This window comes from Aeromonas sp. 130281 (assembly GCF_056642115.1).
In genome coordinates this window covers 230,687-343,699 of the sequence record NZ_JBWVQS010000001.1, presented here as the reverse complement: position 1 = coordinate 343,699, position 113,013 = coordinate 230,687, and the positions used below count along the sequence as shown (strand labels likewise).

At 63.3% G+C, this 113,013-nt stretch carries 101 protein-coding genes, 5 tRNA genes and 3 pseudogenes (2 of these 109 only partly in view); 46 read left to right on the top strand and 63 right to left on the bottom strand.

From position 1 onward, the window contains the following. Together AC1IN8_RS01585 and AC1IN8_RS01580 are read left to right on the top strand one after the other, a co-directional pair. Positions 1-15, top strand: partial view of a formylglycine-generating enzyme family protein gene (locus tag AC1IN8_RS01585; RefSeq protein ID WP_052449175.1) — the 3' end only. 846 nt of this gene lie to the left of the window's left edge; only the last 15 of its 861 coding nucleotides appear in the window; its start codon lies beyond the left edge, outside the window; the stop codon is at positions 13-15. A gap of 183 nt (positions 16-198) precedes the next feature. Continuing rightward, positions 199-1,038: an SDR family oxidoreductase gene (locus AC1IN8_RS01580; protein ID WP_319917494.1), complete on the top strand. Its 840-nt coding sequence runs from the start codon at positions 199-201 to the stop codon at positions 1,036-1,038. 154 nt (positions 1,039-1,192) lie between these two features. Here the strand turns inward: AC1IN8_RS01580 and AC1IN8_RS01575 are convergent, their stop codons facing one another. Then, on the bottom strand, positions 1,193-2,245 hold the full coding sequence (locus AC1IN8_RS01575) for an alpha/beta hydrolase (RefSeq protein WP_202045447.1): 1,053 nt from the start codon (positions 2,243-2,245) through the stop codon (positions 1,193-1,195). Positions 2,246-2,495: 250 nt separating this feature from the next. Between AC1IN8_RS01575 and AC1IN8_RS01570 the strand changes: the two genes are divergently transcribed. The 8 genes from AC1IN8_RS01570 to AC1IN8_RS01535 all read left to right on the top strand — a co-directional run bounded on the left by AC1IN8_RS01570 (position 2,496) and on the right by AC1IN8_RS01535 (position 10,004). Then, a complete protein-coding gene (locus AC1IN8_RS01570; RefSeq protein ID WP_479757813.1) occupies positions 2,496-3,671 on the top strand; it encodes an aldo/keto reductase in 1,176 nt (391 codons plus the stop codon). Between the two features lie 99 nt (positions 3,672-3,770). Further along, the gene (locus AC1IN8_RS01565; protein WP_247626249.1) at positions 3,771-4,460 is read left to right on the top strand and encodes a heavy metal response regulator transcription factor; all 690 of its coding nucleotides are present in this window, start codon (positions 3,771-3,773) and stop codon (positions 4,458-4,460) included. Between the two features lie 14 nt (positions 4,461-4,474). Continuing rightward, complete coding sequence (locus tag AC1IN8_RS01560; RefSeq protein ID WP_479757811.1) at positions 4,475-5,923, top strand: heavy metal sensor histidine kinase; 1,449 nt, start codon at positions 4,475-4,477, stop codon at positions 5,921-5,923. Positions 5,924-6,020: 97 nt separating this feature from the next. Beyond that, the gene (locus tag AC1IN8_RS01555) at positions 6,021-6,500 is read left to right on the top strand and encodes a (R)-mandelonitrile lyase (protein WP_479757809.1); all 480 of its coding nucleotides are present in this window, start codon (positions 6,021-6,023) and stop codon (positions 6,498-6,500) included. Then, complete coding sequence (locus AC1IN8_RS01550; protein WP_479757807.1) at positions 6,478-7,239, top strand: carboxymuconolactone decarboxylase family protein; 762 nt, start codon at positions 6,478-6,480, stop codon at positions 7,237-7,239. The genes AC1IN8_RS01555 and AC1IN8_RS01550 overlap by 23 nt, the downstream gene beginning before the upstream one ends. 30 nt (positions 7,240-7,269) lie before the next feature. Further along, the gene (locus AC1IN8_RS01545; protein WP_479757805.1) at positions 7,270-7,857 is read left to right on the top strand and encodes a flavodoxin; all 588 of its coding nucleotides are present in this window, start codon (positions 7,270-7,272) and stop codon (positions 7,855-7,857) included. Between the two features lie 105 nt (positions 7,858-7,962). After that, a complete protein-coding gene (locus tag AC1IN8_RS01540) occupies positions 7,963-9,024 on the top strand; it encodes an alpha/beta hydrolase (protein WP_479757803.1) in 1,062 nt (353 codons plus the stop codon). A 128-nt stretch (positions 9,025-9,152) separates the two neighbouring features. Then, positions 9,153-10,004: an aldo/keto reductase gene (locus tag AC1IN8_RS01535; protein ID WP_479757801.1), complete on the top strand. Its 852-nt coding sequence runs from the start codon at positions 9,153-9,155 to the stop codon at positions 10,002-10,004. A 113-nt stretch (positions 10,005-10,117) separates the two neighbouring features. Here AC1IN8_RS01535 and AC1IN8_RS01530 read toward each other — a convergent pair whose 3' ends face one another. Then, positions 10,118-11,011, bottom strand: a complete 894-nt coding sequence (locus AC1IN8_RS01530) for a LysR family transcriptional regulator (RefSeq protein WP_479757800.1) — start codon at positions 11,009-11,011, stop codon at positions 10,118-10,120. 308 nt (positions 11,012-11,319) lie between these two features. On the opposite strand from AC1IN8_RS01530, the gene AC1IN8_RS01525 reads away from it, so the two are divergent. The 4 genes from AC1IN8_RS01525 to AC1IN8_RS01510 all read left to right on the top strand — a co-directional run bounded on the left by AC1IN8_RS01525 (position 11,320) and on the right by AC1IN8_RS01510 (position 17,151). Next, positions 11,320-11,640, top strand: a complete 321-nt coding sequence (locus tag AC1IN8_RS01525) for a hypothetical protein (RefSeq protein WP_479757798.1) — start codon at positions 11,320-11,322, stop codon at positions 11,638-11,640. 167 nt (positions 11,641-11,807) lie between these two features. Beyond that, the gene (locus AC1IN8_RS01520; RefSeq protein ID WP_479757796.1) at positions 11,808-12,998 is read left to right on the top strand and encodes an efflux RND transporter periplasmic adaptor subunit; all 1,191 of its coding nucleotides are present in this window, start codon (positions 11,808-11,810) and stop codon (positions 12,996-12,998) included. 29 nt (positions 12,999-13,027) lie between these two features. Then, the gene (locus AC1IN8_RS01515) at positions 13,028-16,189 is read left to right on the top strand and encodes an efflux RND transporter permease subunit (protein WP_479757794.1); all 3,162 of its coding nucleotides are present in this window, start codon (positions 13,028-13,030) and stop codon (positions 16,187-16,189) included. Between the two features lie 206 nt (positions 16,190-16,395). Beyond that, on the top strand, positions 16,396-17,151 hold the full coding sequence (locus AC1IN8_RS01510; protein WP_479757792.1) for a MetQ/NlpA family ABC transporter substrate-binding protein: 756 nt from the start codon (positions 16,396-16,398) through the stop codon (positions 17,149-17,151). A 215-nt stretch (positions 17,152-17,366) separates the two neighbouring features. On the opposite strand, the gene yjfF is transcribed toward AC1IN8_RS01510, so the two are convergent. The 5 genes from yjfF to AC1IN8_RS01485 form a co-directional block, all read right to left on the bottom strand. Beyond that, the gene (gene yjfF, locus AC1IN8_RS01505) at positions 17,367-18,377 is read right to left on the bottom strand and encodes a galactofuranose ABC transporter, permease protein YjfF (protein WP_479757790.1); all 1,011 of its coding nucleotides are present in this window, start codon (positions 18,375-18,377) and stop codon (positions 17,367-17,369) included. Further along, complete coding sequence (gene ytfT / locus AC1IN8_RS01500) at positions 18,370-19,392, bottom strand: galactofuranose ABC transporter, ATP-binding protein YtfT (protein ID WP_479757788.1); 1,023 nt, start codon at positions 19,390-19,392, stop codon at positions 18,370-18,372. The genes yjfF and ytfT overlap by 8 nt, the downstream gene beginning before the upstream one ends. 1 nt (position 19,393) lies before the next feature. Then, positions 19,394-20,902, bottom strand: coding sequence for a sugar ABC transporter ATP-binding protein (locus AC1IN8_RS01495; RefSeq protein ID WP_479757786.1), 1,509 nt, complete (start codon positions 20,900-20,902; stop codon positions 19,394-19,396). 89 nt (positions 20,903-20,991) lie between these two features. Continuing rightward, positions 20,992-21,951, bottom strand: a complete 960-nt coding sequence (ytfQ, locus tag AC1IN8_RS01490) for a galactofuranose ABC transporter, galactofuranose-binding protein YtfQ (protein ID WP_479757784.1) — start codon at positions 21,949-21,951, stop codon at positions 20,992-20,994. Between the two features lie 314 nt (positions 21,952-22,265). Beyond that, positions 22,266-23,180 carry a LysR substrate-binding domain-containing protein gene (locus tag AC1IN8_RS01485; RefSeq protein WP_479757782.1) on the bottom strand — a complete coding sequence of 305 codons (915 nt, stop codon included), beginning with the start codon at positions 23,178-23,180 and terminating at the stop codon, positions 22,266-22,268. Positions 23,181-23,310: 130 nt separating this feature from the next. On the opposite strand from AC1IN8_RS01485, the gene AC1IN8_RS01480 reads away from it, so the two are divergent. Together AC1IN8_RS01480 and AC1IN8_RS01475 are read left to right on the top strand one after the other, a co-directional pair. Then, complete coding sequence (locus tag AC1IN8_RS01480; protein WP_479757781.1) at positions 23,311-24,162, top strand: type 1 glutamine amidotransferase domain-containing protein; 852 nt, start codon at positions 23,311-23,313, stop codon at positions 24,160-24,162. A 207-nt stretch (positions 24,163-24,369) separates the two neighbouring features. Next, a complete protein-coding gene (locus AC1IN8_RS01475) occupies positions 24,370-27,804 on the top strand; it encodes an ImpA family metalloprotease (protein WP_479757780.1) in 3,435 nt (1,144 codons plus the stop codon). 107 nt (positions 27,805-27,911) lie between these two features. On the opposite strand, the gene AC1IN8_RS01470 is transcribed toward AC1IN8_RS01475, so the two are convergent. After that, a complete protein-coding gene (locus AC1IN8_RS01470) occupies positions 27,912-28,790 on the bottom strand; it encodes a LysR family transcriptional regulator (RefSeq protein WP_247626230.1) in 879 nt (292 codons plus the stop codon). A 161-nt stretch (positions 28,791-28,951) separates the two neighbouring features. Between AC1IN8_RS01470 and fdhD the strand changes: the two genes are divergently transcribed. From fdhD to AC1IN8_RS01455, 3 genes are all read left to right on the top strand, one after another. Continuing rightward, positions 28,952-29,737 (top strand): formate dehydrogenase accessory sulfurtransferase FdhD, encoded by a 786-nt coding sequence (gene fdhD, locus AC1IN8_RS01465; RefSeq protein ID WP_479757779.1) that lies wholly within the window; start codon positions 28,952-28,954, stop codon positions 29,735-29,737. Next, positions 29,721-32,018, top strand: coding sequence for an FdhF/YdeP family oxidoreductase (locus AC1IN8_RS01460; protein WP_479757778.1), 2,298 nt, complete (start codon positions 29,721-29,723; stop codon positions 32,016-32,018). Before fdhD ends, AC1IN8_RS01460 begins: the two co-directional genes overlap by 17 nt. Before the next feature lie 260 nt (positions 32,019-32,278). Further along, positions 32,279-33,406: a hypothetical protein gene (locus AC1IN8_RS01455; protein WP_479757777.1), complete on the top strand. Its 1,128-nt coding sequence runs from the start codon at positions 32,279-32,281 to the stop codon at positions 33,404-33,406. Between the two features lie 12 nt (positions 33,407-33,418). Here AC1IN8_RS01455 and AC1IN8_RS01450 read toward each other — a convergent pair whose 3' ends face one another. Then, on the bottom strand, positions 33,419-34,993 hold the full coding sequence (locus AC1IN8_RS01450) for a sensor domain-containing diguanylate cyclase (RefSeq protein WP_479757776.1): 1,575 nt from the start codon (positions 34,991-34,993) through the stop codon (positions 33,419-33,421). Positions 34,994-35,128: 135 nt separating this feature from the next. Then, positions 35,129-36,031 (bottom strand): LysR family transcriptional regulator, encoded by a 903-nt coding sequence (locus tag AC1IN8_RS01445; protein ID WP_479757775.1) that lies wholly within the window; start codon positions 36,029-36,031, stop codon positions 35,129-35,131. 158 nt (positions 36,032-36,189) lie between these two features. Here AC1IN8_RS01445 and AC1IN8_RS01440 point away from each other — a divergent pair, with 158 nt between their 5' ends. Continuing rightward, positions 36,190-37,623 (top strand): glycoside hydrolase family 1 protein, encoded by a 1,434-nt coding sequence (locus tag AC1IN8_RS01440; RefSeq protein ID WP_392458349.1) that lies wholly within the window; start codon positions 36,190-36,192, stop codon positions 37,621-37,623. Positions 37,624-37,716: 93 nt separating this feature from the next. Here AC1IN8_RS01440 and AC1IN8_RS01435 read toward each other — a convergent pair whose 3' ends face one another. Further along, the gene (locus tag AC1IN8_RS01435; RefSeq protein ID WP_247626223.1) at positions 37,717-38,475 is read right to left on the bottom strand and encodes an SDR family NAD(P)-dependent oxidoreductase; all 759 of its coding nucleotides are present in this window, start codon (positions 38,473-38,475) and stop codon (positions 37,717-37,719) included. Between the two features lie 124 nt (positions 38,476-38,599). Between AC1IN8_RS01435 and AC1IN8_RS01430 the strand changes: the two genes are divergently transcribed. Beyond that, positions 38,600-39,523, top strand: a complete 924-nt coding sequence (locus AC1IN8_RS01430) for a LysR family transcriptional regulator (protein WP_479757774.1) — start codon at positions 38,600-38,602, stop codon at positions 39,521-39,523. Here the strand turns inward: AC1IN8_RS01430 and AC1IN8_RS01425 are convergent. Further along, positions 39,503-39,679 (bottom strand): helix-turn-helix domain-containing protein, encoded by a 177-nt coding sequence (locus AC1IN8_RS01425; protein WP_479757773.1) that lies wholly within the window; start codon positions 39,677-39,679, stop codon positions 39,503-39,505. The two genes, AC1IN8_RS01430 and AC1IN8_RS01425, sit on opposite strands and share 21 nt — an antisense overlap. After that, the gene (locus AC1IN8_RS01420) at positions 39,664-40,497 is read right to left on the bottom strand and encodes an AraC family transcriptional regulator ligand-binding domain-containing protein (protein WP_479757772.1); all 834 of its coding nucleotides are present in this window, start codon (positions 40,495-40,497) and stop codon (positions 39,664-39,666) included. Before AC1IN8_RS01420 ends, AC1IN8_RS01425 begins: the two co-directional genes overlap by 16 nt. Positions 40,498-40,728: 231 nt before the next feature. Here AC1IN8_RS01420 and AC1IN8_RS01415 point away from each other — a divergent pair, with 231 nt between their 5' ends. From AC1IN8_RS01415 to AC1IN8_RS01400, 4 genes are all read left to right on the top strand, one after another. Beyond that, positions 40,729-42,765 (top strand): glycoside hydrolase family 3 protein, encoded by a 2,037-nt coding sequence (locus AC1IN8_RS01415; protein ID WP_479757771.1) that lies wholly within the window; start codon positions 40,729-40,731, stop codon positions 42,763-42,765. A 375-nt stretch (positions 42,766-43,140) separates the two neighbouring features. Further along, complete coding sequence (locus AC1IN8_RS01410) at positions 43,141-44,190, top strand: sensor domain-containing diguanylate cyclase (protein WP_479757770.1); 1,050 nt, start codon at positions 43,141-43,143, stop codon at positions 44,188-44,190. Positions 44,191-44,368: 178 nt separating this feature from the next. Beyond that, positions 44,369-45,214 (top strand): deoxyribonuclease IV, encoded by an 846-nt coding sequence (gene nfo / locus AC1IN8_RS01405; protein WP_202045490.1) that lies wholly within the window; start codon positions 44,369-44,371, stop codon positions 45,212-45,214. A gap of 82 nt (positions 45,215-45,296) precedes the next feature. After that, positions 45,297-46,283 carry a Gfo/Idh/MocA family protein gene (locus tag AC1IN8_RS01400; protein ID WP_479757769.1) on the top strand — a complete coding sequence of 329 codons (987 nt, stop codon included), beginning with the start codon at positions 45,297-45,299 and terminating at the stop codon, positions 46,281-46,283. 97 nt (positions 46,284-46,380) lie between these two features. Here the strand turns inward: AC1IN8_RS01400 and AC1IN8_RS01395 are convergent, their stop codons facing one another. After that, positions 46,381-47,271 (bottom strand): LysR substrate-binding domain-containing protein, encoded by an 891-nt coding sequence (locus AC1IN8_RS01395; protein ID WP_319913651.1) that lies wholly within the window; start codon positions 47,269-47,271, stop codon positions 46,381-46,383. Positions 47,272-47,374: 103 nt separating this feature from the next. Here AC1IN8_RS01395 and AC1IN8_RS01390 point away from each other — a divergent pair, with 103 nt between their 5' ends. The 4 genes from AC1IN8_RS01390 (at position 47,375) to AC1IN8_RS01375 (ending at position 51,753) form a co-directional block, all read left to right on the top strand. Beyond that, the gene (locus AC1IN8_RS01390) at positions 47,375-48,355 is read left to right on the top strand and encodes a TDT family transporter (protein ID WP_479757768.1); all 981 of its coding nucleotides are present in this window, start codon (positions 47,375-47,377) and stop codon (positions 48,353-48,355) included. 225 nt (positions 48,356-48,580) lie between these two features. Then, a complete protein-coding gene (gene lpxM, locus AC1IN8_RS01385; RefSeq protein WP_429159547.1) occupies positions 48,581-49,570 on the top strand; it encodes a lauroyl-Kdo(2)-lipid IV(A) myristoyltransferase in 990 nt (329 codons plus the stop codon). A 152-nt stretch (positions 49,571-49,722) separates the two neighbouring features. Next, positions 49,723-50,718, top strand: coding sequence for an LpxL/LpxP family acyltransferase (locus AC1IN8_RS01380; protein WP_247626354.1), 996 nt, complete (start codon positions 49,723-49,725; stop codon positions 50,716-50,718). Positions 50,719-50,892: 174 nt separating this feature from the next. Continuing rightward, positions 50,893-51,753: a PA4780 family RIO1-like protein kinase gene (locus AC1IN8_RS01375; RefSeq protein ID WP_202045499.1), complete on the top strand. Its 861-nt coding sequence runs from the start codon at positions 50,893-50,895 to the stop codon at positions 51,751-51,753. Between the two features lie 69 nt (positions 51,754-51,822). On the opposite strand, the gene AC1IN8_RS01370 is transcribed toward AC1IN8_RS01375, so the two are convergent. The 3 genes from AC1IN8_RS01370 to AC1IN8_RS01360 all read right to left on the bottom strand — a co-directional run bounded on the left by AC1IN8_RS01370 (position 51,823) and on the right by AC1IN8_RS01360 (position 54,161). After that, a complete protein-coding gene (locus tag AC1IN8_RS01370) occupies positions 51,823-52,701 on the bottom strand; it encodes a pirin family protein (protein WP_479757767.1) in 879 nt (292 codons plus the stop codon). A 43-nt stretch (positions 52,702-52,744) separates the two neighbouring features. Next, positions 52,745-53,395, bottom strand: coding sequence for a hypothetical protein (locus tag AC1IN8_RS01365; protein ID WP_479757766.1), 651 nt, complete (start codon positions 53,393-53,395; stop codon positions 52,745-52,747). 271 nt (positions 53,396-53,666) lie between these two features. Then, a complete protein-coding gene (locus AC1IN8_RS01360) occupies positions 53,667-54,161 on the bottom strand; it encodes a prolyl-tRNA synthetase associated domain-containing protein (protein WP_479757765.1) in 495 nt (164 codons plus the stop codon). Between the two features lie 190 nt (positions 54,162-54,351). On the opposite strand from AC1IN8_RS01360, the gene AC1IN8_RS01355 reads away from it, so the two are divergent. After that, entirely contained in the window at positions 54,352-56,781 is a 2,430-nt protein-coding gene (locus tag AC1IN8_RS01355) for a DNA polymerase II (RefSeq protein ID WP_479757764.1), read from the top strand. 103 nt (positions 56,782-56,884) lie between these two features. Here the strand turns inward: AC1IN8_RS01355 and AC1IN8_RS01350 are convergent. From AC1IN8_RS01350 to AC1IN8_RS01320, 7 genes are all read right to left on the bottom strand, one after another. Next, positions 56,885-56,961 (bottom strand) — tRNA-Val (locus tag AC1IN8_RS01350). A 36-nt stretch (positions 56,962-56,997) separates the two neighbouring features. After that, a tRNA-Val gene (locus AC1IN8_RS01345) sits at positions 56,998-57,074 on the bottom strand. A gap of 121 nt (positions 57,075-57,195) precedes the next feature. Beyond that, positions 57,196-57,272, bottom strand: a tRNA-Val gene (locus AC1IN8_RS01340). Positions 57,273-57,287: 15 nt separating this feature from the next. Further along, positions 57,288-57,364 (bottom strand) — tRNA-Val (locus AC1IN8_RS01335). Between the two features lie 11 nt (positions 57,365-57,375). Next, positions 57,376-57,452 (bottom strand) — tRNA-Val (locus AC1IN8_RS01330). 170 nt (positions 57,453-57,622) lie between these two features. Next, positions 57,623-59,002, bottom strand: coding sequence for an MATE family efflux transporter (locus AC1IN8_RS01325; protein ID WP_319913428.1), 1,380 nt, complete (start codon positions 59,000-59,002; stop codon positions 57,623-57,625). A gap of 151 nt (positions 59,003-59,153) precedes the next feature. Next, positions 59,154-59,360: a YaeP family protein gene (locus AC1IN8_RS01320; protein ID WP_005324956.1), complete on the bottom strand. Its 207-nt coding sequence runs from the start codon at positions 59,358-59,360 to the stop codon at positions 59,154-59,156. A 135-nt stretch (positions 59,361-59,495) separates the two neighbouring features. On the opposite strand from AC1IN8_RS01320, the gene AC1IN8_RS01315 reads away from it, so the two are divergent. Then, a complete protein-coding gene (locus AC1IN8_RS01315) occupies positions 59,496-60,113 on the top strand; it encodes a riboflavin synthase subunit alpha (protein ID WP_429159566.1) in 618 nt (205 codons plus the stop codon). A 493-nt stretch (positions 60,114-60,606) separates the two neighbouring features. Here AC1IN8_RS01315 and AC1IN8_RS01310 read toward each other — a convergent pair whose 3' ends face one another. From AC1IN8_RS01310 to AC1IN8_RS01290, 5 genes and pseudogenes are all read right to left on the bottom strand, one after another. Then, positions 60,607-60,810 carry a CPXCG motif-containing cysteine-rich protein gene (locus AC1IN8_RS01310; protein WP_005301298.1) on the bottom strand — a complete coding sequence of 68 codons (204 nt, stop codon included), beginning with the start codon at positions 60,808-60,810 and terminating at the stop codon, positions 60,607-60,609. Positions 60,811-60,948: 138 nt separating this feature from the next. After that, positions 60,949-61,047, bottom strand: a pseudogene (locus AC1IN8_RS01305) (hexitol phosphatase HxpB); the annotation flags it as partial. Between the two features lie 31 nt (positions 61,048-61,078). Then, positions 61,079-61,738: a hexitol phosphatase HxpB gene (gene hxpB, locus AC1IN8_RS01300; protein ID WP_479757763.1), complete on the bottom strand. Its 660-nt coding sequence runs from the start codon at positions 61,736-61,738 to the stop codon at positions 61,079-61,081. Between the two features lie 128 nt (positions 61,739-61,866). Further along, on the bottom strand, positions 61,867-63,045 hold the full coding sequence (gene purT, locus AC1IN8_RS01295) for a formate-dependent phosphoribosylglycinamide formyltransferase (protein ID WP_479757762.1): 1,179 nt from the start codon (positions 63,043-63,045) through the stop codon (positions 61,867-61,869). A 73-nt stretch (positions 63,046-63,118) separates the two neighbouring features. After that, on the bottom strand, positions 63,119-64,009 hold the full coding sequence (locus AC1IN8_RS01290; RefSeq protein ID WP_139438374.1) for a DMT family transporter: 891 nt from the start codon (positions 64,007-64,009) through the stop codon (positions 63,119-63,121). A gap of 226 nt (positions 64,010-64,235) precedes the next feature. Between AC1IN8_RS01290 and AC1IN8_RS01285 the strand changes: the two genes are divergently transcribed. Further along, positions 64,236-64,823 carry an FMN-dependent NADH-azoreductase gene (locus AC1IN8_RS01285; protein WP_202045513.1) on the top strand — a complete coding sequence of 196 codons (588 nt, stop codon included), beginning with the start codon at positions 64,236-64,238 and terminating at the stop codon, positions 64,821-64,823. A gap of 90 nt (positions 64,824-64,913) precedes the next feature. Here AC1IN8_RS01285 and AC1IN8_RS01280 read toward each other — a convergent pair whose 3' ends face one another. The 4 genes from AC1IN8_RS01280 to AC1IN8_RS01265 all read right to left on the bottom strand — a co-directional run bounded on the left by AC1IN8_RS01280 (position 64,914) and on the right by AC1IN8_RS01265 (position 67,290). Beyond that, positions 64,914-65,090: a hypothetical protein gene (locus tag AC1IN8_RS01280; protein WP_479757761.1), complete on the bottom strand. Its 177-nt coding sequence runs from the start codon at positions 65,088-65,090 to the stop codon at positions 64,914-64,916. Positions 65,091-65,251: 161 nt separating this feature from the next. After that, the gene (locus tag AC1IN8_RS01275; protein WP_139438371.1) at positions 65,252-65,440 is read right to left on the bottom strand and encodes a DUF4250 domain-containing protein; all 189 of its coding nucleotides are present in this window, start codon (positions 65,438-65,440) and stop codon (positions 65,252-65,254) included. Then, positions 65,437-65,907: a MarR family winged helix-turn-helix transcriptional regulator gene (locus AC1IN8_RS01270; RefSeq protein ID WP_005331665.1), complete on the bottom strand. Its 471-nt coding sequence runs from the start codon at positions 65,905-65,907 to the stop codon at positions 65,437-65,439. Before AC1IN8_RS01270 ends, AC1IN8_RS01275 begins: the two co-directional genes overlap by 4 nt. Before the next feature lie 150 nt (positions 65,908-66,057). After that, positions 66,058-67,290: a UPF0149 family protein gene (locus AC1IN8_RS01265; RefSeq protein WP_479757760.1), complete on the bottom strand. Its 1,233-nt coding sequence runs from the start codon at positions 67,288-67,290 to the stop codon at positions 66,058-66,060. Between the two features lie 270 nt (positions 67,291-67,560). On the opposite strand from AC1IN8_RS01265, the gene AC1IN8_RS01260 reads away from it, so the two are divergent. Next, positions 67,561-68,436, top strand: a complete 876-nt coding sequence (locus AC1IN8_RS01260; protein ID WP_202045516.1) for a CvfB family protein — start codon at positions 67,561-67,563, stop codon at positions 68,434-68,436. A gap of 1 nt (position 68,437) precedes the next feature. Further along, positions 68,438-68,749, top strand: a complete 312-nt coding sequence (locus AC1IN8_RS01255; RefSeq protein ID WP_139438362.1) for a DUF1289 domain-containing protein — start codon at positions 68,438-68,440, stop codon at positions 68,747-68,749. Between the two features lie 45 nt (positions 68,750-68,794). Here the strand turns inward: AC1IN8_RS01255 and AC1IN8_RS01250 are convergent, their stop codons facing one another. From AC1IN8_RS01250 to minC, 6 genes are all read right to left on the bottom strand, one after another. Beyond that, the gene (locus AC1IN8_RS01250; RefSeq protein WP_005331685.1) at positions 68,795-69,118 is read right to left on the bottom strand and encodes an HI1450 family dsDNA-mimic protein; all 324 of its coding nucleotides are present in this window, start codon (positions 69,116-69,118) and stop codon (positions 68,795-68,797) included. A 287-nt stretch (positions 69,119-69,405) separates the two neighbouring features. Continuing rightward, on the bottom strand, positions 69,406-70,113 hold the full coding sequence (gene mtgA / locus AC1IN8_RS01245; RefSeq protein ID WP_265436934.1) for a monofunctional biosynthetic peptidoglycan transglycosylase: 708 nt from the start codon (positions 70,111-70,113) through the stop codon (positions 69,406-69,408). A 53-nt stretch (positions 70,114-70,166) separates the two neighbouring features. After that, positions 70,167-70,493 (bottom strand): HI1450 family dsDNA-mimic protein, encoded by a 327-nt coding sequence (locus AC1IN8_RS01240; protein WP_041205707.1) that lies wholly within the window; start codon positions 70,491-70,493, stop codon positions 70,167-70,169. 179 nt (positions 70,494-70,672) lie between these two features. Beyond that, positions 70,673-70,942 (bottom strand): cell division topological specificity factor MinE, encoded by a 270-nt coding sequence (gene minE / locus AC1IN8_RS01235; protein ID WP_010674646.1) that lies wholly within the window; start codon positions 70,940-70,942, stop codon positions 70,673-70,675. A gap of 2 nt (positions 70,943-70,944) precedes the next feature. Then, complete coding sequence (gene minD, locus AC1IN8_RS01230) at positions 70,945-71,757, bottom strand: septum site-determining protein MinD (protein WP_005331693.1); 813 nt, start codon at positions 71,755-71,757, stop codon at positions 70,945-70,947. A gap of 18 nt (positions 71,758-71,775) precedes the next feature. After that, on the bottom strand, positions 71,776-72,495 hold the full coding sequence (gene minC / locus AC1IN8_RS01225) for a septum site-determining protein MinC (protein ID WP_139438360.1): 720 nt from the start codon (positions 72,493-72,495) through the stop codon (positions 71,776-71,778). A 106-nt stretch (positions 72,496-72,601) separates the two neighbouring features. On the opposite strand from minC, the gene AC1IN8_RS01220 reads away from it, so the two are divergent. Both AC1IN8_RS01220 and AC1IN8_RS01215 read left to right on the top strand, forming a co-directional pair. Further along, positions 72,602-72,880, top strand: coding sequence for a YcgL domain-containing protein (locus AC1IN8_RS01220; RefSeq protein WP_139438357.1), 279 nt, complete (start codon positions 72,602-72,604; stop codon positions 72,878-72,880). Further along, positions 72,880-73,839, top strand: coding sequence for a lytic murein transglycosylase (locus AC1IN8_RS01215; RefSeq protein WP_479757759.1), 960 nt, complete (start codon positions 72,880-72,882; stop codon positions 73,837-73,839). The genes AC1IN8_RS01220 and AC1IN8_RS01215 overlap by 1 nt, the downstream gene beginning before the upstream one ends. Before the next feature lie 254 nt (positions 73,840-74,093). Here the strand turns inward: AC1IN8_RS01215 and AC1IN8_RS01210 are convergent, their stop codons facing one another. The 3 genes from AC1IN8_RS01210 to ppnP form a co-directional block, all read right to left on the bottom strand. Continuing rightward, a complete protein-coding gene (locus AC1IN8_RS01210; protein ID WP_205641818.1) occupies positions 74,094-75,464 on the bottom strand; it encodes an L-serine ammonia-lyase in 1,371 nt (456 codons plus the stop codon). Between the two features lie 286 nt (positions 75,465-75,750). After that, positions 75,751-77,133 carry an L-serine ammonia-lyase gene (locus AC1IN8_RS01205; RefSeq protein ID WP_429159591.1) on the bottom strand — a complete coding sequence of 461 codons (1,383 nt, stop codon included), beginning with the start codon at positions 77,131-77,133 and terminating at the stop codon, positions 75,751-75,753. A 166-nt stretch (positions 77,134-77,299) separates the two neighbouring features. Continuing rightward, on the bottom strand, positions 77,300-77,584 hold the full coding sequence (gene ppnP / locus AC1IN8_RS01200; protein WP_162519273.1) for a pyrimidine/purine nucleoside phosphorylase: 285 nt from the start codon (positions 77,582-77,584) through the stop codon (positions 77,300-77,302). A gap of 269 nt (positions 77,585-77,853) precedes the next feature. On the opposite strand from ppnP, the gene AC1IN8_RS01195 reads away from it, so the two are divergent. Beyond that, positions 77,854-79,098 (top strand): dicarboxylate/amino acid:cation symporter, encoded by a 1,245-nt coding sequence (locus tag AC1IN8_RS01195; RefSeq protein ID WP_479757758.1) that lies wholly within the window; start codon positions 77,854-77,856, stop codon positions 79,096-79,098. A gap of 94 nt (positions 79,099-79,192) precedes the next feature. Here AC1IN8_RS01195 and AC1IN8_RS01190 read toward each other — a convergent pair whose 3' ends face one another. Next, a complete protein-coding gene (locus AC1IN8_RS01190; protein WP_005325128.1) occupies positions 79,193-79,591 on the bottom strand; it encodes a MerR family transcriptional regulator in 399 nt (132 codons plus the stop codon). 132 nt (positions 79,592-79,723) lie between these two features. Here AC1IN8_RS01190 and AC1IN8_RS01185 point away from each other — a divergent pair, with 132 nt between their 5' ends. Then, entirely contained in the window at positions 79,724-80,887 is a 1,164-nt protein-coding gene (locus tag AC1IN8_RS01185; RefSeq protein ID WP_479757757.1) for a thiolase family protein, read from the top strand. Positions 80,888-80,986: 99 nt separating this feature from the next. On the opposite strand, the gene AC1IN8_RS01180 is transcribed toward AC1IN8_RS01185, so the two are convergent. From AC1IN8_RS01180 to AC1IN8_RS01125, 12 genes and pseudogenes are all read right to left on the bottom strand, one after another. Then, entirely contained in the window at positions 80,987-82,210 is a 1,224-nt protein-coding gene (locus AC1IN8_RS01180) for an EAL and HDOD domain-containing protein (RefSeq protein WP_479757756.1), read from the bottom strand. Between the two features lie 114 nt (positions 82,211-82,324). Next, positions 82,325-83,581, bottom strand: a complete 1,257-nt coding sequence (locus tag AC1IN8_RS01175) for an OmpP1/FadL family transporter (protein ID WP_479757755.1) — start codon at positions 83,579-83,581, stop codon at positions 82,325-82,327. 251 nt (positions 83,582-83,832) lie between these two features. Then, entirely contained in the window at positions 83,833-85,119 is a 1,287-nt protein-coding gene (locus AC1IN8_RS01170) for an outer membrane protein transport protein (RefSeq protein ID WP_139438331.1), read from the bottom strand. Between the two features lie 409 nt (positions 85,120-85,528). Then, positions 85,529-86,269: a DUF3379 domain-containing protein gene (locus AC1IN8_RS01165; protein ID WP_479757754.1), complete on the bottom strand. Its 741-nt coding sequence runs from the start codon at positions 86,267-86,269 to the stop codon at positions 85,529-85,531. Beyond that, positions 86,262-86,852 carry a sigma-70 family RNA polymerase sigma factor gene (locus tag AC1IN8_RS01160; protein ID WP_139438325.1) on the bottom strand — a complete coding sequence of 197 codons (591 nt, stop codon included), beginning with the start codon at positions 86,850-86,852 and terminating at the stop codon, positions 86,262-86,264. The genes AC1IN8_RS01165 and AC1IN8_RS01160 overlap by 8 nt, the downstream gene beginning before the upstream one ends. 39 nt (positions 86,853-86,891) lie before the next feature. Next, positions 86,892-88,427 carry a BatD family protein gene (locus tag AC1IN8_RS01155; RefSeq protein WP_479758451.1) on the bottom strand — a complete coding sequence of 512 codons (1,536 nt, stop codon included), beginning with the start codon at positions 88,425-88,427 and terminating at the stop codon, positions 86,892-86,894. A 29-nt stretch (positions 88,428-88,456) separates the two neighbouring features. Next, positions 88,457-89,932, bottom strand: a complete 1,476-nt coding sequence (locus AC1IN8_RS01150) for a VWA domain-containing protein (RefSeq protein WP_479757753.1) — start codon at positions 89,930-89,932, stop codon at positions 88,457-88,459. 21 nt (positions 89,933-89,953) lie between these two features. After that, positions 89,954-90,931, bottom strand: coding sequence for a VWA domain-containing protein (locus AC1IN8_RS01145; protein ID WP_479757752.1), 978 nt, complete (start codon positions 90,929-90,931; stop codon positions 89,954-89,956). Next, on the bottom strand, positions 90,928-91,491 hold the full coding sequence (locus tag AC1IN8_RS01140) for a DUF4381 family protein (RefSeq protein WP_479757751.1): 564 nt from the start codon (positions 91,489-91,491) through the stop codon (positions 90,928-90,930). The genes AC1IN8_RS01145 and AC1IN8_RS01140 overlap by 4 nt, the downstream gene beginning before the upstream one ends. Further along, positions 91,476-92,366, bottom strand: coding sequence for a DUF58 domain-containing protein (locus tag AC1IN8_RS01135; RefSeq protein ID WP_479757750.1), 891 nt, complete (start codon positions 92,364-92,366; stop codon positions 91,476-91,478). The genes AC1IN8_RS01140 and AC1IN8_RS01135 overlap by 16 nt, the downstream gene beginning before the upstream one ends. Positions 92,367-92,519: 153 nt before the next feature. Further along, a pseudogene (locus tag AC1IN8_RS01130) lies at positions 92,520-92,627 on the bottom strand (AAA family ATPase); the annotation flags it as partial. Positions 92,628-92,630: 3 nt separating this feature from the next. Beyond that, positions 92,631-93,581 carry an AAA family ATPase gene (locus AC1IN8_RS01125; RefSeq protein ID WP_247626051.1) on the bottom strand — a complete coding sequence of 317 codons (951 nt, stop codon included), beginning with the start codon at positions 93,579-93,581 and terminating at the stop codon, positions 92,631-92,633. Positions 93,582-93,775: 194 nt separating this feature from the next. On the opposite strand from AC1IN8_RS01125, the gene fadI reads away from it, so the two are divergent. From fadI to AC1IN8_RS01100, 5 genes are all read left to right on the top strand, one after another. Then, positions 93,776-95,086, top strand: coding sequence for an acetyl-CoA C-acyltransferase FadI (gene fadI, locus AC1IN8_RS01120; RefSeq protein ID WP_479757749.1), 1,311 nt, complete (start codon positions 93,776-93,778; stop codon positions 95,084-95,086). Next, the gene (fadJ, locus tag AC1IN8_RS01115; RefSeq protein ID WP_479757748.1) at positions 95,086-97,233 is read left to right on the top strand and encodes a fatty acid oxidation complex subunit alpha FadJ; all 2,148 of its coding nucleotides are present in this window, start codon (positions 95,086-95,088) and stop codon (positions 97,231-97,233) included. The genes fadI and fadJ overlap by 1 nt, the downstream gene beginning before the upstream one ends. A gap of 285 nt (positions 97,234-97,518) precedes the next feature. After that, positions 97,519-97,659 carry a TIGR02808 family protein gene (locus AC1IN8_RS01110; RefSeq protein WP_081934454.1) on the top strand — a complete coding sequence of 47 codons (141 nt, stop codon included), beginning with the start codon at positions 97,519-97,521 and terminating at the stop codon, positions 97,657-97,659. A gap of 188 nt (positions 97,660-97,847) precedes the next feature. Beyond that, positions 97,848-98,405, top strand: a complete 558-nt coding sequence (locus tag AC1IN8_RS01105) for a YaeQ family protein (RefSeq protein WP_043129908.1) — start codon at positions 97,848-97,850, stop codon at positions 98,403-98,405. 12 nt (positions 98,406-98,417) lie between these two features. After that, on the top strand, positions 98,418-99,302 hold the full coding sequence (locus AC1IN8_RS01100; protein WP_247626053.1) for an AEC family transporter: 885 nt from the start codon (positions 98,418-98,420) through the stop codon (positions 99,300-99,302). A gap of 87 nt (positions 99,303-99,389) precedes the next feature. Here AC1IN8_RS01100 and AC1IN8_RS01095 read toward each other — a convergent pair whose 3' ends face one another. Then, on the bottom strand, positions 99,390-99,683 hold the full coding sequence (locus AC1IN8_RS01095) for an HNH endonuclease signature motif containing protein (protein WP_479758450.1): 294 nt from the start codon (positions 99,681-99,683) through the stop codon (positions 99,390-99,392). Between the two features lie 392 nt (positions 99,684-100,075). Then, entirely contained in the window at positions 100,076-101,629 is a 1,554-nt protein-coding gene (locus AC1IN8_RS01090) for a hypothetical protein (protein ID WP_479757747.1), read from the bottom strand. A 121-nt stretch (positions 101,630-101,750) separates the two neighbouring features. On the opposite strand from AC1IN8_RS01090, the pseudogene AC1IN8_RS01085 reads away from it, so the two are divergent. Next, positions 101,751-101,981 (top strand): annotated as a pseudogene (locus AC1IN8_RS01085) (phage protease); the annotation flags it as partial. Positions 101,982-102,065: 84 nt separating this feature from the next. On the opposite strand, the gene AC1IN8_RS01080 reads toward AC1IN8_RS01085, so the two are convergent. From AC1IN8_RS01080 to AC1IN8_RS01065, 4 genes are all read right to left on the bottom strand, one after another. Further along, entirely contained in the window at positions 102,066-103,295 is a 1,230-nt protein-coding gene (locus AC1IN8_RS01080) for an MFS transporter (protein ID WP_479757746.1), read from the bottom strand. Positions 103,296-103,341: 46 nt separating this feature from the next. Beyond that, positions 103,342-104,112, bottom strand: a complete 771-nt coding sequence (locus AC1IN8_RS01075; protein ID WP_202045556.1) for an ABC transporter ATP-binding protein — start codon at positions 104,110-104,112, stop codon at positions 103,342-103,344. After that, entirely contained in the window at positions 104,105-105,157 is a 1,053-nt protein-coding gene (locus AC1IN8_RS01070) for a FecCD family ABC transporter permease (protein ID WP_479757745.1), read from the bottom strand. The genes AC1IN8_RS01075 and AC1IN8_RS01070 overlap by 8 nt, the downstream gene beginning before the upstream one ends. Before the next feature lie 97 nt (positions 105,158-105,254). After that, entirely contained in the window at positions 105,255-106,376 is a 1,122-nt protein-coding gene (locus AC1IN8_RS01065) for an ABC transporter substrate-binding protein (RefSeq protein ID WP_479757744.1), read from the bottom strand. 545 nt (positions 106,377-106,921) lie between these two features. Here AC1IN8_RS01065 and AC1IN8_RS01060 point away from each other — a divergent pair. After that, positions 106,922-110,140 (top strand): ExeM/NucH family extracellular endonuclease, encoded by a 3,219-nt coding sequence (locus tag AC1IN8_RS01060; protein WP_479757743.1) that lies wholly within the window; start codon positions 106,922-106,924, stop codon positions 110,138-110,140. Between the two features lie 110 nt (positions 110,141-110,250). Here AC1IN8_RS01060 and AC1IN8_RS01055 read toward each other — a convergent pair whose 3' ends face one another. Then, entirely contained in the window at positions 110,251-110,790 is a 540-nt protein-coding gene (locus AC1IN8_RS01055; RefSeq protein ID WP_139434607.1) for a glycine zipper 2TM domain-containing protein, read from the bottom strand. 346 nt (positions 110,791-111,136) lie between these two features. On the opposite strand from AC1IN8_RS01055, the gene AC1IN8_RS01050 reads away from it, so the two are divergent. Next, the gene (locus AC1IN8_RS01050) at positions 111,137-112,759 is read left to right on the top strand and encodes an acyl-CoA synthetase (protein WP_479757742.1); all 1,623 of its coding nucleotides are present in this window, start codon (positions 111,137-111,139) and stop codon (positions 112,757-112,759) included. Between the two features lie 157 nt (positions 112,760-112,916). Here the strand turns inward: AC1IN8_RS01050 and AC1IN8_RS01045 are convergent, their stop codons facing one another. Continuing rightward, a protein-coding gene (locus AC1IN8_RS01045; protein WP_454009286.1) for a hypothetical protein crosses the window boundary here: on the bottom strand, positions 112,917-113,013 show its 3' portion. It continues 203 nt past the right edge of the window; the window shows 97 of its 300 coding nt (coding positions 204-300); the start codon falls outside the window, past its right edge; the stop codon is at positions 112,917-112,919.

Here is a 113,013-nt window from a genome sequence, read left to right as displayed (position 1 = left end):
GTGATGGCGCCCTGATAAGGGGCCGTCATCCCCAAAAAGGACCTTTTGGTGGCGATCGCGAGCGTCGTGGAGGAGGGGGCTCGTGGGGCGTTAGATATCCTCGCTGGTGTATAGCCCACTGTGTTCATCGGATAACCTTGTATCAATGAGAGTCAATCTTCTCCCACTGATGGGGGATGGAATGAGAGAGGCAATATCATGGCTAAAAAAGAAGTGGTTGTGCTGGTTGGGGCCGGGTCCATTGGCCAAGCCATTGCAAGGCGGGTAGGGGCAGGCAAGCATGTGGTACTGGCGGACATCAGCCAGAAAAATGCAGAGGCAGCGGCCAAGACCCTGGAAGAGGCCGGTTTTGACACCAGCGTGCTGGTCGTGGACCTGTCGTCACGGGCGTCGATCATCGAGCTGGTGCAACACGCCCAGAGCCATGGCACCGTCATGCAACTGATCAATGCGGCCGGTGTCTCCCCTTCCCAAGCCAGCGTTGAAACCATCCTCAAGGTTGACCTGTATGGCACTGCGGTCTTGCTGGAAGAGTTCGGCAAGGTCATCGGTGAAGGGGGATCAGGAATTGTCATCTCGTCCCAATCGGGTCACAGGCTCGGCAACATTCCCCCCGAGGAGAGCGAACAACTTGCCATGACACCCACGGAGGCGCTGTTGTCACTCCCGTTGATACAAGGCATCGACGATACCCTTAAAGCCTACCAATACTCCAAGCGCTGCAATGTGTTGCGGGTCATGTATGAGGCGACGGCCTGGGGCAAGCGTGGAGCCACTATCAATTCGATCAGCCCAGGCATCATCATCACGCCGCTGGCCAACGATGAACTGAAAGGACCCCGTGGCGACGGGTACAGGACCATGTTGGGCCTGTGTCCCGCAGGCCGGGCGGGCACGCCTGACGAGGTTGGGGAGCTGGGGGAGTTCTTGATGAGTCACAAAGGGCGCTTCATGACGGGAACCGACTTCCTAATCGATGGCGGCACCACCGCCAGCTACTGGTACGGCGAACTCCAGTATCTGAAGACGACGCACTAGCTTGCTTGGGGTGAGAGAACAAGGTGCATCTATGCACCTTGTTGTTGCATTGAGGGCCAGCAGGTTAGCTGATACAGCTTGCGCAACGAACCTACCAGAGTCTGTGCCGTTTCCTTGACCAGTGCAGTGCCTGATCCGGGCTAGCGATACACCGTCAGATGTTCTTGTCGAAGAAGGCATCGATCCGGCTCATCGCCTGATCCACGTAGCGAGGCACCCAGTAGGTTTCAATGTGCGTCGCCCCCTCGATGAGGAACAGCTCTTTATTGGCGGTGCCGGTGGCTTTCTTGAAGGCGCTTTCCGTCATGTAGCGCGAGTCCGCCTTGGTTCCCGCCATCATCAGCAGCGGTTGATTGATGAGCTCCATGTTGCTCTGGGCATCGAAGTTCATCAGGTCGAGCAGGCTGCTGGTGGTGTAGCGGAATGTCGAATTGGGATGGGCATGGGTCTTCCAGTAGTACTCGTAGCCTTGGCGGTACAGCTCGAACGGCAGCTTGGCTATCTGTTCGTCGGTCAGGTTGGCATCGCCGGAGTAGCTCACCTCACCCGTGGTGACCTCCCTGGTGCGGGCATCGGTGGCCTGCTTCAGGCGCTCTTGCACGGTGGCGAGTTGAGAATCCTGATATCCGTTGCGACGCACCAGCCCGGAGTCAAACATGCTCAGGGTCGCCAGGGCCTTGAAACGCTTGTCGGTCTGGGCCGCTTTCAAGGAATAACCGCCACCGCCGCAAATGCCAAGCAGGCCGATGCGTTCCTTGTCAACGCCGGGGTATTGGCCGAGGTAATCCGCCATGCCGTGAATGTCCTCGATGCGGTTTGCCGGTTTATCGACGCTGCGGGGCATGCCTCCGCTGGCCCCCTGGTAGGCGGCGTCCGCCGTGATGGCGATGTAGCCTTGCTCTGCCAGGCGCTGGGCATAGAGGCCCGCGACCTGCTCCTTGACCCCCCCGTTGGGGTGGGCAACGACCACGGCCGGGTAGGTTTTGGCGGGATCATAGTCGGCAGGGGTATAGACATTCGCGGCTATCTGGATGCCATGGAGGTCATATTTCACCGGGTGGAGGTTGACCCTGCCCTGGATGTTTTCGGTGATGGCCCCTTCATAGGCCAGGGTAAACGGATTTTGTCTGTGATCGGCGGCCTGGGCGGTGGCGGCAAAGCCTGCCAGCGCCGTCAGCACCATGGCATTGAGAAAGGTCTGTTTCATGTGGACTCCCGAGGGTAAGGGCGGCCTGGCTCCAGAGGCACGCGGTGGATATTGCCGGACAAGGGTAAGGGGAGGGGGCTGTCAGCCCCATGACGGGGAAATGACAATGCTGTCAGTCAGGTGGTGGCCTTGGCCTGGATTTCTGACACGGCTGTCAGCTTGCTGTCAGGGGAATGTTGGTAACGAATCAATAGGATGTGGCAATACGAAGTGGTCTTCGTCACCCGTCTGGTCATAAAAGGAGTCTCTTATGGAGAGCAAACCAGCAGTGTTTACGCTCGATGCACCCGCGATGCCGGCGCGACGCAAGTTGCTGATCGCGGGGGCCGGCATGGCCGCGGCCTCGTTGATCCCCCAGGTCAACGGGGCTCAGCCATCCCCACAGTCCCATGGCGCAGGTCAGCTCGTTGCCGGACCAGGAAGGCGCAAGCTGGGCGGACTTGACGTCTCGGCCATCGGGCTGGGGGTGCAGAACATGAGCCGCAAATATGACACCTCCGTCCCCTGGCGCCCCGAAATGGTCAACATAGTGCGCAGGGCCTTTGAGCAGGGGGTGACGTTCTTTGATGCCGCCGAGGCCTATGGCCCCTTCGAAGTGGAGCGGATCCTGGGCGAGGCCGTGGCGCCCTTCAGAGACAAGATCGTCATCGCCACCAAGTTTGGCTGGAACATCGATCAACAGACCGGTGAGCGGCGTCCCGGGCTCAACAGTCGGCCCGAGCACATCAAGCAAGTCGTCGAGGGAATGCTCAAGCGCCTGCGCACGGATCGTATCGATCTGCTCTATCAGCACAGGGTCGATCCCCTCGTGCCTATCGAGGATGTTGCTGGCGCGGTGAAAGATCTGATGGATCAAGGGAAGGTGTTGCACTGGGGCCTGTCTGAAATGGGGATCGACACCTTGAAACGCGCCCATGCAGCGCTCCCCGTCACGGCGGTTCAGAGTGAGTACTCGATGTTATGGCGGGGGCCGGAACAGTCTGTGCTGCCGACCTGCGAAGCGTTGGGGATAGGGTTTGTGCCGTGGAGCCCGCTGGGGGTGCAGTTCCTGACTGGCTGGATCGACAAGAATACCCGCTTTGCCCCCGGTGATTTCCGGGGGACGGAATCGCGCTTCGCACCCGAAAATCTGGAACATAACCTTGGGCTCGTGGCCGTACTGAAAACCTGGGCTGAACGCAAGAGTGCGACGCCCGGGCAGATAGCGCTGGCCTGGTTGCTGGCCAGGAAGCCCTGGATTGTGCCTATCCCGGGCACCACTAACATGGACCACATGCTGCAAAATACGTCGGCAGCGGCGATCCAGCTGAGCGCTGCCGAGATGACGGAGCTCACCCTATCTCTGGATGCCATCGTCATCAAGGGACAGCGTCTGCCGGACGCGGTGCAGGCCTATTCCGATGTGGAAGCCCCACCGAAGCGCTGACTTGCTGGCCGATGGCGGGGATGAATGGAAGTCGACCCCGTTGGCACCCTGTTCATCCCTGCCATGAGCGCGAGCCCTGGATATAAGGAAGTGGATGCCATGCGTCTGTTGTTGGTAGAGGACGAAGAGAAGACCTCGTCATATCTTTGTCGCGCGCTGGGAGAGTCGGGCTTCATGGTCGATGTCTCCGCCGAGGGGCCCGAAGGGCTCCATTTTGCGCTGGAGTACGAGTATGACGCCATCATTCTGGATGTGATGTTGCCTGGCATGGATGGCTATCGGGTGCTGGAGGGGCTTCGCGCGAGCAAGCAGACACCGGTGCTGATGCTCTCTGCGCGCGGATCCGTGGACGAGCGGGTCAAGGGGCTGCGTCTGGGGGCCGATGACTATCTGCCCAAACCCTTCTCGCTCATTGAACTGGTTGCCCGTATCCAGGCCCTGGTGCGTCGTCGCGGGGCCGATGGCGCGGACATCACCCAGTTGCAGATCCACGATATGCATCTGGATCTGCTGGCGCGTCGGGTGTCGCGCGCCGGCCACCGGCTGGAGCTCACCGCCAAGGAGTTTTCCCTGCTCAGTCTGCTGGCCCGCCATCAGGGGGAGATCCTCTCGAAGATGATGATTGCCGAGCAGGTCTGGGATATGAATTTTGACAGTGATGCCAACGTCGTGGAAGTCGCGATAAAACGGCTGCGAGCCAAGATAGATGCGCCTTTCGAGGTCAAGTTGCTGCACACGGTGCGCGGCATGGGCTATGTGCTCGAAGTCAGGCCGGACCTGCACCCTTGAGGGGAGGAAACAAGATGTTCACACGCTCCATCTCCGGACACCTGGCGCTGATGTTTGCCCTGAGTGCCGTCCTGATCGTCTCGGCATCCGGTCTGCTGCTGAGGAGTTCGCTCCATGACTCCTTGCAAAAGCAGATGCACAACGAGCTGTCGTTTCGTGAATCCTTGATGAGCCCCTGGATCAGTGCCCGCACCTCTAGCGAAGGGTGGTCAGTGCTGGCCAGCAAGTTCACCAATCTGGCCAGCTCCGAGGGGAACCGTGTCCACTATTGGATTGTCAGCGACGATCCCCGCTTCAGGGTGGGAGGCATACCGCCATCGGGGGTAGCCTGGGACGCTCTCAAGGAGGGGTTCAACAAACTGCCCGGGGCCTCGGAGGAGGCCTGCTCGCTCTTCCTGCTGGTGAAGACCATTCCCGCCAATGGGGAAAGGCCCGAGCTGCGCTATGTGGTGTCCATCGACTCGACCCCCTATATGAGCACACTGGACGCCTTTACCCGCACGCTGCTGATCATCACTCTCCTTGGCGTGCTGATGGTCGCCTTGCTGGGGTATGGCGTTGCCCGGATTGGTCTGCGCCCGGTAGGGGCCTTGAGTCAGCAGGCCCATCGACTGGCGCCGGGAGACCATGGTCAGCGGCTGGACACAGACGCCTTGCCCGAGGAGCTGCAGCAGCTGGCCTCCTCGTTCAACGGCGTCTTGGCACGTCAGGAGGTGGCATGGCGGCAACTGGAGAGCTTCAATGCCGATGTGGCCCATGAGCTGCGGACCCCTCTCACGAATCTGATTGGCCAGACTCAGCTGGGGTTATCCCGCAGGCGTTCGCCAGAGGAGCTGGGCGACTTGCTCGGCTCCAATCTGGAGGAGCTCGAGCGGATGGCTTCCATCGTCAACGACATGCTGTTTTTGTCCCATGCCCATGCGGGGGAGCATGCCTCCCAACTGGAGCGGGTTTCGCTGCGGGAAGAGACCCTCAAGACGGTGGAGTATGTGGAGCCCTCCCTCGCCGAAAAGCGGCTCTCATTGCAGGTGGAAGGGGATGTGAGCGCTCATATCGACCGGCGCCTGTTCCACCGTTCACTCGCCAATTTACTGGAGAATGCGGCAAGGCACTCACCGCCCCACGGAACCATCACCGTCAGACTGAGCCAGCGCGAGGAGCAGGCCTGGGTCGCTGTCTCAAACCCCGGCGATCCCATTGCCCCTGCCCATCTGTCTCGCCTGTTTGAACGCTTTTACCGGGTTGACTCAGCCAGGACCCGCAGCGACACCCATCATGGCCTGGGGCTGTCCATTGTCCGGGCGGTGGCGATCATGCACCGGGGAGAGGTGTTTGCCCAAAGCGAGGAGGGGGTCAATACCTTTGGACTCACTTTTGCTCTGTCCCCACAGAAGGGGCGGGATCATGAGTCAGCTCCCGCGCTGGAGAGGCAATTGGCGCCTTCCATGCTCGGTCTATCCTGACGGGAACGTCAGCCTGGGGTCAGCCTGACGACATCTCGTGCTTGCTAGCATGGCAGTGGTTTAACCCCAGGCTCACTCACTAAAGGGATCTCGTTTCATGTTAGGAAAAATGCGTTATTTCGCTCTGCTGCTGCCGCTTATGAGTTGCGTCGCCATTGCGGCGGAGCAAGGAGCAGCCACCGGCATCGCCGTCGCGGGCAGCCAGGCGGCGGTGTACGGTTCGGCGGACAACTTTACCGGCCGGGTCCGGGTCGATCCGCTTTTCACGGCCGACCAGGCTATCCCGGTATCGGGTGCTCATGTCACCTTCGAGCCCGGTGCGCGTTCGGCCTGGCACAGGCACCCGGCAGGGCAGCGGCTCATTGTGACCTCGGGGGTCGGCTTGACCCAGCAGGAGGGTCAACCGGTACAGATCATCCGTCCCGGTGATGTCGTCTCCTGCCCACCCGGGGTCAAGCATTGGCATGGTGCCACCCCCGGCAGTGCGATGACGCATCTGGCGGTGACCGGCAATGTGGATGGCAAGAGTGTTGAATGGATGGAGAAGGTGACAGATGAACAATACCAGGCAGATTAAGGCGATCACGGCAGCGGCGCTGCTGCTCCTTGGCACCGGACTGCCCTACGGGGTGGCCGCCAATGAGGGTGCCACCCAGGTGAGCCAGCAAGGATCCGTGACCGACACCCTGACCACGCGCCAGCAGGCCATTCCCTTGATCGCCTCGGCGATGGCGACCAGCAACATGGAGAGACTGCGAGATGCCCTCAATCGGGGGCTGGATGCCGGGTTGACGGTGAATGAAGCCAAGGAGGTGCTCGTTCAGCTCTATGCTTATGCCGGTTTTCCTCGCAGTCTGAATGCCTTGAATGAGTTGATGAAGGTTGTCGAGGCTCGCAAGGCACGGGGCATCAACGATCCTCTCGGAAAAGAGCCCGTCACCCCCATCCCGGTCGGTGATGAACTGCGCCGAGTGGGGACTGCCAACCAGACCAGGATCTCGGGTGCACCGGTACAGGGTCCGCTCTTTGAGTTTGCCCCTGTGATCAACCAGTACCTGCAGACGCACCTGTTTGGCGATATTTTTGCTCGCGACAACCTGGACTGGCAGAGCCGTGAACTGGCGACGGTAGGGGCATTGGCTTCCATGCCAGGGGTGGAGGCCCAGTTGCTGTCCCATATGCGCGCCAGCCAACGGGTCGGCCTGAGCGCCGGTCAACTGCATCAGGTGGTGCAACTGCTGCGCGAACAGGGCGAGGTCGATGCCGCCACCCGGGCACAGAAGGCACTGCAGCAGGCGCTGGCCGCGACCAAATAGGGCAGTGGACGTTACCAAGGAGCAGGCAGCATGTCAGATCACCATGACCCCACCCGAAGGAAGCTGCTGGCGGCGCTGCCGGGCTTGACGCTGGTGAACCTTCCCCTGGGGCAGGCCATCGCCAGCGCGCAGGCGCGACAACCCAACGGCAGTATCCTGGTCGCCTATTTCTCCCGAAGCGGCAATACGCGGGTGATCGCGGGAGTGATCCAGCGCACGCTGCAAGCCGATCTGTTCGAGATAGCGCCAGCGAGCCCGTATCCGGCGGATTACTTCCAGACCGTCGCGCAGGCGCAGCGTGAGCGGGATCTTGGGCTGACTCCTGCGCTGAAACAGTCCGCCACCATGGCGGGCTATCACACCCTTTATGTCGGCTTTCCCATCTGGGGGATGACGGTTCCCCCTGTGGTCAAGAGCTTCCTGAGCGGCCATGATCTGGCGGGTAAGCGACTCGTGCCTTTCATCACCCACGGTGGCTATGGCATCGGGGATAGCGAGGCGGTACTCGCCAGACTGGCGTCAGGTGCCAGGCGAGATGCGCCACTGATCATGGAGTGCGATCAGGAAAGGCGAACGACCGAGACAGTCGCCCGGTGGCTGGAGGCCGGAGGGAGTTGATCTCATCTTTGGGCGAGGCAGACAGGTCATCGTCGTGAGGGCGACAGGTGATGCTCATATACGTAAACAGGATTGAGGCCACAGGCCAAACAAGGGAACACAACCATGAAGAGACTCAGTAAATCATTGCTTTTTTGCATGCTGGCGGGGGTGCTGGTGGCACCCGCCCATGCCGATCCCCTGGTTATCCAGGAGCAAGGCAGCTTTGCTGCGGGGGGCGCCGTCGTCACCGCACCGGGCACCTTCGACCCCAGGAAACCACTGGACCCTGCCGGTCAGACCTACCATGGGGATCACGCCAGCGTCTTCTATCAAATCCCGTCCAACCCGCACCCGTATCCGATCGTCATGCTCCACGGCGCTGGCCAGTCTTCCCGTACCTGGCAGACCACGCCGGATGGCCGGGAAGGTTTCCAGACCCTGTTCCTGCGCCGGGGGTTTGCGACCTATCTGGTCGATCAACCCCGCAGGGGCAGCGCGGGTCGCAGCATGGTGGAGGGGACAGTGGCCCCCAATCCGGATGAGCAGTTGTGGTTCAACCAGTTCCGTCTCGGCGTCTGGCCGGATTATTTCAACGGCGTCCAGTTCTCGCAGGATCAGGCGGTGCTGAACCAGTATTTCCGCCAGATGACCCCCAACACAGGGCCCTTTGATGCCAACGTCATCGCCGATGCCATGGCGGCGGTGCTGGACAAGAGTGGTCCTGCCATCCTGTTCACCCACTCCCAGGGGGGCGGACCTGGCTGGCATACCGCCATAAAAAGCAACAAGGTGAAGGCCATAGTCGCGTTCGAACCAGGCAGTGGCTTCCTCTTCCCTGAGCAGGCGTTGCCAGCCCCCATGCCGAGCGCGTTCGATACCCTGAAGGGGGAGCCGGTGGCGATGGCGCAGTTCATGAGCCTGACCAGGATCCCGGTGCTGATCCTGTATGGGGACAACATCCCGGACAAACCGACCGCCATGCCCGCCCAGGACAGCTGGCGAGTCAGGCTGGCGATGGCTCGCCAGTGGCGGGATCAGGTCAACCAGCACGGGGGGGATGTCACCGTCGTTCACCTGCCCGAAATCGGCATCAAGGGCAACACCCACTTCCCCTTCTCCGATCTGAACAATGTGCAGATCGCCGATCTGGTCAGCCAGTTCCTGAAAGAGAAGGGTCTGCAATAACCAGGGGAGACAGCAAGGGTAATGACGCGATTCATGAATATTGCTAATAAACCCTAGCAAGATCCCGGGTCTAATCTCGTCAATCCCCTTGCGTTATGCTGGGTACACACTATCGGAAGGATATAGTCATGCACACAGTCAGACTCAATAACGGTATAGAAATGCCCCTGCTGGGGTTTGGTGTCTTCCAGATGACGGACGCGGCAGAGTGCGAGCGCGCCGTCATCGAGGCCATAGACACCGGCTATCGGCTGATCGATACCGCCGCCTCCTATCAGAATGAGACTCAGGTCGGGAACGGGATCAGGCAGAGCGGCATCGGGCGCAACGAGCTCTTTGTCACCACCAAGCTCTGGTTGCAAGACACCAGCTACGAGGGAGCCAAGGCGCAGTTCGAGCGCTCCTTGAATCGCCTGCAGCTCGATTATGTGGATCTCTATCTCATCCATCAGCCCTACGGGGATGTCCACGGCGCCTGGCGGGCAATGGAGGAGTTGCAGCAAGGCGGCAAGATCCGGGCAATCGGCGTCAGCAACTTCCAGCCGGATCGGCTGGCGGATCTCATGGCGTTCAACAAGGTGGTGCCTGCCGTCAACCAGATAGAGGTGAACCCCTTCAACCAGCAGTTGCATGCCGCCCCCTGGATGCAGAGTCGACAGATACAGCCACAGGCGTGGGCCCCCTTCGCCGAGGGCCGAAATGGTCTGTTCCAGCACCCGGTGCTAACCGCCATCGGCGCGAAACGGGGAAAGAGCGTGGGACAAGTGGTGTTGCGCTGGATCTTCCAGCGCGGCATAGCGTCGCTGGCCAAGTCGGTGCGCAAGGAGAGAATGGAGGAGAACCTCGACATCCTCGACTTCGAACTCAGTCAGGACGAGATGGTGCAGATAGCCGCGCTGGATACGGCGACCAGCGCCTTCTTCTCTCACCGCGACCCCGCCATGGTGGAGTGGCTGACCCAGCGCAAGCTCGACGTCTGACCAGGGCAATCAGCAATGGCGTCGGGAGATGACAGACGGTGGGTGGCGCGGTTCGCCGCCAACCGTTTTTCCTGCTGAGGGAACACAGTGCCCATGGTCGGAGAGGGGAGGCATCATGCCCGCAAGCGCACGGCGTCCAGGAACAGCCGAAAGGCGGGAGAGTTCTGGCGCCGGCTGGGGTAGTAGAGGTGATACCCGGGGAAGCGTGGGCAATAGGGGGCCAGTACCGAGATCAGCGCCCCTGTGGCCAGATGGGGGTCAGCCATGTCTGAAGGCAGATAAGCCAGACCGTGGCCTGCCAGTGCGGCGCGCAGTACGGGCGTGCCTGTGTTGAAGATGCACTGACCCAGTACATGGGCCTTGATGGGTTGGCCATCTTGCTCAAACTCCCACAGCATCAGGTTGTCATAGGTGGGCAGCCGCAGGCCGATGCATTGATGAGCCGCCAGATCCTGAATGGTGTGGGGGGCCGGGTTGCGGGAGAGATAGTCGGGGGAGGCCACCACGACGATCTGCATATCCTGGCTGATACGCACCGCAATCATGTCTTTCTCCACCTGTTCCCCCAACCGGATCCCCGCATCAAACTTCTGCTCGACTATGTTGGTCAGGCCGTAGTTGATATCGATTTCTACCTGAATGTCCGGGTACTCCTTGAGCAGCGGCGATATGCGCGGCCACAGGTAGGTGTCTGCCGCATGCTCGGCGGTAGTGATACGGATCAAGCCCGCGGGTTTGTCCTTGAGCTCATTGAGCGCCGAGATCTCATCCTCTATCCCCTCAAAATGCGGCTGCAGGCGTTCAAGCAGCCGCTCGCCCGCCGGGGTTGGGGAGACGCTGCGCGTGGTCCGGGTCAACAACCGAATGCCCAGTCGCTCCTCCAGCCCCCGCATGGCGTGGCTCAGGGCGGACTGGGATACCCCCAGGTGAGCCGCCGCGCGGGTAAAGCTGCCTTCTCTTGCCACCGCCATGAAGGAGATCAAGTCGTTGTAGTTGGTTTTTGCCATGAGTTGCCCTGCCGAAGGTGTGATAGGGGGAGGTGCGTGCCGGCAGGGTAACCGCCGACTCGGCATCATTACTAGCGTAAATTAATGAGATTTTCTCATAAACCCATTCTGATTATCCCGTCTAATCACGTTATCCAACAACCAGTACACTGCCGTCACTGAACACCACTCGGTGCTCACCGCATTACCGCCATGGGGCGGTGTACAGCGAAACCATGCCTGGCGCGACACTGTGTCTCTGGCATGGCCGACAAGGAGACGTCGTTCTGGCCTGCGGGCCTTCCACCATTGACGATGTGAGAATGATGATGAAACACGCAATCACACTGCTGGCCTTCTTCGGCCTGATGAGTGCCCCTCTGGCCATGGCCGCCATCCCTGCCAAGATCAACGCCATCCCCGGCGCTCTGATCGTGAACTGGCAGCCTCAAGGCGCCGGACAGCACATGGGCGATGCCCTCGAGGTATACAACGATGCTGGCGATCTGCTGGCACGGGTTCCGGCCAGGATGTCCGGCCAGCAGCGGGTCGTGCTGCCCGCAAAGACACAGGGTGATCTGCGTCTGAGTCTGGGAACTGAACAGGCGCAGTATCGCGTGCCGTTCGGTTTTGGTGGCGGTCAGGAATAAACCGCTCAGTCCCTTTGTGCTTCGTTTTGCGGGCAGGCTTCGTCTGCTGGGCCTGCCCGCATTTTTGCTGCCATCAGCAGAACTGACCAGAATATCGCCCCCTTATTTTCAGAGCGGATGAATCCATCTGCTCTCGTCGAACTTCCCCATCAATGGACTATGTGAATATGACTGCCAGAACAGGTTTTACTGCGCGGCGTGCGGCGCCCTATCTGGTGGCCCTCTCGGTGGCATCTGCCCTGGGGGCTGCCCTCTATACCCACCAGAGCCAGGCCGAGGCGCCAGCCATGGCCGAGGCCGCTGTGCCTGTCTCCGTGAGCAGGATAATGCCCAATCGCATCAAGCTGTGGGAGGCGTTCTCCGGCCGGTTGGAGTCGGTGGAACGGGTGGAGCTGAGGCCCCGAGTGGCCGGCACCATACAGGGGATCCACTTTCGGGAAGGGGCATTGGTTGTGCGCGGTGACCTGCTGATCACCATAGACCCTGCCCCCTATGCAGCCCAGGTGGCCCAGACCGAGGCGGTGGTCGAGGCTGCGCGTGCCCGGTTGGCTCAGGCGGGATCCGATCTGACGCGTGCGCAACGGTTGATTGCCTCCAGCGCCATCGCTCAGCGGGATCTCGATCAGTTGCACAACGCCAAGCTGGAAGCCGTTGCCAACTTGCGCGGCGCCGAGGCGAGCCTGCAAGCGGCTCGGCTCAACCTCGATTACACCCGGGTTAGGGCGCCCATCTCGGGGCGGATCGGCCGCCTCGACATCACTGTGGGCAACCAGGTGGCGGCGGGACCGACGGCCCCTGTCATGAGCACGCTGGTCTCGGTCTCCCCCATCTATGCCAGCTTCGATGTGAGCGAGGCGACCCTGGATCGGTTGCAGGTGTCGCGCGAACAGATCGATGACACCCCGGTACAGCTTGGCACCAGTGGAATGACGGGCACGCCACTGGAGGGGCGTCTGCAATTTATCGACAACCAGGTGGACGCCGGCAGCGGCACCCTCAGGGTTCGCGCCACGCTGGATAACCGGGACGGCAGCCTGATCCCTGGTCAGTTTGCCAGGATCAGGCTGGGATCTTCCCGTCAGGTCGACGCCCTGTTGGTGAGCGAGCGGGCTATCGGCTCGGATCAGAGCAAGCAATTCGTCATGGTGGTGGGCGAGGGGAACCGCGCCGAGTACCGCGAGGTGAGCCTTGGCATGAGTGTCGAGGGGGAGCGTATCGTCACCCGTGGCCTGCAGCCCGGGGAGCGAGTCATCGTCGATGGTCTGCAGCGGGTGCGACCCGGCACACTGCTGGCACCCAGCCCGATTGAGCCCACTGCACTCACGACCACCCAAGCCCGGACGGCCAGTCGCGGCTGATGGCCGCGTCATTGCATCAGAGTCACACCATGAATATTTCCAAGTTCTTCATCGACCGGCCCATCTTCGCCGGCGTTATCTCCATCCTGTTCGTGCTGGCGGGACTGGTGGCAGTCAATGCTCTGCCCATCTCCGAGTATCCCGAGGTGGTGCCACCCCAGGTGGTCGTGCGGGCGACTTACCCGGGAGCCAGCCCCAAGGTGATCGCCGAATCGGTGGCCATGCCGCTCGAGGAGTCCATCAACGGGGTCGAGGGGATGATCTACATGGGCAGCCAGTCCACCACGGATGGCACCATGACCCTGACCGTCACCTTCCGTCTTGGCACGGATCCGGACAAGGCGCAGCAACTGGTGCAAAACCGGGTGGCTCAGGCCGAGGCGCGCCTGCCCGAGGAGGTGCGTACCCTGGGGGTGACCACGGTCAAGGCGAGCCCGGACCTCACCATGGTGGTGCACCTGGTCTCACCGGAGGATCGCTATGACATCGACTACCAGCGCAATTATGCGCTGCTCAATGTGCGTGACCGATTGGCCCGGATCCAGGGGGTGGGGGACGTGGCCATCTTTGGCGGTGGGGAGTATGCCATGCGGATCTGGCTTGATCCCGACAAGGTAGCCGCCCGTGGCCTCGCGGCCAGCGATGTGGTGGCGGCGCTGCGTGAGCAGAACATTCAGGCGGCGGCCGGGGTGGTCGGCGGGTCGCCGGCGCTGCCGGGTACCGAGCTGCAGCTCTCCGTCAATGCTCGGGGCCGGCTGGAGAGCGTGGAGGAGTTTGGCGACATCATCGTCAAGTCGGGCGGCGGTGCGGTGACGCACCTGCGTGACATCGCCCGTATCGAGCTCGGGGCGGCCGACTACTCGGTGCGCTCGAAACTCAATAACAAGCCGGCGGTCGGCATCGGCATCCACCAGGCTCCGGGCGCCAACGCATTGCAGATCTCCGACGAGGTGCGCAGCACCATGAGCCAGATAGCCAAGACCATGCCCCAAGGGCTCGAGTACCGTATCGCCTACGATCCAACCCAGTTCGTGCGCGCCTCCATCGACTCTGTGGTGCACACCCTGCTCGAGGCGATCGCCCTGGTGGTACTGGTGGTTATCCTGTTCCTGCAGACCTGGCGCGCCTCCATCATTCCGCTGCTGGCAGTGCCTGTCTCCATCATAGGGACCTTCGCCGTCATGCTGCTGTTTGGCTTCTCCCTCAATGCGTTGACCCTGTTTGGGCTGGTGTTGGCGATAGGCATAGTGGTGGATGACGCCATCGTGGTGGTGGAGAACGTCGAGCGCAATATCGAGGGGGGACTGTCGCCACGCCTGGCGACCTACCGCGCCATGCGGGAGGTCTCCGGCCCCATCATCGCCATTGCCCTGGTGCTGTGTGCGGTATTCGTGCCGTTGGCCTTCATCACCGGGCTGACCGGCCAGTTTTATCGCCAGTTTGCCCTGACTATCGCCATCTCCACCGTCATCTCGGCCATCAACTCACTCACCCTTTCGCCGGCGTTGGCGGCCCTGCTGCTCAAGGGGCATGGCGAGCCCAAGGATGCGCTGACGCGAGGCATGGAGCGGCTGCTTGGTCCACTGTTTGCGCGCTTCAACTGCGGCTTCGAGCGCGGCGCCCGCGTCTATGGTGCCGGCGTGCAGGGGATCTTGCGACGCAAGGCCCCGACGCTGCTGCTGTTTGCCGGCCTGCTGGTGCTGACCTATGGCCTGTTCCAGAGCGTGCCCGGGGGCTTTGTGCCCTCCCAGGACAAGCAGTACCTGATTGGCTTTGCCCAACTGCCGGATGGTGCCACCCTGGATCGGACCGACAGGGTGATCGAGCGGATGGGGGCTATCATGGCCAGCAATGAGAACGTGGAGGGGACCCTTGCTTTCACCGGGCTCTCAATCAACGGCTTCACCAACAGCCCCAATGCCGGGGTGGTGTTCGCCATGCTCAAGCCGTTCGAGCAGCGCAGAGGCGCCGATCAGAGCGGCATGGCGGTGGCGGCGCAACTGAACCAGGCTTTCGCCGGCATCGAGGAGGCGGTGGTGGTGATGTTCCCGCCGCCCCCCGTGCAGGGGCTTGGCACCACGGGGGGCTTCAAGTTGCAGCTTGAGGATCGCGGCGGGCTCGGGTACGGGGAGATGGATGAGGCGGTACAAGGTTTCCTGGCCAAGGCGGCCAAGGCTCCCGAGCTGACCGGGCTCTTCAGCAGTTGGCAGATCAATGTGCCGCAGCTCTTTGCCGACATCGACCGTACCCGTGCCCATCAGCTCGGGGTGGAGGTGACCGATATCTTCAACACGCTGCAGGTCTATCTTGGCTCGCTTTATGTCAACGATTTCAACCAGTTCGGGCGTACCTACTCGGTGCGGGTGCAGGCAGATGCCAGCTATCGCAGCCATGCCGATGATATCGGCAAACTGAAGGTGCGTTCACTCTCGGGCGAGATGATCCCCCTGTCGGCCCTGATGAAGGTGGATCACACAGTCGGTCCTGAACGGGCGATGCGCTACAACGGTTTCCTTTCTGCCGATATCAGTGGCGGGCCGGCGCCTGGTTTCAGCTCGGGGCAGGCCAAGGCCGCCATCGAACGCATCGCCGCCGAGACCTTGCCTCAGGGCATAGGTTTCGAGTGGACCGAACTCACCTATCAGGAGATCCTGGCTGGCAACTCGGCGCTGTGGGTCTTCCCGCTTGCCATCCTGCTGGTGTTCCTGGTGCTGGCCGCCCAGTACGAGAGTCTGACGCTGCCGCTGGCCATTTTGCTCATCGTGCCGATGGGGCTGCTCTCGGCCATGGCTGGGGTCTGGCTCTCTGGGGGGGACAACAACGTCTTCACCCAGATAGGGCTCATCGTACTGGTGGGGCTCTCGGCCAAGAACGCCATTCTCATCGTGGAGTTTGCCCGTGAACTGGAATTGGCGGGACGGGCGCCGCTGGCCGCCGCCATCGACGCCGCCAGGCTGCGGCTGCGGCCCATCCTGATGACCTCGCTGGCCTTCATCATGGGGGTGCTGCCCCTGGTGCTGGCAAGTGGCGCCGGCGCCGAGATGCGATCGGCCATGGGAGTGGCGGTCTTCTCCGGCATGATAGGGGTGACCCTGTTCGGTCTGTTCCTGACCCCGCTCTTCTATGTGCTGCTGCGGCGCCTCGCAGGCAATCGCCCGCTGGTGAGCCATGGAGACCAGAACATGGAGTAGTGAGCCTGGCTGCTGAAGCCATGAACCGATTGAACATAGCCCGCTGACGTCGGGCTATTTTATTTGCTCCGGCGTTCGTCAATTTGGGTATATCCAAGGGATATCTTGTGCTTTGTGCTCCTTGCGTCGCCCCCGTAATCTCGGGGGCGTCATCACTTATTACCAAGGACACAACTATGTTGAAAACCCTATTTAAATTGACGCCGTTGGTTGCCGCCATCATTGCAGGATATGCCAGCGCCGGGGAAACCATACGGCTGGGTATCATGAGCGGAGAGGATGAAGATGTGTGGGCCGTTGCGTCTGCACAGGCCAAAAAACAGGGGCTGAATATCGAGCTTGTCAAGTTCAATGACTATATCTTGCCCAACGAGGCACTGGAAAATGGCGAAATAGATGCCAACGCATTCCAGCACAAACCTTATCTGGACAATCAGGTGAAGAGCCGCGGTTATCATATAGTGCCGGTCGGCAATACGGCGGTGTGGCCCATCGGCCTCTACTCGAAGAAATTCAATGCGGTCAGCGCCTTGCCGAAAGGGGCCATCATAGGGGTGCCCAACGATCCCAGCAATGAAGGGCGTGCGCTGCGGGTGCTGGCGTCGGCCGGCGTCATCAAGCTGCGTCCCGGCTCGGGCATATTGGCGACCACCACGGATATTATCGACAACCCCAGGAAATTGCAGATCAGGGAGCTGGATACCGGCATCATAGGGCGCTCCGTGGATGATCTGGATGCCGCCGTGGTCAATACGGACTGGGCATTGAAATCCGGCTTGAGCCAGCAGCAACGTATTTATTCCGAGACCGCAGAAGAGAATCCTTACAATAATTTCATCGCGGTCAAAAGCGGCAATGAAAGCGCCCCCTGGGTAAAAACCCTGGTGGCCTCCTATCAGAATGAGGCCGTCAAGGCGGCGCTGGACAAATACTATAAAGGGACGGCTATCCCCGCGTGGTAATGAATGGCCGGTGATCCATCACTCATGATTTATTGGTTATCCATGCTGCCTTCTATCGGGGCCGCCATCTTGCCCGAGCGGCTTCCCCGCGTGCCTTTGCGGGGGTCAGGGGGACTGGGTGGCGGGGCGGGCGAATATTCGCGCCCGGCCACCATAAAGGCGTGTTATCGCGGGGCCTCTGCCTGGGTTGACCGGGCGCAGGCCCCGCGACGGTTTCACTCAAGGGGGGCGACGGCAACCTGCCGCTTGAAGGGGGTGGGCTTGCCGGCCTTGCGCTGTTCCGAGACCAGGATCAGCAGGCGCTGCAGGGCGATGAAGCTAAACAGCAGCAGGCCGATGATGATCTTGGTCCACCAGGAGCTGAGGGTGCCGTCGAAGTTGATGTAGGTCTGGATCAACCCCTGGATCAGCACCCCGAACAGGGAGCCGAAGACGGTGCCCACCCCGCCGCTCAGCAGGGTGCCGCCGATGACCACGGCGGCGATGGCATCGAGCTCCACCCCGACGGCGGCGAGCGGATAACCCGCCGAGGTGTAGAGCGCGAATACGATGCCCGCCAGGGTCGCCAGGGTGGTGGAGAGCAGGTAGATGCGGATGGTGGTGTGGCGCACCGAGATCCCCATCAGGGCCGCCGAGGTGGCGTTGCCGCCGATGGCGTAGACGTTGTTGCCAAAGCGGGTGCGGTTGGCGAGCAGGATGCCAAGCACCACCACCGCCAGCATGATGAGGGCCAGCAGGCTCAGGCGCCCGCCCCCCGGCAGCTTCCACGACAGGCTCGACAGGTAGGTGAAGCTGGGGTGATCGATGGGCAGGGACTGCTCGGAGATGAGAAAGCTGGCCCCTCGCAGGAAGAACATGCCCGCCAGGGTGATGATGAAGGCGGGGATCTTCAGGGTGTCGATGAGCCAGCCCATGAGGGCGCCAAAGCCTGCTCCCAGCACCAGCACCAGGGGGATGGCCAGCATGGGGCTGACCCCCAGATCCCCGATGAGCTTGGCCAGCAGCACGCCGGTGAAGGCGATGACGGCCCCCACCGACAGATCGATCCCCCCCGAGAGGATGACGAAGGTCATGCCCACCGCCACTATGCCGAGAAACGCGTTGTCCGTCAGTATGTTGCAGATGATGCGGGTGGACATGAAGGCCGGGAAGGAGGCCAGGCAGAGCAGATAGCCCAGCACGAAGACCATGATGGTCACCATCAGGGGGAGGTTGCGTTTAAACATGGCGAGTCCCTCGCTGGAACAGGTGGTTGAGGGCAGGCGACTGCATGACCAGCACCGCCAGCACCACCAGGGCCTTGACGATCTGGTTCCACTGGGGCTGGTAGCCGGAGAGCAGGATCCCGGTGTTCACCCCCTGGATGATCAGTATGCCGACCAGGGAGAGGGCGAGGTTGAAGCGCCCGCCCATCAGGGAGGTGCCCCCAATCACCACCGCCAGGATGGCGTCCATCTCGAGCCAGAGTCCGGCGTTGTTGGCATCGGCCCCGCGGATGTCGGCGGCAACTATCATGCCGGCGACGGCGGCCATGATGCCGCTCAGCAGGTAGGTGGCGATCACCACCATGGGAGTGTTGAGCCCGGCGTTCTTGGCGGCCCTGATGTTGATCCCCACCGCCTCGATGAAGAGACCGAGGGCGGTGCGCTTGGTCAGCAGCCAGAGCAGCAGCGCCATCCCCAGGGTGATGATGACCGGGGTGGGCAGATAGCAGAGGGCGCCGCTGCCGATCCAGGCAAGGGCCTCGTTGTTGAAGGTGATGATCTGCCCCTCGGTGATGAGCTGGGCGATGCCCCGGCCCGCCACCATGAGGATCAGGGTCGCGACTATGGGCTGGATCTTGAACACCGCCACCAGCAGGCCGTTCCACAGGCCGCACAGCAAACCCACCCCAAGCACGGCGGCGACGATGACCGGCAGGCTGTGACCGCCGGTGGCCAGGCTGGCCATGGTGGCCCCGCTGATGGCCATCACGGCCCCCACCGACAGATCGATGCCGCCGGTGGCGATCACCAGGGTCATGCCGAGGGCGAGCAGGGCCACGGGGGCGCAGCGGTTGAGGATGTCGATGAGGCTGCCGAACAGCCGCCCATCCTGGATATGGATGGCGAAGAAGTTGTCGGCGACCAGGGCATTGACGAGCAGCACGCAGAGCAGGGCGGCGCACTGGGCCGAGCCCGTGGGCAGGGCTCTGCGGGGGCGCGTCGGCCCGCCAGGGAGGGGGAGGGTGGATGACGTCATATCAGGCCTCACATGCAATGGCGTTCATGATGGCAGGGACGCTGAGGGCGTCCGTCGCAAGCTCTGCCACCTGCTTTCTGTCGCGAAGGACGATCACCCGATCGGCATAGCCCACCAGCTCCTCGAGCTCGGAGGAGATGACCAGCAGTGCCAGCCCGTTGGCGCAGAGGGATTCGATGAGGCGGATGATCTCGGCGTGGGCTCCCACGTCTATGCCCCGGGTGGGCTCGTCCAGGATCAGGAACTGGGGCCTGGTGAGCAGCCAGCGGGCCAGCAGCACCTTCTGCTGGTTGCCCCCGGAGAGAAACTGGATGGGTTGCTCCGGCCCCGGGGTCTTGATGGCCAGCTGCGCGATGAGGCGGGCGGTGATCTCGTCCTGCTCCTTGCGAGGCAGGGGGCGCAGCCAGCCCCGCTGGGCTTGCAGGGCCAGCACCATGTTCTCGCGCACCGAGGCAGAGGCGATGATGCCGGCGCTCTTGCGATCCTCCGGGCAGAAACCAAAACCGTTGGCGGCCGCCTGGCGCGCAGAGCGGATGGTCACCGCTTTGCCCCGCACCCGGCACTCGCCGCTGTCGCTCGGCACTATGCCGAACATCAGCTCGGCGGTCTCGGTACGACCTGAGCCGAGCAGGCCGGCGAGGCCCACTATCTCCCCTGGCATGACGTCGAGACTGAAAGGGGCCAGGACCCCGCGCTTGCCGTAGCCCCTAAACGACACCGTGGGCTGGTTGCTGCGCAACGTCTTGCCCGCCCGCTTGAGGGCGTTGTCGTCAAGCTCGCGCCCCAGCATCATCTTGACCAGCTCCAGTTGTGGCAGCGCGGCCGTGTCGCGGATGCCGACCAGCTCGCCGTTGCGAAGCACTGTGATGCGATCGCTGATGGCGTAGACCTGATCGAGAAAATGGGTGATGAAGATGAGGCTCACCCCCTGATCCCGCAGGCTCCCCATCAGGGAGAAGAGCATCTGCACCTCGCTGGCATCCAGGCTGGCGGTGGGCTCATCGAGGATCAGGATCCGGGCGGACAGGGAGATGGCCCGGGCGATGGCCACTATCTGCTGCATGGCGACCGAGTAGTGACCCAGAGGCAGGGTGACATCCATCTCGAAGCCGTATCCCGCCATGATGGCCCTGGCCTGCCGGGCCATGGCGGCTCTGTCGATGAGCCCGAAACGGCGGGGTTCGTGGCCGATGAAGAGGTTGTCCGCCACCGACATGTTCGGCAGCAGGTTGACCTCCTGATAGACGGTGCCGATCCCCAGGCACTGGGCGTGGGCTGTGTCCGTCGGGGAGATGGGGACGCCATCGAGTTCGATGCGCCCCCCGTCGGGCTGGTAGACGCCGGTGAGGGTCTTGACCAGGGTGGACTTGCCGGCGCCGTTCTCGCCGAGCAGCGCCATGATCTCTCCCCGGCGCAGGGAGAAGTCCACCTGATGCAGGGCACGCACCCCGGGAAAGATCTTGCAGATACCGCGGGCGTTCAACAGCACATCCTGAGTATTTTCTGACATGAATAGGGGCTCTCCGATATAACGCGCCATATCGCAACGTTGCCGATATGGCGTGTTATTTAACAGGCTGGCTCAGCGGGCGAGCGGCATTAATAACCCATGTCTTTTTTCAGCGCGAGCTGGGCCTCGGCACTCTCTGGCTCGAACAGAATAGATGCCGTCTTGATAAGTTTGGGGGGCTGGGTGCCATCCTTCTTATAGGCCAGCAGGGCATCGAAGGCGGGGCCTGCCATATTCGGCGTCAATTCCACCGAGGCATTGGCTTCGCCAGCCATCATCGCCTTGAATATATCCGGTACCCCATCGATGGAGATGATCTTGATATCCGTGCCCGGTTTCAGCCCGGCCTCTTTAATGGCCTGGATGGCACCGATGGCCATGTCGTCATTGTGGGCGTAGACGGCGCAAATATTCTTGCCGTTATTCTCCGCCTTGATGAAGCTCTCCATCACCTCCTTGCCCTTGCTGCGGGTGAAGTCCCCTGACTGGGTGCGGATGATCTTGATGGTGGGCACCGCCGCGACGGTGTCGAGGAAGCCCTTCTTGCGATCCAGTGCCACGCTGGCCCCCACAGTGCCCTGCAATTCCACCACGTTGCAGGCCTTGCCATCCTGCTGCTTGATGAGCCACTGGGCCGCCACTTCCCCTTCGTGGACGCTGTCTGCGGCGACCCCGGTCATGAAGAGGCCGTCATCTTTCACCGTGATGTTTCGATCCAGCAGGAACACCGGGATCTCGGCCTCTTTCGCCTCCTGCAATACCGGATCCCAACCGGTCTGCACCACGGGCGCAATAAAGATGGCATCCACCCCCTGGGCAATGAAGGAGCGAATGGCCTTGATCTGGTTCTCCTGTTTCTGCTGGGCATCGGCAATTTTCAGGGTGATGCCGCGTTTTTGCGCTTCGCTCTTGGCGACCGAGGTTTCCGCCGCCCGCCAGCCGGACTCAGAGCCTATTTGAGAGAAGCCCACCGTCATCTCGGCAGAATATACAGAGGCAGAGAGAATGAGGGTGCTGATAATGCCCGCCAGTTTCACTTTCTTATACATGTGACACTCCTTTGTGATGCATGGTGAAATAAACCGGAACGCGTCAGGTTTTTATTGTTCGGGTCAAGGTTATAGGCTCTTGGGTTTAACGACGGGAGGTGGCTCACAGAAAAATTTCAGCAGCACGATGCTTCATACAAACAGCAGACAAGTTCATATATGGCGCGAGGCTTATGCTGGTTTCTCTGCATATTTATTTATTCCGGCAGCCATGGTGTCCAGAGCCGGCGCCGTGGGCGCCATCAGGCTTGGCCTGAAATCAGGCCAGCCTGGTGCACAGGTATGGAGAAAGGAAAGGGCGAGGGGCCCTTGCCTCAGGGGCGCACCGCCGCCAGCAGGTAATCCACGAAGGCCCGCACCCGGGCAGAGAGGTGGCGGTGCTGGGGATAGAGGGCGTAGAAGGGGCGGGATCGCCCCGCAAAGGGGGTCATGACTTCCACCAGCTTGCCCTGGCACAGCGCCTCTGCCGCCACGAAATGGTAGATCTGGAACAGACCCCCGCCAGCCACCGCCCAGCCAAGACCCGCCAGCACATCCTCCAGCACCCGCTGCCGACTGTGGAGACTGACCTCGACCGGCAGCCCCTTCTCATCGATGAAGCTCCAGGGGAAGGGGCGCCCCGTGCTGGGGGTGATGAACTGGATCAGTTCATGCTGGTGCAGCGCGGCCAGGGAGGTCGGGGGCGGACGGCGAGCGGCATAGTCGGGGGAGCAGAAGACCCCGACGCTGGCCTCCTCCAGCTTGCGGGCGATCACCCGGGAGTCGCGCGGCTCACCCAGACGAATGGCGAGATCGTAACCGTCCTCCACGAAGTCGATGTTTCTGTTCGAGACATTGAGCTCCAGCTCGATCTCGGGATAGGCCGCCATGAAGCCCGGCAGCAGGGGCACCAGGCGATGGTGGGCATAGACGGTGCCCACGCTGATGCGCAGCAGCCCCTTAGGGTGGCGCTGTCGTCCCGTGATGGCCCGCTCGGCCTCGGCGATCTGATCGAGGGCCTGCTGGCACTGCGCCCGATAGAGCTCACCGTCGTGGGTGAGGCGCACGCTGCGGGTGGTGCGATTGAAGAGTTTGACGCCGAGCCTGGCTTCGATGCGCTGGATGGAGCGGCTCACCGAGGCCGGCGTCACCCCCAGCACCTGCGCCGTGGCGGTGAAGCTGCCAAGCTCGGCCGCCTTGCAAAAGAGCTCTATGCTGCCGAGCTGAACGGGGTCGAAGGCGCGGGACATATGTTCATCCATGTAAATAAACAAGTTCAATGTCGTCAGTTTATCCGCCACAAGGTAATGGGTAAATTCTTCATCCAGCGCGGCGCCCTTGCCGCCCGAGCGATCACTGTCCATTCCAAGGAGTATCAAGATGAAGAACACCCTCAAGGCCCTGCTGGCGTCACTGCTGCTGGCGACCTCGGCCGCGGCCAGTGCGGCGTCCAAGGGAGAGATCCTGGTTTTGCTCTCGAGCGAGACCGCACTGCCGCTGCAAGGGGGCAAGAGCCTGACCACCGGCTTCTACCAGAATGAACTGGGGGTGCCTGCCGCCGCCCTGCTGGAGGCCGGCTACACCCTGACCCCGGTGACCCCGAGAGGGAACCGGCCCGTTGCCGACAAGAGTTCCGTCGATCCCCAGTACTTTGGCGGCAACCCGCAGGCGATGGCGCGCATCGGCGCCGTCGTGGAGGGGCTGCTTGGCGCCGGCAAGGTGCTCTCCCTGAAGGAGGTGCTGCAATCCGGCCCCGAGCGCTATGCCGGCCTCTTTATTCCCGGCGGCCACGCCCCCCTCATCGATCTCGCCACGGATCCCGAGGTGGGCACCCTGCTGCGCCATTTCCACGACAACCACAAACCCACGGCGGCCATCTGCCACGGCCCCATCGCGCTGCTGGCGGCGCAGGGGGATCCGGCCGGGTTCGAGCAGTCGGTCATCGCAGGCAAGGCGGACGGCGCCAGAGAGTGGATCTACGACGGTTACAGGATGACCATCTTCTCCGACGAGGAAGAGGCGGTGTTTGAAGCCTCGCTCAAGGGCGACAGGCTGCGCTACTACCCGGCGCAGGCCATGGCCCGGGCCGGTGGCAAGATGCAGTTCGTCGCCCCCTGGCAGCCCGGCGTGGTGGTCGATCGCGAGCTTATCACCGGTCAGAATCCCTTCTCGGACCACGTCCTGGCGAGCGCCTTCATCGCGGCGCTGGACCAGCGCACCGAGGCGAACTGAACACGATTTGCGCAGCCCGGCCCGTCATGGAAAGGGCTGTCATTCTCTTGCGGGGTCGACCGCCCCGGGGGAGTGAAGTACCGCCAGGAGAGGGAAGGAGAGCCCGGTCGGTCGGAGCCTAAAATGGGATTCGTTCAGGGTTGAAATTACGCAGCACGCCCCCTACACTGCCCGCCCCAAACAGCCTGGTAGAGAGGAGGATAGAAGATGAGAAGAGTCATTCTCACACCCTTGCTGGCCCTTGCCATGAACGGATGCGGGGGTGGAGAGGGCGGGAAAGACGATGCCATTCCCCCCACGATAACAACGTATTTCGAGGCATCCACCCAGAGCACCCAGGGTGGACAGTTGAGCCCGGCCAGCCTGCGTCTGAGCGCCGGTGAGCAGGGCCGTTTCACCGTCGCACCCGACGCAGGCTATGTGTTGGCGCAGATTGCGGGTTGTGAGGGGACGCTGGACGGCCTCACTTATACCACGGGCCCCATGCGCGGCGATTGCCAGGTCTCGGCGAGCTTCACTCAGGAGACGGCCCCCGTCTATTTCGAGGCCACCACCCGCAGCAGCCAGGGTGGACGGCTGACCCCGGCCAGCCTGCGCCTGAGCGCCGGTGAACGGGGGCGTTTCACCGTAGCGCCCGACGCCGGCTTCGTGCTGGATAGCATAGAGGGCTGTGACGGCACCCAGCAGGGTCACGACTACATCACAGCTCCCATGGGCGCCGATTGTCAGGTGTCGGCTCGCTTCATCAAGCATGCCGCCCATGCCATTGACCACGAGGATCACGCCCTCGCCAGCGACATGGAGCTGATCGCCCATGCCCGTGGCGCCATCGCCGACAGTGAGGCGCGTCGCACCGAACTGGTCAGTACCCTCTATCGGGGTCTGGATGCCATCAGCTGGAACCCGAGCCACGACTCCATCACCTTCTCCAGCTTCCAGCCCGAACACACCGTGACCCTGCTCCCTTCCAACATCAATGGCAAGGGGGAGAGCGAGATCCGCGGCCTGGTGATGGTCTCCGAGCAAGATGACTATCGCCGGGCAGCCATGGGGGCAAACCTGTTTGCGGTGGATCGCACGCCCCAGAGCGAGGCGCTGCTCAGGGGGCTGATCGGCTGGCTGACCCGGGGGAGGGATAGTGATGACGATGGTCTTCGCATCCTGACCGCCCAGATGCCGAGTCGCGCCGACAGCTGGTATTTCCCCCATAACGAGGGGATCCGGGACTGGCTCAAGGCCATGTATCCGGACGCGCACAGCATCAACCAGGCCGATGAGTGCGATTATCAGGCCCTCGGCGCCTGCATCGACCGCATGGCGCCGGATCTCATCGTGATAAGCGACCTCGATCGCCAGGGGCTGGGGTACCAGGGCATAGCCCAGGCCATCGCCAAGGCGAAGGCCGCCGGGATCCCGCTGCTGCTAGCCAACTACCGGCGAGAGGCGAGCCCCCTGCTGGCGCCCCTCTATCTGGAGATGGGGCTGGTGACCTGGGGCAACTACTGGTCGAAGCTCAAGGTCAGCAATCTGGCGGCGAGCACCATCATGGCGCCAGCTCCCCAGCTGATGGCGGTCGATACGCTGCTGAGGAACCTTAAGGAGGGGAAATTCAGCACCCAATGGCTGGATGCCTGCAGCGGCAACTTCCTCAACTGCGGGGGTGTCGATGAGTTCAATCTGCAGTTCAAGAATGGCGCCGACTGGCTCAGGAATGCCGCCATCACCCTGGACAAGGCGGGGATCAGCCCCTTCGCCCGCGACGGCTTGGCACTGTTGCCAGCCAGCCTGCTGCTGGCCGACAAATACCGTGCTGCCATCGATTACCCCATCGCCTGGGATGAGCATCAGGCCTGGCAGCGGGCGATGTTTGCCGACTGGCTGGTGAGCTATGCCCGTGCCCGCAATCCGGCCCAGCCCGATCTGGGGGAGTACGTCGTCGATCGCAGCCAGCTGTTCAAGGGAGATCAGGCCCATTACGCCTATCCCGCCGTCATCAGCGACAGCCGCCGCATCTCGGTGCCCTATTCCGGGCAGTGGACCTCGACGGGCTGGTATGCCCTGCCGGGGCAACGTATCACCCTGAGTCGCACGGATACTGCGGATGTTTCCGCTACCATTCGGCTCAATTACCACAGACCCAACACCAACAGGGCCTATGAGCAGAAGGTCTATCGGGCGCCGCTGGAGTTGGCCAGCGGGCGGCTTCCTCTTAACAAGGGCGGCAGCGTCAGCTTCACCTCGCCCTATGGGGGCCCTGTCTATCTCTATCTGGAGGGGGGAGACGGGACGCTGCAAGTGGAGGTGGCCGCCACTGGCGTGACCCGCCATCCAGCCATTCTGGACTTCAGTGATGAGCAGCAGATCCGGGACTTCAACGAGCGGCTGGATCAGACCGAGCTGCCCCATGTCGATCTCAGGGCCGATGGCGCCGAGCAGCATCTGCGCCGGGATCGCTTCACCGGGGCCATCGGGGGGGCCATTGCCGACACCGATGCCCTGCTGGACAGCATCTCCCGGGATCATATCAACAGCGTCTATACCCTGGCGGGCTTCAAGATCCAGGGCAAGCGCCTGGAGGAGTCGCTGCCCGACGAGGTCAGGCGCGCCTGTGTCGCGCTGCTGGGGGATCAGTGTCTCGACGAGTCACTGCATACCCGTACCATCATCCAGCATGCCAACTACGACCAGAATGCCCATTGCGGGGTCGGCTGCAGCGGCAACCCCTGGGACTCTTCCGGCAGCATCAGCCCGACCGGTTGGCTGGACAATCACGAGCTGGGCCACAATCTGCAAACCCAGCGCCTGAATGTGCATTACGCCGCCGCCAGCGATGCTGACAACTGGCGCGGCTATGGCAGCCGGGCCGGGGAGAACTCCAACAACATCTTCCCCTATGTGGTGAAGTGGCAGGCCCACTATCTGCGCGACGGCAACACGGCGTCCATCAAAGATGGTCACATGAATCACAAGGATCTGTTCTACGCCTTCATGTCCGACGCGGCCGGGGTGAAGGATAAGAGCGGCAACCGGGTGGTGCTGGGGGCCAACTGCAAGGTGCTGGATGCGGGGGAGAGTCGCTACGAGGCGCCCTGGCAGAGCAATGCCTATGCGGTCCACAACGGCTATCGCATGGCGTTTTATATCCAGATGGCACTGCGCGCCCACGGCATGAGGCTGGCGGACGGCACCCGCCTGAACAACGGCTTCAATATCTTCACCCTGCTCTACCAGCATTCACGGATCTTCGGCGCCGTTGCCGACAACGAGAGCGACTGGAATGCCAACAGGGACAGGCTCGGCTTTGGCCTCTTCCCCTTCCAGGGGCATGGGGTCTATGGCGGCAAGCAGGTGCGAGACATACCGGGCAACGACTTCATGCTGGTCGCCCTCGGCAGGCTGACCGGCCAGGACTGGCGCAGCCACTTCGATCTGCTGGGTCTGCGCTACTCGCGCCTCGCCGCCGATCAGGTGGAGGCGAACCAGCCCTCGGGCGTCCTGCCCATGGGGATGTACGTGCTGGAGGACGATCTCCCGCCCGCCAACATGAGCGAGGGGCTGACATTCCTGCCCCTCTCCAGGACGGATGGCAGCACCCTCTGGCCTCGCGACCATGGATCGCCGGCCAGCTGTCCTATTCCCTAATAAAGAAAAAACGCCCTCAGGGGCGTTTTTTCTTGGTCAGCGCAGGCTTGCTGGAGAAGGCGGGCGGTACTCGTATTGAGACTCGTAGCCCTGCACCAAGGAAGAGCTCAGGCCTGCAGCAGGGCGAGAAACGCCTTCATGGCCGGGGTGACGCTGTGTTTTCGGGTGATGAAGGCGATGGTGCCGGCGCTCGCATCGACCAGGGGGTGGCAGGGCAGCTTGAAGAGCTGCTGGGCGGTGGCGGCGATGCCGGCGCTGACCACGGCGCAGCCGAGCCCGTGGCTCACCCCGTTGGCCAGGTGGAACAGGGAGTCTGTCTCCAGCACTACCCGCAGGCTGAGCTGCTGGCGGGCGGCGGCCTCGTCGAGATAGCGGCGAAACTGCATGGTGGCGCTCGGCAGGATCAGGGGGAGATCCTGCAAGTCCGCCAGCCTCAGAGGCTGGCTCGGGGCGAGGTGCGGGGGCAGGGGCCCCAGCAGGGCCATGGGGTTGGGGTGGCGAAGCTGGACGTCGAGGGCGCGGCGCTGATGCTCGGTGAGCAGCTCGTCAAAGCCAAGACCGATGTCGGTCTGGTGCAGATCCAGCTGCTCGAGCAGGGTGCCGTGGGTCATCACCGACAGGCGCAGGCTGACCTTGGGGAAGGCGTCGTTGAAGCGCTTGAGCAGCGGCATGATGTCGATGCTCGACTGGGGCACCATGCCGATGCGCAGGACCCCCGACAGCGCGCCGCCAAACAGGCTCAGCTCCTGGCGCATGGCGTCCTGCTCCAGCAGCATGCGCTCGGCGTGGCGCAGCACCACTTCCCCCGCCTGGGTCAGGGCCACGAACTGGCTGTTGCGCACCACCAGCTCGGTGCCGAGGGATTTTTCCAGGGCGGTGATGCTGGCGGACAGGGTCGGCTGGGTGATGAAGCAGGCCTTGGCCGCCTTGGCGAAGTGGCGGTGCTGGGCCAGCTCGTAGAAATAGTGCAACTGCTTGATGTTCATCGAAGAGGAAGCGCCTGGCGTGGAGGATGGCTGACAAAGTTAATCAATCGACATCACCATGGCAATAGAGGTTGTCTATCAGCGAATAGATTTGTTTCATTGGTTTTGGGGGAGCGACTTATCTAAACTTGAGGCCCGAATACACGTTATAAGCGTCTCGCATGATCCCATTCAATTCACGGTTGCCCAGGCTGGATGAGCTGGTGGAAGAGGTGGCCGTGTCCGTCAACATCAACGGCATCAACCACGCCGTCATGATGGCCACCCCGGATGATCTCGACGACTTCGCCATCGGCTTCCTGTTTGGCGAGGGGATTATCGGGGGCAACCACGATGTGCACGACATCCAGAGCACCCCGTCCGAGCAGGGGGTGGTGCTCGACATCACCATCGCCAACCGCTGCCTGGCCGAGCTGGGGCGACGCAAGCGCCGTCTGGCCGGGGCCAGCGGCTGCGGCATCTGCGGGGTGGAGGCCATAGAGCATGCGCTGCCCGAGCTCGCCCCCCTGATCCCGGGCGCCCCCCTGGATACCGAGCGTTTGCGGGACTTGCGCGAGCGCATCGCCCCCTGGCAGAGCAAGGCCCGCCAGAGCGGCGCCCTCCATGCCGCCCTGGCGCTGGACGAGCGCGGCGAGATCCTGGCCTGCCGGGAAGACATAGGCCGCCACAATGCCCTGGACAAGCTCATCGGCATGCAACTGCGCCAGCCCGCGCAGGCCGCCACCCTGGTCATCACCAGCCGCTGCGGCAGCGAACTCATTCACAAGGCGGTGCAATTTGGCGCCGCCCACCTCATCAGCCTTGCTTCTCCCAGCCAGCTCGCGGTGCGACTGGCCCTGAAATACAACCTGACCCTCATTCATGTGCCCAGATCCGATGCCCCGGTCTGCTATGCCAGCCCCCGCGCCCAGGATCACGTTGGAGACTCCCATGTCCAGTCATATTGAGAAACCGGCCAAGGCCGGCGGCTTTTCCTCCCTGCAGTCCACCTTCAAGCAGGTGCTGCAGAGCCAGAAGACCCGGCAGAACATCAAGAACCTGCTGCGGGTCAACCAGACCGACGGCTTCGACTGCCCCGGCTGCGCCTGGGGTGACAACAAGCAGGGGGCCTTCCAGTTCTGCGAGAACGGCGCCAAGGCGGTGGCCTGGGAGTCCACCGGCAAGACGGTGGGGGCCGCCTTCTTCGCCGAGCATTCGGTGCGCCGCCTCGCCACCCAGAGCGACTACTGGCTCGAATACCAGGGGCGACTGACCGAGCCCCTGCGCTACAACCCGGCCACCGATCACTACGAGCCGGTAAGCTGGGACCAGGCCTTTGCCCTCATCGCGGACAAGCTCAAGGGCCTGGCGAGCCCCGACGAGGTGGAGTTCTACACCTCGGGCCGCGCCAGCAACGAAGCCTCCTACCTCTATCAGCTGTTCGGCCGCCTCTATGGCACCAACAACTTCCCCGACTGCTCCAACATGTGCCACGAGGCGAGCGGGGTGGGGCTCATCCAGTCCGTCGGGGTGGGCAAGGGCACAGTGGTGCTCGATGATTTCGACGCCGCCAAAGCCATCTTCGTCTTCGGCCAGAACCCGGGCACCAACCACCCGCGCATGATGAACGCCCTGCGCAAGGCGGCGCGCCAGGGGTGCCAGATAGTCACCTTCAACAACTTGAAAGAGGTGGCCCTCGAGCGCTTCGCGAGCCCACAGAGCCCGGCGGAGCTCCTGACCCCGGCGGCCACCCGCATCAGCCACCAGTACCTCACGCCAAAGCTTGGCGGGGACATGGCGGCCATTCGCGGCATGGCGAAATACATCCTGGAAGAGCAGGGGGGGCGCATCGATCTCGCCTTTATCGAGCAGCACACGGCGCACTTTGACGACTACCTGGCCCAGGTGAAGGCCACGGAGTGGGCGCAGATAGAGGCACAATCCGGCCTCGGTCGGGAGGAGATCACCCGGGCGGCGCAGATCTTCGCCCAGAGCGAGCGCGTGATCAGCTGCTGGGCCATGGGGATCACCCAGCACAAGCACTCGGTCGACACCATTCGCGAAATCGTCAACCTGCACCTGATGTGCGGCCAGATTGGCAAGCCGGGGGCCGGGCTCTGTCCGGTGCGCGGCCACAGCAACGTGCAGGGCAACCGCACCATGGGGATCAACGAGAAACCCAATGCCGCCTTCCTCGATCGCCTGGAGCGCCGCTTCCCGGTGGGCCTCAAGCGTACGCCGGGGCACAACGTCTACGAGGCCCTCAAGGCCCTCCATGGCGGCAAGAGCAAGGTGCTCATCTGCCTCGGGGGCAACCTGGCAGCCGCGGCGCCGGACACCGACTTCACCTATGAGGCGATGCGAAGGAGCGAGCTCAACGTGCAGATCAGCACCAAGCTCAACCGCAGCCACCTCATGGTCTCCAAGGATGCCCTGATCCTGCCCTGCCTCGGCCGCACCGAGCTCGACACCCAGCGCGCCGGGGTGCAGAAGATCACCGTGGAGGACACCTTCAGCATGGTGCACGCCTCCACCGGCATGAACGAGCCGGTCTCGCCGCTCTGTCTCTCTGAAATCGACATAGTCGCGCGCATGGCCGAGGCGACGCTGGGCCGCGATCTCGTGGACTGGCTGGCGCTGCGGGACGATTACGCCCTGCTGCGCAACCTCATCGCCGAGACCATCGCCGGCTTTGACGACTTCAACCGCCGCATCGAGGAGCCTTGCGGCTTCCACCTGGAGAACAGCGCCGCCCTGCTGCGCTGGAATACCGCGAGCGGGCGCGCAGAATTTCGGGCGAGCCGCTTGCCTGACTCCATCCTGCCCGAGTGCACCAGCCACGCGGAGCAGATGGTGGGCGAGCCCGTGCTGCTGCTCCAGAGCCTGCGCTCCCACGATCAGTACAACACCACCATCTACGGCATGGACGATCGCTACCGCGGCATCAAGGGGCGGCGCAACGTGGTCTTCATGAACGAGGAGGATGCCCGTCGCCTGGGGCTGGCCGAGGAGCAGCAGGTGGACATGACCGCCATCTGCAACGACGGACGCGAGCGGGTGGTGCGCGGCTTCAGCGTCATCTTCTACGAGATCCCTAGGGGCAACATCGCCGCTTACTACCCGGAGACCAACCCCTTGGTGGCCATAGAGAGCATAGGGGAGGGCTCCTTCACCCCCACCTCCAAGTCGGTGCCCGTGCTGGTGACCCCAAGCCAGCCACAGGCCGCCAGCCTCGCCGTCAATCTGTAAGCATCCGCCCCCCGAACCCCTGCCCAGGCAGGGGTTTTTTCATGCCAGCTATTCGCCCGGGCCTCTTGTTTGGCGAAGCTGTACGGCGATTGTATGGCGCACCATCTTGCTGTGGTCGGGGCCTGGGGATGCCGTTATGCTGCGGCCCTCTTCCGGCCCCTGATGCAGGGCGGCCGGCAACCTGAACCCGGACGCGCCTGCCAGGCAGGGTGGCCAAGCGCCGCCGGTTTGCCGTGCGCTACCCTGTGCGGAACCCACCCATGCGCTATGCAATCTCTCCCCTGATGGCCGGCCTGGCCCTCACCCTGGCGGCCAGCCCCGCGATGGCGGCGGATCCCGCCAAGGAAGAGGCGCAGCCGCGCCGTGACGAGCGCGAGGCAAAGGGGGATGAGCCGCCAGACGAGCGTTCCCCCTGGCTGTTCGTGCCCCTGCTGAGCTCCAGCCCCAAGCTGGACACGGCGGCGGGCCTGATGGTGGGTTACCTGCACCGGTTCGATGAGGGCTCGCGCCCGTCCCTGTTCACCCTGTCCGGCAAGTACACCACCTCGGACTCCCTCATCACCAGCGCCTTTGCCAAGACGTCGTTCGGCGCGGATCATCACCGCCTCGTCGGTGGGGTGATCTTTGGCGACATCAACAACAGCTATCAGGATTACCTCGGCACCGGTCGTGCCCTCGAGACCGAGGACCACTTCCGCTCCGCCTTCCTGCGCTACCTCTATCGGGTGGAGGGGGACTGGTTCGTCGGCGGCATGGCGGCCTACTCCAACTACGAGATGCAGGGACAGGATCTGCAATCGGATCAGATCCTGGAAGAGCTGGGGCTGGAGGGGTTCACCTCGGGGGGGCTCGGGCTGGCGGTGCAGCACGACTCCCGGGACAGCGACTTCAGCGCGACCCGGGGCTGGTATTTGAACGTCAACAACCTGGCCTACCGGGAAGGGCTGGGGGGAGAGGGGGACTTTGACATCTACCGGGTCGACTACAGGGGCTACTGGCGCCACGGGGATGGCCATGTGCTCGCCTGGCGCAATCGCAACCAGTTCTCCCACAACGCGCCGAGTGGCTCCTATTCCCCCATCTACCTGCGTGGCTACACCCCGGGGGAGTACCTGGGCCAGCACATGTCGGCGGTGGAGGTCGAGGAGCGCTACAAGCTGGCCGAACGCTGGACCCTGACCGCCTTCGCCGGGGTGGCCTGCCTCTACGGGGACGCCGTGAACGGGGAGTCCCTCGACTGCTCCGACAGCGCCAACATCTATCCCGCCTGGGGGGCTGGCGTCCAGTACCTGCTCAAGCCGGAGGCGGGCATAGTCGCCAACCTCGAGTATGCCATGGGCAAGGACGACAACGGGGGCATCTACCTCAAGATGGGCTACAGCTTCTGACGCCGGGTGGCCTCAGGCGCCGGCCACCACCACGCAGTTGCGGCCCCTGTGCTTGGCCTGATAGAGCGCCTTGTCCGCCTGCTTGAGCACGGCACCGAGATCGCTGGCATCCCCAGGCCAGTGGGCGACCCCGAGCGAGATGGTGATGCGCCCGGCCTGCTCCATCTCGTGGCCTGCCACCGTCATCCGCAGCCGCTCGGCGATCCGCTGTGCCTGCACCAGGGAGACCCCGGGCAGCAGCAGCAGGAACTCCTCGCCGCCGCTGCGGCACAGGGCGGCATCGGCGCGCAGATCCCGCTGCATCAGGGTCGCCAGGGCGACGATGACGGCGTCCCCGACGTCGTGGCCGAAGTGGTCGTTGATGGCCTTGAAGTGATCGATATCGAGGGCGATGACCGCCAGGGGCCGGGACTGTGCCTGATAGTCGTCCAGCATCTGCTGCATGGCCCGCCGGTTGAAGAGGCCCGTCATGGGGTCGGTGTGGCTGTCGGTGTGCAGCTGGTCAATCCTGGTGTTGAGCAGCCCCAGCCCCTTGAGAATGGCCTGCTTGATCTGGGCCGCCTCGAAGTACCAGGCGCGGATGCTGGAGATGTTGGAGGCCGCCTCCTGCTGGTCCATCAGCCTGGCCCGGTTGGCCAGCTGCCGCAGGGGCCGGGAGATGATGGTGGCCGAGAGCCAGATGGCGAAGAGGATGAAGAGGGTGACCGGGATCATCCCCTTCAATATGTTGAGCATCTGCTGATCCAGCCCGGCCAGGGTGGCGCTGCGGGGGCGCTGGGCCACCACTCCCCAACCCGCCCCGGCCACGGGGGCGAAGCCCGCCAGCATCTCGGTTCCCCGGGAGTTGAGCACGCTTTGTGCCCCCTGCCGCCCCTGCAACACCTCGTCCACCACCGCATTCTCACCTATCTTCTGGCCGATGCGCTTGGGGTTGGGGTGGTAGATCAGGGTCTTCTGCCGGTCGACCACGTAGAGGTAGGAGCCATCCTGGTAGTAGTGCTGACCCAGCAGGCTGGAGAGCACGCTGGCGGACTGCAGATAGATGGTCCCGGCGACATAGCCGAGGTAGCGCCTGTCCGTCGAGAACACAGGGTAGGAGAGGCTGATGAGGTAGTTGCCCGAGAGGGAGACCAAGGGATCCGAGATGGTCGGCTGCTGGTTGGCGAGGGTCTGGCGGGCGCTGCGGGAGGTGAGCTTGGCCCCCTTCACCTTCAGGGTCTCGGGGGATACGGCGACTATGGTGGACTCGGTGTTGACGATGGCCACCGAGTTGAAGGTGTTGGTGCGCTCGCGCAACTGGGTCACCTCCTGCTCCAGCCCCTTGACGTCGTTGGCCTGCAGCAGCGGCGCCAGCAGGGTGGCGCTGTAGGCAAGCTGCTCCTGGGCCGCATTCAGCATGGCCTCGGCGGAGGCGGCCAGCTTGGTGGCATAGACACGGTTGGCCTCCAGGGTACTGTCGATCAGCAGTTGTCGCTGTGCCTGATGGATGGCGTAGAAGCTGTTGCCGAAGGTGGCCAGCACGCCGAGCACGGCCAGGGCCAGAATGAGGCGATGGAGATCAAACCTCAGCAGCCAGTGAGATAGCATCGGAGAAACGAGTCCTTGTCGGTTGGCGCCGGGCGCCGGGGTCATGGTGCAATTTTACGGGGGCTGGCTGCTCAAAAGCTACCGTTAATGTGGTTCTCGAACGATGCCGTGTCGTGAACGACGGCCATGGCCGCGTCATGACTCTGCACCGCCCTGATCACCCAGGGCGGTGAGGGCGGGATCACCGAGCTCGGCCACCGTCTGCCAGAAGGGGGCGATGAGGGGGTTATCCCCTCCCGGCGGGCGAATGAGCCCTATGATCCAGCTCGCCTCGGCCTCCCCTAAGGGCAGGGTGATGACGTCCGGGTGCTCTATGGTGGTGGAGGAGGGCACCAGGGTCCAGGCGATGCCCGCCGCCGCGGTGGCGATGCCGGCGGCGAAGTCGTTGACGTACTGGATATCCCCAAAGCGCAGCCCGCTCTGGGCGAGGTAGTGCACGAACTGATCGTGGAAGGAGGGGGCCTTGTCCCGGCGCAGTATGGCCAGCGGCTTGTCCAGCAGATCCGAGAGCCCCGTCACCCCCTGGTAGCCGGCGGGCAGCACGGCGACGAAATGGGCGCGCACCACGGGCAGCACCGGCCAGCCCTTGGGGGCGGGGAGGCGGCAGAAGCCGAGATCCAGCCTGCCTTCACTGAGTGCCAGCAACTGGTGATGGGTGGAGAGATCGTTGAGCTCTATGCCGACCCCGGGGCGGCTGGCCCGAAAACGGGCGATGGCGGCGGGCACCAGCAGCTTGGTGGCGACCCCGAAGCCGATGCGCAGGGTGCCGCCATTGCCCGCCAGCACGTCGCGGGCGGTGCGACCGAGCTGCTCGCTCTGGGCCACCAGGGCGCAGGCATCCCCGTAGAGGGCGCGCCCGAGGGGGGTGAGCCGGGTGCTGCTGGCGTTGCGCTCGAACAGCTCGCCGCCAAAATCCGTCTCCAGCCGCCGGATCTGCTTGCTCAGGGCCGACTGGGTGATGTGCTGGCGCGCCGCCGCCTGACCGAAGTGCAAGACCTCCCCCAGGATGACGAAGGCCTTCAGATCCCGCAACTCCATCACGACTCCTTCATTCCTGTTTGGAATATTGAATGGCAAAAATTGTCATTGGACGGAATTCTAGAACTGTTCGATGCTGATGCCAATTCGTTTTGACGCTCGCCAGTGCCCCCAGGGGGAGAGGCGGCACCATCCTCAAGCAGCAGGAGACAAGCCAGATGCACCATCCCAAGTTCAACGACTTCCCCGCAGATTTCCTCTGGGGGGCCGCCTCAGCCGCCTACCAGGTGGAAGGGGCCTGGAACGAAGACGGCAAGGGCCCCTCGGTGTGGGATCTCTTCACCAAGTTGCCGGGCAAGACCTTCGAGGGCAGCAACGGGGACGTGGCGGTGGATCACTACCACCGTGTGGAAGAGGACGTGGCGCTGATGGCCGAGATGGGGCTCAAGGCCTACCGCTTCTCGGTGAGCTGGCCGCGCATCTTCCCCAATGGGCGCGGTGAGGTGAACGAGGCGGGGCTCGCCTTCTACGAGCGGCTCATCGACGCCCTGCTGGCCCACGGCATAGAGCCTGTGCTGACCCTCTATCACTGGGACTTGCCCCAGGCTCTGCAGGACGAATACGGCGGCTGGGAAGACAGGCGCATCATCGACGACTTCGAGCGCTACTGCGTCACCCTCTATCAGCGCTTCGCCGGCAAGGTGAAGTACTGGGTGTCGCTGAACGAGCAGAACTACAACCTGACCAACGCCTACCAGCTCGGCACCCATCCGCCCGCGGTGCAGGACAGGAAGCGCTTCTTCGCCGCCAACCACATCGCGTTCCTGGCCAACGCCCGGGTCATCAAGGCGTTCCGCCAGCATGTGCCAAACGGCCTGATTGGCCCGAGCTTTGCGTACTCCCCCGCCTATCCGGCCTCCTGCGCCCCGAGCGACATGCTGGCGTTCGAGAATGCCGAGGAGTTCACCAACCTCTGGTGGCTGGATGCCTACTGCTTCGGCCGCTACCCCCAGGCGGCGCTCGCCTACCTGAGAGAAACCGGCGAGGCTCCCGAGATACTGCCAGGGGATCTCGAACTGCTGCGCGAAGGCACCCCCGACTACATTGGCGTCAACTACTACTACACCCTGACCTTCACCGACAATCCCCTCGGCGGTCAGACCATGCAGCGCATCAACACCACGGGGCAGAAGGGCACCACGCCGTCGAGCGGCGTCCCCGGTCTCTACAGGACCACCCCCAACCCGCACCTGGAGACCAGCAACTGGGACTGGGCCATAGACCCCACCGGGATGCGCATCGCCCTGCGCCGCCTCTCGTCCCGCTACGGCCTGCCGCTGATGATCACCGAGAACGGCCTCGGCGAGTTCGACAAGCTGACCGCAGACGGCCGGGTGCAGGATGACTACCGCATCGCCTATCTGCACAGCCACCTCAAGGCGTGCCAGCAGGCGATGCAGGACGGGGTCGAACTGCTCGGCTACTGCGCCTGGTCCTTCACCGACATCCTGAGCTGGCTCAACGGCTACCAGAAGCGCTACGGCTTCGTCTATGTGGAGCGCGACGAGCAGGGGGGATCGCTTCGCCGCATCAAGAAGGAGAGCTTCCACTGGTACAGCCAGGTGATCGCCTCCGGTGGCAAGACGCTCTAAGGCGCCCATGCGCCCAGCCCATGTTCTGCCAAATGCCAGAAGGCCCCCTCAACCGAGGGGGCCTTCTGTTTTGTGTTGTTGGGGCAAGGTGGCCTAGATAAACATGCCCCCAGAGGCCTCGATGCGCTGGGCGGTGATCCAGCGGTTGTCGTCGGAGAGCAGGGCGGCGATGACACCGCCGATGTCGTCGGGCTGGCCGACCCGGCCGAGCGCCGTCTGGCTCGCGAGGAAGGCGTTGACCCCCTTGTCGTCGCGCACCACGCCACCGCCAAAGTCGGTCTCGATGGCGCCGGGGGCCACCACGTTGACGGCGATGCCCCGTGGGCCCAGCTCCTTGGCCAGATAATGGGTCAGCACCTCCACGCCCCCCTTCATGGCGGCATAGGCGGCGTAACCCGGCATGGCGAAGCGGGTGAGGCCGGTGGAGAGGTTGATGATGCGCCCGCCATCACGAAGCAGCGGCAGCAGCTTCTGGGTCAGGAAGAAGGTCCCCTTGAGGTGGATGTTGAGCAGGGTGTCGAACTGCTCCTCCGTGGTCTGCTCGAAGCTGGCGTGAATGCCGATGCCGGCGTTGTTGACCAGGTAGTCGAACTGCGGCCGTTGCCACTCCCGGGCGAGCAGTTGCGTCACCTCCTCTGCGAAGGCGACAAAGGAGGCGCTCACCCCCACATCCAGCGCCAGGGCATGGGCCTGGACCCCGAGCGCCCTGGCCTCGGCCACCACGGCGGCAGCCTCGTCGGCCTGGCTGCGGTAGGTGATGATGAGATCCACCCCCTTGGCCGCGAGGGCGAGGGCGCTGTGTTTGCCAAGGCCACGGCTGGCGCCGGTGATGAGGGCTATGGGTCTGGTCATGGTGTGACTCCTGTGGGTGGCAAGGGCTCGGTGCGAGCCGACCGGATCACTGTATTGTTCCTTTATTGCCGGATAAATAGCGTGATAATGAAATCACTGTTCCGTTTGAAGAGACAATCAGGTCATGGATCAACTGGATGCGATGAAATTGTTCGTGCGGGTCGCCGAACTCGAGAGCTTTACCCGCTGCGCCGAGCAGCTGGGCATCCCCAAGGCGACCCTCTCCGCCGCCATCCGCCGGCTGGAGGAGCGCATGGGCACCCGGCTCCTGCTGCGTACCACCCGGCGGGTGCAGCTCACCACGGATGGCCAGCTCTGCTACGCCAGGTGCCGGGATCTGCTGGCGGACATGGAGGAGTTTGACGGTCTGTTTCGCCAGGGGGGCCAGATCTCGGGGCAGTTGCGGGTAGACATGCCAAGCCGGATGGCGCGCCATCTGGTGATCCCGGCGCTGCCCGCCTTCCTGGCGCAGCACCCCGACTTGCAGCTGATGCTGAGCAGTACGGACAGGCGGGTGGATCTGGTGCGCGACGGCTTCGACTGCGTGGTGCGGGTGGGGGCGCTGGAGCCTTCCAGCCTGGTGGCGCGGCCCCTTGGCCACTATCGCCAGATCAACTGCGCCAGCGCCGCCTACCTGGCCCGTCACGGGGTGCCACAGACCCTGGCGGATCTGGCCGGGCACCGGCTGGTCCATTATGGCTCCGGGCAGGGGCGCAGCGAGCCGGGGTTCGAGTACCAGCGGGAGGATGGCAGCCGCGCCCTCCTGCCGATGGCGGGGGCCCTGATGGTCAACGACAGCGAGACCTACCTGGCGGCGGCGCTGGCGGGGCTTGGCATCATTCAGATGCCGAAGGTGGGGGTGGAGGCGTTGCTCGGGCGCGGCGAGCTGGTGAGCCTGCTGCCCCAATGGCAGGCGCCGCCGCTTCCCATCCACGCCCTCTATGCCCATCGCCGCCAGCTGGCGCCCAGGGTCCAGCTCTTCATCCACTGGCTGGCGGCGCTGCTCGCCCGGGCCCTGGCCGGGGAGTCAGAGCCGGCTGCGCCTTGAGCGGTATTCGCTGGGGGAGAGGGCGAACGCCTCCTTGAAGAAGCGGGTGAAGCTGCTCTGGCTGGCAAACCCGAGGCGCCCGCCCACCTCCTGCAGCTGGAGGCCGGGATCCTGCAGCAGCCGGCAGGCCTCCTCCCTTCTCACCTGCTCCAGCACCCCTCCTCGCGCAGGTGGCGGTTGAGGGTCCAGCGGGTCAGCCGGAGGGCCTCGCAGATCCCCGCCAGCAGGGTGGGGGAGTCGACGCTCTCCTGCCAGAGCCGCTGGCGGATGAGCCCGAGCACCCGTTCCCGATAGTGGCTGCTCGGGCGCAGCAGCCTCATCTGGCCGTCGAGCTCCCCCAGCAGCAGGGGCTGCAGGGGGCCGTTGCAGCCGCCGTGGGCGAGATCGAGCAAGGCCGCGGGGAAGCGCAGCTCAAAGCCCTCTCCCCGTTGCAGCCGCTCCCCCAGCCAGGCCCCCAGCTCGCGCCACAGCCTGGGCCGCACCGGGGTGGGCAGCACCAGCTGGCCCTGGCCGGGGTGGTAGAACTGCAGCAGGGCATAGAGGTGACCGAGATTGGCCAGGCTGCTCATGGCGATCACGTCCGGGTGATCGGACTCCGAATGGTAACCGAGCCTGGCCTGCCCCTCTTCCTCCCGCAGCACTATCCGATCGCACTCGCCGATGAGGGGGCGGTAGGCGAGGAAGAAGTGCAGGGCCTGGCGCAGGGTGGCGGCGTTGCAGCACAGGCTCGCCAGCGGCAGGTAGTCGGCAAAGAGCCCCGAGAGCGAGGGGGGCGACCACTTGTGGGTCATGTCCAGATGGGGGGCGACCTGGGTCAGCAGCCGGAAGTGGCGCTGGGCGTCGATCCGCCCCTGGGGGAGCAGCAGCTCTTCTCTGGCAATCCCGGCAGCTTGCAGGAGCTGGGCCGGATCCCGCCCCTCTCTCTGCCAGTGGTTGAGGCAGTGCAGGGCTATCCGGTTGGAGACTGTCTTCACGGCGAAAATCCTTGTCGGCGGTGGCCCACCATCATCCGCCAACGGCCATGAATTGCCGTGAGCCAGGTTCGGCTTCATGTTTCAGAAATGTAACCAAGGGTAACCCTGCAACCCTTTTCACACTTTTCGAACTTGCTCCCAACCGGCAATTCCCTGCACCCGCAGGGCAAGTGAGGCGGGCCGATTTTGCATACAGTGGCCACTCCTACACACACAAGGAAGATAACAATAATGAAATACCACTCGCTCTCCCGAACCCGCGTCGCCCTCGGCATAGGGGCCCTGCTGCTGGCAGGGTGCAATGACAACGACTCCACCCCCAAGCCGGAGCAGCCCACTCTGGGCCACCGCACCGTCAGCCTGATCGAGCAGGATGGCCTGCAATTCAAGGATCTCGATGGCAGCGGCACCCTGACCCCCTATGAAGACTGGCGCCTTGGCGCCGGCGAGCGGGCCCGGGATCTGGTGGGCAGGCTCTCCCTGGCCCAGAAGGCGGGCCTGATGATGCACGGCACCCTGGTGCTGGACGCAGACGGGCGGGTCAACCTCACCGCCATGGACAAGATGCTGCGGGAAGACGGCGTCAATACCTTCATCACCCGCATGGCGGGGGATCCGGCGGCCATCGCCGACGACAACAACGGGCTGCAGGCCCTGCTGGAAGGGGTGGGGCTCGGCATCCCCATGACGGTGAGCACGGATCCCCGCAACCACTTCACCCATGATCCCAACGCCACCAGCATAGGCGCCGGGGCCTTCTCCCAGTGGCCCGAGACCCTGGGGCTCGCCGCCATCGGCGATGCCGCCCTGGTGCAGCGCTTTGGCGACATCGCCCGCCAGGAGTACAGGGCCGTCGGTATTCACGAGGCCCTCTCTCCCCAGGCGGATCTCGCGACCGAGCCGCGCTGGGGCCGCATCAACGGCACCTTCGGTGAAGACAACCTGCTCGCCAAATCCCTGGTCAAGGCCTACATAGAGGGCTTCCAGCAGGGGAGCGACGGCATAGGCAAGGAGAGCGTGGTCACCGTGGTCAAGCACTTCGCCGGGGCCGGTCCCCAGAAAAACGGCCTGGATGCCCACAACCCCTGGGGCAAGGAGCAGGTCTACCCGGGCGGCCAGTTCGCCTATCACCTGGTGCCCTTCGAGGGGGCCTTTGAGGCCAGGGTGGGGGCCGTGATGCCCTATTACGCCCTGCCCGAGGGGCTGACCTATGAAGGCCAGGCCATCGAGGAGGTGGGCTTTGGCTTCAACCGCCAGATCCTCACCGACTTGCTGCGGGGCCACTTCAAGTTCGACGGCGTGGTGCTGAGCGACTGGGGCATAGTCAACGACTGCGACAGCCGCTGCGAGCAGGGGCTGACCCAGGATGAGGTGACGGCGGGGGTCAGCCCCTGGACAGTGCCCTTTGGCATGTCCTGGGGGGTGGAGAAGCTCACCAAGGCCGAGCGCTACGCCAAGGCCATCGACGCCGGGGTGGATCAGTTCGGCGGCGTGGAAGATCCCGCCCCCTTGCTGGCGGCGGTGCAGAGCGGCCTGGTGACCGAGGCGGCCATCACCACCTCGGCCGAGCGGATCCTGGAGCAGAAGTTCGCCCTGGGGCTGTTCGAGAACCCCTATGTGGATACCCAGGCTGCGGTGGCCCTGGTGGGCAAGGCCGAGTTCCAGCAAGAGGCCCAGGCCGCCCAGGCGGCGTCCCACGTGCTGCTGAAGAACGAGGGATCCCTGCTGCCGCTCAAGGCGGACGGCAAGCGGGTCTACCTGCATAACGTCAACGCCGAGGTGGCCGCGGCCAACGGCTACACCGTAGTGACCGAGCTGGCCCAGGCCGATCTCGCCATCGTGCGGGTCAATGCCCCGGGTGAGCAGGATCCCCGCTTCCCGTTTGGCAGCATCCACTTCGGTCAGCTCGGCTTTGCCAGTGCCGATCAGGTGGTGCAGGAGACGGCCCACGAGGGGGTCTACCGCGGGGCGGACGAGTACGCCGCCATCCAGGCCATCGCGCAGGCCGGGGTGCCCATGGTGCTCTCCGTCTATCTGGACAGGCCCGCCATCCTGACCGAGGTGGCACCGGCGGCCCAGGTGCTGCTCGCCAACTTCGGAGCCCTGGATCAGGCGCTGTTCGATGTCATCAGCGGCAAGGCCAAGGCCAGCGGCAAGCTGCCCTTCGAGCTGCCCTCCAGCTGGCAGGCGGTGCAAGACCAGCATCCGGACGTGGCGAAGGACTCCGCGAACCCGCTCTACCCCTATGGCGCCGGCCTGGCCTATTGAGGGCGAGCCCTGCATCCATCATCAAGGCGCCTGCGGGCGCCTTTTCCATGGCGAGGACTCGGCGACGGCCTGCTCACCATGAGGCCGCGGCCATCAAGGAAGAAGTGAAAGCGTCGCCCAGGCGCGCCTTGTCCTCGCCCCTTTGCAATGGGCACACGATAACCATTGCATCGACCTCTAGTGTTGACGTTGTCTTTATTGGGTCGTTATTTATCCGAAAAATGATGTCCCACAGAACAAGCGTTCCAGTTCCCACATGGTTGTTATACTCTTGAGCAAGAAAATATGGATACATAGAAAATGGTTATCTGGACTCTTGGCTGCTGCGGATCAGAGCAAGGCCAGGCTCTCATAATAAAATAGTGCGAGGTTGCCATGCACAATCAAAATAATGAAAGAAGTTTTGATCCAAACTTTTTATCCAATATTGGCCCTGGGCAGAAGATCACCATTCCCGTCTCCTTTATTCAGGATCTGACCCAGGCGGCCTCGCTTCAAGATGTATTGAATGTGATGGCGAATTGGATTTTTTATCTTTTTTCTGCCGAGAGGGCCAGCATCACCATCAAGGAGAATGATGCCTCCTTGAAGCTCTATTCGGTGATGGGGAATAATGCGATTCCCATGGAGTCTCTGGTTCCCATTCATGGCTCCATGGTGGGTCGGGTCTTTTCGACCAGCATGCTGACGATCTGTGACGACTTGAGCCAGTCCCCCGATCTTGACTGCAAGATCTTGTCCCGGCACGGCATGGGGTGTTGCATGGATGCGCCCATGATGCAGGGCTCAGTCTGTATCGGGACCCTGAATGTTGCACACCACCAGAGAGCCTATTACACCGCCGAACATGCCATTTTGTTGCAATGCCTGGCCAACTGGCTTGCCCTCAATATACAGCTGCACCTGCAGGTGACGGAAATGGAGCTGCAGGCATCAACAGACTATCTGACGGAAACCGCCAATAGAAGGGCATTCATGAACGAGGGTGAACGCAGATTAATAATGTCGAGATTGGCTGATACGCCAATTTTTGTCGGCATATTGGATCTGGATCACTTTAAAAATCTGAACGATAAATATGGGCATGATGCGGGTGATTATGTGCTGAAGGCGATTGCCAAGCTGGTAAAAAGAAGAATCAGGGCAGACGATATATTCGCGAGAATAGGTGGGGAGGAGTTCGCAATAATTGTGAGCGATTGTCATCCTGATAATGATTCATCCATATTCGACAATATTCGCGCGCTCATCGAGCAGCAGATCATAGAGTACGAAGGGGAAATAATAAGGCTGACCGCCAGCATCGGGTTCTCGGCGTCCTCAGGTCAGGATACGGAGCTCAGTTCAATACTCAAGCGGGCAGACGCTGCCCTCTATGCCGCGAAGCGAAACGGCCGCAACCGGGTTGAATGCAACCATGGGTAGCACCCTTGGCTGCCGATGGGGAGCAAGAGCAGGGATGAGCCTGCGGGCGCCTTTTCCATTGCCGCCATCGACAATCCCGGTTTGGCGCAAGGGGCGGGCTTGGGCATAATGGCGCCCCATCAAGGGTTGCCGCGCCTCGCAAGGCGGGCGCACCCAGCAAGCGCGCAGAGGAGATGAGATGAAATTTATCGGAGCCCACGTCAGTGCGGCCGGCGGGGTGGAGAACACCATAGCCCGTGCCCAGGCTATCGGGGCCAACGCCTTCGCCCTGTTCACCAAGAACCAGCGCCAGTGGCAGGCGGCGCCCCTGTCGGATGCCAGCATCCGCGCCTTCAAGGCGGCCTGCGACAAGGGGGGCTTTCGCCCCGAGCAGATCCTGCCCCACGACAGCTACCTCATCAACCTGGGCCATCCCGACCCCGACGCCCTGGCCAAGTCCCGGGATGCCTTCCTGGACGAGATCAGGCGCTGCGAGCAGCTCGGGCTCTGCTACCTGAACTTCCACCCCGGCAGCCACCTCAAGCAGATCCCCGAGGCGGCGAGCCTCAAACTCGTGAGCGAGTCCATCAACTGGGCGCTGGAGCGAAGCGAAGGGGTCACGGCGGTTATCGAGAACACCGCCGGCCAAGGCACCAACCTCGGCTGGTCGTTCGAGCACCTGGCCACCCTGATCGACGGGGTGGAGGACAAGCGCCGGGTCGGGGTCTGTTTCGACACCTGTCACGCCTTCGCCGCCGGTTACGATCTGCGCACCCCCGAGGGGTGCGCGGCGGTGTTCGCCGACTTTGACCGCATCGTCGGCTTCGAGTACCTCAAGGGGATGCATATCAACGGTGCCAAGTGTACCTTCGGTAGCCGGGTCGATCGTCACCACAGCCTGAGGGAGGGGAACCTCGGCGAGGCGGTGTTCCACCACATCATGAACGATCACCGTTTCGACGGTATTCCGCTGATCCTCGAGACCATAGACGAGACGATCTGGGGCGACGAGATAAGCTGGCTGCGCAGTCTGGCCAGGACCTGATCCGCCGGGCAGCCTGAACAGAGGCCGGTGCCGCGCCTTCCCTCGCCATAAGGGGGGAAGGGCATTCATACGAGGAGACGAGATGCAATCACAGGGAAGCGCGCCACTGCTGCGCTGGGGGATAGCCGGGGCGGGAGCCATCGCCAGGCGTTTTTGCCGCGACGTCAATCAGTACGCCAGGGGCGGGCGCGTGGTGGCGATCGCCGCCCGGGATCAGGGGCGGGCCGACGAGTTCGCCGGTGAGCTGGGGCTGGGGCTGGCCTTTGGCAGCTATCAGGCCCTGGCCGAGAGCCCCGAGGTGGACGCCGTCTATGTGGCGGTGATCCACCCAGAGCACGCCGCCCTGATCAGGCAGATGCTGCTGGCGGGCAAGCACGTGCTGGTGGAGAAACCGGCGGTGACCCGGGTGGCGGATTGGGACGCCCTGGTGGCGCTCGCCCATGAGCGCGGCCTGCTGCTGCTCGAAGCCATGAAGGTGATGTGCTTCCCCGCCATGCGGGCCCTGTTGCAGCGACTGCCCCTGCTGCCCGCGCCCCGCAGCCTGCGCGCGGCGTTCGGCTCGGCCCCGCCCCGGGTCGGCAAGCTGTTCGATCCTGCCCTCGACGGCGGCGCCGCCTGGGATGTGGGGGTCTATCCGCTGTGGCTCTATGCCGCCCTCTGCGAGCGGCTGGGGCTCGCGACCCTGGCCCCCGAGGTGGCGCTGGACCGGGCGCCGGGGGAGGTGGATCTCGCGGCCCGCTTCCGCTTCGGCGGCCCCTTCTCGGCCGAGCTTGGCGCCTCCATCATCGAGGATCTCGATCGGGACGCCTGGCTCTCGGGGGAGGCGTGGACCCTGGTCATCGAGGGCAAGTGGTGGAACCCCCAGCACATTCGCTGGCAGGGGGATACGCCCCCTGCGGCCTGGCCGGCGGACATCTACCTGCCGGTGCAGGGGGGCGGCATGCAGCACGAGGCGGATCACTTCGCCGATTGCCTGCGTCACCGGCTGCTGGACTCCCCCTGGGTGCCCCATGCCCTGACGCGGCGGGTGCTGGGCTGGGTGGAGGCGGGGCTGCACCTGGGGAGCTGATGGCGCCGCACGCCATCCTGCAAGAGCTCCTTGTCACATCTTCCTTAAACAACAGAGGGCGCCACGGCGCCCTCTGTTGCTTGACCCTGAGCGCCCTTCAGGGGGCGGGCAGGGTTTGGGCGCGGCAGAAGGCGAGGAAACGGCGCAGGGCCGCGGAGTGGAACTTCTGCTTGTGCCAGACGAGGGAGAGCTGGCGGGGGAAGCTCTGGCTCGGGGTGAGCGCCACCAGGCGACCGCTGTGCAGCCGATCGGAGACCGCGAGGCGGGAGATAAAGGAGATGCCGAGCCCCTTCTCCACCGCCAGCATCACCGCCTCCAGGGTGTTGAGCTCGAGCCCCGCCTGCCAGCGGGGCAGATGGGGCTGGATCTGCTGCTCGAACTGCTCGCGGCTCCCTGACTGGGGCTCGCGCAGCACCCAGGTCTCATCGGCGAGCAGACGAAGGGGCAGCTCCAGCTGCCCCGCCAGGGGGTGGTGGGGAGGGGCGACGATCAGCATCTCGTCTTCGAGCCAGGGCTCGCTCACCAGATCCGGGTGATGGTTCTCCCCCTCGATGAGGGCCAGATCCAGCTCGAAGTGGGCGAGGGCGTGGCACAGCAGGTGGGTGTTGGCGATGGTCACCCTGGGGGCGGCTCCCAGCGCCTGGGCGCCCCCCGCCAGCAGGGCGGGCAACAGGTAGTTGCCTATGGTCTGGCTGGCCCCCAGCCGCAGCTGGCCGCTCGGCTCGGCGTCCGGGCCAAACAGCTGCTCTATCTCCTGCATCCGGGTCAGCAGCTCCTCGGCGGCCGGTTGCAGCAGGCGCCCCTCGCTGTTGAGCTGGAGTCTCGGATGCACCCGATCGAACAGCGGGGTGGCGAGCTGGCGCTCCAGCTCCTGCAACGACTGGGAGACGGCCCCCTTGCTGAGGCAGAGCTCGCTGGCCGCGCCCCCCAGGTTGCCGTGGCGGGCTATGGTGGCGAACACCTTGAGTTGTTGCAGGGTCAGCTTCATGTCGTTTGATTTTCCTAAACGCTTAGTTCAATTCATTTAGATATCGTAAACGATAGACCCTCTTTATCCTATACACATCGTCATCAACAAGAGGGTACCACTCATGATCGCACGCACCCGTCGCTCCCTTGCCGCCGCCCCGACCCCCATGGCCGGGCTGGCTCTCGGGATCGCCAGCCTCGGCTGGTGTTGGGAAAATGCCGGTCAGTTCGATGGCCGCCTGCAACTGCTGGGGGCCGCCATCGCCGCCGTGCTGCTCCTCGTTCTCACCTTCAAGTTCCTGCTGCACCCGCGTCTGCTGTGGCAGGATCTCGCCCACCCCGTGGTGGGCAGCGTGGTGCCCACCTATGCCATGGGGACCATGGTGGTCTCCAAGGCGGTGGGGCTGCTGGCCCCGGCCCTGGGGCAGGGGCTCTGGCTGTTTGCGGTGGCCATTCACCTGGTGTTCCTCGCCACCTTCGTCTGGCACAGGGCCAAGGCGTTTGAGATTCACCACATGGTGCCGAGCTGGTTCGTGCCGCCGGTGGGGATCATAGTGGCCGACGTCGCCTACCCGGGCGGCCCCTTCGCGGCCCTGGCCAATGGCCTGCTCTGGTTCGGCATGGCCTGCTACGGCCTGATGCTGCCGCTGATGCTCTATCGCCTCATCTTCAGCCACGAGGTGCCGGATGCCGCCAAGCCCACCATCGCCATCCTGGCGGCGCCCGCCAGCCTGTCGCTGGCCGGCTACCTCACCGTGAGCCAGGATCCCTCCCTGCTGCTGGTGGCCGTGCTGCTGGGGATAGCCGTGCTGATGACAGGTATCATCTACCTGGCCTTCATCAAGCTGCTGCGCCTGCCGTTCTCGCCGGGTTATGCCGCCTTCACCTTTCCCTTGGTGATCGGCGCCACCGCCCTGTTCAAGGTGGGTCAGCTGCTGTCGCAGTGGCCAGAGGCGGCCCACTATGCGGCGCAGATCAATCAGCTGGCCTATCTGGAACTCGGTGCGGCGACCCTGATCGTCGGCTATGTGGCGCTGCGCTACGTGATGTTCTTCCTGCCGCTGGGCCAGATCGGCATGCGGGAGCAGCCCCTGCGCCGCTAAGATCGCAACCCGTCTCGACCAAGAGCAGACCCCGCCTGGCGGGGTCTGCTGCATCCGGGATCGGCACAAGGGGTGAGCAGCGGGCACAACCCGGGTGTCAGGGGGCGCTGTCAATCCGTGAAAAGGCTCAAATTGTCACTGATTCAGGTGACATTAAGTTAGCTTTAACTGGTAATACCTGTCAGGATTGCCGCAATTGCCCACTTCTACCTTTTGATAGTACCCATGTCCTCCCAAGATCCCGTGTTTGACTCCGCGTTCCAGACCCGTTTGCTGCACCCGCGTTACTGGGTTAGCTGGCTTGCCCTCGCCGTGCTCGGCGTGCTCGCCTATGTGCCGCCCCGTTGGCGCGACAAGCTGGCGGACGCCCTGGCTCCCCTGGTGCTCAAGATCTCGAAAAAGCAGGTCTATATCGCCAGAACCAACCTCGCCATCTGCTTCAAGGCGCTGAGCGAGGCAGAGCGGGACGCCATACTGATGACCTCGATCCGGGTCGGCCTCAAGAGCCTGCTGGGGTTTGGCGAGTTCACGGTGCGCAGCCCCGAGTACCTGATGAAGCGCATCCAGGTGAGCGGATGGGAGCACATCGAGGCCGAGCAAGCCGCCGGCCGCCCGGTGATCCTGGTGGTGCCCCACAGCTGGCCCATCGATGCGGCGGGCTACTACTTCTCCCAGCGGGGCCTGCCCATGTGCACCATGATGAAGAGCGCCCGCAACCCTGTGTTCGACTGGCACATCAACCGCGAGCGGGCCAAGAATGGCTGCCGCGTCTATGAGCGCAGCGCCGGTATCAAGCCGGTGATCAAGGCGGTGAAATCCGGCCTGAGCTTCTTCTACCTGCCGGATCAGGATCATGGTCGCGAGGCGAGCCTGTTCGTGCCCTTCTTCAAGCATCCCAAGGCGACCCTGCCGGCCCTGCCACGGCTGGTCAAGCTGACCGGTGCCCGCGCCGTGCCTGTGCTGGCCTGCTATGACGAGGCGGCGCACTGCTACCGGCTGGAGATAGAGGCCCCCTTCGCCGACTACCCGAGCGATGATCTGGTGGCCGACACCTGCCGCATGAACGATTGCGTGGAGCGGCAGCTGACCCGTCACCCGGGCCAGTACATGTGGTTCCTCAAGATCTTCGATACCCGCGAGGATCAGGAGGGGGAAGACGGCCTCTACGAAGAGGGAATACGTCGCATCCGCAAGGGACTCAGCCCTCATTCCTGAACCGCAGCTTGATGCGCATTCATAAGTGGTCCCATGTGGGCCACTTTTTATTTCTAACTAGTCGGATCAGTGACTTGGAAACCCCGCTTGGGGGATACCGGGTAGAAAAAATTGTCAGGATCACTAAAATGACGGTCTGTTTTGATGATTCGATGGCGACCATGTCCGCACAAGATCCGGTGTTTGACACCTCCTTTCATCTGCGTCTGCTGCACCCCCGTCTGTGGGGCAGCTGGCTGGCGCTTGCCCTGCTCTCCCTGCTGGCCTGGATCCCGGCCAGCTACAGAGACAAGCTGGCCGATGCCCTGGCCCCCCTGTTGCTGCGCTTCTCCAGGAAGCAGGCCTACATCGCCGAGACCAACCTCAAGATCTGCTTCCCCGCCCTTGACGCGGCCGGGCGCGAGCGGCTGTTGCTCAAGTCCATCCGGGTCGGCCTCAAGACCTTCATGGGCTTTGGCGAGCTCACCTGGCGCAGTCCTGCCTTCCTGAAAGGGCGCATCAAGGTGCGTGGCTGGGAGCATATCGAAGCCGAGCTGGCCGCCGGGCGCCCCATGATCTTCGTGGTGCCCCACACCTGGGCGGTGGACATGATAGGCCGCTACCTGACCGATGAGGGGGTGCCCCTGTGCACCATGATGAAGAGCCCCAAGGATGCGGTGTTCGACTGGTACATCAACCGCGAGCGCAGCAAGGGCGGGCGTGTCTATGAGCGCAGCGTCGGCATCAAACCGGCCATCAAGGCCCTGCGCAGCGGCGACAGCTTCTTCTATCTGCCGGATCAGGATCACGGCCGGGAGGCGAGCATCTTCGTGCCCTTCTTCGGCCACCCCAAGGCGACCCTGCCGGCCCTGCCCAAGCTGGTCAAGCTGACCGGCGCCCGGGCGGTGCCCATCCTGGCCTGCTATGACGAGGATCTGGGCTGCTACCGGCTCGAGGTGGAGCCGCCGTTCGACCCTTATCCCACCGCGGATCTGGAGGCGGACGTCAACGCCATGAACCGCACCGTGGAGCAGCAGCTCGGCCGCTTCCCCGAGCAGTACATGTGGTTTCTCAAGATTTTCGAGACCCAGGCGGATAACGAAGGGGAGGATGGCCTCTACGAGGAGGGGATCCGGCGCATCCGCCAGGGGCTGCCCCCCGAGCCTTGATAGACAGGACCTGCTTGCGGGCCGTTTTGAGGGCCAGGGAGAGGCGGCTGGCGCGGGGCACACCAGGCCACCCCCGGCAAGGGGCCGGTGGGGGAGCAAAGCGGGGCCCTGTCTGGCCTCTCGCCACGCGCAAACAAGGTGCAAACAAGGTGCAAATAAGGTAAAAGGGCGGTCATGAAAATTCCAAATCGAATCCAACCTCTGGTTGATGACGGCCTGGTCGACGATGTCATCAGCCGGCTGATGAGCGGCAAAGAAGCCGACGTCTATGTGGTGCGCTGCGGCGACGAGATCCGCTGCGCCAAAGTTTATAAAGAAGCCTCCAAACGCAGCTTCAAGCAGGCCGTGGTCTATCAGGAAGGGCGCAAGGTGCGGGGCAGTCGCGATGCCCGCGCCATGGAGAAGGGCTCCAAGTACGGTCGCAAGCAGCACGAAGAGGTGTGGCAGAACACCGAGGTGGATGCCCTGTTCAAGCTGGCTGCCGCCGGCGTGCGGGTGCCCACCCCCTATGTCTGCCTGGACGGCGTGCTCCTGATGGAGCTCATCACCGACGCCGACGGCAACGTGGCGCCCCGCCTCAACGACGTGGCGCTCTCGCCCGAGCAGGCCCTCATCGATCACGGCAAGGTGATCCGCTACGTGGTGCGCATGCTCTGCGCCGGCCTCATCCACGGTGATCTCTCCGAGTTCAACGTGCTGGTGGACGAGCAGGGCCCCGTCATCATCGACCTGCCCCAGGTGGTGAATGCCGCCGCCAACAACCAGGCCAGGGCCATGCTGGAGCGGGACGTCAACAACATGCGCAACTACTACGGCATCTATGCCCCCGAGCTGCTCAAGACCCGTTATGCCAGGGAGATGTGGGCCCTGTTCGAAGATGGCAAGCTCGGCCCGGAAACCGAGCTGACCGGCCTGTTCGAGGAGAGTGCCGAGGCCATCGATCTGGACGGGGTGCTGCACGAGATCGAGAGTGCCCAGGAAGAGGCCATGGCCCGTCGCGCCAGGCTGAAGGCCGAGCAGGAAGAGGAGTTCTGACGAGAGCCCGGATCCCGTCCATGAAAAAGAGCGCCCAGGCGCTCTTTTTCATTGGGGTGGCGGGCTGGTCTAGCGTCCCGTCAGGGGCGGGGCCTTGAGGCGGGGGCCGGGGTAGCCCTTGACCTCGCCGAAGCGGGGATGACCGCTCTCCCAATCCAGGGCGGCGGTGAGAATGGCCTCTGGGCTGAAGCTCACGAAGTTCCACCAGATCTGCAGCGGCTCGGCCAGGGGCTCGCCGCCGATGAGCAGCAGGCGGGTGCCAGGGCTTAGTGTCACCCTCAGCTCCCGGGTGCCCGGCGGCAGATAGAGGAGCTGCTCGGGGGCGAGCGCTTCCCCTGCTATGGTCGCCTCTCCCTGCAAGGGGAAGAGCCCGTGCTCGAAGGCCGGGTCCAGCGGCAGCACCATGTGCCCGCCTTGGGTCGAGTGCAAGTCCAGCCCGAGGATAGGAGAAAAGTGCAGGGTGGGGGCCCGGCGCCCGGCATGCTCGCCGATGAGCAGGGTCAGGGTGGTCTCGCCCTCCTGCCAGCGCGGCAGTTCAGGGTAGTGATCAAAGCGGGGCCGGGTGTCCTGATCTGCCTCTGGCAGCGCTATCCAGAGCTGGGCGGCGTGCAAGTCGGGGTGGCCGGCCAGGGACTCCTCGGTGTGGGCTATGCCCCGTCCAGCCGTCATCAGGTTGACCTGGCCCGGGCGGATCACCTGCTCGCTGCCGAGGCTGTCCCGGTGGAGGATTTCCCCTTCCAGCATCCAGGTGAAGGTCTGCAGGGCGATATGGGGATGGGGCCCCACGTCCAGCCCGGGGGCGCCGGGGGCGAAGCGGGTCGGCCCTATGTGATCGAGAAAGCACCAGGGCCCTATGGTGCGCCGCTCCTTGACCGGGAGGGCGCGGGCCACCGGGATCCCGCCCACGTCGGTGAGGCGGGAGGAAATGCGTTGCCACTGTTGCGTCATGTCGTGCTCCTTGCAATGGGTTGATGGCGTACGGGCTTTCGCCCTAACGGCGGCGGATCGCCGGGAAGCTTCTCATGGGGGGGAAGCCGGGTCTTATCGCCGGTCTGACGGTGGGGGGACGCACCGGCGTGGTCATGGTGCGGGGGAGGTGGGGTCTGGCATCCACCCTGGGCTGAGTAGAGGGGGTCAGCAGGCCGCTGTCTGCCTTGGGCAGCGCCCCGGGGGCCAGCAAGCCGTTCTCGGCCCTGGGGAGAGTGCCGCCTCTGTCATCCAGCACCGAGCGCGGGCCCTGGTCCGGGTTGCTGATGCTGGGTCGGTTCTGCCGGTTGTCACGCAGCGCCTGTTGTTGCTCCGGCGTCATGGCATTCCAGCGGGTCGCCAGATCCCCTCGCAGGGCGGCCACGTCTGGCTGGCCAGGGTTCTCCTGCCAATCCTGATACTTCTCCTTGATCTCTTGCTGGCGCTCAGGATCGAGCCCGCTCCACCACTTCTTGATCAGCTCGTCGAACTCCCCCTGGTTGTCGCAGCACCAGGGGTAGTAGTCATCCCAATAGCCGTAATAGTCGTCATACCACCAGTAAGAGGCGCCATAGACGCCACCAGTGCCGGCCCCCGCATCGCCGCCTGACGAGGAGGTGTTGCTGCAGCCTGCAAGGCCCAGGGCCAGCAGGGGAATGAGGAGGGCTATGCGCATGATGCTCCCGGTGCCATGAAAGGACGCAATGGACGGATGATAACCTGACTATGTACCAATCCGGCCCCGGATGGCAGACTCGACCCCATCAGGCGCCGGGCCGCAACGGGCACGCCGTCACGACCGACATCGCGATGTGACTCTGGAGCACCCAGGGGCCGGATAGAGCGACTATCCCGCCTCGGCACACTCGATCAGATGACGGCGCCAGGTGGCATTCGAAACGGGTCGGCTCTGGTGGGGGCTGCATCCTGAGGGCGGTGCCGGCCATCTAATCGGCCGCCACGCTCGGCAATGCCATGACGCAGGCCTCTCGGCCCAGATGGGTCAGCAGACGGCGCACGTCATCGAGGCGGATGATCAGGGTGGCGGTATTGACCAGCGGGTGGCACAGCACCTGCTCGGCCTGCCAGATACGTTCGTCCACCACCAGCTCCACGGCATGTTCGCTATCGCGCACCATGGCGAGCAGGGTGACCGAACCCGGGGTGAGGCCGAGCACTGCATCGAGCCGCTCGGGGGAGCCAAAGCTCAGCCGCTTGACCCCGAGCCGTGCCGCCAGCGCCTTGAGATCGACCCGGCTCTCCTCCGGGCTCACCACCAGAAACAGCCGCTCGCTTTTCGGATCGCGCAAAAAGAGGTTCTTGGTCTTGGCGGCGGGCAGGTCGGGCAGCAGCCTGCTCGCCTCCTCACAGGTAAACACGGGGGGATGATCGATACGCTGGTAGGGGATGGCGAGCCGATCCAGCAGGGAATAGATTGCCACAGTGACTCCTTTCGTTTTTCGTCGGCGAAGCGCGGTAATAAAGAAGCGCGGTAATAAAAGGGTTGATGGGAATGACGACGGGATCGAGCTTACCAGTTTGACTCCCGCCCCGCAGCCTGGCGTGACGATTGCGAGCAGGCACTGTATGAACGTACAATAGTCCCATCCCAAGGCCGACCCCCTATTCTTCATGACTGCGACCCAGCCCCCCGTTCCCGCCACTTCGCCCCTCGACGGCTTTATCCTGACCCGCCACGGTCGGGACGTGCAGGGCCGCAACGGGCACGCCGCCACGACCGAAATCGTGATGTGGCTCTGGAGCGCCCAGGGGCCGGTGCGGCTGGTGGTGCCGGGGCAGGAGCCGGTCTTCTTCCTGCCACAGAGCCACATGGCCGAAGCCGCCGAGTTGTTCAAGGGCGCCGGGGTGAGGGGGCGGTTTCGCCGCCTGCCCATGCACACCTTCGATGGCCGCCCTGTGGTGGGCTGCTATTTTGCCACCCTGAGCGCCTTTCACCGGGCCATCGAGCTGCTGCTCATCCGTGGACTGGAGCACTTCGAGGCGGATATCCGGCTGCCGGAGCGCTTCCTGATGGAGCGCTTCATCACCGCCGGCGTGCGCTTCGATGGTCGGGCGGTGAAGAAGGGGGGCAGGCAGGGCTACTGGGAGGTGAACGAGGTGCGCTGCGCGCCGCAATCGGTGACGCCGACCCTCTCCTGGGTATCCCTCGACGTGGAGTGCGCCATGGACGGGGCGCTGTTCTCGGTCGGTCTTTACAGCGAGCAGGATGCGCGGGTCATCATGATAGGCACCCCGGAGGCGGATGCCGACAGCTGGGGTACCCGGGTCGAGTGGGTAGCGGACGAGAACGCCCTGCTCGGCGCGCTGGAGATCTGGTTCCAACGGCACGACCCGGATCTGGTGATCGGCTGGAACGTGGTGAACTTCGACTTTCGCCTGCTGCTGCGCCGCGCCGAGCTGGGCAAGCGCCGCCTGCGGCTGGGGCGCGGGCGCGAGCTCTGCTTCTGGCGCTCGTCGCGGGGGGATCCCCAGACCGGCAACGTCATCATCCCCGGGCGCATGGTGCTCGATGGCATAGATACCCTCAAGAGCGCCACCTGGCAGTTTGCCAGTTACAGCCTGGATGCGGTGGCGAGCGAGTTGCTCGGGCGCGGCAAGGACATCGAGGACGTGGCGAACCGGGGGGAGAAGATCACCGAGCTGTTCCACTCCGACAAGGAGGCGCTCGCCCGCTACAACCTGGAAGATTGCAAGCTGGTGTGGGAGATCTTCGACTACTGCCACCTCATCCCCTTCGCCATAGAGCGTGCCTCCCTCACCGGGCTGGAACTCGACAGGGTGGGGGGATCTGTGGCCGCCTTTACCAACCTCTACCTGCCGCGGCTGCATCGCGGCGGCTACGTGGCCCCCAATCTGCCTGCCGATGGCGGGCTGGCGAGCCCGGGTGGCTATGTGATGGACTCCAAGCCCGGCCTCTATCGCCACGTGCTGGTGCTCGACTTCAAGAGCCTGTATCCCAGCATCATCCGCACCTTCTGCATCGATCCCATGGGACTGGTGGAGGGGTTGCAGCACCCGGATCAGGCCATTCCCGGCTTTCGCGGCGCCCTCTTCTCCCGCAGCCGGCACTTCCTGCCGGATCTCATCGCCACCCTGTGGGCGGCGCGGGATAGAGCCAAGGCGGCCAGCAACAAGGCGCTCTCCCAGGCCATCAAGATCATCATGAACTCCTTCTACGGCGTGCTGGGCTCGGGGGGCTGCCGCTTCTACGATCCCAGGCTGGCGTCATCCATCACCCTGCGCGGTCACAGCATCATGCAGCAGACCCGGGAGTGGATAGAGGCCAAGGGGTTCGAGGTGATCTATGGCGACACCGACTCCACCTTCGTTCACCTGAACAGGGAGACCAGCCCGCAGCAGGCCGAACAGACAGGCCGCGAGCTGGCCACCATGATCAACGACAACTGGACGGCACTGATCAGGCGCGAGTTCGATCTGCCCTGTTATCTCGAGATCGAATACGAGACCCACTACCGCCGCTTCCTGATGCCCACCATCCGCGGGCTGGAGAAGGGGAGCAAGAAGCGTTATGCCGGCCTGGTCGGCGGCGAGGGGCAGGAGGGGAGTGAGCAGCTGGTGTTCAAGGGGCTCGAATCTGTGCGCACCGACTGGACCATGCTGGCCAAGCAGTTTCAGACCCGCCTATATGAGCTGGTGTTTCACGATGAAGATCCCAGCGGCTATCTGCGCACCATGGTGGACGAGACCCGGGCCGGCTTGCACGACGATCTGCTCATCTACCGCAAGCGGCTGCGCCAAAAACTCGAGGAGTACCAGAAGAACGTGCCCCCCCATGTGCGGGCGGCGCGCCTGGCGGACGAGGAGAACCTGCGCCGCGGCTTGCCCCTGCGCTATCAGCACAGGGGCACCATCGCTTATCTGATGACCCTGAACGGCCCAGAGCCGCTGGAGTACAGGCGCAGCGCCATCGACTACGAGCACTATATCGACAAGCAGCTCAGACCCATTGCCGACGCCATCCTCCCCTTCATCGGCGAGTCGTTCGATCGGATCTGCGGCCAGCAGCTGGATCTCTTCTAGCGAGCCAGCCCCCGCAGCCGGGGCTGATCCGGGTCAGGATGACCGGGAGGGGAGGCAACGTCAGAATGCAAAAAGCCCGCTCTATGAGCGGGCTTTTCCGATTTGGTGCGTCCTAGTGGATTCGAACCACCGACCCCCACCATGTCAAGGTGATGCTCTAACCAGCTGAGCTAAGGACGCAGGGTGCGCAATGCGGCTTTTTTATTTGCAGCGAAGTGGTGGGTTTAATTGGATTCGAACCAACGACCCCTACCATGTCAAGGTAGTGCTCTAACCAACTGAGCTATAAACCCACATCTGTGTTCAACTGGATTCGAACCAACGACATCACCTACGCCATGTCAAAGTACTGTTCTAACCAACTGAGCTATAAACCCACATCAAATTCACATCTGCAATTTATTCAAACTGTTATGGTGCGTCCTAGTGGATTCGAACCACCGACCCCCACCATGTCAAGGTGATGCTCTAACCAGCTGAGCTAAGGACGCATAACAGTGTCGTGATGGTGCGTCCTAGTGGATTCGAACCACCGACCCCCACCATGTCAAGGTGGTGCTCTAACCAGCTGAGCTAAGGACGCATCGCGAAAAGTGGTGGGTTTAATTGGATTCGAACCAACGACCCCTACCATGTCAAGGTAGTGCTCTAACCAACTGAGCTATAAACCCGCTTTTCATCACCCAAGCGAACACGACGTCGCTTGCGTGGTCGGCATACTACCCATGCCCCCAAAGGCTGTCAACAAGGGACATGCACAAAGGAGACTGTTTGCCCAGTTCTTGCGCAGCCTGTTGATTTTGCAGGCGAGCCGCGCCATTGAGCGGCGTCGTGGCGCCCTTTATTGGGCCCGGGAAAGTGCGGTGCAGGCCTCCGGGCTCGCGAAGCGGCCATAGATGAGACGCAGCCGTGCCCCCAGCATCAGGGCGGCGCCGGTCAACCCGACGATGAAGCCGACCCAGAAGCCCTGGGGCCCCATGCGCGGCACCACCCAGTCGGTCAGTCCCAGGATCATGCCGGTGGGCAGCCCCATGCCCCAGTAGGCGACTATGGTGATGTAGAAGATCGCCTGGGTGTCCTTGTAGCCGCGCAGGGCGGCGGCGGCCACCACCTGCACCGAGTCGGAGATCTGGTAGATGGCGGCGAAGAACAACAAGGTAGCCGCGAGGGTGATCACCTGGAGATCATCGGTGTAGATCCCCGCGATGGGCTCGCGCAGCAGCACGGTGAGGGCGGCGGTGGCGGCGGCCACTGCCATGCCCAGCATCAGACCGGTGCGGGCGGCGACCCGGGCCTGATCCGGCTGACCTTCCCCTATGCTGTGGCCGACTCTGATGGTCACGCCGACGCCAATGGAGAGGGGCAGCATAAACACCAGGCTGGAGAAGTTGAGCGCTATCTGGTGGCTCGCCACCGTCTCGGCGCCGAAGGGGGCCAGCATCAGGGCCACCACGGTGAACAGGGTCACCTCGCAGAAGATGGCCATGGCGATGGGGAAGCCCAGGCGGAACAGCCGCCAGATCCGGCTGCCGTTGGGGCGCGCCAGCTGGGCGAACAGGTTGATCTTCTTGAAGTGGGGGGAGAGTTTCACGTAGGCGATCATCGCCAGCAGCATGGCCCACAGCACGATGGCGGTGGCCACGCCGCAGCCGACCCCGCCGAGTTTTGGCATGCCGAAGTGGCCGTGGATGAAGATGTAGTTCGCGGGGATGTTGACCGCCAGCCCCACGAAGCCGATCACCATGGTGGGCATGGTGTGGGAGAGTCCCTCGCTGAAGTTGCGCAGCACCTGGAACAGCACGAAGGCGGGCAGGCCCCACAGGATGGCGTGCAGGTAACCGGCGGTCTTCTCCGCCATCACGGGATCCACATCCATGAACTGCAGCGCCAGCGGGCTGAAGTAGAGTGCCAGCATGGCGATGGGGGTCACCATCAGCGCCAGCCAGAAGCCCTGGTGCACGGCCGGGCGGATCTCGTCCCGTTTGCGGGCCCCATTGAGCTGGGAAACGATGGGGGTGAGCGCCATGATGATACCCTGCACCAGCAAGATGATCGGCAACCAGAAGCTGGAGGCCACCGACACGGCGGCGAGATCCACGGCGCTGACCTGACCCGCCATCACGGTGTCGACGAAGTTCATGGCGATCTGGGCCACCTGGGCCACCAGTATGGGGCTGGCTAGACGAACGAGCTGCTTCGCCTCGGTCCAATAACGTTGCACTGACACCTCCGAGTGGATCAGATAAAAGAGAAAAAAACGGGTAAATGAGAGGGGCTTTTATCTCCTGCCGGGAGGAGACAAAACGCGGGGGTGTCATTCTAGCCTGAAAATCCGCCAACGGGGAAGGTTGGCGGTGCATTTCTACCCTGGATCAGGCGTCCTCGTGATCGCTGATCAGCAGGTTGGCGGCGGCGTAGGCGGCCTGCTCGCGCAGATCCGCGGGCACCCTGTCGTCGCTCGCCACGGCGTTGAGCGCCCGTATGCTGGCGGCGATGGCCTGGGGCACATAGCCCTGCTCGCCGGAGCCTATCTGGTTGTAGGCGATGCGAATGGCTTCACAGCATTGATATACCTGCATTTTTGTTTCCTTGTTAAGCCTGGATTGAATGGGGTCACTATAACGATCGGGGCCCGCCTTGTCAGCCGGCACCCTTGTCTTGCACTGTGGCCGGGGGTAACCTGCCGACAATTTATTACAGCGTGGAGACGAGACATGTTCACCGGCATAGTACAGGGAACCGCCGAACTGGTGGCCATCGAAGAGCTGCCCAACTTTCGCACCCATGTGATCCGCATGCCGAGCCCGGCCTGGGGCGAGGGGCTGGCGCTCGGCGCCTCCGTGGCCCACAACGGTTGCTGCCTGACGGTCACCCGCATCGAGGGGGAGCTGGTCAGCTTCGATCTGATGCAGGAGACCCTGCGCCTGACCAACCTCGGTGCGCTTGCGGTCGGGGACAAGGTCAACGTGGAGCGGGCCGCCCGCTTTGGCGACGAGATCGGCGGTCACGCCATGTCCGGCCACATCATGGGCACGGCCGAGGTGATCTCTGTCATCGACACCCCCAACAATCGCCAGGTGTGGTACCGCCTCGCCCCCGGGCTCATGAAATACGTGCTGACCAAGGGCTACATCGGCATCGACGGCATCAGCCTGACCATAGGCGAGGTGCGCGGCAGCGAGTTTTGCGTCAACCTCATTCCCGAGACCCTGGCCCGCACCAATCTGGGCTGGGTCAAGGCGGGCTGGCACACCAACATCGAGATCGATCCCCAGACCCAGGCCATCGTCGACACCGTGGAGCGGGTGCTGGCGGCGCGCCAGCCGGCCTGAGCCATCCAGGCCCGTCATCTCAAGCCGGGCCCACAGCAGTGGGCCCTGTTTTCTCCCGTGAATACAAGGCGGGGCTTAGGGCAAGAGCCCATGCCGTCATGGGCTCTTGCCCCGCATCTTCCTGCGGCTGAGCCAAAAAGAAGCCCGTCGAGATGACGGGCTCAACGGCATGCGAGGATAAACGCCTTCCCCAGTGTGGCAGCCAACTCCTTGGCCTGCCGTGGCTGACGGAGCCTGAGCGTCAGAGGTTCGCCGAAGGATGAAACCGGGCCTACACTTCCTGTGTCTGGCGCATCCATGAGCCGACAACCATCACATAAGCGACAAGGCCCCTTGGCGAACTTCAGGATGATTTGAGGTTCTCCGAGGGGCTTTTCTTTATGGGGGAATGGGGCGCGCAGTTAAGGGACTCAGGCACTGGGAAGAGGCAAGCAGGGAGGGGCGGCATGGCGTCGCTCCAGTCCCCCTCGCTTGCCTGGTCAGCGAAAGGCAATCAAAACATCTGCTCGTCGTCCGCATCCACAAACAGCTGCAGACAGTCGCGTGCTTCGTCCCTGTGCAGGCGCAGGTGGATGGGGTTGCAGCAGGCCATGCAGTCCTCGTAGAACTCCTGATCCCCCTGGCTGGCATCCAGCTCGACCCGGGTGTGGTGGCCGCAGTGGGGGCAGACGATGCGCTTGCTGGTGTACTCGATCATGGTGACCTCCTCGGGCCCTTGGGCCGCCTCTGTTCCCTGATTCTAGTCGGCAAGAGGCGGCGCAACCGCGAGCGGGCGCACGTTTATGACAGGGATCGGGGGATGCGCCGAGCCCCGGCGACCCCTGGCCCTGTGGAATCAAGCCACCCAGCGGGCCAGCATGTTTGCATCCAGCTCGGCGAGCGAGGATAGCTGGTGATCGGCGATGGCGAGACGTGGGTCACCGACCAGGGCCGGGCGCATGGAACGATAAGCGCCCCTTGGTAGACTACTTGACCCAGCGGGCCAGCATGTCGGCATCCAGCTCGGCGAGTGAACGCAGCTGATGATCGGCGATGGCGAGACGGGGATCGCCGACCAGGGCCGGGTCCGGCACTATCAGCGCCTGCATGGACGCCGCCTTGGCCGCCAGCAGGCCGGTGAAGCTGTCCTCGATGGCCAGACAGTGCACAGGTTCGACGCCTAGCTTCTCGGCGGCGTGGATATAGACATCCGGGTGGGGCTTGCCAAAGCGCTCCACCTCGGCAGAGTGAACCGCCATGAAGCGATCCTGGATGCCGAGCTTGTCGAGCACCGCCTCCACCATGGTGAAGGGGGAAGAGGTGGCGAGCCCGATCTTGAGCCCTTGCGCCTCGATGAGGTCGAGGGCTTCCAGCACGCCGGCCTTGGGCTGACCCTCCTGCAGGATGAGCGCTATCACCTGATCCAGGATGCGCTGCACCACCTCTTCCTGGGTTGGGCCGCTCCAGGGACGCAGGCGATACCAGTGGGCCACCAGCTGATCGATGCGCACCCCTATGGTGGAGTTGCAGTCTTCCTCGGTGTGGAAGTGGCCCAGCTCGGAGAAGACGGCCATCTGGGCCCGTTGCCAGAAGGGTTCCGAGTCGATCAGAACACCATCCATATCGAAGATCACGGCAGTTAACATCTTGTACTCCTGACATAGGTGAAAGGGGGATTATAAGCCCGGCGCTTCAATGGAAAAGGGGCAGTCGCCTGCCCCTTGCGCCGGATCACGCAGATAAACGTTTGTTTTGACGTGACAAAGAGAGCGCTCTAGAAGAGCACCTCGACCCGGGCGGCGACTGCCTTGGCCTTCTCCACCGCCTCTTCGCACCCTTGCCCACGGGTCAGCGCCACCCCGAGACGGCGGCGACCGGCGATCTCCGGCTTGCCAAAGAGCCGCAGCTGGGCGCCCGGCACCAGGGCCAGCGCCTCGCCAATCCCCTGATAGCGGATGTTCTGGCTGTGGCCTTCCCGCAGCACCACGGCGGAGGCGCTCGGCCCGAACTGGGTGATGGTGCCGACCGGCAGCCCCAGGATGGCGCGCACGTGCAGGGCGAACTCGGAGAGATCCTGGGAGATCAGGGTCACCATGCCGGTGTCATGGGGGCGGGGAGAGACCTCGCTGAACCACACCTCGTCACCCCTGATGAAGAGCTCGACCCCGAACAGGCCATGGCCACCCAGGGCCTCGACCACCTTGGCCGCCACCTCTCTGGCGCGGGCCAGGGCCAGCTCGCTCATGGCCTGGGGCTGCCAGGATTCGCGGTAGTCACCCTCTTCCTGACGATGGCCTATGGGATCGCAGAAGTGGATGCCGTCCACGGCGCGCACCGTGAGCAGCGTTATCTCGTACTCGAAGGGGACGAAGCCTTCGACGATCACCTTGCCACGGCCGGCGCGGCCCCCCTCCTGGGCATAGGTCCAGCTCTCGTCCAGCCTGGCAAGATCGCGCAACAGGCTCTGGCCCTTGCCGGAGGAGCTCATCACCGGTTTCACCACGCAGGGCAGGCCGATGGCCTCGACGGCGGCGACAAACTCCTCCTTGCTCTGGGCGAAGCGGTAGGAGGAGGTGGGGAGGCCCAGCTCTTCGGCGGCGAGGCGGCGGATCCCCTCCCGGTTCATGGTGAGCTGGGTGGCGCGGGCGTTGGGCACGACCCTGACCCCTTCCTGCTCAAGCTCTGCCAGGGTATCGGTGGCGATGGCTTCGATCTCGGGGATGATGAGGTCGGGCTTGACCTCGGCCACCAGGGCGCGCAGGGCGGCCCCGTCGAGCATGTCCAGCACGTGGGCTTTGTGGGCGACCTGCATGGCGGGGGCATTGGCGTAGCGGTCGGCGGCGATCACTTCGATGCCAAGGCGTTGCAGCTCGATGGCGACTTCCTTGCCGAGTTCGCCTGAGCCGAGCAGCAGGGCACGGGTGGCAGCGGGGCGGGTGGCGGTTCCAAACATCTGATCTCTCCTGATGTCCATGGTCAGGGTTGCTGACCCGAGTGAGTAAAAAAAGAGGCACGCATGGCGTACCTCAGGAAACGGATTTGTGGGCGCGCTGCTCCAGATGGGTCAGCAGCGTGATGGCGCCTATGATGATGGCGGCGCCGAGCCACAATCGGCCGGGAGGCGCCCAGCCAAACACCAGCCAGCCCGCGAGCACGTTCATGGGCAGCTTGGCAAAATCGAAAGGTTGCACGAAGGAGGCCTCGGCCACGCTGTAGGCGCGGGCGATGGACATCTGGGCCAGGGCCGACAGCACCCCGGAGGCCGCCACCAGCAGCCACTGGGTCTCGCTTGGCCACTGCCATTCCGGCAGGGCCAGCATGGCGTTGAAGGGGGTGCTGAAGATGAGCAGGTAGACCACTATGGTGTGGGACGACTCGCTCGCCGCCTGATAGCGCACCAGCAGGGAGTAACCGGCCCAGAACAGGGCGGCCGCCACCGGCAGCAGGGAGGCCCAACTGAAGTCATCGGTCCAGGGGGCCAGGATCAGCATGGCCCCGACAAAGCCCGCCAGGGTGGCCAGGATGCGCGCCCGGCTCACCTGCTCCTTGAGCAGCAAGGCGGAGCCGAGGGTGGCGAATAGGGGAGAAGTCATCAGCAGCGCTATGCCCTGCCAGATAGGCACCGGCACCGCCAGCGCCCAGAGCCAGAACTGGATGCCGATGACCGCCAGGGCGACCCGCAGCAGGTGCAGCCGCAGCTGGTTGGTCATCAGGGATTGGCGCAGGCCGTGGCGGATAAGCCAGGGCAGCAGGCAGATCAGGGCTACCAGGTACTGGTGAAAGGCGACCTGGGTCGAGGGGAGGCCGAGCTTGAAGCTGACGAACTGGCTCAGGCTGTTGACGGCGGCAAAGCAGAGGCCTGCCACCATCATCCAGACTGCACCGGCAAAGGGGGAGTGCCTGCGGGAGGGTGCCATGGGATCCGGGTCACTTAAAAAAAGTGCGGCGGATCATAACGGCAATCGTTTGTTCTGCCAAGGCCGGGGTGCTTGGTGAGTACCTCGCTGGCGACTAAGTGCGCAAGCATCAAAATATTTGAATAACTTGAGCATCTATTTTCGCTATCCGCCTTGAACCTCAATCTTTATAGTGACCTCCATCGACAGCACAGCTGTTCAACCGACAACCAAATGGAGTTTCACCATGGCCAATATCCTCGTTCTCAAGTCCAGCATCCTGGGCCAGTATTCCCAATCCAACGCCCTGATCGACGGCTACCTGGCCGAGCGCCAGGGTGACAGCGTCACTGTGCGTGATCTGGCAACCCTGAACCTGCCGGTGCTCGACGGCGAGCTGGCCATGGGCCTGCGCGGCGGTGAAAACCTCAACGAGCGTCAGCTGGCCGTGCTGGCCCAGTCCGACGAGCTGGTGGCCGAGCTCAAGGGGAGCGATCTGGTGATCATCGCAGCCCCCATGTACAACTTCAACATCCCGACCCAGCTGAAGAACTGGATCGATCTGGTGGCCCGTGCCGGCGTCACCTTCCGCTACACCGAGACCGGCCCGGTCGGCCTGGTGGAGAACACTCGCGCCCTGGTGGTCAGCCCCCGCGGCGGCCTGCACCTGGGTAACCCCACCGATCTGGTGACCCCCTACATGCGCACCGTGCTGGGCTTCATCGGCATCAACGAGGTGGACTTCATCTACGCCGAGGGCATGGGCATGGGTCCCGAGGCGCAGGCCAAGGGCATAGAGCAGGCCAAGGAGCAGCTGGAAACCCTGGCATACTGATGCCGTGACGCCTGCCTGCTCAGGCAGCGCCAGAAACAACAACGCAGCCATCGGGCTGCGTTGTTGTTTTCAGATGGCGGGCACCACTCTTCAATCCCAGATGAAGCGGCGACAGCCGCTGCCGACCAGCAGGCAGACTACCACCAGGGATCCCAGCAGCAGGCTGCTGAGCCACTGCTCGGTACTCTGGGGCAGATGGGGGGAGAAGAGGCAGATCGTGAAGAGGGCGCTGATGATGATCAGGCTGGTCTGTCGGGTCAGGATCATGGTGTCGTCCTTGGCTGATGGTGAGCAAATTAAGGCTAACCGCCCTCTGTGACAGCCTGATGTATCCATACCTCAGGCTCATGGTCCAGCGCGGTTGCCTCTCACCTTAGCAGTTTTTGCCGCCACGGCCAGCGCCACGAGACAGCTTGTGATCCGGATCCCTATCTGAACTGCTTTTGATCAGGCTGGTAGTGGAAATCGCCGCCGGCCAGCCGCGCGATCAGGGCCTCCTTGTCGAGATCCTGCGCCCGGCAGAGATCGTCCAGATCAGCGTAATGATCACGCAGCTGCATGTTGACCAGGCTCAGCAGCATGTTGACGTCCATGGTGGCAAAGCGGGTGAGTGTCATGATTGTTGCTCGCTGTCCAGCAGGTGGAGTTGTTCGATGGCGTCGCTCACGCTTTGCAGGTGCAGCCGTATGCTCTGGCGCGCCTCGGCGGGCAGATAGTCGGTGAGGGTGTGCTGCCAGCTGCCCGCTTCGGTCTTGAGCTGCTGGAACAGGGTGAGCCCCGCCGGGGTGAAGGAGACCAGGCTGATGCGCTTGTCCTGTGCGCTGCTCTCGGTGAACAGGATGCCCTTCTCCACCAGACGGTGGATCTCGCGGGAGATCCGCACCTTGTCCATCCCGCTTGCCTCCACCAACTCTTTCTGGCTGATGGGGTAGTGGGGGCCAAGCACCATCATCAGGCGCCATTGAGGCACCGTCAGCTGGTACCGCTGCTGGTAAAACTGTTCAAAGGTATCGCGCACCATTTCAGCGGCATGGACCAGCTGATAGGGGGGATAGTGCGCGAGCAGCTCTATGATCTTCGACATATGACATCCTGCTGTGGCGGCTGCATCGGGTGCAGTTTCTCTTGATACTTTGACCTTGATGATACGTAACACAAGGGCATTTGTCTGAACGGGCACCAGAAAAATGTGCGTTTGCGCACGTGTTGCGTCACTGATCCGGCAGCCTGGGTCTCAACTGGCCTTGTTGTTTACACTTTTACGCAGCCAGATCAAGGCATTATGAGCAAGCCAGGCCTCGCGACTCTGGAGCGCATAGAGCGCGGCCTCATCGCGACTTCCCCCCTGCCAGTGGCGGGGCTCCTGCTTGGGCAGCCTGCGCTGACCCAGCAGGGTGGCGGGCACATGGGGGTTGGCGTCAAGGGCGGCGGCCAGATGGGGCTGCGCTGCCTGCTCGCCTTGGGTGGCAAACACCATCAGCGCCTTGTTGTAGCGCAGCCAGCAGGAGGCTTCATTGAAGCGCACCAGCAGGCCCTGCAGGGCGGCCCAATCCCCTTGCCAGGCATAGAGGCTGGAGAGGGGATGACGACAGCCGGGCTCGTCGGCCTGACAAAGCTCGAGCAAGGCCAGGTATGCGTGGCGCGCCTGCTCCTGTTGCCCCAGTCGCAGCAGGCAATCGGCCCGGCCCGCCTGGGCCGCGATCAGCGGACGGGCCTCGGGAGCGTGCCAGCCGCGGCCTGCGTGTTGCTGCCAGAAGGCCTCGTCGAACAGGGCGCTGGTATCGGCAATGATGCGGTCAAACCAGGAGAGGCGGGCGAGGGGATCGCGGCACTGCGCCGCCTGCTCGAACCACTGCTGCCACTGGCGGGTCTGTTCGTTGTCGAGAAGCGGTTCTTCTTCATGCTCCGCCCCACCCTGATCCAGGGTCAGCAGGAGGTTGAGGGCCGTCTTCATCTGCTGGCGCTGCCGCTTGCAAAAATCGAGGAAGGGCAGCTCGCTGGCCGCGGCCTGGTGCAGCATCTGGGCCATGGGTCTGTCACGGAACAGGCAGAGCTCGGCCACCAGGCTGAAGCGGTAGCGGGTGGCGGGATCGTTCAGATCCGTCGGCGTGGGCCAGCGGGCCACCCCCTGACTGAAGCCGTAGCTCCATTGGCCGAGGGGGTGGCTCTGCTCGAAGACCTGCTCCGGGGTCTCGCTAGAGAGGCGGCACTGGCTCGGCAGGGCCAGCTGGGCGTCGTCGGCCTGGGCCTCCAGCTCGGCGATCAGGTGATGCAGCGCCTCGGTACTCTTCTCGTCCAGGGCTGTGTCATGGGGCAGCAGACCGGCCAGCGGATCTTGCCAGTCAGGAGCGGTCGGCCCCGTCAGGCGGGCGCAGAGGAAGCCGTGCAGGGCCGGGTAACTCATGTCCTGCTGGCTGTGGCTCTGGATCCATTGATTGAGTTGACGGGTACGAGTGGCTGGGTTCATCGACGCTTCCTCTGGATTGGACGGCCGCGAAGTCTACCTAAAAGTGGGGTTATTTGCAGCCAAGAGGCGACCGAGTGCTGCTATTATCGCCAGTACGGAGACGCCCGGAAGTGAAAATCCTGCGCGGGAACGGGCAAGGGACTAGGTCCTGTCACGGCTCTGGGGTAACATGCGCGCCTGCATGAAAAACCTGAGCCCTTGTCCTCCCTCAGCCGGCGACAGGGGCGATGCGCACTATTACGGGCCATGAACTGCAGGCCCATCCGGATATTGAAAGAAGAGATCACCATGTTACAGATTGGCAAGATGAACACCCTCACCGTCGTTGAGCTCGAAGACAGAGGCGCCTGGCTGGCCGCGGGGGAATATGGCGAGCTGCTGCTGCCCAGGCGTCAGCTGCCGGAAGGCGTCGCCGAAGATGGCGAGGTGTCCGTCTTTCTCTATCTGGACGCGGATTGCGAGCCGGTGATCACCACCGACAAGCCCTTTGCCATGGTGGGTGACATCGTCGGCCTCAAGGTGGTCAACGCCAACAAGATCGGTGCCTTCCTCGACTGGGGCATGAAAAAGGATCTGTTCGTGCCAAGCCGCGAGCAGAACAAGCCGATGCAGGTGGGCCATGTCTACCTGGTGCACCTGATGCTGGACAACGAGGGACGCATGGTGGGCACCAGCCGCCTGGAGCGCTTCCTGCGCGTCGATCCCCCCTTCAAGGCCGGTGACGAGGTGACTGCGCTGCCGGGGGAACATACCCCCCTCGGCATCAAGGCCGTGGTCAATGGCCAGTACTCCGGCATGCTGTTCAAGAACGAGGTGTTCGGCCGCCTGATGACGGGCCGACCGCTGACCGCCTGGGTCAAGCAGGTCCGTGAGGATGGCAAGCTGGATCTGACCCTGCAAAAACCGGGGCAGGATCGGATGGATGATGCCGGCGGCCGTATTCTCACCCGCCTGCAGAAGCAGGGCGGCAGCCTGGCGGTGGGGGACAAGAGCGAACCCGAGCTCATCTACAAGATGTTCAACATGAGCAAGGGCACCTTCAAGAAGGCCATCGGCGGGCTCTACAAGCAGGGCAAGATCGTCATCGAAGACAACTGCATCACGCTGGTCGCCGCACAGACCGGCACGGCGCAGGACGGCGAATAAGGTGCCGAGTCCCTGCATCGGCGACTGCCGGGCCAAGGACGGGCTCTGTCTCGGTTGCGGCCGCACCCTGACCGAGATAGGCCAGTGGTCCGCCATGGACAGCGAGGCCCAGCTGGCCCGCATGGCCGAGCTGGATGGCACGCGCCGCACCCACCAGTGCCCAGGATGCGGCGAGCCGGCGTTTTGCGCCGTCTCCGCCGGTGAGCCCATAGCGCGTTGCTGGTGCAGCCAGCTGCCCGCGCTGCCCATGAGCGAGGCGAGCGCCTGCTGGTGCCGCCGCTGTCTGGCCAAGGCTATCGCGGCTCGCCCCTGAAGGGATAAAACGCAGAGACGAAAAAGGCGCCAGGGGCGCCTTTTCTTATGCCTGTTGCTGGCGGTGCCAGCGAACATGGACCTCGTGTTCGCTCTGATCCCGCGGCAGCAGGAAGGTGGCGTAGATCACCTCGAACTCCTCCTGATGATCCAGCAAGCCGACCCACACCTCGGCCCAACGCTCCATGTCGACCGGCACGCCGAGCTCGGTCGACCAGTCGGCGTTGGGCAGGGTCGCCTCGACGGCGCCACGCTGCTCGAATTCGAGGGTGATGTCGACGATTTGTTCGGGGGCCAGCATGTCGGCGGCCTGCTCCAGAAACTGATCATAGGCCCACTCGACCAGCTGATCCGGGCTACGTTGTTCCATGAAATCACTCCAGATACGTCCAGGTTCGCCACTTTACCAATTATTGGGGATGGCGGCCAGCGCGTGAGGCCGGCAATCCCGTGCTGTCAAATGGCCGAAACAGGGGATAAGGTTAACAGAGCCGCCGCCATCCGGCGGCATCAAGAGGCATGTGGGCAGCATGAAGCGACGACAGCACAGGCGGCAGATCAAGCGGCGACGGGAGACCTGGTGGTGGCACTATCTGCCACTGCACCGGGAGGTCGTTGGCGGCCATCTGGGGCCGGCCTCCGATCCCGTCGACGAACCTAATCGGCCTCGTGTACCCGGTTCAGGGTGATCTGACCGAGTTGTCCCATCTGACGGCGGATCCAGGCCGAGCGCTGCTGCACATAGGGCGAGGGGGGCTTGACCCGGTAGCGCCAGGGATTGGGCAGGGCGGCGGCCAGCAAGGAGGCCTCGTAGCGGGTCAGGCGCGCCGCCGGTTTGCCGAAGTAGTGCCTGGCGGCGGCCTCTGCGCCATAGATGCCGGGCCCGAACTCCACTATGTTCAGGTACACCTCGAGGATGCGGGACTTGTCCCAGCCCAGCTCCATCAGCAGGGTGAACCAGGCCTCTATCCCCTTGCGCAGGAAGCTGCGATCGCTCCACATGAAGAGGTTCTTCGCCGTCTGCTGGCTCAGGGTGCTGGCGCCGCGCACCCGCCGGCTCTGCTGGTTGTGCTTGAGGGCCGAGCTGATGGCGTCCATGTCGAAGCCGTTGTGATCGGCGAAGCGCTGATCCTCGGCGGCGATCACCGCCAGCTGCAACTCCCGCGAGATGCGCTCGAGCGGCACCCAGTCGTGCTTGACCTCGGCCACCTTGGCGGGTGGAAACAGCGCCCGCTCGAGGCGCCAGGTCCACATGGGGGGATCGATGAAGCGCAGCAGCGCCACCGAGACGATGGAGCTGACCAGCGCCGCCAGCAGCAGTTTGCCGAGCCAGCCCAGCAGGCGGCGCCAGCGCGTCGGTCTCACGGGCTCAGGCTCTGAGTCCCACTCATAGTGACCGGGATCGTCGGGATCCGGAATTATTGGGGCAGCCATTCGATGTGGCAGAACTTCTCGTCGACACGGCGGGAGAGCAACATGCGGGCGAACAGGTGCTCATACTCCTGCTCGGCATTGCCAAGGCCAACCCAGATCTCGGCGTACTCGGCATCGCTCACGGCAAACCCCACGTCCGCTTCCCAGTCATCGGCGGGGTCGGTCTCCGCCAGCAGACCGCGGTCGTTGAACGCCTGGTTGAACAGGGCTATCTCCTGCTCGGGCAGGTTGTCCGAGGCCAGCTCCATGAAGAGTTCGAGGGCGGTATCGAGCAGTTCCTCGACGCTGTGCATTTCGTCATTCAAAGACATAAGAGCTGTGTTCCAGATGAGAGAGGATAAGTCCCGTCGGCAGGGCCGAGGGGGCGGGCAGTATTCTAGCTGGCCCCGCACGCCTTGGCGAGATGCCTCTGCGCCAGGCAATAAAAAACCGGATCCTGACAAAGGATCCGGTCTTCACTGGGGAAAAGGGTCACGCATGGGGCGTCAGCTCATCCCTTCTTCTGGTCGTCGGCGAAGGTGATGTTGAGCTCCAGCACCGACAGCTCGTCACTCTTCTGATCGAGCTGGACGGTGATCTTGTCCGGATCGATCTGCACATATTTACGGATCACGTCGAGGATATCCTGCTTGAGCTGGGGCAGGTAATCCGGCCCCCCTCTGGATGAACGCTCGTGAGCAACGATGATCTGCAACCGCTCTTTGGCCAGTTGTGCGGTGTTCTGTTTCTTGTTGGAACGAAAATAATCCAATAATGACATGTTTAACTCCCGAACAGTCGGCTAAAGAAGCCCTTCTTCTCTTCTTCCAGAAAACGAAAATCCTTGGTATCGCCCAGCAGGCGTGCGACGGCGTCCTCATAGGCCTGACCGGCATCGGACTCCTTGTCCAGAATGACCGGCTCCCCCGAGTTGGAGGCGCGCAGCACCGCCTGGGACTCCGGGATCACCCCGAGCAGTTTGATGGCCAGGATCTCCTGCACATCCTGCACGCTCAGCATGTCGCCACGGCTGACGCGGGTCGGGCAGTAGCGGGTCAGCAACAGGTGCTCCTTGATGGGGTCTTCCCCGCGCTCGGCGCGACGGGACTTGGAGGCCAGGATGCCGAGGATGCGGTCGGAGTCACGCACGGAAGAGACTTCCGGGTTGGTGGTGACGATGGCCTCGTCGGCGAAGTAGAGCGCCATCAGGGCGCCAGACTCGATGCCGGCGGGGGAGTCGCAGACGATGTAGTCAAACTTCATCTCCGCCAGCTGATCCAGGATCTTCTCGACCCCTTCACGGGTCAGGGCGTCCTTGTCCCGGGTCTGGGAGGCGGGCAGGATGAAGAGGTTTTCCGAGCGCTTGTCCTTGATGAGGGCCTGGTTGAGGTTGGCCTCACCGTTGATCACGTTGACGAAGTCATACACCACGCGCCGCTCGCAGCCCATGATGAGATCCAGGTTTCGCAGGCCAATGTCAAAATCGATGACCACTGTCTTGTGGCCACGCTGGGCCAAGCCGGTGCTCAGGGCCGCGCTGGTTGTGGTCTTGCCAACGCCACCTTTGCCCGATGTAACGACTATGATTCGCGCCATTCTCGCTTCCTTGTAACTCTATTTGATGCGGTCTATTCGGAGTTGTTCGTTGTCCAGCCGGATATGGACTGGCTCTTGTATCAGGCCTGCCGGCAGTGCGTCGCTGAGCTGGAAGGTGCCCGCGATGGAGAGCAGCTCGGCCTGCAATTGCTGGCAGTAAATGCGGGCAAGGGGATTGCCCTTGGCCCCCGCGATGGCTCGGCCACGCAGGGCGCCATAAATATGGATGCTGTCGTCGGCGATGACTTCGGCGCCAGGACTGACCGAGCCCAGCACCACCAGCGAAGTGCCGGCAGCATAGATCTGCTGGCCGGAGCGCACCGGCCCGACGTGGACCTTGCTCGGCTCCAGGGGGGCCTGAACCGGGGCGACCGGTGCCACCTCAACGGGTTCAGGCGCTGGCGCCACAGGCTCGGGGTCGGCCTTGCGGCTCTTGCCCGACACCATGACGGCCAGCCCGGCCGCCTTGGCCGCCGTCTTCATCACCTCATCCCGCGCCCCCGTGATGCCGACCAGCACGAAATCTTCCGACTCGACCAGCTCCCTGAGCTGCTCGAAATCGGGGATCTCGCTGAGGCGCTCCACATTGAGGACGAGGGGGGCACAATTAAAAAACTGGGGCGCCTGCGCGACCTTGGCCTCCAGCAGTTGTCGGATCCGGTCCGGATTGCCATCGCTGAGATGCAACACAGATATAGTGAAGGTGGTCCCTTTCAATTCGTTATCGCGTTCAACCATGAATCTTCCCCGAACCGAGACGGTAATACGTTATTGTTATTCAATTCCTGATGTTATAGTTTGCCACCACCAGAGGCAATGAACCCGTCGGATTATATCAATTTCCATGTTGTGTGCAGTCTATAAAAGTCGCAAAAAAGCCGAGACCTATCTCTTTATTGAAAGAAGAGAGGACTTTTCCCGTGTGCCAGAGGCACTGATGAGTACCTTCGGGCGCCCCGAGCTGGTCTTGATGACCAAGCTGGACCCGGCCAAGCCCCTGGGGATCGCCTCCACCGAGCGGGTGATGGCGGCCTTGCAGAGCCAGGGCTTCTACCTGCAGGTGCCCCCGCCACCGGAAAATCTGCTGGAGCAGCACAAGGCACAAATAAAGGGCACCCGCTGATGCAGGGTCGGCTGGCACTGTTATTGTTGAGCGCACTATTAAGTGCGCCCCTGCAGGCTGGCGTCGATTTTGACCATTATGTGACGAGTCTCAAACAGCAGGCTTTGGCGGCCGGCATCCAGCCTGCGACGGTAACGGCCGCCTTTGCGGAAATTCGCCTCATAGAGGCAGCCATCAAGCACGACAAAAATCAGCCGGAATTCAAACTGACCCTGGATTCCTATATTCCCCGCGCCGTGCCCCAATGGAAAGTCAAGCAAGCCCGGGCCTTATATCGCCAGCATCTGCCGCTGCTCACGAAAATAGGTGATGAATATGGGGTGCAGCCCCGTTTTATTGTCGCCTTGTGGGGCATAGAAACCAATTTCGGCAAACTCACCGGTAATTTCCCGCTGATCTCCTCCCTGGCGACCCTGGCCTGGGAAGGGCGACGGGAAGCCTTCTTCAAGGAGCAGCTGTTCGATGCCCTGCGCATCATAGAGCAGGGGCACGTGAGCCCCGCCGCCTTCAAGGGCTCCTGGGCGGGTGCCATGGGGCAGGTGCAGTTCATGCCCTCGTCCTTCCTCAAATACGCGGTCGATCAGGACGGGGATGGCAGGAAGGATCTGTGGGGCAATCTCGCGGATGTGTTTGGATCGGCAGCCAATTATCTGCACCAGAACGGTTGGCGCGAGGATCAGACCTGGGGCCGGCGGGTGAGGGTGCCTGAGGCCCTCAATCCTGCCCTGTTCGGGCTGGAGCAGCGCAAGCCGCTGTCGGCCTGGAAAGCCCTCGGGGTGCGGCAACTGGACGGCTCGCCGCTGCCCAACGCCGACATGCAGGCTTCCCTCATCCGGCCCGATGATGTCCATGGCCGCAGTTATCTTGCCTATGACAATTATCGGGTGCTGCGCCACTGGAACCGCTCCCCCTATTTCGTGGTGGCGGTCGGCACCCTGGCGGATCGGATAGTGGAATAAAAGCGGAATAAAAGTGGAATAAAAACGGAGTCAGAGCGGGAAAGGAGCGAAACAGGATGGCGGGCCAGGTCGCCGAACAAGATAGCAGAATTATCCCTTCAAGCTATGACATCCTGACGGATGAGCCGATCCCATCCGAATGAATTACCCCCTTCCTCTTTATTCTTCATGCCAGTGCGTCTGCCCTTGAGAAAATTCACAGACAAAAAAAGGCGGGAATCTCTCCCGCCTTGTTTGTATCTGCTGTCTGCCGCTTATTCGCAGGCAACCTGCATCACCTTGATGGCCAGGCCACCGCGGGAGGTCTCACGGTACTTGGAGTCCATGTCCTTGCCGGTGATGTACATGGTCTCGATCACCTTGTCCAGGGAGACACGGGGCTTGGAGGTGCGACGCAGGGCCATGCGCGAGGAGTTGACCGCCTTCATGGCGGCGATGGCGTTGCGCTCGATGCAGGGCACCTGTACCTGGCCGGCGACCGGATCGCAGGTCAGACCCAGGTTGTGCTCCATGCCGATCTCGGCCGCTTCACACACCTGCTCCGGGCTGCCGCCCATGAGCTCGGTCAGGCCGGCGGCGGCCATGGAGCAGGAGACACCCACCTCACCCTGGCAACCCACTTCGGCACCCGAGATGGAGGCGTTCATCTTGTAGAGCATGCCGACGGCGGCGGCGGCCAGGTAGAAGCGGGTGTATTCGTCGCGGCCGACCGGCTGGATGAACTTGTCGTAGTAGGCCAGCACGGCCGGGATGATGCCCGCGGCGCCGTTGGTCGGAGCGGTGACGACGCGGCCACCGGCGGCGTTCTCTTCACTCACCGCCAGGGCGAACATGTTGACCCAGTCGACGATGCTCATGGGGTCGTTGGAGAGATGCTCGTTGGTGGTCAGCTGACGGTAGAGGGGAGCGGCACGGCGCGGCACCCGCAGCGGGCCGGCCAGCACACCCTCGGTGCGGCAGCCGCGCTCTATCCCTTCACGCATGGTGGTCCAGATCTTGCCGAGCTTCTTGTAGATCTCTTCCGGGGTGTTGAAGCACTTCTCGTTCTCCAGCATCAGGGCGGAGATGGAGAGACCGGTCTGGCCGCAGTGGGCGAGCAGCTCGGCGGCGCTCTTGAAGGGGTAGTTGACGGTCATGTCGCCGCTGTCGGCCTTGCCGAAGTTCTCTTCGTCGACGATGAAGCCGCCGCCGATGGAGTAATAGGTCTTGCTGTAGATGGCCTCGTCTTCGATGAAGGCGGTCAGCTTCATGCCGTTCTCGTGCAGGGGCAGGGCCTCGTCATGGAACACCATGGCGCCTTTCGGGAAGCTGACGGTGTGGCAGTGCAGGCCGATGGGCAGGCGACCGGTCTGCTCGACCCGGGAGATGAATTCAGGAATGCCGTCGATGTCGACATTTTCCGGCAGGTTACCGGCCAGCCCCATGATGATGGCGGTGTCGGTGTGGTGGCCTTTGCCGGTCCAGGAGAGGGAGCCATAGACGTCAACCTGGATCCGGGTGATGTCACGGATCTTGCCGCTAGCACGCAGATCATCCACGAACTGTTTGGCAGCTTTCATCGGGCCGACAGTGTGGGAAGAGGAGGGGCCAACACCGATTTTGAAGATATCAAAAACGCTGATCATGTAACAATTACCTCAGGGTAGAAGGGGGCGCCATGCCCGCTCGCAGAAAGGGTGATCCATGGGACGGGTCTGTCGTCACAAAGGCCGGGAAACCAGATAACCGCAGTGTAACGGCTTCCTGCCTAAAAAAAGTTGAAATAGATCTATTTTTGTTGAATTGACGGCGCGAGTATAAAATTTATTTTGATGGTTATCCATTTTGTTAAGTGCGAGGCAAACGTTTTGCGAAAAAATACCCGGCCAGGCCGGGTATCTGAGGGTCATCTGAGATCGTTTTTACCCAGGCTTAACATTCGGTGATGTTGACGGCGAGGCCACCGCGGGCTGTCTCCTTGTACTTGGTCTTCATGTCGTTGCCGGTTTCCCACATGGTCCTGATCACCTTGTCCAGCGACACCTTGTGCTCGCCTGTGCCACGCAGGGCGAGGCGGGCGGCATTGATCGCCTTGACCGCTCCCATGGCGTTGCGCTCGATGCAGGGCACCTGCACCAGGCCGCCGATGGGATCGCAGGTCAAACCTAAGTTGTGCTCCATACCGATCTCGGCGGCGTTCTCGACCACGGCCGGACTGCCGCCCAGCAGCTCGGCCAGGGCACCGGCGGCCATGGAGCAGGCGACCCCCACTTCTCCCTGGCAACCCACTTCGGCCCCCGACAGGGAGGCGTTCTTCTTGTACAAGATGCCGATGGCGGCGGCGGTGAGGAAGTACTGCATCAGCAGCTCGTCATCCACCTTGCGCACGAAGCGATCGTAATAGTGCAGCACGGCGGGGATGATGCCGGCGGCGCCGTTGGTAGGGGCGGTCACCACCCGGCCACCGGCGGCATTCTCCTCGTTGACGGCCAGGGCAAACAGGTCCACCCACTCCATCACCATCAAGGGATCCTTGTTGAAGTTGGTCTCGCCGCAGAGCTGGCGATAGAGGGCCGGGGCGCGGCGCTTCACCTTGAGCCCCCCCGGCAACACCCCCTCGCTCCTGCAACCGCGCTCGACACAGCCCTGCATCGCCTGCCAGATCTTGCGCAGGCCCGCCTTTATCTCGGCTTCGCTGCGAAACACCTTCTCATTGGCCAGCATCAGCCCCGAGATGGAGAGACCGCTCTCCTGGCAGTGGGCCAGCAGCTGGGCCCCGCTCTCGAAGGGGTAGGGGACGGGGTGGGCGGCATCGAAGCGGGCGGCCTCTTCCCGGGCGTTGGCGAAGTGGCTCTCCTCTATGATGAAGCCGCCCCCGATGGAGTAGTAGGTCTGCTCGAACAGCAGGGTGTCGCCCTCATAGGCGCGCAGCGTCATGCCGTTGGAGTGGGCGGGCAGGGTCTTGCGCCGATTGAAGAGGATGGCGCCGACGCGGGGGAACTCGCTCGGTTGCTCCCCCCCCAGACGCAGGGTCTGGCTGTGCTCCACCTGAGCGAGGAAGGCGGGGATGGCCTCGATGTCCACGGATTCGGGTTCGAAGCCCGCCAGCCCCAGGATGATGGCCTTGCCGGTGCCATGACCCTTGCCGGTCTGGCCGAGGGAGCCGTAGCACTCGACCACGACGCGCCCGGTGCGGGAGAGGAGTGCGCTCTGCTTGAGGGTGTGCACGAAGGCGCAGGCTGCCCGCATCGGCCCCACTGTGTGGGAGGAGGAGGGACCAATCCCGATGGAAAACAGGTCGAAGACACTGATCATGACGTACTCCGATTATGGATTTCGTCTAAACATTGTAAATTTTTTGTAGTCGATGAAAAGGGGGGAAGCGACAGCCTGTGATGGCGGTGTGGAAATGGGGCAAAACAGGGGGATCAGGGGCGCCAGGAGGAGCGGATAGGCAGCTCATGGCACCCCTGCGGGGTTATCAGTCGAGGAACTCGCACAGGTAGGCAGTGGCTGTCTTCACTTCCAGCTTGAAGGAGGAGTGACCGGCCACGTCGAAGGACTCGCCCTGATGGTAGCTGTGCCATTCGTCTTCATCGGCCAGCTGGATGCGAAGGACACCCTTGACCACCGTCATCCGCTCCGGGGCGGCGGTGTTGAACTGGTACTCGCCCGCTTCCATCACGCCGACCGTGGCTTTCTCGCCTTTTTGCTCGAAACCGATAGATTTAACATTTCCGTCAAAATATTCGTTAACTTTCAGCATCTTTTCTTCCCTGTATGCACGTTTGCAGAGCCAAAGTAGCACATTATTTTGGCCATTGTCATGGTGAAACAGGGAAAAAACAGTGAGTTTCTTGTGGGTCTCAACTTTGTGAAAAACCATAAAAATTCGTTTCGTTCAGGGATCCCGATGTTAAACGGGTCATAAATATGAGATAAAGCGCGCCGCCAGAGCAATGGAGAGGATTTGACGCTCTGGGTGGTCATTTACGCTGCAAAAGTGTGAGTAATTGCTTAATAAAGGAACATTCTGTGTTGACAAAAGGATTAATTAAAAATATCGGCTTCCAGGTCGTGGTCGCCATGATCCTGGGGGCGCTGGTGGGTGCCCTCATGGGCGAGCAGGCGACCGTCTTCGCTCCCCTGGGTACGCTCTTCATCCAGCTGATCAAGATGCTGGTGATCCCGCTGGTGGCGGTCGCCATCCTGTCCGGGGCCGCCAATCTGGGGGCCAGCCCGGCCGCGGGCAAGATAGGGGTGACCACGCTCGCCTTCTTCCTCGGTACCTCCGCCCTGGCGGTGCTGCTGGCGCTGGTGATGGGTCAAGTCTTCAAGCCCGGTGTCGGGGTCGATTTCGGCTCCACGGCCGCCATGTTCTCCGGTGACTACGCCGACAAGGGCGTCCTGCCGGATGCCGTGGCTACCCTGCTTGGGATGATCCCGACCAATGTGTTCAGCGCCCTGAACGAGGCGAACATACTGCAGATCCTGGTGTTCTGCATGTTCCTCGGCATCGCGCTGGCCAAGCAGCCCCGCGAGCGCGCCAAGCCGCTGGTGGATGGACTCAACACCCTGGTTGACGCCTTCGTCTGGATGATCAACAAGGTGATGCTGATAGCCCCCATCGGGGTCTTCGGCCTGATGGCCGATGCCATCGGCACCTATGGCTTCGACGTGCTGACTCTGGTGCTCAAGCTGTTCGTGGTCTATGTCGCCGCCATCCTCATCTTCGGCTTCGTGGTCTACCCGATGCTGATCGCCTTCTTCTCCAACACGCCGGTACGCAAGTACTTCTCGGCGATGAAGAAGCCGCAGATCGTGGCCTTCTCCACCGCCTCGTCCATGGCGACCCTGCCGGTCAACATGGAGACCTGCGAGCACGATCTGAAGGTGACCAACGCCACCGCCTCCTTCGTGCTGCCGCTGGGTGCCACCATCAACATGAGCGGCAACGCCATCTATTACGGTCTGGTGGCCATCTTCTTCGCTCAGGTCTACAACATCGATCTCACCATGGGCGCCTGGGCGGCCATCATAGTCACCTCGACCCTGGGTGCCATCGGTCAGGCCGGCGTGCCGGGCCCGAGCTTCCTGGTGGTGGCCGTGCTGCTGGCGGCCGGCATTCCCATCGAGGGGCTGCCGCTGTTGTTCGCGCTGGATCGCCTGTTCGACATGATCCGTACCGCCCTCAACATCACCGGCGATGCGGCTTGCGCCATCATAGTCGATCGCTACAGCCCGGATTACGATCCGAACCGCTGGAGCAAGGAAGCCTGAGACCAGGCCCACTGCCATGAATGACAAGAGGGAGGCGCAAGCCTCCCTCTTTTTATTTGCCTCGGACCGGAATGGTCGTCCCTTCCTTGTCGACTCAGGGAGTCAGCTGGCCCAGCGCCTGCCGGCAGCGCTGCTCGGCGGCCTCCAGCTCCAGCAAGACCATCTGGATGTCTTCCAGCTGCTGCTGCAGCGTCTCCCGCTTGTCAGCCACCAGCCCCAGCATGGTCTGCAGCTGGGAGCGGCTGCTCTTGTCCGCGTCATAGAGATCGAACAGCTCCCGGATGTCCGCGAGGCTGAAGCCCAGCCGTTTGCCACGCAGGGTCAGCTTGAGGCGCACCCTGTCCTGACGGCTGTAGATCCGGGTCTGTCCCTGGCGCGTCGGGTTCAGCAGGCCCTGATCCTCGTAGAAGCGGATACTGCGGGTGGTCACATCGAATTCACGGGCCAGCTCGCTGATGCTGAAGGTCCGGGCGTCATCCTTGGATTTGGTCATAGGGCTGTCTTGGCTGTCATCTGGTTGTCAATGCAGGCTGGCACCTTACCCAAACGTCAACTTCCCCGCAAGTCTTGTTCCGGGGACGGCGGCGGCATATGTTATCCCAATGTAACAAGGAGAGTGCGATTGATGGATATAGTGATTGTGGCGGCCAAACGTACCCCCATGGGGGCCTTTCAGGGGGCCTTGAGCGCCTTGAGTGCACCCGAGCTCGGCGCCTGCGCCATCCGCGCCGCCCTGGCGGCGACCGGAATAGACCCAGCCCGGGTCGATGAGGTCTATCTGGGCAATGTGCTGAGCGCCGGGGTCGGGCAGGCACCGGCCCGCCAGGCGGCACTCAAGGCCGGGCTGCCGGACAGCGTGCCCTGCACCACCATCAACAAGGTGTGCGGCTCCGGCATGAAGGCGGTGATGCTGGCGGCAGACGGGCTGCGGCTGGGGGAGGTGGATGTGGTGGTGGCGGGCGGCATGGAGAGCATGAGCCGGGCCCCCTATCTGCTGGACAAGGCGCGCAGCGGTTTTCGCATGGGCCATCAGAGCGTGCTGGATCACATGTTCCTCGACGGCTTGCAGGATGCCTACGAGGGGCAGCTGATGGGCCACTACGCCCAGCTGAGCGCGGACAGGGCCGGGCTGACCCGGGCCGACATGGATGCCTTCGCCATCGCCTCCCTGGAGCGGGCCCTGGCGGCGCAGCGAAGCGGCGCCTTCGGGGCCGAGCTGGCACCCGTGATGGCCGGGGGCACCCTGCTGCTGGCCGACGACGAGCAACCGGGCAAGGCCAGGCCCGACAAGATACCGACCCTGAAACCGGCCTTCAGCAAGACGGGCACCATCACGGCGGCCAATGCCAGCTCCATCTCGGACGGGGCGGCGGCACTGGTGCTGATGCGGGCCGAGACCGCCGAGCGCCTGGGCTTGCCCGTGCTGGCCAGGGTGGTGGGCTACCAGAGCCATGCCGCCCTGCCAGCGGAGTTTACCAGCGCCCCCGTGGGGGCCATCGACAAGCTGCTGGCCCGGGTGGGCTGGTCGGTGGAGGAGGTGGATCTGTTCGAGGTGAACGAGGCCTTCGCCATGGTGAGCATGCTGGCCATGGCGGGGTGCCAGATCCCCCATCACAAGCTGAACGTGAACGGAGGCGCCTGCGTCCTGGGCCATCCCCTGGGGGCGAGCGGCGCCCGCATCCTGGTCACCCTGATCCATGCCCTGCAGGCGCGGGGCCTGCGGCGAGGGGTGGCGAGCCTGTGCATCGGCGGCGGGGAAGCGACCGCCATGGCCATCGAACTGGGCTGAAAAGTTTCCCCCGACGGCGCTTGCCGATAAATGCACAACGTCCCTCTTGCGGGGACGTTGTCATTTCCGGAGATGGATAGGTGAGCGCGGGGAGTGGGTTCAGTCCGTCCCTTCCATGGCCTGGAGCTGCTGATTGACCCAGGTGGTGGCGGCCAGATAGAGGTGGCTGACCTTCTCTTCATTGAGCCCCAGGCGGGCTGTGCTGGCGGCAATCCGCTGCCAGTTGGCCTTCTCGTACTCTTCACAGAACGCCAGATAGAACCCCAGATTGCCCTTGCGCTCCAGCAGGGCGGCGCGGATCTCGGCGGTCAGGGGTATGGTGCCGAGCAGCTGATCCAGCGGTTGCCCCATCAGTACGTCCAGCAGGGAGAAGAGCCCGGTGATGAAGGCTTGCTGCGCCTGCTGGGTGGGGGCATGGGTCTGTGCCAGCAGCTCGCAGAAGCGGGCCCGGATGAGGGACATCTGGTAGAGCTCGGCACTCTTGTCGTGACCGGCGCTGGTGGCGGCGATCAGGGCCACGAAGCGCTTGAGCTGGGCGTGCCCCAGGGAGCTGGCGGCCTGGCGAAACGAGGCGATGGGCTGGGGAAAGCGCTTGAGGTGGTTGACGTAACGCAGCAGCTTGAGGGAGAGGGAGAGATCCTGGTTGAGCAGCTGCTCTATCTTGTCCAGATCCGGCTCGGCCTGATTGACCACCTTCAGCAGCTGCATCACCACCAGCTGGGTCGGGGGCATGGTGGTTTGCTGCACCATCTGGGGCCGACTGAAGAAGAAGCCCTGGAACAGCGACACTCCCAGCGCCTTCATCCGTTCAAACTCGTCCTTGTCCTCCACCTTTTCGGCGAGGTAGGTGAGCGACAGGTGGCTATGGGTCAGCATGAACCGCTCGATGCTGGCGAGCGGCGTGGCCCGCAGATCGAACTTGATGATGTGGATGTAGGGCAGGAACCTGTCCCAGGCCGGGACCAGGGTGAAATCATCCAGCGCCAGCCGATAGCCCAGCCCGTGGAGCTGGATCACCTTGTCCAGCAGGGCATCGTCGGGCTCGGCATCTTCCAGTATCTCGATCACCACCTTGTCCTGGGGCAGGCACTCGGCCAGGCCGTCCAGCAGCAGGGAGTGAGGAAAGTTGATGAAGCAGGGGTGGCCGCCAAGTAGCTGATCGATGTTCTGTTGCAGGAACTGCTCCGTCACCAGTCGGGAGGTGGCCAGCTGGGCGGAGATGGGGGGAAACACATTATCCAGGCTGTCGCGAAACAGCAGCTCATAGGCATGGGTCTTCAATTCCCGATCCAGGATGGGCTGCCTTGCTACATAGGAATACATGCATTTCTCCAGCATGGGTGAAGGCTTGATTCTATGGTGAAGCGGATCACTATGCCAGTGCCGACCGGGTCGAAAGGGTCAGCAACTGGCATAGTGTTGCCAGGGGGGGCGGGATCAGAAGAGGTAGTTGAGCTGCAGACCGGCCAGCCAGGCGTCCCCTTCCGAGGAGCCCTGGAAGGTGGAGGTGGTTTGCGCCATCCCGGGTTTGAGCTGCATGGTTTCGCTCACCTCGACCTTCTTGCCGTCGATCAGGGTCAGCCCCAGATCCAGCGACAGGTTGCTGTCTATCTGGTAACCCACCCCGGCGCTGTACCACACCCGATCCGAGTCCGGGATGGAGATGGTGCGGCGATCGGCGGGAACCGGGCTGCGATCGTAGGCCAGGCCGGAGCGCAGCTGCCACTTCGGAGCCAGCTGATAGGTCAGGCCGAGGGCGTAGCGCCAGCTGTCTTCCCAGTGCTCGTCCTTGATGTGCATGGTGCCATGGTGATCGAGTTCGGACTCGAGCTGGACGAACTTGCTCCAGTTGGTCCAGTTGATGCTTGAATGGATCGCCAGGGTCGGGGTCAGCTGATGGAACAGGGCCAGCTCCGCGGTGGCGGGCAGGGGCAGATCCAGACTGCCGGTGTCGGTGAAGGTACGGCCCAGCAGATCGGTGCCGACGGCATCCCCGGAGAGGGTCAGGTTGACGTCATGGCGATAGGAGAGGCCAAGGCGGGTGGCAGGGGACAGCTCCAGCAGGGTGCCGAGATGCCAGCCAAGGGCCCAGCCATCCCCCTTGAGGTGCTTGGCAATCTTGTTGTTGGAGGGGAAGGTGCCGCCCACTTCCCCTTCGCCCTGAATGGCGGAGAGGCCGGCGCCGACCGACCAGTGCTGGTTGATGCGATAGGCCAGGGAGGCGCCGAGATCCACCGTCTTGATGTCGGAGACGTTGCCGAAGTGACCGGCGTTGTAGTTGTCCGGCATCTGGACGCCGAGGCCATAGTAGGAGGTCGCCGCCAGCCCCAGCCACCATTGATCATTCAGGGGCAGGATGAGATAGGCGTTGGGCACCCAGGCACCGTCCGCGATGTCGTTGGCGCTCGCATCCAGGGTCACCGGGCCCTGGGTGGTGGGGACCCGGGTCACCCCCTCGATGTTGACGTCAGGCTGGATATGGATGACGCCGCCGGAGAAGGCGGTGCGCTCGAAACGGGTCATGGCGGCCGCATTGCGGGCGAGCACGCTGGCGTTGTCGGCGATGGCTGCCTCCCCGGCGAAGGCACGGCCCATGCCGGTGGCCGATTGTTCCGCCAGCTGGAAACCGGCCGCCAGGACCTGGCCAGGCAGCAAGATCAGGGCGATGAGGGAGGGCTTGATGGTCGACTGCATTGCTTTTCCTCGGGATGAACTGAGGGTTCATTCTGTGATTCGGTTGGGGGCGGGATTTTATATGGTATGACCAGTAAGGCAACGGGGGCGGGGGCCGAGCGGGCAAAACGGGATTAAATGCTGGAGCGATTGCTTATAACAGCTTGATAAAAAACAAAAAGAGTACAGCTGTTTGCTACAGCTGTGCGCCGAAATGGGAATGTCGCATAAAAAAAGAGCGCCCGGAGGCGCTCTGTTTGATCGCGATGAAATCAGAATTTCATGTTGAACTGGGCGGACGCCAGGAAGGCGTTGCCGTGGGAGGTGCCCTTCCAGCGTACCGGATCGGTATGGCTGGTCAGACCTTCGTTCACGTCCACTTCCTTGCCGTCCAGATAGGCCATGCCGAAATCGACGCTCATGTCCTGATCGATGTGGTAGGTGGCGCCGGCGCTGTACCAGACACGGTCGGAGTCAGGAATGCTCAGGCTGCGGTATTCCGGCTCGATCGGGCTGTTGTCGTAGGCGAAGCCGATACGGGCTTCCCAGGACGGGTTGACGTACCAGGTACCACCGATGGCGTAGCGGGCGGAATCCTTGAACTTCTCGTCTTTTTGCAGGCAGACCCCACCGGCACAGGCGTTGCTGGTGGCCTTGAGCTCCTGGAAGGCGCTCCAGTCGGTCCAGTTGACGGAGTAGTGCACCGCGAACTGCTGGTTCAGACGGTGGTAACCGGCGAACTCGGCCTGGGCAGGCAGATCCAGCTTCAGGTTGCCATCGACGGTCCGGTAACCGGAGGTCAGCCCCTTGAAGTCGCCGTCAAAGCTCAGATCTACCTGGGAGCGGTAGGTCAGTGCCAGGCGGTTGCTGTCGTTGATCTCGTACAGGGCGCCGACGTTCCAGCCAAAGCCCCAGGTATCACCCTTGAGGTGGGCGATGGCGGTGTCGCTGTTGTGAACGATACCGGTTCTGGCGGTCAGGCCCGGAGCCAGGGCACCGGCATAGCGGTTCAGCTCGGCCTGGGCATAGACGGCATTGATGCCCGCACCCACGCTGAAGTTGGAGTTGATGCGGTAGGCGATGTTGGGGTTGATGTTGAAGGTCAACAGCTCAGTATCACCGGCACCGGCACCGGCCGGGAAGGTCTTGGAGTACTCGGTGGAGAGACCGTAGTTGGAGAAGAGGCCAATCCCCCAGGCCCACTGATCGTTCAGGGGCTGGATGAAGTAGGTGGCCGGCACGAAGGCATCGGGGGCGATGTCGCTCTCGCTGGCCGATGCCAGCTTGGCCGGACCGGCATAGATGTCACCCGCGACATCCACGTCGGGCTTGATATAGGTACCGGAAACAGACAGTGCCATCTTGTCGAAGGTGGTCATGGCGGCCGGGTTGCGGGACAGCACGGCCGCGTTGTCGGCGATGGCTGCTTCACCGGCATAGGCGCGGCCCAGACCGGAAGCCGAGTGTTCGTTCAGCTGGAACGCGGCGGCGAAGGTCTGAGTGCTGGCCAGGGTGACGGCCGCGGCGATCAGGCTTTTCTTGAAAAAGGCAGTTGTCATAGTGTTCTCTCTTTGTAAGCAGATTTTCTGTCGATATCAGGGCTCTTTGGCCGCTATAGACGACAAGATCTGTTGTTATGTCAGCTTCTTCCCATTCACTTCTGGCGTGATTCTATGGATCTGGTAGGAGGTAAGAAATCAGACCAGTGACAGCAGAATACATAAAAGTTTCCATTGTGTTAATCATTTGTTTTAACTTGCCGTTTAAATAGTCTGTTTTATCCATTATCGGATAAATAACATACAACAAGTTCCTTTTGAATCGTTCAAAAAAAATAGTAAAAATGTGACTTCAGGTGGGTATCAAGCGGGAAGTTGTCGGGATTCTGAGATGAACAGGCAGACAACAGACGGTGTCTGCCTGTGATATGGAGGGGACGGGGGCCCGGTCAGCCCCAGTCAAGATCTGTTAAATGGACCAGTGCAAACGGGACTCCAGCTGCTGGGCAACCGGGGCCAGTGACTCCTGCATGTCTCCAATCAACACCATGTTTGCCCCCTTGAGCGGGAGTATCTCCCCCTTGAGGGTACCGTCTGCAAAATCGGGCTGGATCCTGAGCGGCACATGCTTGGGCACCAGAAACAGGGTGACCGGTCCCATCTTGCCCTGGATCACCATGTGCAGGGCCGGCCCCTGGTAAAAGGCACAGTGATTGACATAGGTGATCTTCATGCCGGACATGTCCATCAGGGTGGCGCCATATTTCTCCATCTTGGCGTTGATGGTCTGCAGGCTCACCTTCTCATCCACCCCCTGGATGAAGGGCTCCTCCCCATAGACGTGGGCCATGGCCACCTGGGCCAGCGACAGCGGCTCCGATGCCGGTGGCCAGCTGATCCAGCGGGTACTCATGCCGAGCAGGAAGGCAACCGAGGCCGCCATGGCGAGGGGGCGCCAGCCTCTGCCTTTGGCCGCAGAGGGCAGTGGCACCACCTCGTCGTCCGCTTCCATCGCCTGGCGGAGCAGGATCCGCTCGGCGAGACCGGCGGGCACCTCGACCTCCATCGCCCGTTGCAGGCTGCGATCGAGCTGCTTCATCTCGTCCAGGTGCTTGCGATTGGCGACAGACGCCTCTGCCGCGGCGAGGAAGGCAGGATCCCTGTCCGTGGGATGGGTGATGGCCCGGCGGCGAAATTCAAGCTCATCCATTGGTGTGACCTCTCTGTTGCTGCGCAGCCTCCATGGCCTCTTTGATCTGGTTGCGAGCCCGGAACAGCCGCGTCATGACGGTGTTCTTGTTCAGGCCGAGCTGAGCGGCGATCTCCTCGCCGCTGAACCCCCCCAGCACCTGCAGCAGCAGGGGCTCCTGATACTCGTCGGGCAGGCGGGCGATGTGGCGCCTAAGCCACTCGTGCTCCATCTCCTGTTCGCTGTGCAGCGCATCCTGATCGCTTTGGGGATGCTCGTCGAGATCGACGAGATCGAACTGCTTGCGCTCGAAGCGCCGGGCATTTTCCCGCCGCAATATGGTGATGAGCCAGGCCTTGGCGGCCTTGTCGTCGACCAGGGAGTCGAGCGCCTTCCAGGCTCGCAGGAAGGTCTCCTGCACCAGATCCTCGGCGACTTGGGGATCCCGGCACAGCCAGTAGGCGTAGCGGTAGATGTCCCCGTGCAGGGCGTGCACCAGGGCCTCGTATTTCGTTTGTTTGTCTGCCATATCCCCATAGACCGGGGTGGCCGAGGGATCCTTTCCCGTTCCTGCCTTTTTTTTTCTAAAAAAACCTAACGTCATGAATGCGATTCCTTTTTCATGAGTGGTTTGCCGCAGGCGTCAGGGACGTGCCCACGCCAGTTTTCTGAGGACATAGGCTATCGCAAAAGTCTCCCTGGCGCACAGCGCCCGGGCCAGCCCCTGCCAGTCGACCCCCTGGCTTGCAGCGCCAGGGGCGGCGAAACAGGCCCTGTCCAGATCATCGAGTCGCGCGCCCATGGCGGGATCGCCATGGCATGGCAGGCTGGCCAGGTGCTGGCAAGGCTGCCCCCGGCGCAGCGCTGCCCAGCCCAGCAAGGCCCATCTGGCCAAGTCAGGCTCCCGGGTCGCCAGGGCCCGTTGCAGCCGATAGAAGGCGAGCCAGCGCGGCCCGCCTTGGCACAGGGCGCGCAGCAGCAGCGCCCACAGCACCCAGAGGAGGCTCTCTGTGCCGGGCGCCCTGGCGGGATCGGAGGGAGCGGCGTCGCCCTCGATGTGCAGGGTCTGCGCCGGCAGGCGGGCCTGCTCGATACGCCCGGTCCCGGTGTTGAACCAGGAGAGGGTCACGGCGGGCAGGGTATAGCTGCCTGGGGCTTGTGCGGTCAGGGCCTGGCGCCACTGGCGTTCGAAGCGCAGCGCCCCCTTGGCCACGAAACGCTCCTGCTGCTGCTCGCCGTCCGGTTTCATCGAAAGACCCTGTGGCAATGCCGGGGCCGGGATCTGTGGCAGGCGGTTGCCATCTCCTCCCTCCATCACCAGGGTGAGGGTGCGGATCACCGGCTCCCCGACGCTGGCTCCCCTGGCCGGACTGAACTGCTGGCGCAGGATCAGGCTGCTCGCCACCGGCTCCAGGGGGGCCTTGTCCACCTTGACGAAGAGGGTGGCCGCCCTGGCGGAGAGCAGATCTCCTGCGTCGTTTTGCGCGGCGGTGTCCGGGTCCTGGGGCAATCGCCCCTGGAAACGGGGGGACTCCAGGGGATGCAGCCCGGGCTCCCTGGCCTGGAGCAGCCACTTGCGGATCAGGCGCCCCGGCATGCCGGGGCTGGCGGGGGACTCCCAGCGATCGTCGCCGAGGCGGCGTATGGTGAAGCCTTGACCGAGGGGCTCGCCGAGGTTGGGGGCCTCCATGTTGGCGGGCAGCCAGAGGCTCAGCTCATAAATGAAGGGTTGCCCCGGGTAGAGGGGACCCTGATGCAGCACCCTGGCCTGCAGTTCCACGGGGGAGAGACGTGCCTCGGGCTGCGGCATCAGGGTGCCCGTCCGGGGGCGCGCCGGAATGGGCAGCGCGGGCGTCTGTTCGGCGCCGAGGGTCAGGGGTGGCACCAGGCGGGGACTGGTCTCCAGCAGGTGAAGCGGGATCTGCCAGCGGATCAGGCTACTCATCTCGGTGTTGACACGACTGATGCTGACCCGGCCTACCGCAAACTGACGCAGCAGGGGGAGCAGGCTGAGCTCGTCGCCCTTGAGCTCCCCGTCGGCTTCGATGACGAGCAGCCAGTCGCGCTCGCTCTCCCCCGCCAGCAGCTCGGCGCGAGGGGGGGCCGCCTGCACTGGCGCGATCTGTACCTGGGCGGTCAGCAGCATGGCGAGCAGCCAGCCGCCGCTTGGCACTTTCATCAACCGGATGAGTGAACGCAGCCAGGGGATCACCAGGGCTCCTCCACCTTGATAAGGGGACGGCGCTCGGCCTCCTTGCGCAGCCGCTGCTCCAGCAAGAGCACGGGGGGCGCCGGGGGGCGGGGGTGGTCCGGGGCGGCAGAGGGCTCGGGGGGCTCGCCGTTCTCGGGGGCCTGGGCAGAAGGGGTCGCCTGTGGCGGGTTGGCCCGCAGCAGCGCCAGGTTATGGAGGGCATCCTGGTGCCCGGACTCCCGCTTGAGGGCGGCCAGGTAGGCCAGCTCGGCCCCCTTGAGATCCCCGAGCCAGACCAGCGCATTGCCCCTGTTGTAGTGGGCGGTGGCCGTGTCGGCTCGGCCATAGGCGGCGACGGCCCTGGCATAGTCAGCGGCCCTGTACCAGGCATTCCCCTGCCAGACGGGGTGCTGGAAGGCGCGGGCCGCCTCCTGATAGCGCCCCTGGGAGAAGGCGTGCCAGCCGGGCGCCTCCTGGGCGGGCCACCAGGTAGCGGGCGCCGCCTGCAGGGGGGGCGGGGGGATGAACACCACCATGAGCAGCAGCAACCAGTGGGCCCCTATGCGGGCCAGCAGCGCCAGGGGCAGCAGAGGAAGCAGCAACCAGGGGCCGAGATCGAGGGACCTGGCCCCGGTCTGGGTCTGGCTCATGGGCAGGGGGGCAAAGGAGGGGAGCCCGGCCTGCAGCCATTGCAGCCTTCCCCCTGTGCTGGCCGCGAGATCCGCCATGGCGGCACCGTCCGGTGCCGGCAGAGTCTGCCCCATGGCGCTGCCGAGTCGCCACCCCTCGGCGGGGGGCGGGGGCAGCGCAGCGCTCTCGCCAGCATTGGCCAGCAGGATGTCGAGCCGGGGGGACGGCGACTGCGGGCAGAAGAGGGTCTCCAGACAGGGCCAGAGAGCGGCGATGCGCGTCATCTGGCTCTGTGATAGGCCGTCGGTGATGAGCAGCAGGCGCGCCTGCTGGCCCGGGGGGATCTGCGCCAGGGCCAGTGCCACGGCCCGCTCCGGTGCGCTGCCCTGAAGCGGCATGATGGCCGGGCGCAAGTCCGGCAGCAGCAGCGAGATGGCCTGATGATCCCGGGTAGGGGGCATGGCGAGGTAGGCATCCCCGGCAAACAGGATGAGTCCGAGGGGATGGGGCGCCTGCCGGGCCGCCGCCTCGGCCAGCATGTCCTGAAGCAGCAGGCGCACCCGGGTCGCCCGATCCGGGGGCAGATCCTTGGCCTGCATGGAGCTTGAGAGATCCAGCAACCAGAGATCCAGGGCCGGGCTGCTGACGGTCTGGCTCTGCTGGCGCAGGGCGGGGCCCGCGAGTGCCAGGATCACCGGCAGGGTGGCCAGCCAGAGCCAGGGGATGGCCCGGCCCCGGGCCGGCAACAGATAGGCCTGCATGGCGGGGGCCAGCAGGGGGCGCTGCCGACGACGGCGCCACCCCTGCCACAGCCAGGGCAGCAGGGCCAGCAGCCAGAGCGGGCGTAGCAGCATCAGCTCCATATTGACGATCCTTCAAGCCACTTATGCATGGGGCGGCTCCGGCGCGTCTCTGTCCGTTCGCCGCCCCGGCCAGCGCAGTCGGGCCGGCCACACCAGCAGCAGCCAGGCCAGCGCCAGGGGCCAGGGGTAGAGCTCATGGTGGGGACGATAGAGGGTCTGCGGGCGGGCGGCAGGCTCCAGGGTGTCTATGGCCTGATTGATGGCCGAGAGATCGGCCTGGCTGCGGGCGCGAAAATAGCGGCCATGGCCAAGCTCGGCCAGTTGCCGCAACAAGGGTTCATCCAGCTCGGCGCTGGGATCGGCCCCTCCCAGGGGGGAGGCGAAGGTGTCGGGATCGGCCCCCACCCCCAGGGTATAGAGGCGGATGCCTGCGGCGGCGGCTCGCCTGGCCTCGGTCAGGGGCTCTGCGTTGCCCGCGGTGTTGCGCCCGTCCGTCACCAGCAGCAGGGCGGTGGGGCGGGCGGGGTCGGCGTGCTGGCGGGCCAGCAGTATGGCCTCGCCGAGCGCCGTGGTGCGCCCCACCAGATCGAAATCGAGCTCGCGGGTCAGTGCCAGCAGGGCCCGGGTCTCCTGGGTCAGGGGGGAGAGCAGGTAGGCGTGATCCGCAAAGACGATGAGGGCGATGCGATCGCCTGGGCGCTCGCCGATGAGCTGCGCTATCTGCTGGCGCACCGCAGAGAGGCGATCGCGCTGTTCCCCCTCATCCAGCATGTCCTGAGTGCGCATGCTGTCGGAGAGATCCACCGCCAGGATGAGATCCCGGCTGGCCTGGTAGTGAATGAGGGGGGGCTCCTGCCACTGGGGGCGGCACAGGGCCAGCACCAGGGCACACCAGCACAGGGCCATGCGCCACAGGGGTTGCCCGGCCTGGGGAAGCAGCAGGGGGAAGCCGGCATGGGCCAGCCTGGCACGGCCGGTGCGGGAGAGCGGGGGCAGCCCGAAGCGCACCAGCAGCGGCAGCGCCAGGGCGAGGGCAAACCAGGGCCAGGCGAGGATCATCTTGCCCCTCCGCTGCGCCTGCGGCGCCACAGCACAGGGCGCGCCATCCAGCGCGGAGTGCTGACGCAGCGGCGCCCCCAGCTGAGGTAGGCAAGGCGCAGCCGTGCCCGCTGCCCCCCATCCGGCGCGTCCGAGCCATAGAGCCAGCCCGGCCACTGGCGGGCGAACTCACCAAAATGGCAGCCTCCCTGGCGGTCGAGCCAGGCGAGCCACTCCTCCCCTTGCAGGGAACGCGCCTCTGGCCAGCGGGCGATGGCCGCCTCTCTCAGCGCGGCGTGCAGGCCAGGCACCAGATCGGCGGCTTGCCAGTCTATCTGGCGTGCCCAGCGGCGCTGACGCCACAGGGTGTTTATGGTGGCCCCGATCAGCAAGGCGGCGAGCACGGCGATCAGCAGCCAGCCCCAGGCCAGCAGACGGGGATCGCTCGCGCTCTCCAGGGGCGGGCCCGGATGGATGTCGCGAAGCTGTCCCTGGATCTCCTGAAGCCGCGTCAGCGAGGCGATCTCCCCAGGCGGGTGCTGGAGGGGGGGAGTTTGGGGGGCGCTCAGAACAGACGGCATCCAGCCTCCTGCCACTGGCGTTGCAGCGGCAAGCCGTTGTCGAGGCGGTAGAGGCGCTGCACCAGGGGCAACAGCTGCTGCTGGCAGGCGTCGGCCTGCTGCCGCACCGCGGCCTGGTAGCGTCGGCGAAAGAGGGGCTGTCCGGCGTCGAGCCAGCCGCTGCGCTTGCCCGATTGCACCGCCAGTTGCCCCTGCTCGGGCAGGGCCGCCTCCAGGGGATCCCGGATCTGCCAATAGTGGATGTCGTGGCGCTGGCCGAGGCGTTGCAACTGCTGGCTGAGCCCCTGATCAAGGGGCTGATGGTGGCTGATCACTGTCAGTCTGGCGCCATGGGGCAGGCTTAGGCGCGCCAGGGTCTGGGCCAGGGAGCTGGCCAGGGGGGCGCGATCCAGCCCCGCCTCATAGTGGTGACAGAGCGCCTCCAGCAGGGGGATCAGGGAGTCACGCTGAGACTCGCTGCGGGTCTCCACCCCGTGGCAGACCAGGGTGTTTGCCTGCTTCTCCCCCTGCCACAGCAAGGCGGCGGCAAGCTCGCAGCCGAGGCGGGCCTTGAGCTGGGGGCCAGAGCCGAAATACATGGCGGGGGAGAGGTCCAGCAGCAGCCAGTGGGCCTGCTCCTGCTCTTCGGCATACAGCCGGGTGTGGGGGCGGCCGAGGCGGGCGGTGACCCGCCAGTCGATGTGGCGCACCTCGTCCCCGGCCTGGTAGAGGCGCAGCTCACGAAAATTCAGGCCCGGCTGGCGCCCGAGCCGCCCTTGACGGGCCTGGTGAATGCGCGCCCGCTGACCCTGTTTCGCCCAGAGCCGGATGGCGAGCAACCGGGCCAGGGGCAGGGCGATGTCGGGATGGGCGCGGGGATCAGCGGATCTGGTCATGGGGGCAGATCATCAGGGGCATGGCACAGGGCTGGCGCGCTGTCAGGGACATGGGATGGCATCCAGCAGACGGGCGATCAGGGTGTCGTTGTCGAGGTTGTCCGCCAGGGCCTGATGGCTCGGGATGAAGCGGTGGCGCTGGACGGCGGGCTGTCAGGGGCATGGGATGGCATCCAGCAGACGGGCGATCAGGGTGTCGTTGTCGAGATTGTCCGCCAGGGCCTGATGGCTCGGGATGAATCGGTGGCGCTGGACGGCAGGCTGTCAGGGGCATGGGATGGCATCCAGCAGACGGGCGATCAGGGTGTCGTTGTCGAGGTTGTCCGCCAGGGCCTGATAGCTGGGAATGAGGCGGTGACGCAAGATGGCCGGGGCCAGTTGCTGGATGTCTTCCGGCAGCACGAAGTCGCGCCCTGCAAGCCAGGCGCGGGCGCGGGCGGCACGGGCCAGGCCTATGCTGGCCCTGGGGCTGGCGCCTACCGCAATGAGGGGTTCGAGCTCGGGGCAGAGGCCGCTGCCGGGGCGGGTGGCACAGATCAGCTGTACCAGATAGTGCTCGAGCCGGGTCTGCATCTGCACGGCCTGCACCGCGCTGCGGGCCGAGAGCAAGGCGGCCTGGCTCAGGGTCACGGGGGGCGGCGGCAGGGCGTCGCCCCCGGCGTTGAGCTGCAAGATGGCGAGCTCCATGGCGGGGCTGGGGTAATCCACCATGAGTTTGAGCAGGAAGCGGTCGAGCTGGGCCTCCGGCAGGGGATAGGTCCCCTCCTGCTCGATGGGGTTCTGGGTCGCCGCCACCATAAAGAGTGGCGGCAGGCGCCAGCTCTTCTTGCCCACCGTGATCTGATGCTCGGCCATGGCCTCCAGCAGGGCGGACTGCACCTTGGCCGGGGCCCGGTTGATCTCGTCCGCCAGCACCAGGTGGTTGAACAAGGGGCCGGGCTGGAACACGAAGCTGGCGTCCTGGGGGTGAAACACCTCGCTGCCGGTAAGATCGGCGGGGAGCAGATCCGGGGTGAACTGGATGCGGGCGAAGCGCCCCTCGACGGCGCCGGCCAACGCCTTGACCGCCCGGGTCTTGGCCAGCCCCGGCGCCCCCTCGATCAACACATGTCCTTCACATAGCAGGGCGATCAGCAGCCCCTCGATGAGGGGGCCCTGTCCCAGGATCTGACTGCCAAGATAGTCCCCAAGCGCTCTGAATTCGGCCGCTGCCATGTAATGAACCCGTTGTTTTTATGGAAGTTGATCTTTTTATACTCCAGTTGGCCCCCAAGGGCGAGGGAGGGGACCAAGATGGGGACAATTTAGTTTCAATCAGCCGTATGAAAGTTGTGATTGGATTGTTAAGATGTGGCGCTATGAGGTCAGACCTCTTCCTTTTAATCTTCTCGTTTAACCAAGGAGCCAGGATGAAACAGCCATTGAAACTGACGACTCGCCAGGGCGAACGGATTGCCGTCGTGGCGGGTCTGCGAACCCCCTTTGCCAAGCAGGCCACGGCCTTTCACGGCGTGCCTGCGGTGGATCTCGGCAAACTGGTGGTGAGCGAGATGCTCGCCCGCACCGATCTCGATCCCAAGCTCATCGACCAGCTGGTGTTCGGCCAGGTGGTCCAGATGCCGGAAGCCCCCAACATAGCCCGGGAGATAGTGCTCGGCACCGGCATGAGCGTCAGCACCGATGCCTATAGCGTGTCGCGCGCCTGCGCCACCAGTTTCCAGGCGGTGGCCAACGTCACCGAATCCATCATGGCCGGCACGGTGGACATCGCTATCGCCGGCGGGGCCGACTCCTCCTCCGTGCTCCCCATAGGGGTGAGCAAGACCCTGGCCCGCGCCTTGGTGGATCTCAACAAGGCGCGCAACCTGCAGCAGCGTTTCAATATTCTGCGTCGTCTGCGCTTGAAAGACTTGATGCCGGTGCCGCCCGCGGTGGCCGAATACTCCACCGGCCTCTCCATGGGACAGACCGCCGAGCAGATGGCCAAGAGCCACCAGATCAGCCGCGAGGCGCAAGATGCCCTGGCGCACCGCTCCCATACGCTGGCGGCGCAAGCCTGGGCAGAGGGCAAGCTCAGCGGCGAGGTGTTCACCGCCCATGTGCCCCCCTACAAGTCGCCGCTGGAGCGGGACAACAACATCCGCGAAAGCTCGGATCTGGCGAGCTACACCAAGCTAAAGCCGGTGTTTGACCGGCTGCATGGCTCCGTCACCGCCGCCAACGCCACTCCGCTCACCGACGGCGCCGCTGCCGTGCTGCTGATGCGCGAGGGACGGGCGAAGGAGTTGGGGCTGGAGCCGCTTGGCTATATCCGCAGCTTCGCGTTCTCCGCCATCGACGTCTGGCAGGACATGCTGATGGGGCCTTCCTATGCCACGCCGCTGGCGCTGGACAGGGCCGGCATCACGCTGGCCGATCTGACCCTCATCGACATGCACGAAGCCTTTGCCGCCCAGACCCTGGCCAACCTCAAGATGTTTGCCAGTGCAGAATTTGCCCGCGAAAAATTGGGCCGGGATCAGGCCATCGGCGAGGTGGACATGGACAAATTCAACGTCCTCGGCGGCTCTTTGGCCTATGGCCACCCCTTTGCCGCCACAGGTGCGCGCATGATCACCCAGACCCTGCACGAGCTGCGGCGTCGGGGTGGGGGACTGGGGCTCAACACCGCCTGTGCGGCGGGTGGGCTGGGTGTGGCCATGGTGCTGGAGGTTGAATGATGAGCGCTAAGACTTTTTCACTGGATATTCGCAAAGACGGCATCGGCATCCTCACCATGGATGTGCCCGGTGAGAGCATGAACACCCTGAAGGCCGCCTTCGCAGACGAGATCCGCACCGTGCTGGCCGAGATAAAGGGGAACCGCGATCTGATCGGCCTGGTGATCGCTTCCGGCAAGAAGGACTCCTTCATCGCCGGGGCCGACATCAGCATGCTGGCCGCCTGCACCAGTGCCCAGGACGCCGAGACACTGTCGCGGGAGGGTCAGGTGGTCTTCGCCGAGATCGAGGCGCTGACCATACCGGTGATCGCCGCCATTCACGGCCCCTGCCTCGGCGGCGGGCTGGAGCTGGCGCTGGCCTGCCATGGCCGGGTGGTGACCGAACACGCTAAAACCGTGCTGGGCCTGCCGGAAGTTCAGCTCGGCCTGCTGCCGGGCTCCGGCGGTACCCAGCGTCTGCCGCGCCTCATCGGGGTGGCCAAGGCGCTGGATCTGATGCTGACCGGCAAGCAGGTGCGGGCCAAGCAGGCCAAGAAACTGGGGCTGGTGGACGATGTGGTGCCGCCTTCCATCCTGCTGGAGGCCGCCATCAAGCTTGCCAAGAAGGGCAAGCCCCGCCATCAGCTGAAGAGGGACCTGCAGGGCAAGGTGCTGGAGACCAATGCCCTGGGTCGCAAGGTGCTGTTCGATCAGGCCCGCAAGGGGGTCAAAGCCAAGACCCGTGGCAACTACCCGGCCCCTGAGCGGATCCTCGAGGTGGTGCGCATCGGCGTGGAGGAGGGGATGCAGGCCGGCCTCGCCGCCGAATCCCGCCACTTTGGCGAGCTGGTGATGACGGCGGAATCCGCCGCCCTGCGCTCGATTTTCTTCGCCACCACAGAGATGAAGAAAGAGGTTACCTATCAGGGCGCCGAGCCGCGCAAGGTGGCCCATGCCGCCGTGCTGGGCGGGGGCCTGATGGGGGGCGGCATCGCCTTCGTCACCGCCACCAAGGCCGGGGTGCCGGTGCGGATCAAGGACGTAGGGAGCGCCGGCATCGGCAACGCCATGCGCTACAGCTATGACCTGCTGGCCAGGAAGCTCAAGCGCCGCCAGCTGCTGCGCAGCGAGCTGGAGAAGCAGATGAGCCTGCTCACCGGCACCCTGGACTATTCCGGTTTCCACCGGGTCGACATGGTGGTGGAGGCGGTATTTGAAGATCTCGCCCTCAAGCACCAGATGGTGGCGGACGTGGAGCGCGAGTGCGGTGAACACACCGTCTTTGCCTCCAACACCTCCTCCCTGCCCATCCACCAGATAGCGGCCAATGCCGCCCATCCGGAGCGGGTGGTGGGGCTGCACTACTTCAGCCCGGTGGACAAGATGCCCCTCGCGGAAGTCATCCCCCACTCGGGCACCAGCCCCGAGACGGTGGCCACCACCCTGGCCTTCGCCCGGGCCCAGGGCAAGACACCTATCGTGGTGAAAGACGAGGCGGGCTTCTACGTCAATCGCATCCTGGCCCCCTACATGAACGAGGCGGCGCGCCTGGTGCTGGAAGGGGAGCCGGTGGAGGTGCTGGACGGCGCCCTGCTGGACTTCGGTTTCCCGGTCGGCCCCATCACCTTGCTCGATGAAGTCGGTATCGACGTGGGGGCCAAGATCTCCCCGATCCTCGAGAAAGAGCTCGGCGGCGAGCAGTTCCAGGCCCCCAAGGCCTTTGACAAGCTGCTGCAAGACGATCGCAAGGGGCGCAAGAACGGCAAGGGCTTCTACCTCTACGGCAAGGCGGCGCCGCGCAACAAGCTCACCGGCAAGGAGGGCAAGAAGACGGTGGACGAGAGCGTCTACGCCGTGCTCGGGGTCAAGGTGTCGCCCAAGCTGGCCCGCCAGGAGATCGCCGAGCGCTGCGTGCTGTTGATGCTCAACGAAGCGGCCATGGCGCTCGACAGCGGCGTGGTGGCCTCGGCCCGTGACGGCGACATAGGTGCCATCTTCGGCATCGGCTTCCCGCCTTTCCTGGGCGGTCCCTTCCGATACATGGACAGCCTCGGCATCGATCACCTGGTGGGGCGCCTCGAGTTCTACCAGAAGCGCCACGGCGATCGTTTCGCCCCCTGTGCACGCCTCAAGGCGATGGCGGCGGAGCAGCAGCGCTTCTACTGATCCCGGGCTGATCCCGGGCAACATGCACAGGATGTACGCGAGGCGACCCCGGGGTCGCCTCGCTTTTTTTGTCTGACCGTGAGCAGGGAAGGGGGGAGCGCTCGCCCCATGGGCAAAAAAGCGGCACATCAGGGGCCAAATCATTGATCTGGCGCAAACTGGTGCCCCATTTATTACTTTGGTGGCATAGGACTCAGGCGCCGGTTGAGGTCAAATAGCCTTATCAGGAACGGGGACTACTCCGTCACGAAAGGGACACCCATTTCACTGGATGAAGGACACTCTATGAGTCTGCTTGAACAAACCATCTGGAACATATTGGGATACGGGGCCATGCCCTTTATCTTCCTGAGCGGCTTCGTGGCCGTGGCAGTGATCTGCTGCCTGCTGCTCAATGCCTTCGGGGTCAAGTCCGCCGAGAAGTGAGTCACTCTCGTTCATGCCGCCAAATGCCAGTCTCACGACTGGCATTTGTTTTATGTGTCTTTTAAGGTACTTATCCAGGATCAAGTGGGGAAACTGTGGTCAATATGGTCGAACCCGGCGGCCATTTTGATTACACTGGCGCCCGGCATGTCCGCCCTTTTCTCTTTTATCAGGTGTTCACGATTTCTATGGCGCTCAAGGCAACCATCTTCAAGGCCCAGATCAGCTTGTCTGACATGGACCGCAATCTCTATCAGGACTTCTCCCTCACCCTGGCCCGTCACCCCTCCGAGACCGACGAGCGGATGATGATCCGGCTGGCGGCCTTTGCCTGGCACGCCGCCGAGCGGCTGGAGTTCACCAAGGGACTCTCGGCGGACGACGAGCCCGAGCTCTGGCGCAAGAACTACTCAGACGAGATCGAGCTCTGGATTGAACTCGGCCAGCCCGACGAGAAGCGCCTCAAGAAGGCGTGCAACCGCTCCCGTCAGGTGGTGCTCTATCTCTACGGTGGCCGCGGCACCAGCGTCTGGTGGAAGCAGAACCAGGGCAAGCTCGGCCTGCACGACAACCTCACCGTGATCGAGCTCTCCGACAGCCAGACCCTGCCCCTGACCGCCATGGTGGAGCGCACCATGCAGCTCACCTGCACCATCTCGGACGGCCAGCTCTGGGTCAGCAACGGCACCCTGGAGGTCACCCTGGATCCCGTGGTGCTGATGGGACGCCCCGCCCGCGAACTCTAAGACGGACTCCCCATGCTCAGTGCCCTGCTCGATATCGTCATCCCGGTGTTTGCGGTGGCGGGCCTCGGCGCCCTCTACGGGCGGCTGCGCGGGGGAGCCGAACTCGGTTACATCAACCGGGCCAACATAGAGCTCTTCTCCCCGGCGCTGGTCTTCTCGGCGCTGGTGAAATACCCCCTGGATCTGGCGGCCCACCTGCCGCTGATCGCGGCCGGGGCCCTGGTGATCCTGCTGCCGGGCCTGCTGCTCTCCCTGCTCAGACTCAAGGGCATAGAGAGAGCGGCGCTGATCCTGCCCGCCATGTTTCGCAACACCGGCAACCTCGGCATCCCGCTGATGGTGCTGGCCTTTGGCGAGCAGCAGCTCGGCGCCATCGTCATCCTCTTCGTGCTCTCCAACCTGCTCCACTTCTCGGTGGGCATGTTTATCCTCTCCGCGAGCAGCTCCCGCTGGGGCTGGCTGAAAAGCCCCGTGCTCTGGGCCGCCTTCGCCGGTCTGCTGGTGGCCAACTTGCAGATCCCGCTGCCGGACTACCTGGTGACCAGCGCCTCACTGCTCGGCCAGATAGCGGTGCCCCTGATGCTGTTTGCCTTAGGCATCCGGCTGATGGAGGGGGAGCTGGGCCACCTGGGGCTGGCGCTCAAATGCAACCTGCTCTATCTGCTGGCGGGGGGGATCTCCCTTGGCATCGCCGTCTGGCTGCTGCCACTTGAGCCTGACTGGATCCCGCTGCTGATGCTCTCGGTGGCGCTGCCCCCGGCGGTGCTCAACTACATGCTGTGCGAGCAGTACCAGTGCCAGCCCGACAAGGTGGCCAGCATAGTGCTCGGCGGCAATGCGCTATCGGTAGTGGTAATTCCCCTGGCGGTCTGGCTGGCGCTGCATCTGGGGAGTTGACCCGGTTTTTTCAAGGACGCCTGATGGCGTCCTTTTTATCGCTATCGCGAATGTCCGATTACGCTGCGCTAATCGAACCTACGGCTCCTAAACCCGATTGGTTCTGTTCCCCTTGACCTTGCTGGTGATCCCTTTCGGAAACCAGCCCCCTTTACCCACCCGTGCCCGTACCTTTTTCTGATACTGCTCAGGGGATAGCACCTTGGGTGTTTTATGGCGGGTGCTATTGCAGTGTCGACAAGCGGCCACGATATTGGCTGGCCGATCCGATCCCCCTTCGCTGCGTGGTTGCAGATGTTCCCCCGTACACTGCAATAGCCGTGCTTCGACAGGAGTGAGGCGGTATTGGTGTATCAGTGCGGCAGGGGAGGCTTCCCACATCGGCAGTCCGCAATAGAAGCAGTGAAAGGATTGGCGAACGGCAGCCTGGTGGCGTTGTTTGGCGATGTTACCCATGGTCGTGACCTCAATAAATTTGATATTGAAGTCCGTAACGGTATGGATTGAATAATGGCCGGACGGACTTCGGTTCAAGTTGAAGTCCCGTCGGCCTACATAGACTCGGAGCGGGTACTGACCGGCACAACCGGATCAGCCTTACACCGCTCACCTTACGATACAGCGGCGCTCAATTGATAGCGTGGTCTGGGGGTGATGTAAAGTAAAAAACTCAAGGGGGAGAGTTTGCTCATCCCCTTGTCGTTTAAATGTATCTTGATTTATAAAAAACAAGTTATATAGCCTGATTGATCAGAGCTCATCAACCGTTAACATTATCTGCATATGCCATTTTCGTAAAATATCTGAGCTGTAAAATTATCATGAGGTGACAGTTCGATAAGAACATGGTCATTTTCTTTAATCTCTTCCATATCATCCAAGACTCTAGGAATCACAGATTCAAAAGCAAATGTTTTAGGTGGCAAGGTAACTTCTTGGTTAAATATTCTTACAGTTTCGCCTGATGATTCAACAATTCTAATTGACCCAGGCTCCTTGCAGTTTTTAATTTCGTGAATATTTTGACATCCATTATCAGCTATTAATTCCAATGTGGGATTCTCTTTAATATCACTTGCGTTGTAAGTAATAATGTTTTCCAAACCATGAGCTAGTTCAGCGATAAAAAAAGAATCTTCCTGTGAAACTAAAGCGGATGATGAAAACAGGATGTTCTTCTTACAATGTTTTGCGATAATTCTACAATTGTTTGTGTATTCAAGTATACCATATGCATCGTTAGTGAAGTCATTGTCATCATATTTTGAACCGGTGTTTTTTAGTATAGTTTCGCCATCTATTTCTAATGATGTAAAAACTAGCCAGCCATTAGCTATATTAGATATAAGGCTTTTGAGTTTCTCAAAGAATGGTAAGTTTATTATATTTACGTCATTCCATTCAGCTATGTTTAAAGACATACTCATTGTTGTCTTTTTGTCTGCAGCATTGCGTGACTTTAAGTAACCTATCTCAAAAAGTCCATTACATGCACTACCTTTGTATGAAAGGTATTTTGAACCTACAGATACATGCCCATCAATCTCATCAAAAAAATAAAATTCATGAGTTTTTTCGTTAACCAGCCACAACTTATGTACAGCTTTGAGTTTGTCAGGTTCGAAGCGGAATGAACCCTTATTATCTCCTGTGATTTTTTCTAGAAGCTTTGAACCTTCTAAACGCAAATCACCCGAGTCTATTTCAAGTGGTTGGCCTTGTTCAAATAATTTCTTAAAGTCATAAGGCGTATCTTTTCTATTGAAAACTGTCATTGCAATAGCAACATTTTCTTTAGCATGTAAAGTGAATGTTGTAATGCCATTATTATAGGAACTTTGCACTTTGAATCTGGGGTCGAGGTTTTCCAATGCTGTATTTGTCGCTTTGTGTGAGTTGCGAATCACATTAGTTATTGCATTGTGTGTGTGCCCGGTTAGTGCGGCTGTTAGCAAGCTAACGGCTTCTTCATCGCTGGGTAATTTTTTACCTAACTCTAATGTGGCTTTACGTTCGGCTTCAATTTTCCAACTATTTAAAAGATCTACAGAGAATGAATTAGGGTCTCGATCAATTTTCACTGAGCAGTTTTGACACAACCAGATGGCATTATTAATGTCTTTTCTTTCGTGCGTGCTCATCTCAGCATCGTATCTAGGGCCTCCTGGTGATGCAGCACAGATATGCGCCGCTACTCCGATGGTGTGAGCCTTGTTGCCACTAGATGGTGCGGATGTAGGAACACGACAATCAGGGTTTGAACATCGATGAGAAACCCTGGCTTTTAACGTTTCAATAACAGATTTTGTAAAGTCATCACGTGCCAAGGTAGCCTCCAGATAGATAAAAATAATGTTTATAACTCAATGTAAAATATCATTATTTTCCGTGATGCCCAAAATATTACAATGGTGTATGAGTAACCCACCATAAACCCCATCCCCCTTCATGCCGCCGCACTATGGCGGCATGAACATATCCAAGACCCCATACTCAGCGCCCTTCGTGGCCATCCTCCAAGCCAACCCCGTCAGCGGGGAGCGGCTGGCGGTGCTCGATGCGCAGCTCACTCCCCAAGGCGATGGCTGGTACCAACTGCTGCCGGTCGGCCCGTTCAAGGCCCGTGATGGTCGCCCGTTCGATGTGGCGAAGCTGGATGGGCAGATCGCTGCTGCCCTGAGTGCTCGTACCAAAGCCCTTAGGCAAGACATCCAGATCGATTACGAGCACGAGACAAAAACAGGGCGGCCTTGGCCGCCCTGTTTATTTGTTGATGGCCGCTTGCACCTGGCCATCCTTGCGCAGTTGGGTATAGAGGCCAACCCCCGCCAGCAGGCCGGCGAGGGCCAGCAGCAGCCAGATGGCGGTGGCGGGGCGGCTGCCTGCATCCCCCAGCATAAAACCGATCAGCAGGTTGCCAAAGAGCGCCATGCTGCCCCCGGCGCTGGCATAGAAGCCGTAGTAGCTGGCGAGCTGCTCAGGGGGCGCATAGCGGGGCAACTGGGCGGCAAAGAGCGGGAAGCAGAGGATGGAGCCGAGGGATAGCAGGGCCACCTGCGCCAGGACCCCCGCCGTCGGCCAGGGGGAGAGCAGTGGCAGGGCCAGGTAGCTCAGCCCCATCACCCCGATCCCCAGCCCCATGGCGAGCGGCACCCCAAGGCGCTGCTCCACCAGACGGGACGCCGGCAACTGGAGCAGGACGCCGATCACCGCCGAGAGGGTGAAGACGCCGCCGAGCAGCTGGGTGGCGTCCGGCAGGCTCTGGATATGGGCGGGCAGGGCGAGATAGAGCTGGTGGAACAGGATCTGGTAGCTGCCCGCGAGCAGGGTGAACACCATGAAGGGGCGCTGGCGCAGGATCTCCCGCCATTGGCACAAAATGGCGCCGCGCGGGCTCTGGTTGACCGCCGGGCGTTTGGGCAGCACCCGATACTGCAGCACCCCGAGCAGGGCGAACAGGCTAGCCGCCAGAATACCCGTCAGGGCATAGCTCTGCTGGGTCAGGGCCAAGCCGACCAGGGGGCCGAGCAGCATGCCCGCCTGGCTGGCGAGATTGTGCAGGGCGAAGGCGCGCTGACGCTGACTGGGCGCACTGCATTCGCTGGCGAGATAGGCCTGGGCGCAGGGGGTGAAGAGGGCTCCGGCAAAACCGGTCAGGGTCGCCGCCAGCAGCAGTATGGGCAGGGACTCGGCCCAGCCCAGCAGCACGAAGCCTAATGATCGCACCAGGCAACCCCAGACGATGGCGGGATGATAGCCGATGCGATCCCCGAGGGTGCCCCCCAGCAGGAAGAGCCCCTGCTGGCTGAAGACTCGCATTCCCATGACCAGGCCGCAGGCCCAGCCGGCGAGGCCAAGCCCGCTGCCCATGTGCTGGGCGAGGAAGGGCATCATCATGTAGAAGCCGAGGTTGAACGCCAGCCCGTTGATGATGAGCAGGCGGGCGGCCGGGCTCATGCCCTGCCAGTCCCGCCAGTAGGAGGCGCCGCTCATCTTGTGTGTACCCTGGGGCCGGTTGCGGGCCATGCCGAAGGGGCCGTCATGATTGTCTTCGCAGGGTACGCAGGAAGGGGATGCCGCTCTGATCGTGGCTTATCTGCACCGGTACCTGGTAGAGGCGCTCGATGAGGGCCGCGTCGAGCACCCGGGCGGGAGGGCCGAAGGCCTGCAGATCGCCCCCTGCCAGCACGATCAGCTGATCGGCAAACTGGGCCGCCAGGTTGAGATCGTGCAGCACCACCAGGGTGATCCACTGCTGCTCACGGGTCTGCTGGCAGAGGTGCTCCATCAGCTGCATCTGGTGATGCAGGTCCAGGGCGCTGACCGGCTCGTCCAGCATCATGATGCGGGGATCGCGCAGCAGCACCTGGGCAAAGAGCACCATCTGCCGCTGGCCGCCGCTCAAGGAGTAGAGGGGGCGATCCGCCAGATGGGCGATGCCGAGCGCCTGCAAGGCGCGACCGGCTGCCAGTATGTCCTCGTCCGCCAGACGCATGGAGAGGCTGTCGAGGCGCCCCAGCACCACCACTTCGATGACGCTCAAGTCCAGCTCCAGCTGGATGTTCTGGGGCATGTAGCCAAACTGCTGGCGCCATTTGGCCTGGGTCATCTGGCGGGCACTCTGGCCCCCCAGGCGGATGTCGCCAGCGGCCGGGGTCAGTTCACCGAACAGGGCGCGCAGCAGCGAGGTTTTGCCGGTCCCGTTCGGGCCGATGATCACATGGACCTGACCCGGATGCAGGGTGAGATCGAGCTCCCGCAGCAGGGTCTGCTGGCCGAGGGAGAGGGAGAGTCGGGTTATCTCAAGCACGTTTACGCCCCCTGCCGAGGATCAGCCAGATGAAGAAGGGCACGCCAATCAGGGCGGTGACGATGCCGATGGGAAAGAGGGCCCCCGGAATGATGGACTTGGAGAGCACAGAGGCCGCCGACAACATGCAGGCGCCGCACAGGGCGGAGAGCGGGATCAGGAAACGCTGATCTTCCCCCACCAGCATGCGGGCGATGTGGGGGGCCACCAGGCCGACGAAGCCGATGATGCCGACGAAGCTGGTGGCGGTGGCGGTGAGCAGGGCGACCAGGATCAGGGTCTTCATGCGCAGCCTGTCCACGTTGACCCCGAGGCTGCGGGCCCTGGCTTCCCCCAGACGCAGGCTGGTGAGGGCCCAGGCATCCCGATAGATGAGCAGGGTGCAGATCAGGGTGACGGCGGCCGTGATGATCAGGGAGTCCCAGGTGGTGCGCATCAGGCTGCCAAACAGCCAGAACATGATCTGCTGGTTGAGCTCGGGGGAGGAGAGGAACTGCAGCAGGGAGAGCAGGGACTGGAACAGGAACAGCAGGGCGATGCCCGCGAGGATCAGGGTCTGGCTGCTGATGTTGCGCATCATGGCCAGACCAAACAAGAGGCTGGCGGCAAACATGCACAGGATGAAGGCACCGGCCGGAATGGCGATCAGGGGAGGGAGCCCGAGACCGCCGCTATAGAGCGCCAGTGCGGCGCCAAGCCCGGCCGCGGCCGCGAGCCCCAGGGTGAAGGGGCTGGCGAGGGGGTTGTCCAGCAGGGTCTGCATCTGGACGCCGCCAAGGCCCAGCGACGCGCCGACCACCAGGGCCATCAGGGCGATGGGCAGGCGCATGTCATGGACTATGGTGCGGGTCATGGCGTCCGCCTGGGCGGGGGAGAGCAGGGCATTGACCACTTCCCCAAGGGGCAGCAGGGAGGGACCGGTGGCGATGTCGAGCACTAGCGTGATGCACAGCACCAGGCTGAGCAGCGCCAGCCAGTGCCAGCGACGGCGCTCCCGTTGCCGCTGGCGGGTGAGGGTCTGCTGGAGGGCAGCCAGATCATTCATGATGACAATCCTGAAGCGGGCGCCATGAGGGGCGCCCGGTTAAAGAGGGATGACGAAGAGGGCTCTGCCGAGGGGGGCAGAGCCCGAACGACCGGATTTAGTTGGCTTCACCCGGCTTGATACCCAGCATGAAGGTACCCTGGGGGTGAATGGGCAGATAGCTGCGGTAGAAGCCCTGATAGGTGGCCAGGGGATCGAGATCCTGGAACAGATCCGGGTAGAGGGCCTTGGCCATGAACTCGATGAGGGCGGCATCCATGATGCTGCGGGTGGCGCCGTGATAGACCGCATAGAGGCGACCCTGCTGCACCGCGGGCAGCTCGCTCCAGCCCGGACGGGCGGCAAAGCCCTGCAGACGCTGGCGCACCGTCTCGGCCGAGACGTCCTGACCCACCTGCATCGCTTCTGCGCTGCTCACGCTCTCGTAGCCCGCCATCAGGATGACCTCGGGTTTGCTCGCCAGCAGTTGCTCAGGGTGGATGGGACCCCAGCGCTCGACGAAGGGCGCCGCCACGTTGTCACCCCCCGCCAGCAGGGCCATGGCGCCCCACATGTCCTTGCCATAGGTGTAGCTGTACTCGGCCGGGCCCTTGTCACCCAGCTCGATATAGACCCGGGGGGGCTGGCGCTTCGCGGCGACGATGCGGGAGGTGATGATGTCAATCCTGGCCTTGTACTCGTCGGCCATCTTGCGGGCACGGGCCTCCTGGCCGGTCACCTTGCCAAGCAGCAGGGTGCTCGCCATGTGGCGGGCCAGGGTCTGGGCGTTGTAGTCCACCACCACCACGGGGATGCCTGCCTGCTCGAGGCGCGGCAGATCCGGGGCCAGGGCCTCGTATTGCCACTGGGCCAGGATCACCAGATCGGGTTTGACCGCCAGGGTCTTCTCGATGGAGAAGCTCTGATCCTGCACGTTGCCAAGGTCCGGCACCCTGGCCAGTTGCGGCAGGCTGGCCACATAGAGGGACCAGATGGCGGGGCGGGACTTGACGAACCAGCCGCGGGACATGCCCACCAGGCGATCGGCGCCGCCTTCACCGGCCACGGCCAGATAATCCTCGGGATAGAAACCGAGCACGATGCGGCTCGCGGGCAGGCTCAGGGAGACCTTGCGGCCCATCACATCTTCCACTTCAACGGGGGCGGCGGCCTGTGCCATCCAGCTCATCAGGGCGAGCTGACCAAGCAGCAGCAACTTTGCCAGGGGGTGACGAAACATCTTGTGAAACCTCGGGGGGATAAGGCCAAAAAAAGAAGTGAGAACTATTGCCATTCGTGAACCGAAAAGCAATAAACGTTTGTCCTGTCTCCTCTCTTGTTAAATTTGTCATTTCTGGAATCGGTTTCACACGAGCACAGAGTGCCATTCCAATGGAGCCCATCTCTCTGTTTTCACGGATCATGGGGGCCTGTGGCGCCTAGCTGGCTGCACCTGGAACCACGCTCTGGCCGTCTCGCTCGCGCCTCTGAAGCGGGGGCTCAGCCCCGGACTCTGCTCGATGTCGAGCCCCCTGGCATGGCCCCGCCAGAGGTGGCGACGATTTCCTGCGCACCGATGACAGACACTGCCCATTCGGGTATTGATCGTCACCTGCGCGCAACAATTTGCGGTCATTGTTAGCCAGCTCCCAGCGGCTCCGCCGTCAAAGGGGCAGAGTAGGCGCGATCTTGGCCCCTGGCCGAGTTCGACAGCAACAAGGTGCTGCGGCCCGCCTCGCGCGGGGCGCCAATAACATGATCTGCAAATAAAAAAGGAAACTGACCATGTCAGGAAGACACTCTCTGGTAGCGTTGGCCGTCGGGCTGGCGCTGGCGGGACAGGCACAGGCGCAACTGCTTGTCACCGAATACCTGGAAGGCGCTGGCAACAACAAGGCGCTGGAGCTGAGCAATCTCGGCAGCGACGCCGTCGATCTTTCCCAATACCGGCTGGCACTCTATGCCAACGGCAAACCCCTCACCGATGTCCCCACCAACAGCCTGGCGCTGCAAGGCACCCTCGCCCCGGGAGCCAGTCTGGTACTGGCCAACCCTTCCGCCAACGCCGAGATCCTGGCCAAGGCCAATCAGACCAGCGGCAACCTGGTGTTCAACGGCGACGACGCCCTGGTGCTCTATCGCGGCAGCGAGATAGTGGACAGCGTCGGCCAGGTGGGGGTGGATCCGGGCACGGCCTGGGTCTCGGGCAACGTCTCGACCCTGGACATGACCCTGCGCCGCAAGGCCACCGTCACCACGGGCCGCACTGATGCGACTGGTCCCTTCGATCCGGCGCTGGAATACCTGGCCGCCCCCAAGGATGATGCCAGCGGTCTCGGCTGCAGCGGCGATGCCCCCTGTGATGGCAGCCAGCCGCCCGCCTTCGTCTGTCCGGTAGACACTCTTGTGCCGGTGCCCGCCATCCAGGGCCCGGGCAGCAGCAGCCCTCTGGTGCCGGCCGGCAAGTTCGAGTCCGAGCAGGCCTATGCCACCCGTGGCGTGGTGACCCAGGTGGTGAGCGGCCTCTACAAGGGCTTCTTCATTCAGGATGCGCAGGGGGACGGGGATACGGCCACCTCAGACGGCCTCTTCATCCACAGCACCCAGGGCAACGGCGCCCTGGTGCCGGGGGCCGAGGTGTGCGTCTCGGGCAAGGTCAAAGAGTATTTCAACCAGACCCAGCTCAGCGCCGATCAGCTGGTGGTGACCCAGCCGGCAGGGGCCTTGCTGCCAGCGGTGGATCTGGTGCCGGTAGGAGGCGAGAGCCTGAGCCAGCTGCTGGAGCGCCACGAGGGGATGCAGGTGCGGCTGGTACCGGAGTCCAGCCTGGTGGTGACCCGCAACTTCAGCTTCGACTACGACGGCAAGCGCAACAACCTGGTGCTTTCTTATGGCGCGCCCCTCATCAAGTCGACCCAGAAGTTTGCCGCCATGAGCCAGGAGGCGAGCGACTGGGCCCTGCGCAACCAGCAGAACCAGCTGGTGGTGGAGACGGACGCCAAGGCGCCGGACGGCGTGCTGCCCTGGTTCCCCGGCTTCAACGCCGAGGACGGTTATCTTCGCATCGGCGACAAGCTCAACGGGCTGGAGGGGGCGCTCGGCTACTCCTACAACCTGTTCCGGCTGGTGGCCAGCAACCGCATCGACGCAAGCCAGATCGATCACAGCGGTTGGGACAGGGTGCAGACGCCCGAGCTCGCCGAGGCGGGGGATCTGCGGGTCGCGAGCTTCAACGTGCTCAACTTCTTTACGACGGTCGTGGGGGGTGATGCCAACCCCACCGGCAGCAACAGAGGCGCCCTGACGGTGCCTGAGTTCGAGCTGCAGCGCACCAAGATCGTCAGCGCCATCACCCGCCTCAACGCCGACGTGGTGGGGCTGATGGAGATAGAGAACAACGGCTACGGCGACAACTCCGCCATCGCCAACCTGGTGGCGGCCCTCAACGCCGCCCAGCCGGACGAGGCGGATCACTACGCCTGGGTGGCGTCACCCGATGGCCAGCCCATCGGCACCGACGCCATCACGGTAGGGCTCATCTACCGGCCCGCCAGCGTGACCCCGCAAGGGGCCGCGAGCCTCATCGCGCTGCCGGTGCAGCAGGCCGAGGCGCAGGACGCCAGCGGCAAGCCGGTGACCATCAACCAGGGGATGCGCGAGTCGCTGGTGCAGCGTTTCAGCTCCCCCAAGGGAGATGCGCCTTTGACTCTGGTGGTCAACCACCTCAAGTCCAAGGGCTCCGCCTGCTTCGAGGATTATCCCGACTACGCCAGCGCCGATCCGCTGGATGGCCAGGGCCACTGCAACGCGCTGCGGGTCTCCGCCGCCAAGGTGCTGGGGGAGACCCTCAAGGGGGTGAGCGGGGATCTGCTGCTCATCGGCGATCTGAACGCCTACGGCATGGAGGATCCCATCCGGGTGCTGACCGACTATGATCCGGCCGCCCAATCGCGCCAGATCATGAGCGCCTCCTTCACCACCCTGGCGGGCCAGCCCTTCGAGGAGAGCGGCAGCGCCCTTGGCAAGGGGTATGGCCTGGTGAACCTCAACACCCGCTTCCACGGCACCGACACCTACTCCTACAGCTACGAAGGGGAGCTCGGCAACCTGGATCACGCCCTGGCAAGCCCTGGCCTCGCGGCCAAGGTGATCGGCATCGAGGATTGGCACATCAACTCCGCCGAGAGCAACTTCTTCGAGTACGGCAGCAAGTACAGCGGCCAGCTGGCGAAATCCGAGGGGCCCTTCAGCGCCTCGGATCACGATCCCGTGCTGGTGGCCATCCAGTATCCGCTGCCCCCCGCCGGCGTCTTGAGCCTGGAGAGCGCCGCCGCCAGCGTGGAGGAGGGCAAGACCCTGACCTTGAGCGTGGCGCGCCGTGACGGCAGCCATGGGGAGGCCAGCGTCAGCTACCGCATCGCCTTTGGCAGCGCCGATGCCAACGACGTGGCGCCCCTCACCGGCACCCTGCATTGGGCCGCCGGCCAGAGCGACAGCCAGAGCATCAGCATCCCGGTGAAGAGCGACACCCTGCACGAGGGGGACGAGACCTTTACCCTGGAGCTCTATGATGCGAGCGGCGCGACCCTGGGGGAGCAGCACCAGACCCTGGTGACCATCAAGGACAAGCTGGCGCCCTCCACCATCTCGTTGGCGCACGCCAGTCTGACGGTGAACGAGGGGCAGTGGTTTGCGGAGATCCCTGTGGTGCGCAGCGGCGATCTGAGCAAGCCGGCCCGTGCCACTCTGGGCCTTGAGGGGCTCACCGCGCGCTGGGGGCTGGATTTCCTGCCCTGGTTCGGCCAGACGGTGAGCTGGGCCGCGGGCGAGGGGGGCAGCAAGTCGGTCAAGGTGCTGATCCTGGATGACTGGTTCGTGGAGTCCACCGAGCAGTTCAGCGTCAACCTCGAGAAGCTGAAAGGGGCCCAGCCGGGCACAGTTCAGCAGACCCGGGTCGACATTCAGGACAACGACAAGCCCTGGTGGCCCTTCGGCCGCCACTAAAGGTGAAAGCGAGATAGAAAGGGGCCTGCGGGCCCCTTTTTGTTGCGGACATGAAAAAGGCCCACCGATGTGGTGGGCCTTCTCCATGGCGGGGCGCTCCTAACGGAGTATCAACCCTGCGCGTTGCTCAGTACCAGCTTGCCATCCTTGACGGGGATGGTGGTGCCGGGTTTTTGTTCCATTCGCACTACCCCTTCCTGACCGGCGAGGCGGTAGGTGACGTCATAACCCAGGGTGCGGGTGCTGCTGTCCTGTACCGTCTTGCAGCGCTGCTCCGTGGTGGTGTAGGTGTCCCCCGCCTGCATGTTGCCCTGCACCTGGTTGCCGGCGTAGCCGCCTGCGACGGCCCCCGCGGCGGTGGCGACCTTCTTGCCGCTGCCACCACCGAACTGGTGGCCCACCACGCCCCCCAGGGCCGCACCGACGACGGTACCCAGGATCTTGTGTTCATCCTGCACCGGCTTGCGGTGGGTGACGGTGACGTTGCGGCACTCCTGGCGCGGCGTTTTGATGGTCTCGGTCACCGGCTTGCTGGCCAGCACCTCGGCAAACTGGGGCTCTGAGGTAAACAGGGATCCGCTGGCTGCCGCCGACAATGCCAGCGCAGAGGCAATACCGATCCCGACACCTGCCAACATGGATTTGTTCATCGCTCTTCTCCTCGTACTTGTACCCGTTGAGGGCTTGGGACCATTCTTGGCATTTTGCGCGTCTGGCTCAAGGCAAGCGCCTCGGGATCGCGATAGAGGCTGACTGCGCAAAAAACGACCGCACCAAAATAGCGTCTGTGTTTGGCGACAAAGGGGTGGGCCAGTGGACGTCACAGAGGCAGATCAGCCGGCGTGGGGGCACAGTAACCTAAGACGTTTTGCTAATACCTGCCCCCAGAGCCCCTTGATACCCTTGCATTTCGTACCAGAAAGCCGCCGCCGGCACGATGCCAGGGCGCGCTCACGGCTGCACCGCCGCTTTGTACCCCGACGAGGAAGGAACCCGATGACAAGCCAGAACATCTATGAGAGAGGCCTCGATAAAAATGGCGCCAATTTCGAGACCCTGACCCCCTTGAGCTTCCTGGCCAGGGCGGCCAGTGTCTACCCCGACTACCCGGCCCTGATCCACGGCCCCCTGCGCCAGAGCTGGGCCCAGACGGAGCGCCGCTGTCGCCGGCTCGCCTCGGCCCTGCGCCGCCGCGGCATCGGCGAGGGGGACACCGTCTCCATCGTCGCCCCCAATGTGCCGGCCATGTTCGAGGCCCACTTCGGGGTGCCCATGAGCGGCGCCGTGCTCAACACCATCAACACCCGGCTCGATGCCGACGCCATGGCCTTCATCTTCCAGCATGCCCAGAGCAGGGTGGTGCTGGTGGACCGGGAGTTTGGCGCCGTGGTGCGCAAGGCGCTCTCTCTTATCGACAGCCAGCCTCTGGTGATCGCCATCGACGATCCCCTCTACCGGGAAGGGGAGCTGGTGAGCGAGCTGACCTACGAGGCCTTTGTCGCCACGGGGGATGAGCAGGAGCCCGGCTGGCTGCCGGCGGACGAGTGGCAGGCCATTTCGCTGAACTACACCTCGGGTACCACGGGTAACCCAAAGGGAGTGGTCTATCACCATCGCGGCGCCCACCTGAACGCGGTCAACAACGCCCTCTCCTGGGAGCTGCCCAAGCACCCCGTCTATCTGTGGACCCTGCCGATGTTCCACTGCAACGGCTGGTGTTTCCCCTGGACCCTGGCGGCGACCGCCGGGGTGAGCGTCTGCCTGCGCCACGTGCAGGCGGGCGCCATCTATGAGGCGCTGCACGAGCACAAGGTGAGCCATTTCTGCGCCGCCCCCATCGTCCTCAATATGCTGAACAACGCCGATCCGGCCCTGAAACTGGGGCTTGACCATCCCATCAAGGCGATGACGGCGGGGGCGGCGCCGCCCGCCACCGTGATCGCCGGCATGGAGGCCATGGGGATCGCCGTGACCCATGTCTATGGCCTGACCGAAACCTATGGCCCCTGCGTGGTGTGCGAGCCCCAGCGAAGCTGGCAGGGGCAGGATGCCACGGCGCTCTCCCGGCTCAAGGCGCGCCAGGGGGTGGCCTCACCGCTGCAGGGAGAGATGCGGGTGGCCAACCCCGTCAGCGGCGAGCCTGTGCCCCGGGATGGCAAGACCCTGGGGGAGATCTTCCTGCGTGGCAACATCGTCATGAAGGGCTACCTCAAGAACCCGGCGGCGAGCGAGGAGGCGATGGCGGACGGCTGGTTTCGAAGCGGGGATCTGGCTGTCTGGCACCCGGATGGCTACGTGGAGATCAAGGACAGATCCAAGGACATCATCATCTCCGGTGGGGAGAACATCTCCAGCCTGGAGGTGGAGGACGTGCTCTATCGCCACCCGGACGTGGACGAGGCCGCAGTGATCGCCATGCCGGACGAGAAGTGGGGGGAGGTGCCCTGCGCCTTTGTGAAGCTCAAGGAGGGTCGGGTGCTCAGCCAGGCGGAGCTGATTGCGTTCTGCCGCGAGCAGATGGCCCACTTCAAGGCCCCCAAGCGCATCATCTTCACCCCCCTGCCCAAGACCTCCACCGGCAAGGTTCAAAAGTTCATGTTGCGCAAGCAGCTGGAGTGACTCAGGTGAGGGCCTCATCCAATCAACGGGCCTGTGGGCCCGTTCTTTATCATCCAGAGAGCGCCTGCTGCGAAGCGTGCGGGCGCAGGCCTGTTGCAAGGAAAATCCGCCCTCTGCTTGACGGGGACGCGCTGGCGACCAGCTATCCTGGCGCCTCTCAGCGGGGCGGGTTGGCGCCCTTGATGCGCTTGTGCAGCGCCTGCCACAGGCCGGTGATGAAGTAGTAAAGTCCCCCTGCTTCACTGGCCTTGGTG

Coding starts and splice junctions, on each gene's coding strand:
- AC1IN8_RS01580 (WP_319917494.1), top strand. CDS start 199: ATGGCTAAAAAAGAAGTGGTTGTGCTGGTTGGGGCCGGGTCCATTGGC.
- AC1IN8_RS01575 (WP_202045447.1), bottom strand. CDS start 2,245: ATGAAACAGACCTTTCTCAATGCCATGGTGCTGACGGCGCTGGCAGGC.
- AC1IN8_RS01570 (WP_479757813.1), top strand. CDS start 2,496: ATGGAGAGCAAACCAGCAGTGTTTACGCTCGATGCACCCGCGATGCCG.
- AC1IN8_RS01565 (WP_247626249.1), top strand. CDS start 3,771: ATGCGTCTGTTGTTGGTAGAGGACGAAGAGAAGACCTCGTCATATCTT.
- AC1IN8_RS01560 (WP_479757811.1), top strand. CDS start 4,475: ATGTTCACACGCTCCATCTCCGGACACCTGGCGCTGATGTTTGCCCTG.
- AC1IN8_RS01555 (WP_479757809.1), top strand. CDS start 6,021: ATGTTAGGAAAAATGCGTTATTTCGCTCTGCTGCTGCCGCTTATGAGT.
- AC1IN8_RS01550 (WP_479757807.1), top strand. CDS start 6,478: ATGAACAATACCAGGCAGATTAAGGCGATCACGGCAGCGGCGCTGCTG.
- AC1IN8_RS01545 (WP_479757805.1), top strand. CDS start 7,270: ATGTCAGATCACCATGACCCCACCCGAAGGAAGCTGCTGGCGGCGCTG.
- AC1IN8_RS01540 (WP_479757803.1), top strand. CDS start 7,963: ATGAAGAGACTCAGTAAATCATTGCTTTTTTGCATGCTGGCGGGGGTG.
- AC1IN8_RS01535 (WP_479757801.1), top strand. CDS start 9,153: ATGCACACAGTCAGACTCAATAACGGTATAGAAATGCCCCTGCTGGGG.
- AC1IN8_RS01530 (WP_479757800.1), bottom strand. CDS start 11,011: ATGGCAAAAACCAACTACAACGACTTGATCTCCTTCATGGCGGTGGCA.
- AC1IN8_RS01525 (WP_479757798.1), top strand. CDS start 11,320: ATGAAACACGCAATCACACTGCTGGCCTTCTTCGGCCTGATGAGTGCC.
- AC1IN8_RS01520 (WP_479757796.1), top strand. CDS start 11,808: ATGACTGCCAGAACAGGTTTTACTGCGCGGCGTGCGGCGCCCTATCTG.
- AC1IN8_RS01515 (WP_479757794.1), top strand. CDS start 13,028: ATGAATATTTCCAAGTTCTTCATCGACCGGCCCATCTTCGCCGGCGTT.
- yjfF (WP_479757790.1), bottom strand. CDS start 18,377: ATGTTTAAACGCAACCTCCCCCTGATGGTGACCATCATGGTCTTCGTG.
- ytfT (WP_479757788.1), bottom strand. CDS start 19,392: ATGACGTCATCCACCCTCCCCCTCCCTGGCGGGCCGACGCGCCCCCGC.
- AC1IN8_RS01495 (WP_479757786.1), bottom strand. CDS start 20,902: ATGTCAGAAAATACTCAGGATGTGCTGTTGAACGCCCGCGGTATCTGC.
- ytfQ (WP_479757784.1), bottom strand. CDS start 21,951: ATGTATAAGAAAGTGAAACTGGCGGGCATTATCAGCACCCTCATTCTC.
- AC1IN8_RS01485 (WP_479757782.1), bottom strand. CDS start 23,180: ATGTCCCGCGCCTTCGACCCCGTTCAGCTCGGCAGCATAGAGCTCTTT.
- AC1IN8_RS01480 (WP_479757781.1), top strand. CDS start 23,311: ATGAAGAACACCCTCAAGGCCCTGCTGGCGTCACTGCTGCTGGCGACC.
- AC1IN8_RS01475 (WP_479757780.1), top strand. CDS start 24,370: ATGAGAAGAGTCATTCTCACACCCTTGCTGGCCCTTGCCATGAACGGA.
- AC1IN8_RS01470 (WP_247626230.1), bottom strand. CDS start 28,790: ATGAACATCAAGCAGTTGCACTATTTCTACGAGCTGGCCCAGCACCGC.
- fdhD (WP_479757779.1), top strand. CDS start 28,952: ATGATCCCATTCAATTCACGGTTGCCCAGGCTGGATGAGCTGGTGGAA.
- AC1IN8_RS01460 (WP_479757778.1), top strand. CDS start 29,721: ATGTCCAGTCATATTGAGAAACCGGCCAAGGCCGGCGGCTTTTCCTCC.
- AC1IN8_RS01455 (WP_479757777.1), top strand. CDS start 32,279: ATGCGCTATGCAATCTCTCCCCTGATGGCCGGCCTGGCCCTCACCCTG.
- AC1IN8_RS01450 (WP_479757776.1), bottom strand. CDS start 34,993: ATGCTATCTCACTGGCTGCTGAGGTTTGATCTCCATCGCCTCATTCTG.
- AC1IN8_RS01445 (WP_479757775.1), bottom strand. CDS start 36,031: ATGGAGTTGCGGGATCTGAAGGCCTTCGTCATCCTGGGGGAGGTCTTG.
- AC1IN8_RS01440 (WP_392458349.1), top strand. CDS start 36,190: ATGCACCATCCCAAGTTCAACGACTTCCCCGCAGATTTCCTCTGGGGG.
- AC1IN8_RS01435 (WP_247626223.1), bottom strand. CDS start 38,475: ATGACCAGACCCATAGCCCTCATCACCGGCGCCAGCCGTGGCCTTGGC.
- AC1IN8_RS01430 (WP_479757774.1), top strand. CDS start 38,600: ATGGATCAACTGGATGCGATGAAATTGTTCGTGCGGGTCGCCGAACTC.
- AC1IN8_RS01415 (WP_479757771.1), top strand. CDS start 40,729: ATGAAATACCACTCGCTCTCCCGAACCCGCGTCGCCCTCGGCATAGGG.
- AC1IN8_RS01410 (WP_479757770.1), top strand. CDS start 43,141: ATGCACAATCAAAATAATGAAAGAAGTTTTGATCCAAACTTTTTATCC.
- nfo (WP_202045490.1), top strand. CDS start 44,369: ATGAAATTTATCGGAGCCCACGTCAGTGCGGCCGGCGGGGTGGAGAAC.
- AC1IN8_RS01400 (WP_479757769.1), top strand. CDS start 45,297: ATGCAATCACAGGGAAGCGCGCCACTGCTGCGCTGGGGGATAGCCGGG.
- AC1IN8_RS01395 (WP_319913651.1), bottom strand. CDS start 47,271: ATGAAGCTGACCCTGCAACAACTCAAGGTGTTCGCCACCATAGCCCGC.
- AC1IN8_RS01390 (WP_479757768.1), top strand. CDS start 47,375: ATGATCGCACGCACCCGTCGCTCCCTTGCCGCCGCCCCGACCCCCATG.
- lpxM (WP_429159547.1), top strand. CDS start 48,581: ATGTCCTCCCAAGATCCCGTGTTTGACTCCGCGTTCCAGACCCGTTTG.
- AC1IN8_RS01380 (WP_247626354.1), top strand. CDS start 49,723: ATGGCGACCATGTCCGCACAAGATCCGGTGTTTGACACCTCCTTTCAT.
- AC1IN8_RS01375 (WP_202045499.1), top strand. CDS start 50,893: ATGAAAATTCCAAATCGAATCCAACCTCTGGTTGATGACGGCCTGGTC.
- AC1IN8_RS01370 (WP_479757767.1), bottom strand. CDS start 52,701: ATGACGCAACAGTGGCAACGCATTTCCTCCCGCCTCACCGACGTGGGC.
- AC1IN8_RS01365 (WP_479757766.1), bottom strand. CDS start 53,395: ATGCGCATAGCCCTCCTCATTCCCCTGCTGGCCCTGGGCCTTGCAGGC.
- AC1IN8_RS01355 (WP_479757764.1), top strand. CDS start 54,352: ATGACTGCGACCCAGCCCCCCGTTCCCGCCACTTCGCCCCTCGACGGC.
- AC1IN8_RS01320 (WP_005324956.1), bottom strand. CDS start 59,360: ATGCAGGTATATCAATGCTGTGAAGCCATTCGCATCGCCTACAACCAG.
- AC1IN8_RS01315 (WP_429159566.1), top strand. CDS start 59,496: ATGTTCACCGGCATAGTACAGGGAACCGCCGAACTGGTGGCCATCGAA.
- AC1IN8_RS01310 (WP_005301298.1), bottom strand. CDS start 60,810: ATGATCGAGTACACCAGCAAGCGCATCGTCTGCCCCCACTGCGGCCAC.
- hxpB (WP_479757763.1), bottom strand. CDS start 61,738: ATGTTAACTGCCGTGATCTTCGATATGGATGGTGTTCTGATCGACTCG.
- purT (WP_479757762.1), bottom strand. CDS start 63,045: ATGTTTGGAACCGCCACCCGCCCCGCTGCCACCCGTGCCCTGCTGCTC.
- AC1IN8_RS01290 (WP_139438374.1), bottom strand. CDS start 64,009: ATGGCACCCTCCCGCAGGCACTCCCCCTTTGCCGGTGCAGTCTGGATG.
- AC1IN8_RS01285 (WP_202045513.1), top strand. CDS start 64,236: ATGGCCAATATCCTCGTTCTCAAGTCCAGCATCCTGGGCCAGTATTCC.
- AC1IN8_RS01280 (WP_479757761.1), bottom strand. CDS start 65,090: ATGATCCTGACCCGACAGACCAGCCTGATCATCATCAGCGCCCTCTTC.
- AC1IN8_RS01275 (WP_139438371.1), bottom strand. CDS start 65,440: ATGACACTCACCCGCTTTGCCACCATGGACGTCAACATGCTGCTGAGC.
- AC1IN8_RS01270 (WP_005331665.1), bottom strand. CDS start 65,907: ATGTCGAAGATCATAGAGCTGCTCGCGCACTATCCCCCCTATCAGCTG.
- AC1IN8_RS01265 (WP_479757760.1), bottom strand. CDS start 67,290: ATGAACCCAGCCACTCGTACCCGTCAACTCAATCAATGGATCCAGAGC.
- AC1IN8_RS01250 (WP_005331685.1), bottom strand. CDS start 69,118: ATGGAACAACGTAGCCCGGATCAGCTGGTCGAGTGGGCCTATGATCAG.
- AC1IN8_RS01240 (WP_041205707.1), bottom strand. CDS start 70,493: ATGTCTTTGAATGACGAAATGCACAGCGTCGAGGAACTGCTCGATACC.
- minE (WP_010674646.1), bottom strand. CDS start 70,942: ATGTCATTATTGGATTATTTTCGTTCCAACAAGAAACAGAACACCGCA.
- minD (WP_005331693.1), bottom strand. CDS start 71,757: ATGGCGCGAATCATAGTCGTTACATCGGGCAAAGGTGGCGTTGGCAAG.
- minC (WP_139438360.1), bottom strand. CDS start 72,495: ATGGTTGAACGCGATAACGAATTGAAAGGGACCACCTTCACTATATCT.
- AC1IN8_RS01220 (WP_139438357.1), top strand. CDS start 72,602: ATGTTGTGTGCAGTCTATAAAAGTCGCAAAAAAGCCGAGACCTATCTC.
- AC1IN8_RS01215 (WP_479757759.1), top strand. CDS start 72,880: ATGCAGGGTCGGCTGGCACTGTTATTGTTGAGCGCACTATTAAGTGCG.
- AC1IN8_RS01210 (WP_205641818.1), bottom strand. CDS start 75,464: ATGATCAGCGTTTTTGATATCTTCAAAATCGGTGTTGGCCCCTCCTCT.
- AC1IN8_RS01205 (WP_429159591.1), bottom strand. CDS start 77,133: ATGATCAGTGTCTTCGACCTGTTTTCCATCGGGATTGGTCCCTCCTCC.
- ppnP (WP_162519273.1), bottom strand. CDS start 77,584: ATGCTGAAAGTTAACGAATATTTTGACGGAAATGTTAAATCTATCGGT.
- AC1IN8_RS01190 (WP_005325128.1), bottom strand. CDS start 79,591: ATGACCAAATCCAAGGATGACGCCCGGACCTTCAGCATCAGCGAGCTG.
- AC1IN8_RS01185 (WP_479757757.1), top strand. CDS start 79,724: ATGGATATAGTGATTGTGGCGGCCAAACGTACCCCCATGGGGGCCTTT.
- AC1IN8_RS01180 (WP_479757756.1), bottom strand. CDS start 82,210: ATGTATTCCTATGTAGCAAGGCAGCCCATCCTGGATCGGGAATTGAAG.
- AC1IN8_RS01175 (WP_479757755.1), bottom strand. CDS start 83,581: ATGCAGTCGACCATCAAGCCCTCCCTCATCGCCCTGATCTTGCTGCCT.
- AC1IN8_RS01170 (WP_139438331.1), bottom strand. CDS start 85,119: ATGACAACTGCCTTTTTCAAGAAAAGCCTGATCGCCGCGGCCGTCACC.
- AC1IN8_RS01165 (WP_479757754.1), bottom strand. CDS start 86,269: ATGGATGAGCTTGAATTTCGCCGCCGGGCCATCACCCATCCCACGGAC.
- AC1IN8_RS01160 (WP_139438325.1), bottom strand. CDS start 86,852: ATGACGTTAGGTTTTTTTAGAAAAAAAAAGGCAGGAACGGGAAAGGAT.
- AC1IN8_RS01155 (WP_479758451.1), bottom strand. CDS start 88,427: ATGAAAGTGCCAAGCGGCGGCTGGCTGCTCGCCATGCTGCTGACCGCC.
- AC1IN8_RS01150 (WP_479757753.1), bottom strand. CDS start 89,932: ATGGAGCTGATGCTGCTACGCCCGCTCTGGCTGCTGGCCCTGCTGCCC.
- AC1IN8_RS01145 (WP_479757752.1), bottom strand. CDS start 90,931: ATGATCCTCGCCTGGCCCTGGTTTGCCCTCGCCCTGGCGCTGCCGCTG.
- AC1IN8_RS01140 (WP_479757751.1), bottom strand. CDS start 91,491: ATGCCGTCTGTTCTGAGCGCCCCCCAAACTCCCCCCCTCCAGCACCCG.
- AC1IN8_RS01135 (WP_479757750.1), bottom strand. CDS start 92,366: ATGACCAGATCCGCTGATCCCCGCGCCCATCCCGACATCGCCCTGCCC.
- AC1IN8_RS01125 (WP_247626051.1), bottom strand. CDS start 93,581: ATGGCAGCGGCCGAATTCAGAGCGCTTGGGGACTATCTTGGCAGTCAG.
- fadI (WP_479757749.1), top strand. CDS start 93,776: ATGAAACAGCCATTGAAACTGACGACTCGCCAGGGCGAACGGATTGCC.
- fadJ (WP_479757748.1), top strand. CDS start 95,086: ATGAGCGCTAAGACTTTTTCACTGGATATTCGCAAAGACGGCATCGGC.
- AC1IN8_RS01110 (WP_081934454.1), top strand. CDS start 97,519: ATGAGTCTGCTTGAACAAACCATCTGGAACATATTGGGATACGGGGCC.
- AC1IN8_RS01105 (WP_043129908.1), top strand. CDS start 97,848: ATGGCGCTCAAGGCAACCATCTTCAAGGCCCAGATCAGCTTGTCTGAC.
- AC1IN8_RS01100 (WP_247626053.1), top strand. CDS start 98,418: ATGCTCAGTGCCCTGCTCGATATCGTCATCCCGGTGTTTGCGGTGGCG.
- AC1IN8_RS01095 (WP_479758450.1), bottom strand. CDS start 99,683: ATGTGGGAAGCCTCCCCTGCCGCACTGATACACCAATACCGCCTCACT.
- AC1IN8_RS01080 (WP_479757746.1), bottom strand. CDS start 103,295: ATGAGCGGCGCCTCCTACTGGCGGGACTGGCAGGGCATGAGCCCGGCC.
- AC1IN8_RS01070 (WP_479757745.1), bottom strand. CDS start 105,157: ATGAATGATCTGGCTGCCCTCCAGCAGACCCTCACCCGCCAGCGGCAA.
- AC1IN8_RS01065 (WP_479757744.1), bottom strand. CDS start 106,376: ATGTTTCGTCACCCCCTGGCAAAGTTGCTGCTGCTTGGTCAGCTCGCC.
- AC1IN8_RS01060 (WP_479757743.1), top strand. CDS start 106,922: ATGTCAGGAAGACACTCTCTGGTAGCGTTGGCCGTCGGGCTGGCGCTG.
- AC1IN8_RS01055 (WP_139434607.1), bottom strand. CDS start 110,790: ATGAACAAATCCATGTTGGCAGGTGTCGGGATCGGTATTGCCTCTGCG.
- AC1IN8_RS01050 (WP_479757742.1), top strand. CDS start 111,137: ATGACAAGCCAGAACATCTATGAGAGAGGCCTCGATAAAAATGGCGCC.